This window comes from Pseudomonas solani, from assembly GCF_026072635.1.
GTDB classification, from domain to species: domain Bacteria; phylum Pseudomonadota; class Gammaproteobacteria; order Pseudomonadales; family Pseudomonadaceae; genus Metapseudomonas; species Metapseudomonas solani.
The window spans coordinates 32501-147843 of sequence record NZ_AP023081.1 but is presented as its reverse complement, the minus strand read 5'-3'; the positions used below and the strand labels follow the sequence as shown (position 1 = coordinate 147843).

Genomic DNA, 115343 nt, shown 5'->3' with positions numbered 1-115343 from the left:
GTTCGGCGCCGGCACGTTGCAGGGCGCTGGCCAGGGCGTGCACCTGGGCCATCTGCACCAGGGCTTCGCGCTCGCTGATGTGGTCATCGCGGTTGGCCAGGCGGTTGATCTGCCCGCCCAGGGTGCGCAACTGGGCGGCGAGGCGCGGCAGGCCTTCGGTGCGGGCGGACAGGTTGAGCATGCGCAGCTGTACGGCGCTGGCCTGGCTGGCGTGGGACAGCCCCTGGCGCAGCAGCTCCTGCAGTAACTGCTGGACGCTGACGAGCAATTCCTGCTCCGGTGCGTTCAGTTGCAGCGGGTCGGCCGGCGCCGGCTCGCTGTCCGCCGGCCAGGCCCAGGGCTGCCCCTGTGCCTGGAACAGCAGCGCCAGCGCGGCGAGGTGCAGGGCCTTGCGTTCGCTTTCGCGGGTTTCCGAGAGCATGCCGTCGAAGCCGCCGCCGGCCAGGTAGGTGACCTCGCAGGCCAGCGTCGGCAGGTGGATGGCCAGGCGCCGGCCATGGCTCTGGTGCTGCGCCTCGAACAGCTCGCCGAGCCATTGGCGGGCCTTGCGCGTGGCGGCCTTGCCGGCTTGCTTCTGCAGCTGTTGCGGGTCCTGGGCCAGGGCGTCGCGCAGCGCCAGGTCGGCGTCCTCTTCAGTCGCTGCCTCACCGGCGGCATCGGCGGGTTGTTCGCGCAGCCAGATGACGGCCGCGAGGATGTGCTTGCAGCAGCCGTTGGCGGGGCAGGTGCAGCGCGCGGCATCGACGCCGCTGCCGTCCAGGCGCACCTGCTGGCCGTCGGCTTCCACCAGGCCGCCCTGGTCGTCGTTCTCCAGCCAGCGCAGCTTGCCGGCCTCCACGTCCTTGGTGGCGCGGCGCAGCAGGCCGGCGTTGGCCAGCACCTCCAGCGCGGCATCGTCGTAGCTGCGGTAGCGCTGCTGCCAGGCACTCATTGCATCACCTCGGCCAGCCACTGGGCGAAATGCTCCGGGGTCAGCGCGGCGATCTGCATGCCGCGATCGGCGAGGCGCTGCCCCATGGCCGGGTCGTAGACCGGCTGGGCGCCGTCATCCAGGGCGGCGAGGCCGAGCAGCCTGACCCGCGCTTCGTTGAGGCGCGCCACGCAGGCCAGCAGCGGGCCCACGGCGGCGCCTTCCTCGAAGTCGCTGATCAGGGTGAGCACCGTGCGTTGCGGGTTCTCCACCAGTTGCTCGCAGTAGCGCATGGCCTTGCCGATGTCGGTGCCGCCGCCCAGTTGCACGGTGAGCAGCACCTCCACCGGGTCGTGGGCCAGGTGGCTGAGGTCCACCACCTGGGTGTCGAACAGCACCAGGCGCACGCGCACGCTGGGCAGGCTGGCGAGGATGCTGGCGCAGATGGCGCTGTACATCACCGAGTCGAGCATCGAGGCGCTCTGGTCGACGCAGAGGATGATGTCCCAGGGCAACTGTCGGCGGACGCGGGCGTTGAAGCGTGGCGATTCGATCAGCAGGCGTTTGCGCTGCGGGTCGTAGTGCTTGAGGTTGGCGGCGATGGTGGCGCGCCAATCGAAGTTCTGTGCGTTCTTCACCAGCGAGCGGCGGAAGCGGTTGCGCCGTCCGTGCAGGGCGTTGGTGAACCGGTTGCGCAGGCGCTGGAGGATTTCCTCCACCACCCGGGTGATCAGCTGGCGCACGGCATCGCGGGTGTCCGCACTCAGGCGGCCGCGCACGCCGAGCAGGGCCTTGGCCAGCGCCGGGCTGGGTTCGAGGGTGGCCAGGCTGTTCGGGTCGGTGAGCAGGGCGCTGATCTCATAGCGCTCGATGGCCTGCACCTGCAGGCGCTCGAAGGTGGAGCGGGGGAACAGCGTGCGCGCCTGCTCCAGCCAGTTCAGCGCGGTCAGCTGGCTGTCGTCCAGCGAGCCGCCGCGCCCGCCCTGGACGTGGCCGCGACGCTGGTATTCGCGGTTGTAGAGGTAGTCGAGGGTCTTCTCCAGGCGCGCGTCGGCGGCGTCGAACTTCGCTTCGTGCAGTACGCGGTCGGCGTAGCGGCCGAGGATCAGGCGCCAGCGCCGCGCCGCTTCGAGGTCACTCATGGTGAGGCTCCTGGGCCCAGGCCAGCAGCCCGTCGCGCTCCAGCGAGCGCTTGAGCGCCAGCTGCAGGGCGGCGCCGGCGAGCAGGTCGTGGCTGTCGAGTTCGTGGTGGGCGCTGTCGAGGGCTGCCCCGGTGATGCCGTTCAGCTGCGCCAGGTGGTCGGCCAGGCGCCCGGTTTCGCGGGGCTTGAGGCGGGTGAAGGCGAGGCGCAGGTCCGGCAGGTGACGGACGAAGGTGGCCTCGTCCCAGTCCGCCACCAGGGCGTTGAGCCGGTGGGCCAGGTCATCCACCCGCAGGATCAGCTCCGGTGCGGCCTGCAGCAGCCCGTTCAGGTAGCGCACCGCGCCTTCGCTGTCGGCGCCGGTGCCGAAGCGCCGTTGCAGGGCGTCGGCCAGTTGCTCCTCGCTGCTGCGCCCGTCGATGAAACGCAGCGCGTCGAGCGCCCCGGCGATGCCGGCGGGGGCCACTGCCTGCAGGCGGTCGAGCGTCTCGTGGAGCGATGCCGCCTGCAGGGCCAGGCCGGCCTGGCTGCCGCCCAGGTGGAGGAACTCGCGCAGGCCGAGCAGGGCGTCGGTGGCGGCGCTTTCGCGTTCGGCTTCACAGGTGGCGAGGCCGGGTAGCAGGAACAGGGCGGCGGGGAGGATGCGTTGCAGCAGCGCCGGGAGCTGCGGGTACTCGTCCAGGCCGAGCAGTTCGCGGCCGCGCCAGAGGTGCAGCAGGCGCTGGCCGCAGGTCACCACGGAGGCCAGCTCCGGGTCTTCGTCCAGGTGCTCGGCCAGGCGGTCGAACAGCCGTGGCAGTTGCTCGCCGAGGCCGATCGACCCGGCTCGGGCGAGCAGTTGCGCAGCGCGGCTGGCACTGCGGCCCTGGCCGCTGGCCTGCAGCGCCTGCTCTTCGTCCAGCAGGCGGCGGATGGCGACCTCACGCAGGCTGCAGCCCAGCTCGGAGCGTTCGATCAGGCGGGCTTCGACCACCGGTGACCAGGCGTAGTCCCACTCCTCGAAGAGCAGGTCCAGCCCGGTGCCGTTGACGAAGTCCGGGCCGCCCTGGTGGCGGGCGAAGCCGCTGTCCAGGTAGGCCATCAGGTGCAGGAAGCGGCTCCGCGCGCGGTGCCGGGGCTTGCGGTAGAGGTCCAGTCGGGCGCGGCGCTGGAGGCTGTCGCTGAGGTCGAGGCGGTGGCCCAGGGCCAGGCGCCGGGCTTCTTCCACCAACGGTGGCGCCAGGCTCGACGGGGGATGTCGCCCAGGCGGTTGCCGCCCAGCTGGTTCTTCACTGCGTCGAGGAAGGCGGCCTGGCCGTCGTCCAGGCTGCCCTTGACGAAGCAGGAGTGGATGGCGTCGAGCAGATCGTAGCGCCCCGGCCCGGGGTGCTGGCGGAGGGCGGCGAGGCCAGCGGCCTGCTGCGCGGCCTGGCTGACGCTGGCGAAGGACAGGGCGTCGGCCAGCTTCCGCTCGCGGGTTTCGGCGGCGATGGCGCTGAGGATGCGCGCGGCGATGCGCTGGCGCGCCAGGGCATCGGCCGGGTGTTCCAGCAGTGCCTCCCAGACCCGCTGGTGGTAGGCCGGCGAGGGCATGCCCGAGGCGTAGCCGTTGAGGGCGTCGAGGCGGTCGAAGCTGTAGCGGATCAGCCAGGCCTGGCTGTCGCCGGTGGCGGCGGGTGTGGCGGCGGGCGGACTGTCGCTGGCCAGCGCCTCCACCAGGGCGAGGGTGTGGAAACCGCCGGTGACCACCAGCAGGGGGCCGTCGCAACGCGCCCGCCAGTCGCGGATGCAGGCGAGCATGTGCGCCTCGCGGGGCAGGGAGCCCTCGGCGGCGAGCACGTCGTCCTCGTAGTCGAGGCGGGCCATGGAGCACCAGGCGAAGGCGTCGCCGAACAGCGTGCGCCAGTCCTGCAGGGCGTCCGCGCCGCGCAGTTCGAACAGGTGCTCCCAGAGTTCGTCATGGTCACGGCAATGGGCTTCGCGGGCCAGCGCCGCAAGGTAGGCGCTGTGGGCCAGGTAGCGCTCGGCCATCAGGCTGCGGCTCTGCTGCGGGTCGTCCTCGACGGCCACCTGGCGGGCCCAGGGCAGGTCGATGAAGGCCAGCCGTGCGCCGAGGCGATGACCTTCGCGCAGGGCCTGCCATTCCGGCGAGTAGTCGCAGAAGGGGAAGAACGCCGAGCGCGGTGGTGCGTCTGCCGTAGAGCCGCTGCGGTGCTGGGAGAGGATGGCCAGGGGCGGGCGGCTGCGCGGGTCGAGCAGGTCGGGAATCAGGGCGTCGAAGTCGGCCGGCCCCTCGATCAGCACTGCTGCCGGGCGCAGTTCGTCCAGCTGCGCGCGCAGGGCGAGGGCGCAGGCCGGGCTGTGGTGGCGCAGCGGCGCGAAGTGCACGCCGGCTGCTGCCAGCGCCTGGCGGTTGCGCTCGGCGGCCTGCAGCCGCGCGGGCAGGCGCGGATCGGCGGCGGGGCTCGATTCGGGCGGCATGGGTCAGTCCAACAGGCCCTTGCTGGCGTCGAAGAAGTGCTTCCACTGGCCGTCGCGGCGGGCGCGCTCGCGCACCACGCTGTCCAGGTAATGGCGCAGGCGCTTGGCGTCGTCGCGGTTGTCCTTGAACACCACGCCGAGCAGTTGCCGCGCCAGCTCGGCCGGGCCCAGGCGGCCGTCGCCGAGGTAGCGGGCCTCCAGCGCGGCGGCGTAGGCCACGCTGACCGCCTCGGCGGTGGACATGACCGCGTCCGGCGCCTTGATCGCGGTGCCCTCGCGGGTGGTGCCGCCGCGCAGCTCCTGGAACACGGTGACCAGCAGGCCGATGACGTCGCGCTCGACCACCACCTTGCCGGCCTCCTCGCCCAGTTCCCGCAGCAGCTGGCGCATCACCAGTTCCACCTCGAACTCGCCGTCGGCGATGGGGCGCACCGTCTCGAAGTTGAAGCGGCGCTTGAGGGCGGCGGACATCTCGTGCACGCCCCGGTCGCGCAGGTTGGCGGTGGCGATCAGGTTGAAGCCGGGGCGGGCGTGCAACCGCCCGGTCTCGCCCAGCTCGGGGATCATCATCTGCTTTTCCGAGAGCAGGGAGATCAGCACGTCCTGGATCTCCGGCGGGCAGCGGGTGATCTCCTCGAAGCGCACCAGCTTGCCCTGGCTCATTCCCTGGTGCAGCGGCGAGCCCACCAGGGCGCGCGGGGTCGGGCCTTCGGCCAGCAGCAGGGCGTAGTTCCAGGAGTACTTGATGTGGTCTTCGGTGGTGCCGGCGGTGCCCTGGATGGTGAGCATCGAATCACCGCTGATGGCGGCGGCGAGCAGCTCGGAGAGCATCGACTTGGCCGTGCCCGGCTCGCCCACCAGCATCAGGCCCTGGCGGCCGAGCAGGGTGACGATGGCGCGGTCCACCAGGGCATCGTCGCCGTAGAACTTGCGGCTGATGCCGAGCGCCTCGTCACCGAGGATGAAGCGTCGCACCGAGCGCGGCGAGCGCAGCCAGCCGGGCGGCAGGTCGGCGCCGGCCTGCTGGTCGGCCTGGGCCAGGCGTTGCAGTTCCTCGGCGAAATGCTGTTCCGCAGCCTGGCGGAGAACGGTGCTTACCATGGGGTCTTCTTCTCCCACTGGGGATCGAAGCCGACGCAGGCATCGGCGGCGGCGCGGTAGTCGGCGTAGGTTTCGGCGAGCAGGACCGGCGGGATGTCGGCCAGCGGCAGGCTGTCGCCACCGGACCAGCGATGGCCCATCTTCTCGAAGGTGAGCCGGGTCAGCGCGGCGGGGACGTTCTCCTCCGGCAGGCAGTTGCCGGTGAAGCCGATATTCACGCGCAGGCCCAGGCTGGTGAATTCCTTGAAGTAGTGGTCGAAGAAGCCTCCGTCCTCGGCGGCCGCGCGCTGGTAGCCGAGCTTGGTCAGCACGCCGCGCAGGGTGAAGGTGTCGCTCAGCCAGCCCAGGCGGTCGCCGATGGCGTTGCCGCTCTCCTGGTCGGCGACGGCTTCGGCGCTGATCTCCGGCAGCTGGCGCGACATCTGCGCGAACAGCGGCTTGACCTTGTAGTCCTTGAAATGGCGGACCCAGCCCTTGGCCGTTTCGCCATCCACCAGGGCGGCGTGGGCGAGGCGCACGAGGCTGCCGTCGGCCAGCTCCACCTCGTCATCGTCGAGGTCGATCAGGCTGCCGTCCTCGGTGGGGCGGAACAGGCGCGTCGCCCCCTCGGCGCCCACCTCGGCCCAGACCAGGCGCTGCAGCAGGTGGCGCATGATCGGGTGCTGCTGCAGGTACTCGCGCCACTCGGCCACGGGCCACAGGCGCGCTGCGCACATGGCTTCGTAGAGGCGCTGGCTCTGCAGGTCGATCACCTGCTTGAGCTCCTTCTTGCTGGTGGAGAGCTGCGTCTTGGCCTCCTTGATCAGCGCCGGGTCGTCGCTCTTACGCGGCTCCGGCAGGGCCTTGACCACCTTGCCGTCGGGGTTGCACAGCTCCAGCTTGAGCGCGGCATCGAGGCGCGCGGTGAACAGGCGCTCGCCGTACTGCAGGGCGAGCACGCCGTTTTCGTCGAAGCCGGCGCTGGGGATGGTGCGGTCGGCCAGTTCGTCGGCGCTCCAGCCGTTGCGCTGGGCGATCTGCTCCACCAGCTCGCGGGCGCGGGTCTGGACCGAGGCGGTGCGGTGGCGGCGGGCGATGGACAGCAGCAGCTGGATCACCAGCGGCTCGTTGCTGTTGGCGGCGGCGCTGAGCATGGCTTCGATCTGCGAGCGACGCGGGTAGTGGTCGCGCATGTAGGCCTGGATCAGGCTCACCTGCTCGTGGCCGGTGGTGTGCCAGGTGAGGGCGAGGATGCCCTTGTCGGCGATGGCGCTGCCCAGGTAGGTGCCCAGGTGCTCGCGCTTGAGCGATTCGAAGGCCTGTTCCTGGGTGATGTCGGCGTACTCGGGCGAGTACTTCGCCCAGGCCTGGTAGTTCTGCATCTGCCGCGCGACATTGGCCTGGGCGTAGGCGATGGCCTCTTCCAGGGTCGGGTTGCGGGTGTCCTGGGCGATGAAGGCCAGCAGCAGGCTCTTGCCCAGGGCGTTGCGGCTGGCAGGGGCGAGGCGCTCCAGGTAGCGGTTGAGCAGGCCGTTGCCGGCGGGCTCCTTGAGCTTGCAGGCGAGGATCACCCACCAGCGCAGGATGGCCGGTTCCACCGGGGTGCCGTCCAGCCACTGGCAGGCGGGCAAGTGGTCCAGGTCGAGCCACGCGAGGCTGGCCGGCGGCTTGGTTTGCAGGCCTTTCTGCGCCTCGGCCAGCAGCACGTCCGGGGCCAGGTGGCCGGAGATGTCTTCGCCGAGGCTTTCCAGGGTGGTGAGCAGGGCGGCGCGTACGGTTTCGCGCTTTTCCTTGGCCAGGGTCGCCTTCAGCGCGGGAATCGCCTCGCGGTAGCCCAGGCGCTGCAGCCATTCGGCGGCCAGGGTGCGGATCTCCTGCTTGCTCGAAGCCAGGGCCTCCACGGCGCGATCGCCGATGTCCGGCAGGGTCTCCAGCAGTTGCTGGGCTTCGGCGCGGTTGGTCTTGCTGCTGCCCAGGGCCAGCTCCAGCAGCACGGGGATGAAGCGCGCCGGCAGGACGGGGAACTGCTCGAGCAGGGTCAGCGTGGTGGCCACGCTGTAGCTGTAGCGGCCCGGAGCGGGGCGCAGGCCGAAGGCCTCTTCGATGAACTCGGGGTGCGCGGCGAAGAAGGGCCAGACGCGCTCCGGGGCGATCTGCCCGATGGGCGAGTTCCAGCCGAAGCAGATGTCCGCCGTGGCCCGCGCCGGGTCTTCATGGCCACTGCGTTGCAGGGCGTCTTCCAGGGTGCGCAGGTCCAGGCGCTGCAGGGCGTCGCCCTTGAGCCACTGGGCGACCTGGTACCAGTTGAAATGGCGGTTGGCAGGGGAGCGGAGGATGTGCAGCAGGTTGACGTCGGGGTTGGCGGCCAGGCGCCCCTTGTATTGCAGCACCAGGTCTATGCCGTTCGGGAACTTGCCGCGCGCCGCGCCGTTGAGGCGCTCCAGGGCGTTGCGCAGGTCCGACTCGCCCAGCGCCTGCAGCGACTTGTAGGTCTTCTGCTGCCAGTCCCACTTGCGCTTGTGTTCGAGGTTCTGGCGGACCTCCTCCTCGGCGGAGATGCGGCTTTCCTCCAGCAGCTCCACGAGGTTCTGGCGCAGCAGCTCCAGCACCGCATCGCCGAGCTGGACCTCGGCGCAGCGCTCGAAGTCGCTGGCCTCGGGCAGTTCCTCCTGCTGGGCGCGGGTCTGGCTGTCCAGGCGCGCCAGGGCATTGCTCAGGGCCTGCTGCACGGGCTTGGAGCTTTCCACCTCCAGGCGTGCCTGGAGCAGGGCGCGGGCTTCCTCGCCGCTGCGGGCGAGCATGTCGGCGGCCTGGGCGCGCTCGCTGTTGGCGCCGGTTTCCAGCAGGTGTTGCAGATGGCTGAGCTTGACCTCCAGCGGCAGCGCCTCGACGTGCGGCGCGGCGGCGCTGCGCACGCTCTTGGCCGCGCTCACCGCCAGGCGTACCAGCACGTCGGCAAAGGCATCGGCCAGGGGGCGATGGTTACCGAGCAGCTCTACCAGGGTCAGGCAGCCGCCCGCCGACAATTGGCCGGGCAGGGCGCGGGTGCTCTCGGGGTGCTGCAGCAGGTAGTCGCTGGTGCCGGGGAGGGCGAGCAGGGTGGCGATTTCACGCCAGTGGTAATCGTTGAGGTCGCGACGGTCGAGGACCAGCAGCAGGGCGTCGTCCGCCGGCAGTTCGTCCACCGCCAGCAGGCGTGTCAGCAGGGCGAAGTTCCAGTGCTTGCGCATGTCCTCGCCGTGCTTGTTGCCGAGGTTCTTCACCGTGGTGTGCAGGGCATCCACCACCAGGTAGATGAACCAGTCGGGCACCTTGGCGGTGCGCACCAGGTTGGCGCCCTGGCAGGCGGCCGCGAGCACCTTGCCGAAGCGGGCGAGGGCCAGCGGGTCGGTTTCCGGGGTGACTATATAGAGGCGGGCGCGGGCGTTGGCGGCGGCGTTGATGCGCTTCTTGTGCTTTTGCGCGTCGTTGCGCACGTTGCCCGAGGGGTGCCACCAGCCCATGGTGGCCGGCTGGTCGAGCAGCACCACGGCCTCTTCGCCGTTGAGCTTGCCCAGGTCGAGCAGCACCGTCTCGTCACGGCCGCTGAGCACGTAGCTGGCGGCGCGGGTCGCCAGGCCCGGGACGAGGATGTCGAGCACCTCGAGGCTTTCGGCGACATGCTTGGTGAAGGGGGTAGCGGGGGTGGAGAGGCCGATTTTTTCCAGCAACTTCTGCAACATGATGAACCTGTCCTTGGCGGTGCGATGGCCGATGGTAATTCATCCGGGCCGGGCGCGACCCCCGCTATCGCCTCGTCAATGCCTGTTTCTGCTGCCTGGCTCATGTTTTTCCGTTGCACGGGGTTACCGGGCGGGGGAGAGGGCCATCGCGTCGGCTTGAGAGGTTGCCGGTCCTGGTCTTAACTCGTGGGCGTAGCACCCATAACCACAACAAGGGGATGCCATGAACGATCACACCGAAAACTCCAGCTCGGACAGCGGCATCGATGCCGTCGCGATTTTCTGCCTCATCCTGATCGTGGTCGCCACGGCGGTGTTTTGGGTCAGCCACCAGTAGCAGGAGCAAGCGAGGCGGCGGGGTGTGGCGCGGGTATACTGCAGCGCATTCGACGAAAAGGTTTTCCTTGATGTCCTTCCCACGCTCCCTGGCCTTGTGCATGGGGCTGTTCTGTTGTGACCTGGCGCAGGCCGCCTCCGTTGTGTTTCTCAACCCCGGTCGTAGCGACGAGCCGTTCTGGCGCAGCTACGCAGAATTCATGCGCGCGGCTGCCGATGACCTGGGTATGGAATTGCGCATCGAGTTCGCCGAGCGTGACAACGCGCGCATGCTGGGTCAGGCCCGCGCAGCGCTCCTGGGGCCCGAGGCGCAGCGCCCCGACTACCTGGTATTCGTCAACGAGCAGTACGTCGCACCGGAGATTCTCCGGCTGGGGCAGGGCAGCGGGGTGCGCTTGTTCATCGTCAATAGCACCTTGACGGATGAGCAACGCGGCCTGGCCGGCGGCCCGCGCGAGCGCTATGGCAACTGGATCGGCAGCCTGGTGCCCAATGACGAGGAGGCCGGGGCGCTGATGGCCGAGGAGCTGATCCGCCAGCAGCGCCGTGTGCAGCCACAGGGTGGGATCGAGATGCTGGCGTTCTCCGGCGTGAAGCAGACGCCCGCGGCCCGCCTCCGGGAGGCGGGGTTGCAGCGGGTGCTGGCAGCCAACCCGGATGTCAGGCTGCGCCAGCTCGTGTATGCCGAGTGGGACCGTGGCCGGGCTCTAGAGCAGGCCCGCCAACTGCTACCACGCTATCCGAGGGTCAGCCTGGTATGGGCGGCCAATGACGCGATGGCCTTCGGCGCCATGCAGGCTGCCGATGAGTTGGGCGCGCAGGTGCGTGGGCGCTTGCATTTCTCCGCGCTGAACAACTCTCCCGAGGTGCTGCAGGCGCGTGTCGATGGGCGCGTGGATGTGCTGGTGGGCGGGCACTTCACCTTGGGTGGCTGGGCACTGGTGATGCTGGCGGATTACGACGCTGGGCAGGATTTTGCCCGTTTCGGCGGCGCGGACCAGCGCGCGCGGTTGTTCACCCGGCTGGATGCGCGACAGGCTCGGCAGTTGCTGAAGCACCTCCAACAGCCGGGCTACGGCGTCAGGTTCCGCGATTTCGGTGCGCGTGGGCACCCGGACTTCTCCGGCTACCGCTTTTCCCTGTCTCCGCTGCTGGATTGACACGCACTACAGCCCGGCGAGGTGCAGCACCAGCTTGACCACGCCGAACAGCGTCAGCGCGAACACCAGGGTGAAGAGCACCCCGAGGATGATGAAGTGGCTGGGCTTGCCACGGCTGAAGTCCCGCGAGCGGTTCTTGCCGCTCTGCACGCCGAAGGCGGCCGCCGCGACGCTGTGGAGCATCTCGCGGAAGGTCAGGGGGCGTTGGTTGTCGTCGTCGATCTTGCTGTCGTCCATGGTGCACCTCCGTGGGGCACAAGCTTAGCTCGCCCCCGGCAGGTTGCCCGGATCAATGCACGGGATGCAGCAGGCGGGTGTTGACCTTCTCGGCGCGGGCGCGCAACTGGCCACAGCCGCCATCGATGTCCTGGCCGGCGGAATTGCGCACCTTGGTGAGCACGCCACGGCTGTGCAGGTAGCGCACCAGCTCGATGATGCGATCACCGCCCGGGCGCTGGTAGTCGTCCGCTTCCAGGCTGTTGTAGGGGATGAGGTTCATCACCGCGAACTTGCCCTTGAGCAGGCGCAGGATGCCGTCGGCTTCCTCCTGGCTGTCGTTGATGCCGGCGAGCAGCGTCCACTGGTACTGGATGGGGTAGTCCGTGGTGCGGGCATAGGCTTCGCCCAGCTCCACCAGTTCCTCGGGGCTGATGCGCGGCGCCTTGGGCAGCAGTTGTTCGCGCAACTCGGCACGGCTGCTGTGCAGCGACAGCGCCAGGGCCGGCTTGACCCGCTGCTGGGGCAGGCGCTCGAAGACGCGCGGGTCGCCCACGGTGGAGAACACCAGGTTCTTGTGGCCGATACCGCCGTCGGTGCCCAGCAGGTCGATGGCCTCCAGCACGTTGTCGAGGTTGTGGGCCGGCTCGCCCATGCCCATGAACACCACCTTCTTCACCTTGCGGTAGCGCCGCGCCAGGGCCACCTGGGCGACGATCTCCAGGCTGCCGACCTGGCGCAGCAGGCCGCTCTTGCCGGTCATGCAGAACACGCAACCCACGGCGCAGCCGACCTGGCTGGAGACGCACAGGCCGTCGCGGGGCAGCAGCACGCTTTCGACCATCTGGCCGTCGGCCAGGCCCACCAGCAGCCGTGCCGAGCCGTCGGCGGCGGGATGCTCGGAGCGCAGCCGCGCGAGGTTGTCCAGCTCCTCGGCCAGGGCCGGCAGGCCTTCACGCACGCTGATGGGCAGGAAGTCCTGGGCTTGCTGGCGCAGGGTGCAGGCATCGAGGGGCTTGCCCTGCAGCCAGGCGCGGATCACCCGCCCACGGTGGATGGGTTTGGCGCCGAGGGCGGCAAGGCGGTCGTGCAGGTCTTGGATGCGCATGGGGCGCGAATCCTACCACCGGCGTTCGTGCTTAAGTAGGGGCGACGCGGCCTTCAGGGCCGCGCGGTGTGGTCGTGGGGCAGTAGTGCGGTGTCCACCACCAGGTCCAGTGGGATCGAGGCCAGAGTGGCCACCGGGCAGACCAGCGACATCCAGCAGAACAGGGTCAAGGGCGCGTAGCCGCTGTTCAGCCCATCGGTCAGCAGCTGCCAGTCGGCCTGGGTGCCCTTGTAGTAGTCGGCGTCGACCAGGTGGGCGCTGTCGCCGCGGGCGATGAAGCTGCCGCAGCCGCCGAGCAGGAGGGGGAGCAGCAGGACACAGGTACGAGGAAGGCGCATGCCGGTTCCTTGTGGCAATGAGGGGGCGCCATGCTAGCAGCAGGCGCCCCTCACCCAGGGCGGCATGGGGTCGCGGCCTTCAGCGGCCCCGGCTCAGCTCCGCCAGGCGCGTCGCCGACTGGCGCATCGCCTGGCCGAGGGTGTCCAGGTCCACCGCATCGCGGGCGTTTTCCTCGCTCACCGAGTGGATGCGCACCGCCAGTTCGTTGATCTCCTGGGTCACGTGGCTCTGCTCCTGGGCGGCGACGGCTATCTGCTGGGCGCGCTGGGAGATGTCGTCGAAGCTCTGCACCGTGGTCGACAGCGCGGTGGCCGCGCCTTCGGCTTCCTCCACCGCATGGCGGGTGCGTGCCTCGCCGGCCTGCATGGCCTGCACCGCCTGGCGCGAGGCCTGCTGCAGGCTGGCGATCATGGTGCTGATCTCGTTGGCCGAGCTCTGCGTCTTGGCCGCCAGGGAGCGCACCTCGTCGGCGACTACAGCGAAGCCCCGGCCCTGCTCGCCGGCCCGCGCCGCTTCGATGGCGGCGTTGAGGGCCAGCAGGTTGGTCTGCTCGGAGATGGCCTTGATCACATCGAGCACGGCGCCCACTTGCTGGCTGTCTTGCTCCAGGCGCGCGATCACCGCGGCGGCGGCGGCCATTTCGCTGGACAGCGCCTGGATGGAGCGGCTGTTGGAACTGACCTTCTGCTGGCCTTCGCTGACCACGCCCTGGGAGCGCTGGGCGGTGTCGGCGCAGTCGTTGGTGTTCTGCGCCACCTCGTTGGCACTGGAGGACATCTCGGTGATGGCCGCCGCCAGCTGGGTGTTTTCCTGGCGTTGCTGCTCGGCGCGGTGGAGCAGGGCGCCACTGAGGCGGCCGAGGCTGGCGGCTTCTTCCTGCAAGCGGCGGGATTCCTCGGCGATCACCTGGAGCATGCCCTGCAGGCGCCCGGCGTACTGGTTGACCGAACGGCGCAGGCCGCCGATCTCGTCATCACGGAGGATGGTCAGCGCGCCGCCGTGGCCCTGGCCGCTGCCGAGGGCGTCGATCTGCGCGGTGGTTTCGCCGAGCTGCTCCAGCACCTTGCGCCCGGCCAGCCAAACGAAGAACAGCAGCAGGCCCAGCAGCGGCAGGAGGAACGCCAGCAACTCGTAGGTGAGCGCGCGCGCCAGGCCGGTGACCCGCGCCTGAGGGGTGACCAGGCCGATGGTCCAGCGGGTTTGCGGCATCACGAAGAGGTTGGCCTGGCTGGCTTCGCCCAGCAGGGCGTCGTCGTCCAGCGCCACGCTGGCGGTGCCGCTGGAGCCGAGTTTGCGCCGGGCCTCCGCCAGCGGCTGCAGCCAGGCTTCACGGGCGGCGAGGTCGTCGAACTTCTGCATGCTGGCTTCGGCGCCGCTGCCCGGCAGGGGGAAGAACAGGATGTTGCCGGCCGGGTCGAGGGCGAAGGCATAGCCGCCGGTGACCTTGCCCTGGTCCTTGAGGAAGGCGGCGAGGTCGTCGAGGCGCAGGTCGATGGTGCTGACCCCGGCGAAGCGGCCCTGCAGCTTGTAGGGCACGCTGCAGGTGACCATGGGCACCTTGCTGACCGGGTCCTGGTAGGCCTCGGACCAGGTGCAGGCATTGCCGCTGGCGCTGCGCGCGCCGGTGTACCAGGCGTCGTTGTGGTAACCGGGGCCTTCGGGCTTGTTGTAGTCGTCGGAGTATTCCAGCGCACCGTTGGCACCGCGTGCCCAGAAGAAGCTGCGGCGGTCGACGCCTTCGGTGAAGGCGCCCGGCTCCGGCCAGATGCCGCCGCCGGCGATGGCCGCATCGCCGCTGTTGTCGATCAGGTTGGGGTAGTTGTCGCGGTACTGTGCCTCTTCCCGGGGCAGCACCTCGGCCAGGTGCGCCATGCTCACCGCCAGGCCCTCGATGCCGGCGAGCTTGAGGCCGAGCTGGCGGACGATGGCGCTGCCGGTCTGCTCGATCAGGGCGTTACTTTCCGCCACCACCCGGGGCTGGCCACGGAACACCATGATGGCGAACACGGCGAGGGCGGTGAGCAACAGGAGGAAGATCGCGCCCAGGGTCAGGCGGCTGGAAATGCGGTCAGGCAGCAGAGACATTCGGTACTCCTCGATTCCCGAGCTGGAAGGCGGCGCACGGCAGAGGCGCGGCAGGCACTTCCTATGCAATAGCAGTGCCCGCGCCATTGCGCCTCTGAAAGGCGTGTCGGCCGATGTCGGGGTTCCTGCAGTGGTTTCGGAGGAGTGGTCGTTTCTGGGGGGCGTTCAGGGAGTGATCGAGCGTGTCGGGGGGCATCGCGGTGATGGGTTTCGTTTCGCTCGCGGAACGCCGCCCGACCCATCCTACGAAGAGCACCAAGCCGCGCGGACTGGGCACCCGTAGGATGGGTAGAGCCCCGCGAAACCCATCGTTGCGCCGCTGGGAGCCAGAAAGAACCAGGCCCGCATTGCGCGGGCCTGGTCGGGGTCAGTAGTCGTAGCCGAGGTTCGGCGCCAGCCAGCGTTCGCTCACGGCCTGGTCCTGGCCCTTGCGCTTGCTGTAGCTCTCCACCTGGTCGCGCTCGATCTTGCCGACCGCGAAGTACTGCGCCTCGGGGTGGGCGAAGTACCAGCCGCTGACGGCCGCCGCCGGGAACATGGCGAAGTGCTCGGTGAGGAACACGCCGCTGACGCCGGGCTTGTCGAAGCTGGCGCTCGGGTCCAGCAGGTTGAACAGGGTGGCCTTCTCGGTGTGGTCCGGGCAGGCCGGGTAGCCGGGAGCGGGGCGGATGCCGTTGTACTGCTCCTTGATCAGCGCCTCGTTGTCCAGGTGCTCGTCGGCGGCGTAGCCCCAGTGTTCCTTGCGCACGCGCTCGTGCAGCCATTCGGCGCAGGCCTCGGCGAGGCGGTCGGCCAGGGCCTTGACCATGATCGAGTTGTAGTCGTCGCCCTTGGCCTCATAGGCCTTGGCCACTTCCTCGGCGCCGATGCCGGCGGTGGTGATGAAGCCGCCGACGTAGTCGACCACGCCGCTTTCCTTGGGCGCGACGAAGTCGGCCAGGCACAGGTTGGGCTTGCTGTCGGGCTTGATGGTCTGCTGGCGCAGGTGGTGCAGGGTGGCCAGCGGCTTGCCCTGGTCGTCACGCACTTCGATGTCGTCGTGGTTGACCTGGTTGGCCGGCCAGAAACCGAACACCGCACGGGCCTTGATCAGCTTCTCGTCGATGAGCTTCTTCAGCATCGCCTGGGCGTCGGCGAACAGCGCGGTGGCGGCTTCGCCCACGACTTCGTCGGTGAGGATGCGCGGGTACTTGCCGGCCAGGTCCCAGGAGATGAAGAAGGGCGTCCAGTCGATGTACTCGGCCAGCACCGCGAGGTCGATGTCTTCCAGCACGCGCACGCCGGTGAAGCTCGGCTTGGGCGCGCGGTAGCCGGCCCAGTCGAAGGCCGGCTTGTTGGCCAGGGCGTCGGCGTAGGCCAGGCGCTCGGTGCGGGCGGCGCGGTTGGCGGTGCGCTCGCGGACTTCGACGTAGTCGGCACGGGTGCGTTCGACGAAGCCCGCCTTGAGTTCCTTGGACAGCAACTGGGTGGCCACGCCCACGGCACGCGAGGCGTCGGTGACGTAGACCACGGCGTCGTTGCTGTACTGCGGGTCGATCTTCACCGCGGTGTGGGCCTTGGAGGTGGTGGCGCCACCGATCATCAGCGGCAGCTCGAAGCCCTGGCGCTGCATTTCGCGGGCGACGTGGACCATCTCGTCCAGCGAGGGGGTGATCAGGCCGGAGAGGCCGATGATGTCGCACTTTTCGGCGATGGCGGTCTGCAGGATCTTCTCCGCCGGCACCATCACGCCAAGGTCGACGATGTCGTAGCCGTTGCAGCCGAGTACCACGCCGACGATGTTCTTGCCGATGTCGTGGACGTCGCCCTTCACGGTGGCCATGAGGATCTTGCCCTTGGCTTCCGGCTTGTCGCCCTTTTCCTCTTCGATGAAGGGGATCAGGTGGGCCACGGCCTGCTTCATCACCCGGGCGGATTTCACCACCTGGGGCAGGAACATCTTGCCGGAGCCGAACAGGTCGCCGACCACGTTCATGCCGGACATCAGCGGGCCTTCGATCACCTCGATGGGGCGCGCGCACTGCTGGCGGCATTCCTCGGTGTCTTCGACGATGAAGGCGGTGATGCCCTTGACCAGCGCGTGTTCCAGGCGCTTGTCCACGGGCAGCGAGCGCCATTCCTCGTTCTCCACTTCCTTGACCGCGCCGTCGCCCCGGTACTTGTCGGCGATGGCCAGCAGGGCTTCGGTGGCGTTGGCGTTGCGGTTGAGCACCACGTCTTCCACGGCGTCGCGCAGCTCTTTCGGGATCTCGTCGTAGATCTCCAGCTGGCCGGCGTTGACGATGCCCATGGTGAGGCCGTTCTGGATGGCGTAGTAGAGGAACACCGAGTGGATCGCCTCGCGCACCGGGTTGTTGCCGCGGAAGGAGAACGACACGTTGGACACGCCGCCCGAGGAAAGCGCGTGGGGCAGGTTGTCACGGATGTAGGCGCAGGCGTTGATGAAGTCGACCGCGTAGTTGTTGTGTTCCTCGATGCCGGTGGCGACGGCGAAGATGTTCGGGTCGAAGATGATGTCTTCCGGCGGGAAGCCCACTTCGTTGACCAGGATGTCGTAGCTGCGCTGGCAGATCTCTTCCTTGCGTGCCTGGGTGTCGGCCTGGCCGACCTCGTCGAAGGCCATCACCACCACCGCGGCGCCGTAGCGCTTGCACAGCTTGGCGTGGTGCTTGAACTGCTCGACGCCTTCCTTCATCGAGATGGAGTTGACGATGCCCTTGCCCTGGATGCACTTCAGGCCGGCCTCGATCACCTCCCACTTGGAGGAGTCGATCATGATCGGCACGCGGGAGATGTCCGGCTCGCCGGCGATGAGGTTGAGGAAACGCACCATCGCCGCCTTGGAGTCGAGCATGCCCTCGTCCATGTTGATGTCGATGACCTGGGCGCCGGCTTCCACCTGCTGCAGGGCGACTTCCAGGGCCTCGGTGTAGTTCTCCTCGCGGATCAGGCGGGCGAACTTGGCGGAGCCGGTGATGTTGGTGCGTTCACCGACGTTCACGAACAGCGAGCGGCGGTCGATGGTGAAGGGCTCCAGGCCCGACAGGCGGCAGGCCTTGGGAATCTCCGGGACCACGCGCGGCGGGTGCTTGGCCACGGCCTTGGCGATGGCCTCGATGTGCCCCGGGGTGGTGCCGCAGCAGCCGCCGATGATGTTGAGGAAGCCACTGGCGGCGAACTCCTCGACCACCACGGCCATTTCCGCCGGGGTCTCGTCGTACTCGCCGAAGGCGTTGGGCAGGCCGGCGTTGGGGTGCGCGGAGACGTGGGTGCCGGCCTTGCCCGCCAGTTCGGCGAGGTAGGGGCGCAGTTCCTTGGCGCCGAGGGCGCAGTTCAGGCCCACGGAGATCGGCTTGGCGTGGCTCACCGAGTTCCAGAAGGCTTCGGTGGTCTGGCCCGAGAGGGTGCGGCCGGAGGCGTCGGTGATGGTGCCGGAGATCATGATCGGCAGCTCGACGCCCAGCTCCTCGAACACGCCCTGCACGGCGAAGATCGCCGCCTTGGCGTTGAGGGTGTCGAAGATGGTTTCGATCAGGATGAGGTCGGCGCCGCCTTCCATCAGGCCCTTGGTGGCCTCGGTGTAGTTCTCCACCAACTCGTCGAAGGTGACGTTGCGGTAGCCCGGGTCGTTGACGTCGGGGGAGATGGAGCAGGTGCGGCTGGTCGGGCCGAGGACGCCGGCGACGAAGCGCGGGCGGTCCGGGGTTTCCAGGGTCTTGGCGTCGGCCACTTCACGGGCCAGGCGCGCGCCCTCGACGTTCAGCTCGTACACCAGGGATTCCATGCCGTAGTCGGCCTGGGACACCTGGGTGGCGTTGAAGGTGTTGGTCTCGAGGATGTCGGCACCGGCGTCGAGGTAGGCCTTCTCGATGGCCTGGATCACGTCCGGGCGCGACAGCAGCAGCAGGTCGTTGTTGCCCTTGACGTCGCTCGGCCAGTCGGCGAAGCGCGCGCCGCGGTAATCCTCCTCCTGCAGCTTGTAGCTCTGGATCATGGTGCCCATGCCGCCATCGAGGATCAGGATGCGTTCCTTGAGGGCTTGGTGGAGGGCGTGCAGGCGAGCGCTGCGATCGGTGAGCGGGCTGGACATGGAGGACCTGACTAGCTGGGCGGAAAAGGGTGCGAAGCATAGCAAAGATGAAGGGGATCGACCGCCCACCGGCTGACGCATGAAAATGGCTCATGTTGGTTGCGGCGAAAGGTCGCGACAGCCCTGGCGGGCCCGGTGCGCGGGGATGCAGGCGTGGCGGGGGAGAACGGGGAACGCGGCCGTGGATGAGGGAGGGTCATCCACGGCGCGGGGGGATCAGCCGCGGCAGCTGGCCGTGGCGTAGACGAAGTACTTCACCAGGTCGCGGTCGGTGCGGTTCCACACCTCGCCTACCGAGCGCAGGCCCTGGCTCTGGCCGACCGAGCCGGCGATGCTGCCGCACCACACGCGGGGGTACTTGCCACGGTACAGGGTGCCGCCGATGACCACGGCGACGTGGCCGTTGTTGCGCGCCGGGTTGTGGTCGCTGCCCTTGATGCCGGCGATCACGAAGTAACCCTGGGAGGCCTTCTGCGCGGCTTCGTCACCGCTGGCCAGTTCCTTCCAGCCGGTGGCCTGGGGCAGGCCGCCCATGATGGCGTCGGCGTTGCCGCTGGGAATCGGTACGCCGAGGGTGGCGGCCACCGACTGGAGGAAGCCGGAGCAGTTGTTCTTGTTCAGGGTACCGGCGATGAAGCTCTGGTCCCAGGCCGCGGTGGCGGCGTTGACGATGCAGGTGTCGAGGCTCATTGACTCATCCCTATCAGGGTTTGCAGAAAGGCTGTACGGGTTGCTTTGCGTGGGTCTTGCAGTTGCCGGTGTCGTCGCAGTCGGCGCCCAGCACCAGCTCTTCGCCCTCGATGGACGCGCGCTTGCCGGTGATGTCCTGGCGGTGCAGCACCTTGCAGGTGGCGGTGTCGTAGGCCACCAGCTCGCCGTTGGAGCCGCTGAACTCGTAGGTCACCAGGCGCTTCTCGTCGCGGCTGAGGAACAGCGGGTCGCGGGCCCAGATGCCGCCGTCCTCGATGTTGCAGCTCTTGCCGCTGGCCTTGTCCAGCAGCACCACCGGCGGCTCGGGGAAGGAGTCGGGCTCGGCGATGTCCGGGTTCTCGTTGACGAAGCGCACCTGCAGGTGCTGGCCGTCGCCGACGAAGGTGGTGGGCGCCTCGGGGCTCGCCACCAGTTTCAGCGGCGCGAAGCCGCAATCGGACGCCTGGGCACAGGCGCTGAGGGTCAGGGCGGCAAGGGCGCCGGCGAGGGGTTTCATGGTCAGGGTCTCCTGTGGCATGGCGGGGGCCGGCCGGGCGGCGTTCGGCTGCAGTTCAGGAGGGGGAGAGCCGGACGGCGGCCCCGAGAACGGTCCCTGTAGCTGCGCCGACATCATCCCTGGCGGTCTGGCGTGGCGGCAGGATACGCCGGCGGCTCGCCGTGAGAGATGACGGCGTTCACGTCTGCAACGCTCGGCAGGCCCTGGCGGACGGGCGGTGGAGCGGCGAGTGCCTCGGATTGTCGATCTGGGTCACGAAAGCCGGCTGCCGCCCTTCACAGGCAGGCGCGGCTGTTGCAGATTGATGCTGGCACCTCGCTAGTGCAGCAGGGCAAGGCCCACCAAGAGGCGAAAGACACGCCACCCGAATACCCCACACCGCACGCAAGACTGAGCACATACAAGGAAGCAGTTCGATGGAACAGGCGAAGAAAGTGATGGAAATGGCCGGCTACTGGGCCGGTCATGCAGTACAGGGCGTTGCTACCGGCGAGATGCTGATCCCCATCGTCGGCTACCTGGGCACGGACCAGCAGACCAGCATGGAACGGCTGTTCATGGACTGCTCGGTGGAGGCCATGCAGCAGGGCGATGCGCGCATCACCAACCTGGCCGCAGACAAGCTGGGCGCCGTGTTCATCCGCGACGGCCTGGTCACCCTGCCCACCGGTAAGACCGACTGCCTGATCGTCGACATCCGCTTCGCTTCGGACAAGCAGCGCCATTTCCAGTGGCTGCTGCCCTATCGCAACGCCGGCCACGAAGCCGGCTTCGCCGTGCACAAGCCGAAGGCCTCGGCTGGTGCGGGCTTCTCCAACGACGAACTCCAGGAGCTGGCCGCTGCCTTCTTCGATGGCCTGGAGAACAACGAGGAAGCCCTGGAGGTGTGGAACAGCAACTTCGTCGATCAGGCGGGCGAAAGCTCCGGCTTCCACGGCCAGGAGAACACCAATTTCACCGCCGAGGAGTTCCAGGCCCTGCGCCGCGCGCCCTTCATGGTGTTCCTGCTGGTGGCCGCCGCCGATGGCAAGCTCGACAACAAGGAGGCCCAGGCCTTCGTCAAGCAGCTGGGGGATTCGGCCAAGGAAGGTGGCGAGCTGTACTCGCGCATCATCACCAACGTCATCACCGATGTGCCGCAGCTGCTGACCGAACTGCTGACCACGCCGTTCAATCACGCCCAGGAACTGCTGCGCATCCGCCTGATCGTCGAGACCAAGGTATCGGCGGAGGAGGCGCAGGCGTTCAAGCAGGCGTTGCTGGGCCTGGGCAAGACGGTGGCCTCGGCCTCCGGCGGCTTCCTCGGCTTCGGCAGCAAGATCAGCAAGGAAGAAAAGGCCACCCTGGAGCGCATCGCCGCCGGCCTGGGCCTGACCTACAGCTGAGCCGCTGCGGCCAGCGGGGCGATGGCGCTGCGCCGCGAGGGCGCAGCCCATCGCTACCACCTTGGCTACCGGTGCGCTGCAGCGCAGCGCGGATGCCGGTAGAATCCGCCGGTCCGTTCGCCAAGGAAAATGCTTCATGCCGTATCGCGCGTTGTTCGCCGCCGCCTTCCTGTTCCTGGGCGCTGCGGCGCAGGCCGAGGATATTTCCTATAGCCGCGACATCCAGCCGATCTTCACCGAGAAGTGCGTGGCCTGCCACGCCTGCTACGACTCGCCGTGCCAGCTCAACCTGGGCAGCGCCGAGGGGGCCACGCGCGGGGCGACCAAGAAGCCGGTCTACGACGGCACCCGCACCCAGGCCCAACCCACCACCCGGCTGTACTTCGACGCCCGTGGCGAAGCGGCCTGGCGGCAGAAGGACTTCTATTCCGTACTGCACGGCCAGGCCTCCCAGGCTGCCCTGATGGCGCGCATGCTGGAGCTCGGCCACAGCACGCCGCTCGCCCCCAATGCCAAGCTGCCGGCGGACCTGGACATCAGCATCAACCGCGAGAACCAGTGCCCGGCGCCGGGGGAGTTCGACGGCTACGCGAAGACGTTCGCCCACGCCGGCATGCCCTTCGCCGTGACCGGGCTGGACGACCAGCAGTACCAGACCCTGCAGCGCTGGCTGGCGGCCGGCGCACCGGTTGAAGAGGTCGCGCCGACGCCAACGCCGGACGAGGCGCGCCAGGTGGCCGAGTGGGAGACCCTGCTCAACGCCCGGGGCGCCCGCGAGGTGCTGGTGGGGCGCTGGCTGTTCGAGCACCTGTTCCTCGCCCACCTGTATTTCGATGGCGGCAAGAGCGGGCATTTCTTCCAACTGGTGCGCTCGCGTACGCCCAGCGGGCAGCCCATCGACCCCATCGCCACGCGTCGCCCCAACGATGACCCGGGCACCGACTTCTACTACCGCCTGTGGCCGATCCAGGGCGTGATCGTGCACAAGACGCACATCACCTACCCGCTGGACGACGCCAAGCTGGCACGGGTCAACGAACTGTTCTTCGGCAGCGACTGGAGCACCGACAAGGTGCCTGGCTATGGCGCCCAGCGTCGGGCCAACCCCTTCGAAACCTTCGAGGCCATCCCGGCCCAGGCGCGCTACCAGTTCATGCTGGATAACGCCGAGTACTTCGTGCGCACCTTCATCCGCGGGCCGGTGTGCCGTGGGCAGATCGCCACGGACGTGATCCGCGATAACTTCTGGGCGCTGTTCCAGGACCCGCAACACGACCTCTACGTCACCGATGCGGCCTACCGCGGCGAAGCGACGCCGCTGCTGGCGATGCCCGGGCAGTTCGACGAGATCGGCGGGCTGCTGAGCCTGTGGTACAGCTACCGCGACAAGCGCAACGCCTACGAGGAGCTGCGCCGCGACGCCTATGCCGCCGCGCCGGTCCCCACCTGGGCGGATATCTGGACCGGCAACGACAACGCGCTGCTGTCCATCTACCGCCAGTTCGACAGTGCCTTCGTGCGCAAGGGCCTGATCGGCGAGGTGCCGCAGACGATGTGGCTGCTGGACTACCCGCTGCTGGAGCGCACCTACTACCAACTGGTGGTCAACTTCGACGTGTATGGCAACGTCTCCCACCAGGCGCAGACGCGGCTGTACTTCGACCTGATCCGCAATGGTGCCGAGGTCAACTTCCTGCGCCTGATGCCGGCCGAGTCGCGCACCGCGATCCTCGACGACTGGTACCAGAACAGCGGCAAGCTGAAGATGTGGCTGGACTACGAGGACATCGACGACGACACGCCCACCGGGCTGTTCCTCCCGGTGGAGCGCGCCAAGGGCTCCTTCGCCGCGCAGCTGCTCAAGCGCTACGCCGACCTCAATGCGCGGCCGGACCCGATCAACCGCTGCACCACCGGCAACTGCTACCGCCCGGGGATCGACCCGGCGCTGCAGCAGGCCGAGCAGGCCTTGAGCCAACTGGTCAGCCGGCCGGCGGCGGGGCTCAAGGTAATCGACCAGTTGCCGGAAGCGACTCTGCTGCGTGTGGAGCTGGCCGACGGGCGTCGCGAGGTCTACAGCGTGCTGCGCAACCGCGCCCACAGCAACGTGGCCTTCATGATGGGCGAGGAACTGCGCTACCAGCCGGGGCTGGACACCCTGACCATCTACCCCAGCGTGCTCACCAGCTACCCGAACTTCCTGTTCAACCTGCGCGCCGAGGAGGTGCCGGAGTTCGTCAGCGCCCTGGGCCAGGTCAAGGACACGGCGGCCTTCGACAAGGTGGTGGAGCGTTGGGGCATCCGCCGCAGCCACCCGCAGTTCTGGCGCTACTTCCACGACCTCTCGGCCTACATCCGCGAAACCGAGCCGGTGGAGGCGGGCGTGCTGGATATGAACCGCTATCAGAACTTCTGAGAAGTTGTCGCGAATAATTCCTACTAAAACACTAGGACTTTATCCGTAGGACCTGATTGGCGTACACTGCGCCCCATGTTTGCGAGGAGTTGCCATGAGCGCCATCACCATTACCCAGGCAGCCGAAGATTACCTGGCTGACCTGCTGTCGAAGCAGAACACCAGCGGTATCGGCATCCGTGTCTTCATCACCCAGCCGGGCACCCAGTACGCCGAGACCTGCATCGCCTACTGCAAGCCCGGTGAGCAGAAGCCCGAGGACACCCCGCTGGCCCTGGCTTCCTTCACCGCCTGGATCGACGCCGTCAGCGAGCCCTTCCTCGACGACGCCGTGGTCGACTACGCCACCGACCGCATGGGCGGCCAGCTGACCATCAAGGCGCCGAACGCCAAGGTGCCGATGGTCAATGAAGACAGCCCGCTGAACGAACGCATCAACTACTACCTGCAGACCGAGATCAACCCCGGCCTCGCCAGCCACGGCGGCCAGGTGAGCCTGGTGGACGTGGTCGAGGAAGGCATCGCCGTGCTGCAGTTCGGCGGCGGCTGCCAGGGCTGCGGCCAGGTCGACCTGACCCTCAAGGACGGCGTCGAGCGCACCCTGCTCGAGCGCATCCCCGAGCTGAAGGGCGTGCGTGACGTCACCGACCACAGCAACCGCGAAAACGCCTACTACTAAGGCGTGCAGCGGCACGAAAGAAGGCAGCCCTCGGGCTGCCTTTTTTGTGCCTGTGATTTCCCGGGCTGAAGCCCGGGCTACGGTCATTCAGGGCTTGTCGAGGGCACATGTTTGCCGCGCGCCATGCACCGTAGGATGGCGTAGAGCGCAGCGAAACCCATGCTGCCCGGTGTTCGGGAATACACCGAATCGATGGGATTCGCGGAGCTCTTCCCATCCTACGATCCGCACAGGTCTCTCGCGGGTTTCCCCCGCCCTACTTTGCTGCGGGGTAAGCGCCGTAGGATGGCGTAGAGCGCAGCGAAACCGATGCTGTCCGGTGTTTGGGGATGCACCGAATCGATGGGATTCGCGGAGCTCTTCCCATCCTACGATCCGCACAGGTCTCTCGCGGGTTTCCCCCGCCCTACTTTGCTGCGGGGTAAGCGCCGTAGGATGGCGTAGAGCGCAGCGAAACCGATGCTGTCCGGTGTTTGGGGATGCACCGAATCGATGGGATTCGCGGAGCTCTTCCCATCCTACGATCCGCACAGGTCTCTCGCGGGTTTCCCCCGCCCTGTCTTTGCTGCGGGGTAAGCGCCGTAGGATGGCGTAGAGCGCAGCGAAACCCATGCTGTCCGGTGTTCGGGGATACACCGAATCGATGGGGTTCGCGGAGCTCTTCCCATCCTACGATCCGCACAGGTCTCTCGCGGGTTTCCCCCGCCCTACTTTGCTGCGGGATAAGCGCCGTAGGATGGCGTAGAGCGCAGCGAAACCCATGCTGTCCGGTGTTCGGGGATACACCGAATCGATGGGATTCGCAGAGCTCTTCCCATCCTACGATCTGTAATTTCCCGAGGGGTGCGCGATGCGGGGCGGCGATCAGGGTGTGGCTTCGGCCTGGGCGACCTTGCTCCTGCGTACCGAGAACAGCGCCAGCAGGACGACCGCCACCAGCGGCAGCATGCCGAGGTTCACCGCGCTCCAGCCGAGGCCGGTGATCAGCGCGCCGGAGGCGAAGGAGGCGCAGGCGGCTACCAGGCTGTTGCACAGCTCCATCAGCGCCTGGGCCTGGCCGCGTTCGTCGGCGTTGTGCCCTTCCGCCAGCAGGGTGGTGCCGGCCACCAGCATCAGGTTCCAGCCCAGCCCGAGCAGGAACGAACTCACCAGGAAATACCCCATGCCCAGCCCGGCCAGGGCGATGCCGGCGCTCAGGAGCAACAGCACCGCGCCTGCCAGGGCCACGCGGCGGCTGCCGAACCTGTCCACCAGCGGGCCGGCGGCGAAGGCGGGGAGGAACATGCCGAGCATGTGCCAGCGGATCACCTCGGAGCCGGCTTCCAGAGGCAGGCCGCAGAAAGTCATGGCCAGGGGCGTGGCGTTCATGACCAGGATCATCAGCCCGTGGCCAATGGCGGTGGTGGCGATGGCGGCGCGCACCAGGGGGCGTTGCAGCAGGGCGCGGGTGGCGGCCCAGCCGGCCTTGGGTGGGCGCGGCGCCTGGCCTTCGCGCAACAGGCGCAGCAGCACCAGGGCGACCAGTGCGAGGCCGGCGATGGCCAGGTAGGCACCGACGAAGGGCGTTTCCAGGGCATTGCGTGACCAGAGCGCCAGGCTCGGCGCCAGCAAGGCCGCACAAACCCCGCCGCCCACCACATAGGCGGTGGCGCGGCCCTTGTGCTGCTCGTCCACGGCCTCCTGGGCGGCGAAGCGGTAGTACATGGCCGAGGCCTGGTAGGCGCCGATGGGCAGGGCGCCCAGGCACAGCAGGGTGAAGTCGCCGAGCCAGACGCCCAGGGCGCTGAGCAGGCCGCCCAGGACGCCGGCGGCGGCGCCGAGCATCAGCCCGGGGCGGCGGCCATGGCGCTGCATGAACAGCGACAGCGGCTGCACCGCCAGCAGGTTGCCCAGCACCAGCAGCGCCAGCGGCAGGGTGGCCAGGGCGTTGAGCGGCGCCAGCTGCAGCCCCACCAGCGAGGTGAGGGTGATGCCGATCATCGAACAGCTCCAGTACAGCGCCTGGCCGGCGAACAGCAGGCGGATGCTCGGGTTGCGCAGCAGCATGGGAACCTCGGTGGCTTACCAGTACTTGGGGTAGCGGGCCTCGCGGCTCGCGTTGTTGTAGATCAGCGCCACCAGCACCAGCAGCAGGGCGCCGCTGAGGGTGGGGTAGAGCAGGAAGTCCCAGCCCGGCTGCAGGAGGAAGACGATCACCGGGTTGGAGCCGGCCGGCGGGTGCACGGTGCGGGTCAGCATCATCAGGGCGATGGCGCTGCCCACCGCCAGGGCCACGGCCCACCAGTGCGGGCCGCAGAAATGCAGGAAGGCCAGGCCGGTGAAGGTGCTCAGCAGGTGGCCGAAGACCACGTTGCGCGGCTGCGAGAAGGGCACGTCGGGGAAGCCGAACACCAGCACGCAGGAGGCGCCGAAGGAGCCCAGCAGCAGGCTCAGGGTCAGCGCGTCGCCCAGGCCGGCGATGCTGGCAATGGCCAGGACGCCGCCGAGCCAGGCGATGAACACCTGGCGCGTGGCGGGGCGTGGGGGCAGGGCGACGGCGTCGCCACGGAATTTCTTCACCAGTTCGAGCATGGTCGTCTTCCGGTTCAGGCGCGCTTGGCGCAGCCAGCAGGGTTGTGGATGCGTTGGCTCGACGGCGGGTTGGCGGCGAGCTTGGCGGCGGGACGGATGGGGCGCCCGACCAGCTTGCCGGCGCAGTTGGGGCAGTGGCCGGCAAGGTGGGTTTCGACGCAGTCGCGGCAGAAGGTGCACTCGAAGGAGCAGATCATCGCCTCGGCGGAGTCGGGTGGCAGGTCCTTGTCGCAGCATTCGCAGTTGGGGCGCAGTTCGAGCATGGCGGTTTCCTCAGGCTTGGTTGGGGCGTCCGAAGCGTTCCGCGTATTCCTGCGGGCTGATGGACAGGTGTTTGTGAAAGGTGCGGCGCAGGTTTTCCGGGTGGCCGAAGCCGGTGAGGCGGGCCACGGTGGCGATGGAGGCCTGGGCGTCCTGCAGCAGCGCGCGGGCCGCCTCCAGGCGCACCCGTTCGATGTACTTGCCGGGGCCCATGCCCAGCTCCTGGACGAAGACCCGGGACAGGCTGCGCGGCGCCATGCTGGCCTGGTTGGCCAGGGCCTCCAGCGAGAGGTCGCCGCCGAGGTTGCCGGGTATCCACTCCAGCAGGGCGGCGAGGCGCGGCGTGCGGCTGGGCTCGCAATTGAGCAGGGCGCTGAACTGCGCCTGGCCACCGGGCCGCCGCAGGAACAGCACCAGCCGGCGCGCCACCGCCAGCGCCATGGTGCGGCCGAGGTCGGCTTCCACCAGCGCCAGGGCCAGATCGATGCCGGCGGTGACCCCGGCGGAAGTGAATACATGGGGGTCGCCATCGCGGCCGGCGGGGTCGTAGGTGTGCAGGCGGTCGCCCTGCACGTCGATATCGCAATAGCCGCCCAGGGCCGGTACGTCGGACCAGTGGGTGGTGGCGCTGCGCCCGGCGAGCAGGCCGGCAGCGGCGAGGATCAGGGCACCGGAGCAGATGGAGCCGAGGCGGCGCACCTGGGGCTCGGCGTCACGCAGCCAGGCCAGCAGCGGCGGGTTGCGGCACATGCGCTCGACGCCCATGCCGCCCGCCACCAGCAGGGTGTCGAGGGAGGCAGGGTCGACCTCGTGATAGGCCGCCTCGGCGACCAGGGCGAAGCCGGCGGAGGTCTTTACCGCGCCGGCTTCGGTGCCGATCAGGCGGATGCCGTAGGCGTCGGGCAGGCCCTGGCGCTGGCGCTCGACGTTGGCCGAGGCGAACACCTGCAGCGGGCCGGTCACGTCCAGGCTCATCACGTCGTCGAATGCCAGGCAGGCGATGGTGCGCAAGGGGGCCATGGCGGGGCTCCATCAGGTTGATGGTGCCAGTCTGCGTCCTGCTGGGTTTGGCGACAATGACAATAACCCCACAGATATTGCCAAACCCCTGGCTAGGCGCTTAGCCCGCCGGGGCGACGTGCAACGCCTGGAGGAAATGCATCAGCGAGGCTTCCTCGGCACTCAGGCCTTTGCGCTTGCGAGCCTTCTTCAGGCCCTGCAGTTCGCCGGCGAGGAAGGCCTCGATGATGGCGGGATGGACGTAGCACTTGCGGCAGATGGCCGGGGTGTTGCCCAGCTCGCTGGACACCTGGCGGATCACCTCCACCAGGTGCTTCTTCGCCGTGGCTTCGTCCTGCCAGCGGTGCTTGCGCAGGTGCTCCAGGGCCAGGGTGCTGCCGGCCCAGGTGCGGTAGTCCTTGGCGGTGAAGTCTTCGCCGGCGTGGCTGCGCAGGTAGTCGTTGATGTCGTGGGAGCTGACGGTGCGGCGCTCGGCGCCCTCGTCCAGGTACTGGAACAGGTGCTGGCCGGGCAGCTCCAGGCAGCGGCGGAGAATGCGCGCCAGGCGCGGGCTGCTGAGCCGGACGCTGTGCTCGATGCCGCTCTTGCCCTTGAATTCGAAGCGGATGTTGTTGCCCTTCAGGGCGACATGACGGGTGCGCAGGGTGGTGAGGCCGAAGGATTTGTTGTCCCGCGCGTAGCGGCTGTTGCCGATGCGGATCAGGGTGCGGTCGAGCAGGGCGACCACGGCGGCCATGACCTTGTCGCGGCCCAGCCCCGCTTCGCCCAGGTGCAGGTCGATGCGCCCGCGCAGGGCCGGCAGGGCCTGGCCGAAGCGCAGCAGGCGCTCGTACTTGGCGGCGTCGCGTATCTCGATCCACAGCGGGTGGTAGCGGTACTGCTTGCGCTGGCGGGCATCGCGGGCGGTGGCCTGGATATGGCCCTGCGGGTCGGCGCAGATCCACACCTGCTGGTAGGCGGGCGGGATGGCGAGCTTGTTGATGCGCTGGATCTCCAGCTCGTCGCGTATCGGTTTGCCGGCCAGGTCGATGTAGACGAACTTTCCACGGCTCAGGCGCCGGGCGAAGCCGGGCATGCTGTCCTCGACGTAGCGCAGTTGCGGCGGCAGGGCGGGCGGCGTTGCGGCTGTCATGCGTGTGCCTCCACGGGTGAGGCCTGGTGCTTGCGGCCCAGGGCGCGTGACCAGGCCTGGCCGTCGCAGCGGGGGCAATGGGCGTCCTGCCCCTGGGCGAGGTGCTGGGTGAAACCGCACCGGTTGCAGGCGTAGAGGCCGTCAGTGCTGGGGCGCTCCACGCTCTGGCGCAATTGGCGGGGTAGCACGGAGAGGCCCGCGCGCACTTCGCTGTCATCGAAGAAATACAGGCTGACGTCGCCATTGACTTCGAGTATGGCCAGCCTTACCTGGCCCAGGTGCTCGACGCTCTGGCGGCGCAGCTCCATGAAGAACTCGTCGCTGGAGATGTTGTTACGGGCCAGGGCGTCGATGTCGTAGAGGCCGTCGCGGATGATCACCACCGGCTCGCCCTCCAGCCAGGCGCCGAAGCGGCGGTTGCGCTCCATGGCGTAGGTGGTGACGCGGTAGAGCAGCAGCAGGGTGGTGAAGACCACGAGGATCGGCAGCAGCGGCACGTCTTCATAGAAGGAGACGTCGCCGGCCGCAGAGCCGAGGGTGAGGATGACCAGCACCTCGAACAGGGAGATCTGCCGTACGCCGCGGCGCCCGGAAATCTTCAGGAAGGCGAAGACCACGACGAAGGCGAAGAGGGCGCGTAGCGCGACTTCCGCGAGGAAGCTCAGGGGGAACTCATCGATGAGGATGCGGTGCCAGTCGAATGGGCTCATGGCCTGTGTGCTCCTTGCGCGGGCGAGCGAGGCTGGCGCGGGCGGGTTGCCGCGTGTGCTCGGGCTGCAAGGTTATGGACAGCGAAGGCGGGGGAATTTCTTCAGTGAAAAGCGAGGCGGCGTTGCGATAACGCCAGGGCGGGCAGCCGGGAAGCTGCCCGCCGCGCAGTGGGCACAGCGCTGGGAGGTATTACTCGGGCATCTCCCAGGGGGCGAGGCTGTAGCCTTGGCGGCTCAGCTCCTCGCGGGACTGCTTGAGGATGCTGGCCAGTTGTTCGGGGTCGGAATAGGTGCTGCTGGCGATTTTCGAGCGGCCCAGCAGGCGGGTGCTGGTGCGGTCGATGACGCTGAGGCTCAGCTCGCCGTTGCCGTCCTGTGGGGCCCAGGCCACGCACTGGAAGGGTTGGAAGGCGCGGCCGGCGATGATCAGGGCTTCGTTGAAGCGCAGTGTTGCATTCATGGGGTGGGTCTCTCCGTATTGTGCCCATTGAGGTGACGGACCCGGTCGGCTCGACCGTTTGTGTGCCGTCGTGGATATGGATGGCGAAACCTGACCGGGAAGTCACAGGCCGTCGTGAATAAATAACTATTTGTCGCGGCAATGAATGGATTGGTGATAATGGTCTCGAAAAACCGTCATTTCCGTGCGTTGCCGGGCGTGCCTCGGGTATACAGGTGCGCCATGGGCCGGCCGCTCGCGCCGGTGTTCGCCATGCACCTGAACCACCGGGGTAGATGCAGTGCCTATTCGCCTTGACCGATCCTTCACCCGCTGCGCCGGGCTCGTGTTTTGCCTGCTGCTGGCGGCCTGTTCCAGCCAGCCTTCGACATCGCCCAGGCTGCGTGCCCTGCCCGAAGCGGTGGAGCTGAGCAACGTGCCCTTCTTCGCCCAGCACGCTTACCAGAGCGCGCCGGCCAGCCTGGCTGCACTGTTCACCCTGCAGGGCGAGACGGTGACGCCGGGCATGGTGGAAAAGGAGCTGCGCCTGCCCGAACGGGAAGAGGCACTGCAACAGAACCTGGCGGGCGTGGTGAACCGCCATGGGTTGCTGCTGTACCCGCTGGGCGACCAGTTGGAAGACCTGCTGGTGCAGGTGGCGGCGGGCAACCCGGTGCTGGTGCACATGCGCCAGGGCTACGGCTGGCTGCCGTCCTGGCGCTACGCGCTGGTGGTGGGCTACGACCGCAACAAGCAGGTACTCCTCCTGCGTGCCGGGGGCATACGCCGCCTGCCGATGAGCTTCTCGGAGTTCGAGTCGGGTTGGGAGGGTGCTGGCCACTGGGCCGCTTTGCTGCAGGCGCCGAACCAGCTGCCCGCCGAAGCGGATAGGTCGCGCTGGACCCAGGCCGTCGATGCGCTGGCCGGTGCCGGGCAGGCCGATGCGGCGAATATCGCCAGGAAGCAGCTGCACTGATTGTTCTGGCGGGGCCGCAGCCCCAATGAAAAACGGCGCCCGAGGGCGCCGTTTTCATATCGCGGGGATCAGATCCCCAGCTTGTCGCGCAGGCTGTAGTACCAGGCGCCGATGGCACTGAACGGTACCTGGAACAGGCGGCCACCCGGGAAGGGGTAGTGCGGCAGGCTGGCAAAGGCGTCGAAACGCTCCGCCTGGCCGCGCAGTGCTTCGGCCAGTACCTTGCCCGCCAGGTGGGTGTAGGTGACGCCGTGGCCGCTGCAGCCCTGGGAGTAATAGATGTTGTCGCCGATACGGCCGACCTGGGGCAGGCGCGAGAGGGTCAGCAGGAAGTTGCCGGTCCAGGCGTAGTCGATCTTCACGTTCTTCAGCTGCGGGAAGGTCTTGAGCATCTTCGGGCGGATGATCGCCTCGATGTTCGCCGGGTCGCGGGCGCCATAGACCACGCCGCCGCCATAGATCAGGCGGTTGTCGCCGGTGAGGCGGTAGTAGTCCAGCAGGTAGTTGCAGTCTTCGACGCAGTAGTCCTGCGGCAGCAGGCTCTTGGCCATTTCTTCCGACAGCGGCTCGGTGGTGATCACCTGGGTGCCGCACGGCATGGACTTGGACGCCAGCTCGGGCAGCAGGTTGCCCAGGTAGGCGTTGCCGGCCACGACCACGAACTTGGCCTTCACGCGGCCCTTGGGCGTGTGCACGACCGGGTTGGCGCCGCGTTCCACGCGAATGGCCGGGGATTGCTCATGGATGATGCCGCCGAGGGACTCCACTGCCGCCGCCTCGCCCAGGGCCAGGTTCAGCGGATGGATGTGGCCGCCGCTCATGTCGAGCATGCCGCCTATATAGTTCTCGGTCGACACGACCTCGCGGATTCGCTTGGCATCCAGCAGCTCCAGCTGAGTGTGGCCGTAGCGTTCCCAGAGCTTCTTCTGCGACTCCAGGTGGCCCATCTGCTTGGGCGTGATGGCGGCGAACACCCCGCCATCCTTCAGATCACACTGGATGTTGTACTTGGCGATGCGCTCGCGAATGATGCGGCCGCCCTCGAACGCCATCTGGCCGAGCAGTTGCGCCTGCTTCGGGTCGACGGTGCGCTCGATCACATCGATGTCGCGGCTGTAGCTGTTGACGATCTGCCCGCCGTTACGGCCGGACGCGCCGAAACCGACCTTGGCCGCTTCGACGATGGTGACCTTGAAGCCGTTTTCCAGGAGGAAGAGGGCGGTGGACAGCCCGGTGTAACCGGCGCCGATGATGCAGATGTCGGTCTCGGTCTCGCCGACCAGCTCCGGCCGCTGCGGTACCGGGTTGGCCGATGCTGCGTAATAGGATTGGGGGTAGGGAGTGTGCGTCATCTTGAATCTCTGTTTTTTATTTTTTACGGATGGCGTGATGCTACCCGAGTTGAAAATAGCCGGCTAGGGGCTGTGCAAGATATTTAACGCGGCGTTGAACAACAAAAACTTCACTTTTTCAGGCAGTTAGCGAAAAAGTTGTTGACGTCGAAAAGCATGGCTGTAGAATGCGCACCCATCGAAGGCACATAGCTCAGTTGGTTAGAGCACCACCTTGACATGGTGGGGGTCGTTGGTTCGAGTCCAATTGTGCCTACCAATTCGAAGCTGCATCACTGCAGCGCATGAAGGGCGATCCGAAAGGGTTGCCCTTTTTTGTTTTCCGATTTTCCTTCAATGGGCTTTCGGGCCCTCCTCATGCTTCAGGCTTTCAAGCCTGCCTGCGCCCGCTGGTGTCCGATCTCCTTCTCCGTGCGCCCCTCTAATGGATGGTGGCCATCTCCTTCTCTAGGAAGCTCTGGATTCTCCCAGGGAGCGCAGCTCACAATCTGGGCTTCAGGCCGCTCGATTCTGTTCACGGAGGATCACCATGAAATACGCAATGGGAATGCTGTGCGCGTTGGTTGCCGGTGCCGCCAGTGCCGAGCAGGTGCTGGTGCGGGCTGATAAGGGGCATCAATGTGTTGGCGATGCGTTCTCGCTGGGCGATGTGTCTGGCGTGCTTTTCCTCGAGAGAGCGTGCGAGCTGCCTGTTTCGCGTGCTGCCGAGAGGCACGCTTATGTTTCCCGCAGCGAAGGCGCCGAAGTCAGGGGCTGCTGGCGCGCGCTTTCTGATGGCAACTACTCGGTCATCGATGAGGCTGGCGGCCAGCAGCTTTTGAACAGGGATGCCTATGCAGGGGCTGAAACCACCACCTCGTCATCGAGCGCCAGGATTGTCCGCTCGCCGGCCGGCGCTTGCCCTTGATCGCACGGTTTGTGCCTTGTTGCATTCGCTTTAGCATCCAGGGAGAGGATTAAGTGCGTATCTATCTTTGTGGTGTTTTTGTGTTGGCGATGATGCCCATGACCGCATCTGCGCAGGATCTGGTCGGCGGTGGGCTGGAGGTGGCCTCGGTTGAGCGGGTCGATGACTCCAAGGCGGTGATCAGGCTCGGCAATGGAAAGGGCGGGGTTGAGTCCTTGTGGGTCGACTGCCTGGCGGCTGAGTGGGGCTATGAGGGTGTCGAGGCGGGGGCTTTGGTGGAGCAGGGCCAGAAGTCCCAGGCGATTGCCTATCGTGCCTGTCGGGATCTACCCAGCAAGGCCTCGCTGCTTCAGGCGCCCGGGACCTGGCGGGCGGCGGGTCCGCTCAAGTGAGCCAGTGCCGGTCGTTTCTCTAGGTAGGGGTATTGAGAGGCCTGGGCTTCTGGTGGCGCACCTTGCTTGACTCGACTGGCCGCGCGTTTTAGTTTTCCGGCTTCTTTTTATGGTCGCCGCTGAGGGAAGCTGCCGGCTTCTCGTGAGGAAACGAATGCGCAAAGCTCTCGCCGTACTTCTCCTAATCTCGCCTGCTGTTTTCGCTGAATCGGCTACCCCTCACCATGATTGCAAGCGGCCGGATGTGCCGGCGCAGTTCAGGGATGAGGCGCATCGCGACCAGTTCACCCGCGATGTCGACAGCTACAACAAGTGCATCACGGCTTTCGTGACCGAGCAGAACGAGGCGGTTCGCAAGCACCGCGAGGCGGCGCTCAAGGCGACCGAGGAATGGAACGCCTTCGCCAATTCGATGAAGTGAGTGTTGCGCGTATCGATGAGCCCGGCCTTGCGCCGGGCTTTTTGTTTCTGTCGTTTGGGCTCGCTGGGTCGCCTTGGTAGATGTCCATATATCGGAAAAGTGGTCCCGCTTCGCTTGGATATATCCTCAGGCTCTCTACGCTTGAAAATGCATTTACGAGCGAGGAGGCGTTTGCCATGAGCAGGCGAATCGATTTCGGTCGTCGGGCGATGTCGGTGGCGGCTTGGGCTGTGCTGCTATCGATGGGCGGCGCGGCGCAGGCGAGCGACATCGGCTTCGGTGTCGGGGTGAGCTATGTCTTCGGCGGTGGCGTGGCGGCGGGTGTCAAGGCGTTCAGCGATGACCAGGACAACGAGATGGTGGGCTCCGTCGGCCTCGACTATCTGTTCGCGTCGTCCGCTTTCCGGCCGAACATCGGTGTCGCCTACCAGGGCGAGGGCTACTTCAGTGGTGGGGATGTCGGCTACAACCTGCAGACTCAGGCGCTGGACTTCGGTGCCGGGGCGGGCTGGTCGAATAGCGATGACGATCACTCAGAGTCCGCGCCCGAGGAGCCTGTGTTCATTCCCTGATGAGGTGTTCGCGCGTCTGGGCGTGGTGCTTCATGCCCCGCTGGCGGCAGATGGCGGCGGGCGATGAGTGCCTGAAGGGGATTGCGCAATAAAGGAAAGCCGCAGTGCGAGGTTGTCGCGCTGGTGGAGGTGGCGAGGCGGTGCGTCGGGTCTGGTTTCAGATATCGGCGATCAGCATGCCGTGCAGTACACGGTAGAGGCCGTCATTGATCCTGATGGTGAGTGGTTCCCGTCCGATGATTCGTGCTCCTTCCTTGAGCAATTCATCGATGTGCGCACGCAAAGCATGAAAATTCCGTTGTTCCTTCACGGATGAGTCTCCCCTGGGAAGATGCGAGCAGAATAGCAGTAGCTGTGACAGGGCTCGAATCCCGAAATTCCGTTGCGCTTTGTACGCTTTTGACTATTCGTTCGAAACGTGGATGTGCAGTCAGGAGTGCCGTCGGGCAGGGTGTCGGGCGGGGAGGGCGGGGCAGCGCCGGGCGAGAGCGCCCGGGCGCGGTCAGGCGGCTACGGAGTGGCTGATCAGCATGCCGTAATTGACGCGATAGAGATGGCCGCTGACCTTCAGGGTGAGAGGGTCGCGACTGATGATGCTGGCTCCGTCCCTGAGCAGCTCGTCAATGTGGGCGCGGAGAGCAAGGAAAGTACGTTGTTCCTTCATCGTAGGGCTCCTTGGTCGATGTATTCGCCGGAGCATATCAGTGCGTCTGTGAACTGATCGGTAAATCTGTGTGATTCTCATCACATTTCAATGATGGCAAAAGAGTGTCAGGCTGCGCTGTGCCTGGGCTGGCGATGTCGCTGTCTCTGCTCGCTTGCCGATGGGAGATGGCTTCTCGTGCCGGGGCGCTTCTAAGTCGTTGATTTTTTTGTGGTAGAGTGCGCGACCGCGCGGTCTCTCCCGATCTTCTCGTGACGTTCGCACTCTCGCTGCCGTTCGTGCTGCCTATATAAAGGTGTGCCGGTGGCATCGGAAGCTTGTCAGTGTCATCTGTTTCTGGAAGCATCCGCGGTTCTCGATACCTCCAGTGACTCTGGTTCGGCTCGGTTGGCCTTCGGGCTCTGTCATCGTGTGGCAGGCATACCACCGGATCAATTACTGGCTCATCCCAACCCATGTGGCCTTTGGTAGAGGTCACCACTAGGAGAGGAGGCGCCATGCCCATCATTACTCTTCCCGACGGCAGTCAGCGTTCGTTCGATCACCCGGTATCCGTACTCGAGGTGGCGCAATCCATTGGTGCCGGCCTGGCCAAGGCCACCGTCGCCGGCAAGGTCGACGGCAAGCTCGTCGATGCCTGCGACCTGATCGAAAACGACGCGACCCTGCAGATCATCACCCCCAAGGACGAGGCTGGAGTCGAGATCATTCGTCACTCCTGCGCCCACCTGGTCGGTCATGCCGTCAAGCAGCTCTATCCGACCGCCCGCATGGTGATCGGCCCGGTCATCGATGAAGGCTTCTATTACGACATCGCCTTCGAGCGCTCCTTCACGCCTGACGATATGGCCGCCATCGAAAAGCGCATGGCCGAGCTGATCGACAAGGATTACGACGTCATCAAGAAGGTCACCCCGCGCGCCGAGGTGATCGAAGTGTTCAAGGCCCGTGGCGAGGATTACAAGCTGCGCCTGGTCGAGGACATGCCGGACGAGAAGGCCATGGGCCTGTACTTCCATGAGGAGTACGTGGACATGTGCCGGGGCCCGCACGTGCCCAACACCCGCTTCCTGAAAGCGTTCAAGCTCACCAAGATTTCCGGTGCCTACTGGCGCGGCGACTCGAAGAACGAGCAGCTGCAGCGTATCTATGGCACCGCCTGGGCCGACAAGAAGCAGCTGGCCGCCTACGTCCAGCGCATCGAAGAGGCCGAGAAGCGCGACCACCGCCGCATCGGCAAGCAGCTCGACCTGTTCCACCTGCAGGAAGAAGCGCCGGGCATGGTGTTCTGGCACCCCAATGGCTGGACCCTGTACCAGGTGCTGGAGCAGTACATGCGCCAGGTGCAGCGTGAGCACGGCTATGTGGAAGTGCGTACGCCCCAGGTCGTCGATCGCATCCTCTGGGAGCGTTCGGGCCACTGGTCCAACTACGCCGAGAACATGTTCACCACGGCTTCCGAGAGCCGCGACTACGCCGTCAAGCCGATGAACTGCCCGTGCCACGTGCAGATCTTCAACCAGGGCCTGAAGTCCTACCGCGACCTGCCGCTGCGCCTGGCCGAGTTCGGTGCTTGCCACCGTAACGAGCCGTCCGGCGCCCTGCATGGCATCATGCGCGTGCGCGGCTTCACCCAGGACGACGCCCACATCTTCTGCACCGAAGAACAGGTGAAGAAGGAGGCGGCCGACTTCATCAAGCTGACGCTGCAGGTGTATTCGGACTTCGGCTTCGGCGATGTGTCGATGAAATTGTCGACTCGCCCAGCCAAACGCGTGGGATCCGACGAACTGTGGGATCGCGCCGAAGGTGCCCTCGCCGACGCCCTCAACGAGTCCGGCCTGGCCTGGGAATACCAGCCGGGTGAAGGTGCTTTCTACGGTCCGAAGATCGAATTCACCCTCAAGGACTGCCTCGGTCGTAACTGGCAGTGCGGCACCCTGCAGTACGATCCGAACCTTCCGGAGCGTCTGGATGCCAGCTATATCGCCGAAGATAACAGCCGTACGCGCCCGGTGATGTTGCACCGCGCAATCCTCGGCTCCTTCGAGCGCTTCATCGGCATGCTCATCGAGCACTACGCGGGCCTGTTCCCTGCGTGGCTCGCGCCGACCCAGGCGGTGATCATGAATATCACCGACAAGCAGGCCGATTTTGCCCTCGAGGTTGAAAAAACTCTCAACCAAAGCGGGTTCCGTGCCAAGTCCGACTTGAGAAACGAAAAAATCGGCTTTAAAATCCGCGAGCATACTTTGCTCAAGGTTCCCTATCTCCTGGTTATTGGAGATAGGGAGGTTGAGACACGATCCGTTGCTGTGCGAACCCGTGAAGGCGTCGATCTGGGCTCCATGCCCCTCGACCAATTCGTCACTACGCTTGCGCAGGCGGTTTCCCGGCGTGGTCGCCAAGAATTGGAGTAATCATTATTAAGCGTGAAATGAGACAAGATAAACGAGCTGCACCTAAGGCCCCGATTAACGAGAATATCTCGGCTCGAGAGGTGCGACTGATTGGTGCAGACGGCCAGCAAATTGGCGTCGTCTCGATTGATGAAGCGCTTCGCGCTGCTGAAGAATCCAAGCTGGATCTGGTGGAAATTTCCGCTGATGCAGTGCCGCCCGTATGTCGGATCATGGACTACGGCAAGCACCTGTTCGAGAAGAAGAAGCAGGCTGCTGCGGCGAAGAAGAATCAGCACCAGCAACAGATCAAAGAAATCAAGTTTCGTCCAGGGACGGAAGAAGGGGATTACCAGGTAAAACTACGCAACCTGGTACGTTTCCTTAATGAGGGAGACAAGGCCAAGGTATCGCTTCGATTCCGTGGTCGTGAGATGGCTCACCAGGAGCTGGGCATGGAGCTGTTGAAGCGGGTCGAAGCTGACCTCGCCGAACTCGGCACCGTTGAACAGCATCCTAAGCTGGAAGGACGCCAGCTGATGATGGTCATCGCTCCCAAAAAGAAAAAGTAACCACCAGGGCACTGGCAGGCCTTGCGGTTATGCGTAATCACTCAATGCGGAGTATCCGAACATGCCAAAGATGAAAACCAAGAGCGGTGCAGCCAAGCGTTTCCTCAAGACCGCTGCTGGCTACAAACACAAGCACGCTTTCAAGAGCCACATCCTGACCAAGATGTCCACCAAGCGTAAGCGTCAACTTCGCGGTAGCGAACTGATGCATCCGTCGGACAAAGCAAAAGTCGAGCGCATGCTGCGCGTTCGTTAATCGGTCAAGATATCTAGAGGAAGCTACTCATGGCTCGTGTTAAGCGCGGCGTTATCGCTCGCAAGCGTCACAAAAAGATTCTGAAACTCGCCAAAGGCTACTACGGCGCACGCAGCCGCGTGTTCCGCGTTGCCAAGCAGGCGGTGATCAAGGCTGGCCAATACGCCTACCGTGACCGTCGTCAGCGCAAACGTCAGTTCCGCGCTCTGTGGATCGCTCGTATCAACGCTGGTGCTCGTCTGAACGGTCTGTCCTACAGCCGTCTGATCGCTGGCCTGAAAAAAGCGGCCATCGAGATCGATCGCAAGGTTCTGGCCGATCTGGCAGTGAACGAAAAAGCGGCGTTTGCTGCGATTGTCGAGAAAGCGAAAGCCGTACTGGCTTAAGTCCCCGACAATCACCGGGCTATCCCGGTGCTGAACGTCACCAATAGGGGAAGAGCCTTGTGCTCTTCCCCTATTTCGTATCTGGAGTCTGTACATGGAAAATCTGGATGCGCTGGTCTCTCAAGCGCTTGAGGCAGTGCAAAACACCGACGACGTGAATGCCCTTGAGCAGATTCGCGTTCATTACCTTGGCAAGAAAGGCGAACTGACTCAGGTGATGAAGACCCTGGGCGACCTGCCGGCGGAAGAGCGCCCCAAAGTCGGCGCCCTGATCAACACCGCCAAGGAACGCGTACAAGACGCCCTGAATGCCCGCAAGGATTCGCTTGAGCAGGCTGCCCTCGGCGCCAAGCTCGCGGCCGAGCGCATCGACGTCACCCTGCCTGGCCGTGGCCAGGTCTCCGGCGGCCTGCACCCGGTCACCCGTACCCTGGAACGCGTCGAGCAGTTCTTCACCCACATCGGCTACGGCATCGCCGAAGGCCCTGAGGTCGAAGACGACTATCACAACTTCGAAGCGCTCAACATCCCCGGCCACCACCCGGCCCGGGCGATGCACGACACCTTCTATTTCAACGCCAACATGCTGCTGCGTACCCACACCTCGCCGGTCCAGGTGCGCACCATGGAATCCCAGCAACCGCCGATCCGCATCGTCTGCCCGGGTCGTGTCTACCGTTGCGACTCGGATATCACCCACTCGCCGATGTTCCACCAGGTCGAAGGCCTGCTGGTCGACGAGGGCATCAGCTTCGCTGACCTCAAGGGCACCATCGAGGAATTCCTCCGTGTGTTCTTCGAGAAGGACCTCGGCGTGCGTTTCCGCCCGTCCTTCTTCCCCTTCACCGAGCCTTCGGCCGAAGTCGACATGCAATGCGTCATGTGCTCCGGCAAGGGTTGCCGCGTGTGCAAGCAGACCGGCTGGCTGGAAGTGATGGGTTGCGGCATGGTCCACCCCAACGTGCTGCGCATGTCCGGCATCGACCCGGAGAAGTACCAGGGCTTCGCCTTCGGCATGGGCGTCGAGCGTCTGGCGATGCTCCGTTATGGCGTCAACGACTTGCGCCTGTTCTTCGATAACGACCTGCGATTCCTCGCGCAATTCCGCTAGGCCGCGCCGTCAGAAACGAATGCCCCGTGCGTTGAGTGTTGTGTTGTAGCTGTGTAGCGAGTGCCCCGCCTCCGGTGGGGCCCGGTGAGAGAACCCGTCAGCGGGCTCACCGCCTCCCGCGTGAATGCGAGGGAGCGTGAAAGCCGACCACCCACGCACGTGGCCGAAACGAATCCTTAGGAGAGCTGGATGAAATTCAGTGAACAGTGGCTGCGGAGCTGGGTAAGCCCGCAGGTATCCCGCGACGAGCTGGTGGCCCGTCTGTCGATGGCCGGCCTGGAAGTGGACAGCGTCACCCCCGTTGCCGGCGCCTTCAGCGGCGTGGTCGTGGGTGAGGTGCTGAGCACCGAACAGCACCCCGATGCCGACAAGCTGCGCGTATGCCAGGTCAGCAACGGCAGCGAAACCTTCCAGGTGGTGTGCGGCGCGCCCAACGTGCGCCCCGGCCTGAAGATCCCCTTCGCCATGATCGGCGCCGAGCTGCCGGGCGACTTCAAGATCAAGAAAGCCAAGCTGCGCGGTGTCGAATCCTTCGGCATGCTCTGCTCGGCCAACGAACTGAAGATCAGCGAAGACCACGGCGGCCTCATGGAGCTCGCCGCCGATGCGCCGGTGGGTGAAGACTTCCGCCGCTACCTGGAGCTGGACGACGTCGTCATCGAGCTGGGCCTCACCCCCAACCGCGGTGACTGCCTCAACCTCTCCGGCCTGGCCCGCGAAGTCGGCGCGCTCTACGACGCCCCGGTCACCCGCCTAGCCATCGCCCCGGTCGCCCCGTCCCATGACGAAGTGCGCCCGGTCGAAGTCCTCGCGCCCAAGGCCTGCCCGCGCTACCTCGGCCGCGTCGTGCGCAATGTCGACCTCTCCAAGCCCACCCCGCTGTGGATGGTCGAGCGCCTGCGTCGCGCCGACGTACGCAGCATCGACGCCGCTGTCGACATCACCAACTACGTGATGCTCGAACTCGGCCAGCCCATGCACGCCTTCGACCTCGCCGAAATCAACGGCGGCATCCGTGTGCGCATGGCGGAAGAGGGCGAGAAGATCGTCCTGCTCGACGGTCAGGAAGTCAGCCTGCGTGCCGACACCCTCGTCATCGCCGACCACACCCGCGCCCTGGCCATCGCCGGCGTAATGGGTGGCGAGCACAGCGGCGTCAGCGACAAGACCCGCGACCTGTTCCTCGAAGCCGCCTTCTTCGACACCATCGCCGTTGCCGGCAAGGCCCGTTCCTATGGCCTGCACACCGACTCCTCGCACCGCTTCGAGCGTGGCGTGGACTGGCAACTCGCCCGCGAAGCCATGCAGCGCGCCACCGCGCTGCTGCTGGACATCGTCGGCGGCGAAGCTGGTCCCATCATCGAAAGCGTCAGCGAAGCCAGCCTGCCGAGCGTCGCCCCGGTCACCCTGCGTGCCGAGCGCATCGCCCAAATGCTGGGCATGGAGATGGACGCCGCCGAAGTCGAGCGCCTGCTCACTGCGCTGGGCCTGGGCGTCACCTCCGCTGGCCAGGGCCAATGGACGGTGGAAGTCCCCAGCCACCGCTTCGACATCAGCCTGGAAGTGGACCTGATCGAAGAGCTCGGCCGCCTCTACGGCTACAACCGCCTGCCGGTTCGCTACCCGCAAGCGCGTCTGGCGCCCAAGGCCCGTTCCGAATCCGCCGTCGAGCTGCCGGCCCTGCGTCGCCTGCTGGTCGCCCGCGGCTACCAGGAAGCGATCACCTACAGCTTCATCGATCCCAAGCTGTTCGAGCTGTTCAACCCTGGCGTGCAGCCGCTGATGCTGGCCAACCCCATCTCTGCCGACATGGCCGCCATGCGCTCCTCCCTGTGGCCGGGCCTGGTCAAGGCGCTGCAGCACAACCTCAACCGCCAGCAGGGCCGCGTTCGCCTGTTCGAAAGCGGCCTGCGCTTCGTCGGCCAGCTGGAAGGGCTCAAGCAGGAAGCCATGCTCGCCGGCGTCGTCTGCGGCAAGCGCCTGCCCGAAGCCTGGGCCCACGGCCGTGACGGCGTGGACTTCTATGACGTGAAGGCCGACGTCGAAGCCCTGCTCGGCGCCGCCGGTGCGCTGGATGGTTTCGACTTCGTGCCCGGCGAGCACAACGCCCTGCACCCGGGCCAAACCGCCCGCATCGAGCGCGACGGCCAACTGGTCGGCTACCTCGGCGCCATCCACCCCGAGCTGGCAAAAGCCCTGGACCTGGATCAGCCGGTCTACCTCTTCGAGCTGGTATTGGCTGAAGTTATGCGCGGCCGCCTGCCCAAATTCCGCGAGCTTTCGCGCTTCCCTGAAGTGCGTCGCGACCTGGCTCTGCTGGTGGATCGCGAGGTGGCCGCCGAGGCCGTACTCGACACCATCCGCGAGGCGGCGGGCGAGTGGTTGACGGACCTCAGGCTATTTGACGTCTATCACGGTAAAGGTATTGATCCGCTTAGAAAAAGCCTGGCCGTCGGCTTGACCTGGCAGCATCCATCGCGCACTCTTAACGACGATGAGGTGAACACCACAACGCAGAACATCGTCACCTCGCTGGAAGAAAGGTTCAACGCCACGTTAAGGAAGTAGCGTATGGGGGCTCTGACGAAAGCTGAGATGGCTGAACGTCTGTACGAAGAGCTTGGCCTGAATAAACGGGAAGCCAAGGAACTGGTGGAGCTGTTTTTCGAGGAAATCCGTCAGGCGCTGGAGCATAACGAACAGGTCAAGTTGTCGGGTTTCGGCAACTTCGATCTGCGGGATAAGCGTCAGCGTCCGGGCGGAACCCGAAGACAGGAGAGGAAATCCCGATCACGGCTCGCCGTGTCGTGACGTTCCGTCCGGGGCAGAAACTGAAAGCCAGAGTCGAAGCTTATGCTGGAACCAAGTCATAACGACGAATTGCCGACAATCCCCGGCAAGCGTTACTTCACTATTGGCGAGGTCAGCGAGCTCTGCGCAGTCAAGCCCCACGTGCTGCGTTACTGGGAGCAGGAATTTCCCCAGCTCAACCCGGTAAAACGACGCGGCAACCGGCGCTACTACCAGCGCCAGGATGTGCTGATGATTCGGCAGATCCGGGCGCTGCTATACGACCAGGGCTTTACCATCGGCGGGGCGCGCCAGCGTCTCTCCGGTGACGAAGCGAAGGACGACACCACCCAATACAAGCAGCTCATCCGGCAGACCATCGCCGAGCTTGAAGACGTCCTCATGGTTCTGCGTAAGTAAAAAAACCTGAAAAAAACCTTCCACAATTCAAACGCTTAAAGTATAGTTCGCTCCGTTCCGCAAAGCGGGGCAAGCAACAAAGTCGGGGCGTAGCGCAGCCTGGTAGCGCACTTGCATGGGGTGCAAGGGGTCGAGTGTTCGAATCACTCCGTCCCGACCATATTCAAAAAACCCAGCCACTTAACGGTGGCTGGGTTTTTTTATGGGCGAGTTTTTAGCGATTGCGGTAAAGGGATAAGCGGGCTTTGCCGCGCTACCCCTAGGGGCAGGCAAAACCTAGATTGCAGCCGAAGCAGTGACGTAAATGGCTTGCCAAAATCTATTACTAAACTTATTGGTTTAATAATTCTGCATGGGTTAGTGAAGGGGGCTGCGGATTTCTTCATTGCCATGCCGGAGCATCGTTTGAGCGTCAACAAGGCGAAGCCGCGTTGCTTGCCGTGAATGCTAAGGAATGGAGGTTAGGTTGGCTTCCTACGCGCTCGGAGCTGGAGCGTGGTTGCGTCTATGCACAAGCTGTTGAGTTCAGGCTTGCCAAATTGGGCTCAGATGGTAGCCCATAGCGTCGTGGGAAAAGCAGGTTAAAATCGGCTACCAGGCCCTATGTTAGGGGCTCTCACGAGTGTTATTGCTTCGGATGGTCAGCCAATGGTTTTAAGGGAGGGCCGATGATGGCATATTGCTCTATCTGTATGTATGCCGTGTAGGATGCCTCGATTCTGATAGTCGTGGATACATAGGCGTAAGAACCGCTCGAAAGGATCATTTCCGGGCAGGAAGCAAATCAATGCCACACGGCAACGCAATCGTTATTGGTGTGAATCTCAGGGAAGCTAGCCTCAAAAGAAAGCTTCGGGAGCATTTGCATTCGTTGGGTTTTACGAGAACGCCTGAGGGGGCGCTAGCCGCTCCAGGCAATAGTAAAGATGCGATTCGCACGCTGCACAGTGCCCAGCGAGAAGAGCGTCTGCTTGCTAACGAGAAATTCATCGTCAAATCAGCTGGAAAGCTTCTGCGATATTTCGCATCAGGTACTGATGTAAACCCGGGGAAAATTACCCCAGTTTTGGAGCGGGTGGCCTCGTCCACTTGGCAGAGCGATTTATTCAGGCTTGCCTCTCTCTCTTGGTCTGTCCCTGTATCAAATGGATTTGGACGGCGCCTTCGTTATCTTGTCTGGGACGCTAGCAATGGCAAGTTAATGGGGATCATTGCTATTGGTGACCCAGTCTTTAATCTTGCTGTAAGAGACAAGTTCATTGGATGGACCACACAGGATCGAGGTAAGCGGCTTGTCAATCTTATGGATGCTTATGTCTTAGGTGCGCTTCCTCCGTACAACACTCTGCTTTGTGGGAAGCTTATTGCTTGTTTGCTGCGCAGTCGCGATATCTATGACGATTTTTCCAAGATGTATGGCGACTCGACGGGAATAATTTCTCAGCAGGAAAAAAAAGCTCGTCTGCTCTCCATCATCACAACGTCATCGATGGGTCGATCTTCCGTTTACAACCGACTTAAGTTGGATGGTACTGAGTACCTTAAATCTATTGGTTACACCGGGGGGTGGGGGCATTTTCACATCCCTGACTGGTTATTTATCGAAATGCGTGATTATCTCCGTCACATTGATCATACCTATGCGGATCAACATGCTTTCGGCCAGGGGCCTAATTGGCGATTGCGGACTACTCGTGCCGCACTCTCTGCACTCGGCTTTAAGGATGATTTGATGAAGCATGGGATTCAGCGTGAAGTCTTTATTTGCCAGTTGGCATGTAACGCGACGAAAATTCTGCAGGCTGGAAAGGGGACTCCCGATATTGGCTCTCTGAGGTCTGTAAGGCAAATAGCTGATATGGCAATGGACCGCTGGGTGATTCCTAGGGCCATGAACGTTACAGATTATAAGAATTGGACGTTGGCTAATCTTATCGATTTGTTTGGTAGTCAAGCGCAACTCCTTCGAACCCAGGCCGAACAGGGGGAGAAGCTTAGGAGCGCCTCAAGGAGTTAGGGACGCAAGGGGATACGCGTTGGATTACGCCGTTAACACATTAACTAACGAGATTGAGTCGGCGGAGAGCACATCAGGTGCTGGATACTATGTGTGCCCGATTTGCAAAGCTAGAGTGTCGCATAGAGGGGCGGGGCGCAAACGTAAAAAGTGCTTTGCTCATTGGCCCGGATATGGCTCGTCACAGTGTGAGAACTATGTGCCTGGTCAATATAGTGCGAATGGCGTGGGCAACGCCCTCCCTGCTCACGCTATGCGGCGGATGGATCTGCGCCTCAAGATTGATAAGGGGCATAATCGCGCGGCATGGTATTTAGAACTGGTTCTCCCTACATGTCGTGCATGCGATGCAAGTGTTATTGTCGACGTGGGTGGGGGAGTACAGCAGCAAGTCAACATGCGTGGAATGACCGCCGGCCGCCGCCTTTTGGCGGAACTCTCTGTCGATAATTTCCGAATAGTCTCCTTCCAAGGAAATCCTGATCGGAATTTTGTTGAGTGCGTGGAAAGAGAATGTCGAGGCTTGCCATCTTTAGGGGCCGCTGTATTCACCGCTTCGGGCGGAAGTGGAGCTCTGGGGTTTCCTCGGGCACATGAGCTTATAGAAACAGAAACATATGCTCTGTTGTGGACAGAGCCTATAATTCCTGAGTTTCCAGATGAGCTAATCCAGGATAAATTTCAAAGCCGCAAAGGTTGGAATCTGGTTCTTGTAACTATTCCAGAGTCACCGTCCACGGAATGCTTAGAGTGGCTACAGTCTTTTACAGGATTGAACGTCACCCCCCCAACACCCACCATTACTTTGGTGTGGCCATTTTTGGCGCGCAACTCAAGTCTCAACACGATTGAGTGTGTCAAGTCCACCTCTATAATTTTGTCTGCCCATATGATGCCTGTGGGGCGGCAAGATGTTGGGCCAAAAATGTTGGTGTTTGGAGGAGGGAGCCGACTCGCCGCAGTTGGCACTGATCGATCACCGGCATTATTTACTCTGTCCCCCGGTGATATACCCATTGTTAGAGTTTCCAAAACTGAAAGTCTTGAAACTGGGAAGTTTCTCTCGCGAACATTTCAGCCTAGGACTACTTTGGGTTTCCCTGGAGTGGAAGTAGCATTTAAGAATAATGATGGCATGCGCATCGTCGTACCATTGTTAAAACATAGATGCAAAGAGTATGTAGAAGCTGCCAGGTCGCAAGAAATGACACTGGAGTATCTCGCGATGCCGCCCGGTACACATGGAGTTTTCTATGCCGAGCGCGCCTCAGTGCCTGTAAGTTTTCAAATATCAGCAAGCGATACGCTTGCTCCACACAGCCCGCATCAGCGCCTGCTATCTTCTCAAATACAGGCCGATCTTATTGGTTATTTGCTTGACGAGTTTTTCCACGTCGATCTCGATTTTGGTGGTTTTGGACGGTTACGTCTATCCGGCGCGAGCGAGCTTTTAACCAGTAAGCTAGCGCCAATTCTTGATCCCGCTCTCCGACGGAGGTTGGGCAGCTTTATGCTCCAGCTGCAGGTTGGTGCGCCTCTTAGTCACGCCACTGACGACCAAACATTGGTCCAGGCGTTCTTATCAATTAAGTTAAAACCAGCATTGATACCGAACTACCGTACTCTCGCGAGGGAAATCCTTGCATGCGGATTTGAAATAAAATCTATTGGAGAGGGTTTCTCAGTATGAGCTACCAGTACTGCCAGGAGGCAAGGGATCGAATCTCTGCATTCGGACAAAATAAAGTTGCCGAATTTATAGATGAGATACCACAGGTTTTTCGAAAAGCATTTTATGATCGACAGCCTGCTATATCCGGGTTTAGAAGTGGATCTCCTAGTGAGTTCAAAGAGAAGCAAAAGCGGCTAATTGGGCATGTTGTAAATCCTCAAGGCGGTCAGAAAAGTGAAGCTGATTGGAAAACTTTCGCCAATTTTTGGATTGCTTGGGCGAAAAGCCATATAGGCGAAGACTTTCCTGCTGGTGACCGCTCTCTCCCAGCAGATGATGCTGGGCCATTGCTATTAAGAACGTTGGCGGATCAGTTTCCAGATGTGCCGCGTGAGACAATAGAGCGATTAATCTCATTTAGCGGTTTTGCCGATCACGTTGACACGCAAGTTGCGCTAGGGCGTTTTCGTCCCGCGTCCACTCTCGCTCGAGACCGTATGGTTGATGAACTCCCGGGACGTTTGAGCAAGATCGAAGGTTATTTTGAGATAGCTGAGGCCGCAGCCGACGAGGTAACTGAACGAATTGATCTACTGTTTTCTAAAGTCAGCAGCTTTATCCAAGGCTTAGATGAAGCTGCCTTGAGTGCGATGAGATCCTCGGAGGATCTCGCTGAGCTTCGCCTGCTTGTGGAAAAAATGGCTCGTAGTTCCGAGCAACTTGCGGAGCGCTTACGGACCGTTGATGAGATAACGCAGGTAACGGCTGAGGCAGTTGCAGTATCTGATCGCAACGCATTGTTAATGAGGCAGAATTTAAACGAGATTTCAGATAGGGCCAAGGGATGGGAGGACTCGTTAGTACAGTTTTCAAAGCTTAATGATCTTACTAACCATATAAGTTTGTTAGATTCGGAGTGGGCTAAGATCGTCGAAACAGTAGCCCTGTTGTCTGATCGCTTTGAGGCGTTCCAAGTCAATATTAGTAAGGTGCACTCTGACTCTGACTCTGACTCTGACTCGGGATCAAGCCAAAATCACATCCGCCTTTTCGAATCTGAACCACAAGGTCCTATTGTCGAAATTCATACTGTCGAAGTCGCGTGCGAACTAATATCGCGTAACTTACAAGCCTGTGGGATAGTTAAAGGTAGTGCGATTCTTGTAGCTAGGCAGATACTTGCCGCACTTGCTGCGGGCCAGTTGGTCCAGTTTTCAGGATCGCTTGCAGACCTAGTAGTTGACAGTGTTGCTGCAGCTATCGGTGGACCAATATTCCATGAGTGGAGAGTCCCTGTCGGTCTTATCTCTGACGAAGTGGCGGCTGAGTGCCTTGAAATGGTTGCTGATACGTCGGGCTGTCTGGTTTTGAAGGGCGCTAATCGTTCCGCTTTTGAGATCTACGGGTATGCACTTCGTGATGTGGTCGCTCGTCGCCAACTATCCACAGCTGTCCATCTTCGTTTGGTATTTATTGCCTCATGGGCACATGGGCCTGCGGCATTTCCTGATGGAGGCACACTTGCCGAGCTTGGTCCCGTATTTGATACCGATGCATGGCCAATGCGGGCAGTGTCTTCTACATTGCCAGCACTGAAATATGGTTACCTTAAATGCGATTCATGGAGCCAGCTCAAGGGCTTTGACGACGACATATCCAGCGCCGTTGTGACGGACTTGAAGGACTTACTCAAGGAAGCCAACTTCATCCCTGGCAATCTTTGGATGCGGAGCGCAGAGCGCGCATACCTGCGTTTGCGCGTTACCCCGGGGGCAGTGAAGAGGACGACCTGTACGCCGTTCTGAAGTTGTGGGCTCTTCCCTGGGCTAAATCTTCAGGTGGGCCAGTAAACGAGATCACTGATATCGCCGACCGAATAATTGTACATAAGCAATCCGAGCCAGCCCACTTCGAGGGGCCTAGATGAAGTGGCAGGCGGCGGCCCGTGAACAGGCCAAGAAGCATCTAGCCTCGGAGCTCGGCTGTCCCTTCATTGGGGAGGGACTGCGTATTGCCGCTATCTCAGAGTGCCTGAGAGCGGCCTCATACTTATGCTCAGTGCCGGTTGAGGGGAGCGGTGCTTGGGAGCCAGCGGCGTCGCTCCGTTTGACCAGCATTGTGCGCAAACGCCTATCTCCAGTTTGGCCAAGCCTGTTGGAAGATGTCGTCGATGACTCTAGTCCAGGGGTGATGGAAGTCCTAGATAGCTTGGGTAGGCTCGGTGATTTGGTGCGGGTAGATGGTGGTTGGTTGACGCCACAACCATGCGCCGTTAGAGCTACGAATGGCCGTATGATTCTTGTTGGTGGTGGTCCATCGCCCATCTTTCCTGTTCCTACAAAAGTATGTGGCCGGGCGCGTGTGGTTTCAACCGAAACATGTGATGGGTTGGTAGACGCTTGTGATCCCGAAGAGTGGATTGGTGCACCTATTGAGGGGCTTGGTGTCTGGTCTTCCAGATTGCTTACTGCGGCAAAAGCACGCTTCACCCAGCCCTATGATTTAGAGCCAGTATCGGTTTACTTGAGCGGGCGTTGGTTAGACCTTGCTAGTGTGCCCAGCGTCGAGGGGGTTCACTTGGCCAAGTGCCAAACGGGAAAAAAGATTTCGTATTTCATAGGCGCTTTCTTTAATGGAGCGTTGCAGAGGATGGCATCGATTGATTCTACCGATGCCCGGCGTCTTCGATTCCAATTGGATATACAAGCTGGTTGCTCTGTAAGGGTGGAGGCTGAAATATTCAGCAGCTTTGTGAAGCTTCGGCTATATCGTCGGCTACCGCCGGAGCAGGAAAAGACGTTGTTATTGGGTTGGGAGCTTCCTAGGCCGGAGGGTGATCATCCGGGGTTGAGGATATATGTAATACCTATGGAGGCGCTCCCCATCGTGCGGCATGCACTTAATGGGTTGGGCATTGTTTGGGTCGAGCGCCAAGGCGCACAAGGGAGTGGGACATGAGCAGTACCTCAATGAAAACTGATGCTACTGGTGTGCACGAAACAGCAAAGAATTTGACTGAAAGCCTGAGGCAGTATATCGAGGCGCAGTACCACATCCGTGATGAAGGACTAGTCAGAGAGCGGCGCGCACTCCTGCAAGCAAACGAAACTATTGCTCAGATTCCATATGTTGAGGCGACTCAAGTCTACAAAGCGGGAGACACCTACGAAAGTCTTCCAATTCCAGCCGCTGCTGCCAGGGCTCTTCACCAGTTATCGGTGATGAGTTTGGGGTTGTATCCGCGTCCATATGAGCATCAGTCACGGGCTCTTACTGCATTTCTGGGAAATGAGGCTTCCGATCTTGTTATCGCAACCGGTACTGGTTCAGGAAAGACAGAGAGCTTTCTCATGCCAGTGATTGGAACGCTGGCTATAGAGGGAGAAGAAAGGCCGGAATCTGCTTCAATGCCTGGATGTAGAGCAATGCTCCTATATCCAATGAACGCTTTGGTTAACGACCAACTTTCGCGAATTCGTCGTATTTTTGGTGATCCGGATGCTGCAGGGATCCTGGCTCAAAGCAGAAAAACTCCAATTCGTTTTGGCAGCTATACGGGACGCACACCATACCCTGGAAAGCGCTCTCACGATCGAGACGAGCGTTTCATCAAACCGCTATTTGAGCAGTTTTATAAAAAGATAGCGGATGATCCGGCTGTTCGAGGCGAACTCGTTCGTATAGGGCGCTGGCCAAGTAAGGATCTAGTGGGTTTTTATGCGGATGATGCTGCTCAGTCTAAGACGTACGCCTCAGGAAAAAAGGAAGGAAAACAGTTCATTCAGAAGAACTGGAAATTGCGACTAAAAACCCAGCCAGGTGATCGCGAGTTAATGACTCGTGATGAGATGCAGGCGCGTTGCCCAGAGCTCCTAATCACCAACTACTCGATGCTCGAGTACATGTTGATGCGTCCCATTGAGCGCGATATTTTTGAGCAAACGAAAAGCTGGCTAAAGTCCGATCAACGTAACGAATTCATTCTTGTTCTTGATGAAGCACACATGTATCGAGGCGCTGGTGGAGCAGAGGTAGCGCTTCTGATTCGACGGCTTTGTGCTCGCCTAGATATTCCTCGGGAACGTATGCGTTGCATACTGACAAGTGCGAGCCTTGGTAGTGGAGAAATCGCTGCTGCAAATGGCGATCGTTTCGCTCGTGACTTAACTGGGCTATTAGATACTTCGCCACGTAAATTTGAGATTATTCAAGGAACTCACGAGCCTCGGTTAACAAAGCGTACAGCTACTGCTGATCAGGTGGACGCTTTGGCAGCATTCGACTTGCACGCATTTCAGCGTATTGCGAATGATTTTCCAAGCGCAGTGAGTGCTGTGGCAGTCCTAGCTGCTGGTCTTGATTGGGAGGCTTTCAATGGACCTGATCACACATCGCTGCGCGATTGGCTGTTTGAAAACCTGACTGGCTTTGGACCTCTTGAAAAACTTATTGAGTTAGTATCGGGTAAAGCGGAGAGGCTAGATAGTCTTAGTCAAAAGCTCTTTGATAAGTGCTCGATGGAGACCTCCGAGAGAGCCACCGATGCTTTGTTAGCATTAGGAAGCCACGCACGGAGAAGCTCTGATGGTCGGGTGCTGCTACCAACTCGTCTTCATCTTTTTCATCGAGGCTTGCCAGGCCTTTATGCATGTGTTGATCCTAATTGCACTAGTCGGTTGGGGGGGCACAATAGTTCTACAATCTTAGGTCGTTTACATACTAAGCCATTGACTCAATGTGGCTGTGAGTCAAAAGGGCGGGTATTCGAATTCCTCACTCATCGCGACTGCGGCGCTGCGTTTGTTCGTGGCTATGTCAGTGAAGATATGAATTTTGTTTGGCATGAGCCAAGCGGGCCATTCTCCGAGGCGGGAACTGAACGGCTGATGCCGATTGATATATTTGTCGAGGATGAAGTTCATCCACGCAGCCACCATCGAGATATGTGGCTTCATATGTCGACTGGCCGCCTGTATTCAATACGTCCAGTACAAGACTTAGGGTTCCGTAAAGTTCGAGTGCCAGCTAAGCCAGCAGTAGGTGAAGATATAACCTTTGATAATTGCCCAGTTTGCACTCGTAAGATTAGGAGTAGCAAAGGCGAATCATCAAAAATCATGGACCATATTACAAAGGGTGAAGCACCGTTTACTACATTGGTCCGAACACAGATGGCCAAGCAGCCAGAGAGTAGGGTAGTTGACTCCCGTCACCCCAATGGGGGCCGTAAAGTTCTTATTTTTTCTGACGGCCGTCAGAAAGCTGCACGGTTAGCCCGAGATATTCCACGCGATATCGAGCTAGATGTTTTTCGGCAAGCAATCGCACTAGCCTGCAGTAAGCTTCGCGGTGTGACGAAAGAGCCACGTCCTACTCAGATGCTTTACACCGGGTTTATTTCAGTTTTGACCGAGTTCGACCTGCCAATATTTGATGGGGTAGATGCTAGGAAGGTGGAGGATGCTATTGCGCTATTCAAGCGCGATTGCGATTCGAGTTTAGAAGAGGCACTTATACAAAATGGGTTGCCTCAAGACTTGCCATCAAGATATAAGGTCGCTCTGTTAAAGCTCTTGTGTAGTAGCTACTACTCGCTTGCCGGAACGACTATTGGTTTCGTAGAACCAGTTAGCTCAAAGCTAAAAAAAATAGGTCAAGATCTGGTAAGTGCCAGTATTCATCTCGCTGAAGAAGATCTTCGCGCGCTTGCGGTTGGTTGGATTGAATCAATGCTGCAGGAGTATGCATTTGACAAAACGATTGATCCTCTTCACCGTTTCAAGGCTGCCGGATTCGCGAAGCAGCCTTGGGGCAGCAATGGATCGTTCGACAGGTCTCTTAGAGACCCGCTTACGGAACATCTAGGCGGAAGTGGCTCAATACTCGAGACTATTGAAACTGCATTTCGCAAAAATCTAGCGGAGGAGGATAGCGGTCTTTGGTTCTTGTCTCCTAATTCGTTGAGTATTGTGATTGATCTCAATCACGTATGGGCTCAATGCTCTCAATGCACGGCGGTGATGCCTTTTGCACTAGCGGGAAATATTTGTTTGGCATGTGGTGGTGGCTGCGCCATCCCTATAGATCCTGCAACTAGCAATTACATAAATGCTCGAAAAGGTTATTGGCGGCTGCCTGTATGGGAGGCTTTGCAGCCCGGAGCACGGCTTTCTAATATCAATGTGGAAGAGCATACAGCACAGTTGTCGAATCGTGATCGTAATAGGGTTCATGCAACTACCGAGCTTTACGAATTGAGATTTCAGGACGTTCTTATAAATAGCAAGGACCGGCCAATTGATGTCCTTAGTTGTACTACAACGATGGAAGTAGGGGTCGATATCGGTTCTTTGGTTGCGGTTGCGTTGAGAAACGTTCCTCCTCAGCGAGAAAATTATCAACAGCGCGCTGGTCGAGCAGGTCGGCGCGGCTCTTCAGTTTCGACCGTAGTGACTTACTCTCAGAATGGCCCTCACGATAGTTATTATTTTTTAAATCCTGCTTATATTGTTGCGGGGCCGCCGCGGGCTCCAGAGGTAAAAGTTGATAATGCAAAAATCGCTCGCCGGCACGTCCATGCTTATCTCTTCCAAACGTTCTTCCATGAGCTAATGACTCAGAATCCGAGTCTCTCTGAAGAAAAGTCTGCGTTGCTGCAAAAGTCTCTCGGATCTACGCGGGACTTCTTTTTTGATAGTAAAGATTCGGGGCTAAATCTTGATGGCTTTACGTCTTGGGTTTCGGAGAAGATACTTGGTGAAAGCTCTGCTTTCAAAAATGCCGTCCTGACGTGGTTGCCCCCGAATTTAGATACTCAAAGTCTAAGTTTGTCTGAATGGCTGGTAGATACGGCTAAAATGCTGTTAGAAAGAATGCACGAACTGGCAGCGGAGCTTCCGCAGACGATAGAGCCTGTGTCCTCGGAGGCGGACTCTGATGACGAAGAAAATAATACAGTATCTGATACTGAAATAGAGCAAAAGGAACTATTAGAGTTTCTTTTCTTCCACGGTTTATTACCTAGTTACGCGTTTCCCACAAGCTTGTGCAGTTTTCTGGTTGAGAAAATAGTTAAACCTAATGGCAGGCCAGAAATCCAAACCATTCAGCGGCCGCAGCAGTCGATCTCCAAAGCTCTGAGTGAGTATGCGCCTGGTCGCCTTATTGTTATTGACAGACATACATATCGATCAGGAGGAGTCTTTGCTGATCTCCCTGGTAACGTAGTGAATCGCGCGACTACTCTTTTCGAAAATTCTAAGTTGCATGTCCACTGCAAGATATGTTCGTTTGTTCGAAACCCGAATAAGCGTGGAGTAAATGCCGGAGCTTGCCCCGTATGTGGCGGCGATTTGACAGAGGAAATTATGATCCTGCCAGAAGTTTTCGGCCCGGAGAAAGCTGCAGACTTGCCCGAGAGTGATCGAGAGCAAGAGATTACTTTTGCGACTATGGCTCAGTTTCCGCAACCTGTTAACCCAGAGGAACTCTCTTTCGCTATATGTGGACCTCATGCTAGCTTTACCCACGCAGTAGATCAAACCCTTGTAACTGTGAACCGCGGTATTGAGGGTGCAGAGTTCGGTGGATTTTCAGTTTGCACAGATTGTGGGCATGCTTCGGTATACGATGGCAACGCTGATAAAGGAGCACACGAGCGGCCTTACAAAGTGCTCGGGCCTAAAGGTACACCCTCTAGCTGTTCTGGGAAATTTGAAAGAGTATTGTTGGGGCACGACTTTAAAACAGATTTGCTATTGCTGAGAATGAAGATTGCAGATCCGGTTGTTACGAATACGGCTGATATAGTTGTTTTGCATATGCTCGAAGATGCTCTGCACTCAATTGCCGAAGCACTTCGGCTTGCTGCCAGTCGGCACAGACAACTTGATCTAGACCCTGCAGAGTTTGGTTCGGGGTTTAGAGTCGATCCTGGGGTGCAAGAGGGGGCGCGAGTATTAGAGGTCTTCCTTTATGACACTCTTTCGGGGGGGCAGGTTATGCTGAGGTTGCAGCTAGAAATATGCAGGAAATTTTAGAGGACACTCTTAGGCTGCTGGAGGGGTGCAACTGCGAAACATCCTGCACGGAATGCCTAAATCACTTTCATAACCAACATCTGCAAAGCCGCCTTGATAGGCACTTAGGGGCGATGCTTTTGAAATATGCTGTTTGGGGAACAATACCTAGTTGCGCTTCACCTGAAATGCAGGCAGAAACGCTTTCTCAGTTGCGGGCGAGTCTTGAATTGGACGGTTACCGGTGTACTGCTACAGGCGAAGAAGTAATGCCATTACGAGTGGAGCATGATGGGCGGCTTGTGGCAGTGGGTTGTTTCCCTGGGCTGATCCATACATCTAATTTCATTCATCCTATTGCCAGCGCCAAAGGCGTCCATGGGCATTTGGCATTAAATGAATATTTGCTCCGGTCGGATTTGCCTGGGGCTCATTTAATGGTTAAAGAGCTCTTTGCTTCATAAGGCATAGCCTAGTGACGACTCAGACCCCGCCCAGCTTTATGTTGGGCGGAATCTGAGTTTCAAGAAATAATACGCTCAGCGCTTAGGTTTTCACTAATCAGTAATAAGCTCCTGGCCATTATAGTCCTGGTTTGCAGTTGCAAGTTTCAGCATTGTCTGTTCATATTTTTTGCTAATTCCAGCTTTTATTTCCTTGGATATATTTTTGTCCTTGAGGATTCTCTTCTGATGCTTAAGGTCTCTAAGTAGTCGAGCCTTATATCGCGTTAGCTCTTCGGGCTCGTCCATTGATGCGAAAATTCTAGCCGCTAAATAGCCAATTACAGGAACGGTCAGGCTTGCTACTCCAGCCCAATATTGAGCTTGGTCGGCAGGAATCCACTGCAAGCAACTTGCTGTAGCAAGTGTTCCGAGTCCTGCAGTAATCGTTGCTTGTAGGCCCTGAGGTGCGACTTTTTGACTATCAGCCATTAGGCGTCACCTCGTATGCTCTCAAGTTGGTCAACTACATATCCAGAAGTTTTTATACGCTGGGTGCTTATAACCGCACCGCCTTGCTTTCTCACGATAACTATCTCGGCATCGGAGATGTAGCGATTTATTAAATATCTCGTTGTTGTGCGGGAAATCTTGAAGAATACAGGTGCTAATATAATTAGAGATACATAAAAGAGTGCCTCTACAAATGCGGTATCTACACTCATAAGAGTACCTCAAACAAGTCTTCGGCTTTTGTCGGCAAAATGCTTAGTTACTTCGAGTATGGTGTAATTAAATGTGGATCTGGTTGTTCTATACACAGCCCTGGTTTCCAGAGTGATTTCGAATAAGTCCTCTTTGGAGAAGGTCTGTTGATTTTGGTTGACTTTGTCCATGAATTTTTCATCAGCTAGGGTTACTGCATGCTCAGTGCCGTCTGCCAACTTTATACGCCAGCCGTTATTGGACTCGAAGTTTACCTGAACAAAATACGCAGTTTTGGTATCTTTGCTGATCTCTTCTTTTTCAAGTGATCTCGGAGGCAGTGGTAAGTAGTTGGTAGCAATTTCCTGCTCGATCTCTAGGACTGAGTGCTCTTGCGCATCTAAAATTTTGAATTTACCGCCTTTCCGTCCGGCGATCGGGGCTTGAACTACGTTGTGTAGTGCGTCGCGAACTTTCTTATCTACCGCCAATTTTGCTACATATTTGTTGCATTTAATAACTTCGCCATCAACCTCGATTGTAGCGAAGTCAGAGTCGGTGTCGATTGTTATATTTGATACTCGGCGGTTTCTAAGTTTTCTCACTACCTCAACCAGAGAACCGCCGACTATCGCTGTACCGGTAGTGGCAAACCCGATATAGCTTAAGACCTCTAGAGCTTGTGGGGAGGTGGCGAGTAGTAGATAGTCAGTTATTACTGATCCTTCTTTTGCTGGGGCAGTTACTTTTAGTTTTATCTCTGCGCCGTTATTCATAAGTGCATTGGCCTCGGAGACTATGTCATAAACACCCTGAATGGACCGGCTCAGTGTGGTGGCGTCTATTTCATGGTTCTTATAGTCGCCTGAGTCGGCGTCGTACGAAATGGAAAATTTTTCCTTGGCAGATTCAGCCATAATTAATCCCCAAAAATCCTAAAAGATGAATCGCTATGTTTTAAGGATGAATGACAAGTATTTTTACCCGTGATCATTCTCAGCATCTTCAGCTATCTGGTTTTCTAAAAATATTTTCTCGCAGTGGTACGTTAAGGTCGCGGGTTTTCCAATCTAGGCAGCTAATAACGTCGGTGAATGCATGGGCAATCCGCCGTGCCATGGCTGAGGTAAGCCATCCCTAAGGCTACGGCTGGACATCATGTCAGTTCCCTCTGAGTCCAGTGTGTACACATTAAGGTGAATGACTAAGGCCGGCAACTTTTCTAGCTGCTCTTAGAGGTACAGGTCTGCTGCTACGTTCAAGACCCCACACCGCCCCGTTGAGCGCCCAAGATATTGCCGAATTAGTCAGCAACCTGACGCCCTCTATCGGGGGGATAGCATTTCGAACAAGGCCCTAGAGCGGGTGCGTTGAGGACGTCACGAGCCAAAGTCGCTATGGCTGCGCTGTGATGAATATGCAGGGCATAGTCGATTGGCACCGTTTGGTTGTTCCCCAACTGCTGAGACGGCTCATGCCATAGCGAATGTTCATTCAACTGCGCGTCTTAGATGAATTTACCTTCGGTTGGGACGGTGCCCTTACGCAAGTTCTTCGGTAGCTGGATGGTGTGAAGCGTTAGCTCATCAGCAACAAACTGCCGAAATACGGTTGGAGCGCATGTGCGTCATTCAATTTCTGCTGCCCTCCGCGCGCTTATGAGTTTACTGGACGAACGGTGTCGGGCTTTTGGTATGTGCAGAGCAGGGACGGGGCGCAGGTGTGGTTTATGGTTTTTTCATGTAGTGGGAATGTTCTGAAAAACAATCTAGCTACTTATAACCTTCTAATCCCCAACCCCACCAACACCCGCCCACGCACTTCCACATCCGCCATCGGCACCGTGCGCGGGTTGTGGGTCGGGTTGTCCGCAATGAGTTCGAGCTGGTCTTGCCCCGCCAATTGCAGACGGCGGATGAACAGGTGGCCGGCCCAGTTGATGAGGTAGAGGCCATCCCCATTGAAGGCGCTCACGCCGCAGTCGACGATGACGGCGTCGCGGTCGTTGAGGGTGTCGGCCATGCTGTTGTCCCAGAGGATGACAATGGCCAACTGCTCTGCATTCGAGTACGCCGCGGCCCTTTCCTGCAGGAAGGCTTCGTTGAGCGTCAGGCTGCTAATGGTTTCACTGTAATCAACCGGCCTCGGAGCGCTGGAGGGCAACTGATCGAAGTTGTAGTAGGGGACTGAAATCTCTTTGCAGCCAACAGCGTCGTTTTGCTGGCTGGTGGCGCCTCTCAACTCTTCCAGCACGGCTTGAATGGCGTCTACCGTGATGGGCGTTTCGAGCTTGCTGAATCTGGCCTGCGCAGTGGTTATCCAGGTCTGGATATTCACCGAAGCGCTGTCTCTGCGTGGCGGGGCGCCTGTGCCGGTCAGCAACCAGTCGATGGTGGTGTCGTACTTCCTGGCAATGGCGATGAGGTTGTCATTGCGCAGGTTTTCGGTGTTGCCGCTGTACCACCTCCGTACCGCTTCGTACGAGAGGCCACACGCGTCAGCAATATCCCTTTTTATCCGCCGTATATCGATATCCGGCTTCCGTGCCTGCACGAGTACGTCTAAACGGTCGGTAATTTTCATGCGGCGCAATCTACAAGAGCGCACAGCAATCAAGATTGTGTTTATTTCACAACTATGATTGTATTTTTGGCTTCCTGTGTATTGAGAGGGAGCTCGATTGTATGAGTGTGCATCTCGCTGAATGGGCCCACGAAATAACAGCTGTCCTGGCCCAACCCCCAGGCCAACCCCAACTGCAGGCCCTGACCCACTGGCTGCAACGTATCGCCCCGGTCGATCACTTCGCGCTGTTCCTCTATGAAGGCAGCCACGCGCCCCTGCCGCTGTTCCACACCTTTTCCGCCGAGCTGCGCGCCACCTTCGTGAATGACTACCGCAGCGGCGTGCACATACTCGATCCGTTCTTCCTCGGCTGCCTGTTCGGCGAGCCGGACGGGCTCTACAGCATGCGCGCCCTGTCGCCGGACAGCTTCCGCTGCAACCACTACTTCCAGGCCTATTACCACCGCCTGGGGCTGAGCGAGGAGCTGGGCTACTTCACCACGCCGGCCTTGCATTGCCGGGCGGTGCTGTCGTTGATGCGCGGGGAGGGCGGGACGGCGTTCACGGAGGAGGAGATGTGCCTGCTGCGGACTGCGCAACCGGTGGTGGCGCAGGTGGTGCACCTGGCCTGGGAGGCGCGTGGCGAGCCGGCGGCGGATGCCGTGCTGCCCACCACCCATGTGCGCACGGTGTTCAGCAGTTTCGGCGAGGAGTTGCTGACGCGGCGCGAGCACAAGATCGCCCAGCTGTTGCTGCAGGGTTATTCCAGCCAGCAGATTGCCGACCAACTGCGCATCACCCGCGGCACGGTGAAGGTCCACCGGCGCAACCTGTACGACAAGCTGGAGATCGGCAGCCAGGCGGAGTTCTTCGGGCTGTTCGTGCGTGAGCTGATGGGGGCGGGGATGTTCAGCCGGCCGCAGCGTTCGGGGATGAAGGCCCGGCCAAGCCTGTGAGGCGGATGGGCCGGACTACTTCAGGCTCCTGCCTTCGCCCGTGTCGTAATCATCCAGAGCAGCAACGCAGATGTAGTTCGCCATCCTTGAGGGGGCTGAGCGCCCGGTGTCGATGTAGTCCTCTCTGTACAGGTACTCGCCTTTCATGTCGGTGGTGACGAGGATGCCTCGGTCGGCCACGCAGTGTTCCTTGGCCACGTACCAGATGAGCTGCTCCTTCTTCTGGCTTGCAGGATCTACCAGGCGGCCTTTGACGTATACGACCGCGTCGAGGTTGCGGGTCATCCTGTATCCGAGCGAGCCTCTTTTCACTTGCCACGTCTTGTCGTCGGAGGCTCGGTCATCGGGAGTGGCGATCGTCACCCATTCATCTTCAGCTGCTGCCTGGAATGCGCTGATGGCCAGCAATACGGCAATGGCGATGGGGGCTCTCAAGGTCGGTTCCTCCGCTTGCGTGTCTATCCGTGATGGTTGGCGTGCCGCTCGACGGCCCGGGATTTATAAAGCGAAAGCGAGGCGCTGAGAAGAGTGCTGTCCACCTGTGCGCCGACCGCTTGCGAGCCCGCCAGCGCCAACGCCTATATCCGCGCCGGCCCCTCTCTACCGCCCGCGCCATAGCGCCGTTTTTCTTCCCGTTGCTAGCGTGGCCTTGCCCATTCCGGGCATCGCTTCGGGGAGAAGCCTTTATGCCAAGGTCCGTGCGTATCGCCGATATCATCGACGACAGCCCCCTTTCCTGGTTGCAGGTGCGGGTGCTGCTTCTGTGTTTCCTCATCATGCTGCTGGATGGTTTCGACACCGCCGTGATCGGCTACGTGGCGCCGGAGCTGATCACCCAGTGGGGCATCGACCGCAGCGAGCTGGCGCCGGCCTTCGGGGCCGGGCTGTTCGGGATGATGGTGGGAGCCATGGCCTGCGGGCCGCTGGCGGATCGCTTCGGGCGCAAGCGGGTGCTGCTGGGCGGCATCCTGGTGTTCGCCCTGGGCACGCTGATGGCGGCGCTCGCCACCTGGATGGGGGAGCTGGTGGTGCTGCGCTTCGTCACCGGCATCGGCCTGGGCGGGGTGCTGCCCAACTGCATCACCTTGTCGTCGGAGTACGCGCCCAAGCGGCGCCGCGTGCTGCTGGCCACGCTGAGCTATTCGGGCTTCGTGCTCGGCCTGGCCATGGGCGGCAGCGTGGCGGCCTGGCTGATGCCGAGCCTGGGCTGGCAGGGCATGCTCGCCCTCGGTGGCCTGGCGCCGCTGGTGCTGCTGCCGGTGCTGATGCGCTGGCTGCCGGAATCGCTGTACTTCCTGGTGGGCCGCAAGCGCCACCGCAAGGCGCTGTTGCGCCTTGTCACCGCCATCGGTGGCAAGGCCAGCTGGCGTGGCGCGATCCTGCTGGGTGACCTGCCCGAGCAGCCGCGCTCGCCGCTGTCCACCCTGTTCGAGGGCGCCCGGGCGCTGCGCACGCTGATGCTCTGGCTGACCTTCTTCTGCGGGCTATTCGTCTTCTACCTGCTGACCAACTGGCTGCCCACCATCCTCCGCTCCAGCGGTTATGGCGTGAGCGAGGCCGCCACCATCGCCTCGATGATCCCCTTGGGCGGGGTGCTCGGCAGCATCGTCATGGCGCTGCTGCTGGACAAGCTCGGGCCCCGGCGCGTGCTGCCGGTGCAGGCCGCCTTCGCCGCCGTCGCCCTGGCGCTGATCGGCACCCAGCTGGGCAGCGGCTCGCCATTGCTGGCGATGGTGTTCATCGCCGGCTTCGGCCTCAGCGGCTTGCTGGCCAACCTCAGCATCGTCGCCGCCACCCTGTATCCCATCCATGCGCGGGCCACGGGGGTGAGCTGGGCGCTTTCGGCGGGGCGCGCCGGTTCCATCGTCGGTTCCATGCTCGGTGCCTGGCTGTTCGCGGTGGCGGGCAGCCTGGATGGTTTCTTCCTGTGGATCGCCACGCCCATGCTGCTGGCCAGTCTGGCGCTCACTGTGATGGGCCTGCGCCGGGTCGAGCACCTGGCCGTGGCCGAGGGCTAGTTCCCGGGCGGTCGGCGTGTGCTTGTTGGCGCCGACCGCTTTTTTCCATTACCGGTGCGAGTTCGCCCACTGCGCCGCCAGCGCAAATCTACCCCCTGCCGGTTAAGTCGCCCGCCAGCGGCTTGCTAGCGTGGCTTCTGGTGCGTTGCCACCCGCCGAGGCGGGGTGGTGGCGTGCCATAGGGGGGCCGGGCGGCTGCCAGCTACCGGGCCCAGGCTGGTAATGCGTGAAGGAATCACCATGACTGCAGCAACGCTGTACATCGATGGCTGCTGGGTCGCGCCGACCCATCGCAACCGCTTCAGCAGCATCAACCCTGCTACCGAGATGAAGATCCAGCTCCTGGCGGCCGCCAGCCCCAAGGAGGTGGACAAGGCGGTGACCGCCGCGCGCTGCGCCTTCGAAGGCGAGTGGGGGCGTACCCGGGGCAGCGAGCGGGCCGCCTTCCTGGAGGCGATGGCCAATGACCTGGAGCACCGTACCGAGGAGCTGGCGCTGCTGGAGGTGCTCGACAACGGCAAGCCGCTGGCCGAGGCCGAGCGCGATGTGGCCGATGCCATCGCCTGCTTCCGCTACTACGCCGGGCTGGCCCGCGAGCTGGACGAGCGCCAGGACCAGCCGCTGGAACTGGACGACCCACGCTTCAGCTGCCGCCTGCGCCACGAGCCGGTGGGCGTGGCCGGGCTGATCACCCCCTGGAACTTCCCCCTGCTGATGGCCGCCTGGAAGGTCGCCCCGGCCCTGGCGGCGGGCGCCACCTGCGTGCTCAAGCCCTCGGAGTTCACCTCGCTCACCGCCCTGGAGCTGGGCCACACCGCCCATGCGGTGGGCCTGCCGCCGGGCGTGTTGAACATAGTGCCGGGCCTGGGCGGCGAGGCGGGGCAAGCCCTGGCCCTGCACCCGGAGGTGGACAAGCTGGCCTTCTCCGGCCGGCCGGTCACCGGCGCCAAGCTCATGGGCGGCGCGGCGGCGGACATCAAGCGGCTGACGCTGGAGCTGGGCGGCAAATCCTCCCTCATCGTCTTCGATGACGCCGACCTCGACGCCGCCGTGGAGTGGGCGCTGTACGGCATCTTCTGGAACCAGGGCCAGGTCAGCAGCGCCACCTCGCGCCTGCTGGTGCAGGAAGGCATCGCCGACCGCTTGCTGGAGCGGCTGGTGGAGGCGACCCGGGATATCTGCATCGGCCCGGGCACCGAGCCGGGTGTGCAGATGGGCCCGCTGGTCAGCGCCTCACGCTACAGCCAGGTGATGGACATCATCGCCCAGGGCAAGCAGGACGCGCGCCTGCTCACCGGTGGCCGGCGCCCGCCAGGGTTGCTGTCGGGCTATTTCATCGAGCCCACCATCTTCGACGAGCCCCACACGGGCAGCCCGCTCTGGCGCCACGAACTGTTCGGGCCGGTGCTCAGCGTCAAGCGCTTCAAGACCGACGAGCAGGCGCTGGAGATGGCCAACGACAGCCTCTACGGCCTCGCCGCCGCAGTGATGAGCAGCGACCTCGACCGCGCCGACCGCATCGCCGGGCAACTGCGGGTGGGCGTGGTCTGGGTCAACTGCTCGCAACCCACCTTCGTCCAGGCGCCCTGGGGCGGCACCCGCCTCAGCGGGCTCGGCCGCGAGCTGGGCACCTGGGGGCTCGACAACTACCTGGAGGTGAAACAGGTCACGCAGTACCAGGCCGACGCGCCCTGGGGTGGTACCAACGCTAGCGCGCCGGCCCGGTGCCGCCCAGGCCGCACCGCCCCTTGCCAGAGAACAACAACCTGTGCGTCGAGTTCGGCTCGACACAACCGGGAGGCATGCATGACCGAGAACACCCGCAAGGATTTCTTTCTCACCAGCGCGAGCCTGATCGTCGTCTCCATCACCGTGGCCGGGCTGGCGCTTTTCCCGCTGGAGTCCGAGGCCTTCGCCAACCGCCTCTTCGAGTCATCCACCCGCACCTTCGGCACCCTGGTGCAGTTGTTCGTCTTCGCGTGCGGGGTGGCGGTGCTCTACCTGGCCTTCAGCAAGTACGGGCACATCCGCCTGGGCGCCGGCCGCCCGGAGTTCGGCAACACCACCTGGGTATTCATGTTCATCTGCGCGGGGCTGGGCTCCTCGACCCTCTACTGGGGCGTGATGGAGTGGGCCTACTACTACCAGACGCCGGGCCTGAACCTGACGCCCGGTTCCACGCAGGCGCTGGAGCACAGCGTCAGCTTCACCTTCTTCCACTGGGGCATCAGCGCCTGGGCGGTGTATGCGCTGTCATCCCTGGCGCTGGCCTACCACTTCCACGTGCGCAAGCGCAGCGGCCTGGGGCTGGCGTCCATCGTCGAGGCGGTGACCGGCTTCCGCGCCCAGGGGCCGGTGGGCCGGCTGGTGGACCTGGTGTTCCTGCTCACCATGTTCGGCGCCCTGACCGTGCCGCTCGCGGTCACCGCCGCCACGCTGACGCGGGGCCTGGCCAGCCTCACCGGCATCCCCGACACCTTCATCACCCAGGTGCTGGTCATCGGCCTGGTGGCGTTGGTGTTCTCCCTCAGCTCCTACGTCGGTATCGATGGCGGCATGCAGCGCCTGGCGCAGATGGTGGGCTTCGGCGTACTGGGCTTCGCCTGCCTGTTGCTGGTGATGGGGCCCACGCGCTTCATCCTCGACAACACCGCCAACGCCTTCGGCATCACCCTGCAGAACTTCGTGCGCATGAGCCTGTTCACCGACCCGGCGGGCGAGGGCGCCTTCACCCGCAACTGGACGGTGTTCTATTGGCTCTGGTGGGTGTCCTACGCGCCGGGGGTGGCGATGTTCGTCACCCGCGTTTCCCGTGGGCGCACGGTGCGCGAGGTGATCGCCGCGCTGGTGCTCGGCGGCACCGCCGGCTGCTGGTTCTTCTTCGGCGTGCTGGGCAGCTACAGCGTCCACCAGTTCGTCATTGGTGCCATCGATGTGCCGGGCATCCTCGCCAGCCAGGGCGGCGAGGCGGCGGTGGAGCGGCTGCTCAATGCGCTGCCCCTGGGCAAGCTGTTCCTCGCGGCTTACCTGTTCCTCATGGCGGTGTTCTGTGCCTCGCACATGGACGCCGTCGCCTACGCCGTGGCCGCCACCAGCACCCGCAACCTGCGCGAGGGGCAGGACCCGGCGCCCATGCACCGGCTGTTCTGGTGCGTGATGCTGACGCTGATCCCGCTGGCGATGCTCTTCGCCAAGGCCTCCCTGCCCACCATGAAGACGGCGGTGGTGCTCACCGCCATTCCCTTCACGCTGATCCTGCTGGTGATGATCTGGGGGCTGTTCCGCTGGCTGCTGGAGGATTACGGCCAGGTGCCGGCCCAGCGCATTGCCGAGGAATCCCGTCGCCTGGCGCAAGCCGGTGACGACAAGGCCGGCGAGGCCGCCGCCATCGCCCCTGCACCCTGATCAACGCCATGACCCGAATCGGGGGCGGGCCTGGTTTGCTGCATTCCCCCGATCGCAATACCCACGAGAAGCTGCATACGCCCGGGCCGCGCCCGGCCATGCGCCACAGAGGAGTACCGATGATGAACAGCATCCAGAGACTGCCTGCCGACTTCTGCGCCGACCCCGAGGTCGCCCACACCCTGCCCGCCAGCTACTACACGCACCAGGCGGTCTTCGAGTACGAGAAGGAGGCCATCCTCGCCCGCAGCTGGGTCTGCGTGGGGCACCGCAGCGAGTTGGCCGAGAACAACGCCTACGTCACTCGCGAGCTGATAGGCGAGAGCATCATCATCGTGCGCGGGCGGGACGCGGTGCTGCGCGCCTTCTACAACGTCTGCCCCCATCGCGGGCACCAGTTGCTGCAGGGCAGCGGCATGGCGAAGAACGTCATCACCTGCCCGTACCACGCCTGGGCCTTCCGCCTCGACGGCGAGCTGGCCCATGCGCGCAACTGCGCCGACGTGGAGGCGTTCGACAAAACCGCCTCCAGCCTGGTGCCGTTGCGGGTGCAGGAGCATGCCGGCTTCATCTTCATCAACATGGACATGGATGCAGCCCCGGTGGAGGAGCAGCTGCCCGGCTTCGAAGCCGCCCTGCGCGATGCCTGCCCGGTGATCGACGAGTTGCACCTGGCCGCCCGCTTCATCACCGAGACGGAGGCCAACTGGAAATCCATCGTCGACAACTACATGGAGTGCTACCACTGCGGCCCGGCGCATCCGGGCTTCTCCGACTCGGTGGACGTCAACCGCTACACCCACAGCCTGCACGGCAACTGGACGCTGCAATACGGCGTGGCCAAGCCCTCGGAGCAGTCCTTCACGTTCGACGAATCAGTGCAGGACCCATCCTTCGCCGGCTTCTGGGCCTGGCCCTGCACCATGTTCAACGTGCCGCCGGGTGCGGACTTCATGACGGTGATCTACGAGTTGCCGGTGAGTGCCGAAATCACCCGGCAGCAGTACGAGATCTACTTCCTCAACAAGGAGCTCACCGCCGCACAGCGAGCGCTGATCGAGTGGTACCGCGACGTGTTCCGCCCGGAAGACCTGCGCCTGGTGGAGAGCGTGCAAAAGGGGCTGCGCTCCCGGGGCTACCGGGGGCAGGGGCGGATCATGACCGACCGCCAGCGCAGCGGGGAGAGCGAGCACGGCATCGCCCACTTCCACAACCTGATCGCCCAGGCGCACCAGGGGCGTTGATGGCGTGCGGCGCCGGCCCGGTGTGGCGGCGCCGCCTCTACTGGCAGGAGGTGGCAGATGGCTCAGGATCTGGAGCGGATGGACGTGCGGGTGACCGATATCACCAGCATCACCCCGTTGGTGAAGCGCTTCACCCTCGCCCGTGACGATGGCAGGCCGCTGCCGGCCTTCACTGGCGGCAGCCACATCAACGTGCACATGGAAGGCGAGGCGGGGCAGCGCTACAGCAATGCCTATTCCCTGTTGGGTGCCCCGGCCGAGCTCCAGCACTACCGCATCGGCGTGCAGCTGGAAGTGCAGGGCAACGGCGGCTCGGCCTTCATGCACCAGCGGGTGCAGGTTGGCAGCCGGTTGTGGATCAGCCCGCCCAACAACCTGTTCGCCCTGCACGCGGAAGCGGACAGGCACCTGTTGATCGCCGGCGGCATCGGCATCACCCCCTTTCTCGCTCACCTGCACGAACTGCACGCCCGGGTCGCCGATTACGAGTTGCACTACGCCTTCCGCAATACCGAACGCGGTGCCTTTCTCGACGAGCTGGCCGAGGCCCGCCACGGCGGGCGCGTGCACCTCTACCCCGGTCACGAAGGCAAGCGCCTGGACCTGCCCGCGCTGGTGGCGCAGTTGCAGGCGCGCGATCACCTCTACGTCTGCGGCCCGCCGGCATTGATCGATGCCACCCTGGCCACCGCCCGTGCCGCCGGCATCGCCGAGGCACGCCTGCACTGGGAGCGCTTCAGCGCAGCCCCTCAAGTCGGCCATGCCTTCACCCTGGTGCTGGCCAAGTCGGGCCGCGAGCTGCACGTGGAGGCGGGCACCAGCATCCTTACCACCATCCAGCGAGCCCGCGCCGCCCCTGTGGAAAGCCTCTGCCGCGCCGGCATCTGCGGCAGTTGCGAAACCCGCATCCTCGAAGGCGAGGCCCTGCACCTCGACCAGTACCTCAGCGACGACGAAAAAGCCGCCCAGCGCACACTGATGCTGTGCGTCTCACGGGCCCTGGGCGAGCGCCTGGTGCTGGATCTTTAACGCCGCTTCTGGCGATAACAACAAGAGAGACGACGCAATGGAACTACCTACCTTGCGCCGGGGCTCAACGCCCGGCATATCCGCTTCATGGCCCTGGGTTCTGCCATCGGCACCGGGCTGTTCTACGGCTCGGCGGCGGCCATCCAGCGCGCAGGGCCCTCGGTGCTGCTGGCCTACCTCATCGCCGGCGCGGCGGTGTACCTGATGATGCGCGCCCTGGGCGAGATGGCGGTGCGCACGCCGGTGGCCGGCTCCTTCGGCCACTACGCCAGCCGCTACCTGGGGCGCTATTGGGGCTTTCTCACCGGCTGGACCTACGCCTTCTCGATGTTGATGGTGTGCCTCGCCGACGTGACCGCCTTCGGCATCTACATGGGCCTGTGGTTTCCGGATACGCCGCGCTGGCTCTGGGTGCTGGGCATCGTCCTGGTCATCGCCGCCATCAACCTGTGCAGCGTGCGGGTGTTCGGCGAACTGGAGTTCTGGCTCTCGCTGCTCAAGGTGGTGGCCATCGTGGCGATGATCCTCGCCGGACTGGCGGTGCTGGTCGCCGGCATCCCGCTGGGCGGCGCCGAAAGCGTGGCGGGCTTCGCCAACCTCTGGGCCCATGGCGGCTTCTTCCCCAATGGGCTGGAGGGGATGGTGGCGTCCTTCACCATCGTCATCTTCGCCTTCGGCGGCATCGAGGTGATCGGCCTCACCGCCGGCGAGGCGCAGAACCCGCAGCGGATGATCCCCAAGGCCATCAACACGGTGCCACTGCGCATCCTGCTGTTCTACGTGCTCACCCTGCTGGTGCTCATGGCCATCTGGCCCTGGTCGCGCATCGGCAGCGAGGGCAGCCCCTTCGTGCAGATCTTCAGCGGGCTGGGCATCGACTCGGCCGCCAGCATCCTCAACCTGGTGGTGATCTCGGCGGCCATCTCCGCCATCAACAGCGACATCTTCAGCACCGGGCGCATGCTCTATGGCATGGCCGGCAACGGCCAGGCGCCGGCCTCTTTCGGCAAGCTCTCGGCCGCCGGCGTGCCCTGGATGACGGTGCTGATGATGACCCTCGCGCTGTTGCTGGGCGTGCTGCTCAACTACCTGCTGCCCAACGAACTGTTCCTGCTGTTCGCCTCCCTGGTGACCTTTTCCGTGGTCTGGGTCTGGTTGATGATCCTGCTCTCCCAGGTCGCCATGCGCCGTGGCCTGGGGCGGGAGGAGGTAGCCGCCCTCGGCTTCCCGGTGCCGTTCTGGCCCTGGGGCAGTACCTCACCATCGCCTTCATGCTGTTCATTTTCGTGGTGCTGGCGTTGTTCCCCGATACCCGCACCGCCCTGTACATCGGTGCCGCCTGGCTGGTGCTGCTCAGCATCGCCTACCGTCTCTGGGGCCGGCCGGGTGACGACGCCCGGCCTGCACCCGCCACGCCGGCACCGCCGCACCGCCAAGGAGAGCCCGCATGACCTCGCATCCCTACGAGTTCGAACTGCCCCGCACGCTGATCGACGACTTCCACCGCGACGGCGCCATCTGCGTGCGCCAGCTGTTCACCCCGGAGGAAGTGGAGCTGCTGCAGCTGGGCATCGAGCGCAACCTCGCCAGCCCCAGCGAGCGCGCCAAGGTCGCCAGCCGCGAGGACGACCCCGGCTGGTTCTTCGAGGACTTCTGCAACTGGCGGGAATTCGACGAGTACCGCCGCTTCATCTTCGAAAGCCGTGTCGGCTCCGTGGCCGCGCAGCTCATGGGCGGCGGCAGCGCGCGTCTCTACCACGACCACCTGCTGGTCAAGGAACCCAACACCCGGCAGCGCACCCCCTGGCACCAGGACCAGCCCTACTACAACGTCGAGGGCCGGCAGAACTGCAGCATGTGGATGCCCGTCGACCCGGTGGCCCGGGACGCCACCCTGGAGTTCGTCGCCGGCTCCCACCTGGGACCCTGGCTCATGCCACGCACCTTCCTCGACAACCAGGCCCGATGGTTCCCCGAAGGCACCCTGGCCGACCTGCCCGATATCGAGGCGGATCGCGCCCGCTGGCCCATCCTCGGCTGGGCGCTGGAGCCGGGCGACGCGGTGTTCTTCCACATGCTCACCCTCCACGCCTCCGGCGGCGTAGGCGGTGAACGCCGGCGCCGCGCCTACTCCCTGCGCTTTCTCGGTGACGACATGGTCCATGCGCCCCGACCCTGGAAAACCTCCCCGGAATTCCCCGGCCTGGCGGACGAACTGCCCGCCGGCGCACCGATGGAGCACCGGTTGTTCCCGCAGCTCTGGCCGAGGGAGTGACGGGGGGAGGGGCGTAGGTTGGGCCGAGGCACGAGGCCCAATGCGCGGGGCTGAGCGTCGCAGCGGGGTAGCCCTGGGGATGTCGGGGCAGCACGAGCAGCGCTCAGTCTGACGGTTGCAGTTGGGTCGCCTGAATGACGCCTTTGTCGGTGCTTGATCGGGCGGTGTTGGTTCGCTTTGATCTTTCTGTAAGTTAGGTATACGTTACATTCAATATAATTTGTTACGTATATAGAACATGGATCATTCCATTATCACGGCACGCCTGGGCGAGAAGATCCGGCAGTGCCGCCTGAATCGCGGGCTCACCCAAGCCAGGCTGGCTGGGCTGGCAGGCATCACCCGGCAGAAGGTCATCGCTATCGAGAGAGGCGACTTGTCGGTTGGCGTGGTGGCCTATGCGCGAGCGCTGGGAGCCATGGACTGTGAGTTCGCGCTGATACCTGCGGCCATGCCGACGCTGGACGAGATCCACGGAGTGTTCGACTGATGACGGCCGTGCTGCGGGTGGCAACGCCAGAGGGCGAGAGTGGGAGGGTGCTCAGCTCCAACGGGGACTATCTGTTTCGCTACCACGAAGAGGCCAGGGCGCAGGCGTCGATCAGCCTGCTCATGCCTGTGCGTGTGGATGAATACCGCTACCGGGAGCTGCACCCGATCTTCCAGATGAACCTGCCGGAAGGCTATGTCCTGGAGCAATTGCGCAATCGCCTGGCCAAGATGGTGCGTGTCGATCCCATGTTGCTGCTGGCGCTTTCTGGCAGCAGCTCACCTATCGGGCGGGTAGCCGTCAGCTCGGATGAGGTCGATGCGCTTCTGCGGCGACAGCAGTTCCCGGGCGAAAGACTGGAGGAAATCCTCGCTTGGGATGGTACGGAGGATATTTTTGCCAGCCTGGTGGACCGTTACATTTTGCGCGCCGGGATTTCGGGCGTGCAGCCGAAGGTGCTGGTTCCAGAGCAGTCGGGCGCTGCTTCACAGCGGTTCACGTCGAAAACCTCCGAACTGATCATCAAGAGCGGTCGTGACGAGTTTCCTGGGCTGGCTATCAACGAGTTCCTTTGCATGTCCGTGGCCAGGGAGGCGGGGATTGCGGTGCCGGAGTTCTACCTGTCCGATAACACCCGGCTGTTCGTCATGCGCCGTTTCGATCGGGACGAGCAACTCGATCCCATCGGTTTCGAGGACATGGCTGCGTTGATGGGCCTGGCTGCGGAGCAGAAGTACAGCAAGAGCTACTCGGCCATCGCCAAGGCCATCCGTCTGTTCTGCTCGCCGGAGCAGGTGCAGGGTTCGCTGGCGCAGTTGTTCGCGATGGTCAGCTTGAGCTGCATCGTCGGAAATGGTGATGCCCACCTCAAGAACTTCGGACTGCTGTATTCCGACCCTACGCAGCGTGATGCACGGCTGGCGCCGGCCTACGACATCGTCAACACCACGGCCTACATTCCCGAGGACGTACTGGCACTGGATCTGGTCGGTAACAAGTCACTGCTCGCTTCCAGACAGGGGTTGCTCGAGTTCGCCGGTGCGTGCGACGTAGCTCGGCCGGAAGAGGTCATTCGTGGGCAACTGGAAGCGTTGGAACGTGTGCTGGGCCGCTCGACCGAGCTGTGCGAGCGAGCGCCGAACGTGGCTGCCGCCATCCGCCTGAGTGCTGGGCCGTACATGCAAACCTTCGGCTAGATTGCGCCGGCGCAGCGATGAGGTACCGGTTGTCTCTGCGCTCTGGCGGAGGGGCTGAAGGGAGGGAGGAGTCGGTTGGACCTAGGCACGAGGCCCAACGCGCGGGGCTGAACCCTGTACCGGCGCTTCGATAGGAACGTAGCCCGTGCTTCAGCGCGGGGGACTGCCCCGGACTGAAGTCCGGGCTACGGGGAGCGGGTGGGGGTCAGACCGACGCCAGACGCGCCTTGGCTTCGGCGTATTCGCGCTTGAGCTGGGCGATGTACTCCCCGGCCTTCTGCACCTTGCCGATCGGGGCGATGCCCTGGCCGCAGCCCCAGATGTCCTTCCAGGCCTTGGCATCGCCGCCGCCGAAATTCATCTTGCTCGGGTCGCTTTCGGCGAGGTTGTCCGGGTCCAGCCCGGCGGCCACTATCGAGGGCTTGAGGTAGTTGCCGTGCACCCCGGTGAAGAGGTTGCTGTAGACGATGTCATCGGACGAGCACTCGACGATGGCGCGCTTGTAGTTCTCGCTGGCGTTGGCTTCCTCGCAGGCGATGAAGGCCGAGCCGATGTAGGCGAAGTCGGCACCCATGGCCTGGGCGGCGAGGATGGCGCCGCCGGTGGCGATGGAACCGGAGAGGGCCAGGGGGCCGTCGAACCACTGGCGGATTTCCTGGATCAGCGCGAACGGGCTCTTCACCCCGGCATGGCCGCCGGCGCCGGTGGCCACGGCGATCAGGCCGTCGGCGCCCTTGTCCACCGCCTTGTGGGCGAAGGCGTTGTTGATCACGTCGTGCAGCACCACGCCGCCATAGGAGTGGGCGGCGGCGTAGATGTCTTCACGGGCGCCCAGGGAGGTGATGACGATGGGCACCTTGTACTTAACGCACAGCTCCATATCGTGTTCCAGGCGGTCGTTGCTCTTGTGCACGATCTGGTTGATCGAGAAGGGCGCCGCCGGGTTGTCGGGGTTCGCGCGGTTGTAGGCGTCGAGCGTCTCGGTGATCTCCGCCAGCCAGTCTTCCAGCAGCGAGGCGGGGCGCGCGTTGAGCGCCGGCATGGAGCCGACCACGCCGGCCTTGCACTGTTCGATCACGAGTTTCGGGTTGCTGATGATGAACAGCGGCGAGCCGATGACGGGGAAGGGCAAGCGATCCAGCGGGGCGGGGAGCCGGGACATGTGAATTCCTACCAGTCTTTGAATGAGAAGAGTTTGCAGACTGTCGTTCTGCTTCCCTTCCGGTCAAGCACCGGCTCGCGGGTTCGGCATGAAGGCCCCCCGAGTTGGCCGGAGTGCAATGGCCGCAACGCCTTCTCATGGCTGGTACAGCCGCAACCGGCCGCTGTCGATCATCCAGCGGGTGAACTCCGCCAGCGGCACCTGGTAGCTGCACACCACCCGCACGTCGTAGCCGGGGCGATAGTTCTCGAAGTAGTAGCTGAGCACCAGCGCCAGGCCGTCTTCCGACAGGCTCAGGCCCTGCTCGCGGTACTGCAGTTCGTCGGCGTTGCGCTCGATGTCCTGGCGCAGCATCAGAAGGGCCTGGCGTGGGTCGTTCATGGGTTACTCCGCCTGCGTCTTGCAGCCCAGCCACAGGCGGCTGCTGTCCACCTGGCCCGCCCGGCCCTCGGCCACCAACTGTGCGCGCTGCTCGGCGATGTACTCGCGCAGGGCGGCGTAATAGTCGGGGTGTTGCTCCAACTGGTCGGTGAGGGGCAGGGCGGTGGCGCGCTGGTCCAGGGTGTCGCCGACCGATTGCGCGGTGTCGATGGCATCCACCGTGTCGCTGTTGCCGCTGCCGAAGGGCGAGAACATGAAGTTCGCTACGCGGCCCACGCTGTCGCGGCTGTTGGCCGAGCCCAGCAGCGGCCACTCGACGGTGGGGCCGTTGCCGATGCCCCAGACGCCGAAGGTCTGGCCGAAGTCCGCCTCGTGGTGCGGCAGGCCTATGCGCCCGGCGGTATCGAACACCCCGCCGACGCCGAGAATGGTGTTGAAGGTGAAGCGGCCCAGGGTGTTCATCGCCCGCTGGCCGTTGCCCTGCAGCAGGTCGTTCACCAGCACCTTGGGTTCGGCGAAGTTGGCGGCGAAGTTGTGCACGCCATCGCGCACCGGCTCCGGCAACCGCGCATAGCCCCGTGCCACGGGGGCCAGGGCGTAATCGTCGACCACCCGGTTGAAGGCGAACACCTTGCGGTTGAGCCCCTCGGCCGGGTCGCTCACACCGGGTGCCAGATCCGCGCAGTCACCCTGGGTGGTCACCTGGCTGCTACACCCCACCAGCGGCAACAGGCAGCCGCACAACACCCCGATACGCATCCCGTTTTCGAATCTTTTCTGCATCACCGACATACCGCCTACCTCCCAATGAATGGCGGCGAGGATGGCCTGGCGGCTTTGCTGGAAGATGTCCCGTTGATGCCGGCGTTGAAGGATTGTTGCCCGATTGAAATATATGACCGCCCGGCGCAAATGGTTTTAGATGAGCGACCCCAGCCAACCCGAACCGAGCATCGTGAACAGACTGTTGATCGTGGACGACGATGTGGAAATCCTCGCCCTGCTGAAAAAATTCTTCCTGCAGCACTCCTACGAGGTGGAGGTGGCCACCGACGGCGCCGCCATGTGGGCCGCCATCGCCCGGCAGCACCCGGACGTGATCGTGCTCGACGTGATGCTCCCCGGGCAGAGCGGCCTCAGCCTGTGCCAGCGGGTGCACGGTGAGCTGGGCATCCCCATCGTCATGCTCACCGCCATGGGCGAATTGAGCGATCGCATCATCGGCCTGGAGCTGGGCGCCGACGACTACCTGACCAAGCCCTTCGACGCCCGTGAGCTGCTGGCCCGCGTGCGCGCCGTACAACGCCGCACCGGGGCCGCGGTGAAGGCCGGCGGCGACGAGGCGCGGCCGGTGATCGTCTTTGCCGGCTGGCAGCTGGACGTCGCCCGCCGCGAACTGCGCTCGCCCGATGGCGTGATGATTCCGCTCTCCGGCGGCGAGTTCGACCTGCTGCTGGTGTTCCTCGAACACCCCGGGCGCATCCTCAGCCGCGAGCAGCTGCTCGACCTCTGTCATGGCAACGCCCACGACGCCTTCGATCGCAGCATCGACGTGCAGGTCAGCCGCCTGCGCCGCAAGATCGAGCCCGACAGCAAGCGCCCGGACATCATCCGCACTGTGCGCAATGGCGGTTACCAGTTCAGCCCCGAGGTCAGCCGCCGATGAACTGGCCACGCGGCAGCGACACCATCGCCCGCTGGATCGCCCTGACCATCGTCATGGCCATGCTCGCCTCGCTGTTGCTCAACTGGCTGTTCGTGGAGCTGGCCGGCGTCTGGGCGCAGCCCTCCTTGCTCCGCAGCGGGGTGCTGGAGCGGGCGGCGCTCGCCACCCAGATCATCGAGGCCGCCCCCGAGGCCCAGCGTCCTCTGCTGGCCCGGGCCGCCAGCGCGCCGAATTTCTCCGTGCGCTGGGTCGCCGGCCGCAACCAGTTGACTCTGCCGCCGGGCTTTGACGACGGCTTCCAGGACGATAGCGGGCTGATCGAGAAACTGTTCGGCGAGGCCCGCCACCTGGAGGCCTATGACCCCGAGGACTGGCCGCCGCCCAATGCCGATCGCCCCTACCAGTTATTGGTGAAGCTGCATGATGGGAGTTGGCTGGAATTCTCCGCCCGCTACCGCAGCTGGGGCCTGGACCCGGAGATACGCCTGGGCATCATCGTCGCCCTGGCGCTGGTGGCCTCGCTGGCCGTGGCCTGGGTCGCCACCCGCCGCCTGGCCCGGCCCCTGGAGAGCTTCGCCCATGCCGCGCGGCGCTTCGGCAGCGACTTCCGCGCCCCGCCCATCGAACCCCTCGGCCCGCGTGAAATCCGCCAGGCCATCCTCGCCTTCAACACCATGCAGGCGCAGATCCGCCACTTCGTCGCCGACCGTTCGCAGATGCTCGCCTCCATCTCCCACGACCTGCGCGCGCCGCTCACGCGCATGCGCCTGCGCGGCGAATTCATCGACGACCCCGAGCAGCAGCGCAAGCTGTTCCGCGACGTGGACGAGATGCAGGGCATGATCAACGCCGCTCTCGACTTCTTCCGCGACGACGCGCGCCTGGAGCCCGCCACCCCCTTCGACCTCGCCGAGCTGCTGCAGACCCTGATCGACGACTACCGCGACCAGGGCATCGATATCCCCTACAGCGGCCCCACCAAGCTCGTCTACCTCGGCCGCCCGCTGGGGCTCAAGCGCGTCTTCACCAACCTGCTGGAGAACGCCCTGAAATACGCCAAGGCCCCGGCGATCGCACTCCACACCGACCCGCGCGGCATCCTCATCGACGTCAGCGACCAGGGCCCCGGCATCCCCGAGCAGCACCTGGAACAGGTCTTCGAACCCTTCTACCGCCTCGAACCCTCGCGCAACCCCGCATCCGGCGGCGTCGGCCTCGGCCTCTCCGCCGCCCGCGCCATCGCCCGCGAACACGGCGGCGAACTGCACCTGCACAACCACCCCGAAGGCGGCCTGCGCGCCCGGGTGGAGTTGCCGTGGAATTGAGGCGCTTCGAGGCCCGCTCCCGTAGGTTGGGCTGAGGCACGAAGCCCAACGAGCCTGGCCGAGCCTTGCGCCAGGCGCAGGATGAGTAGGGTGGATGACGCTCTTTTCATCCACCAGCGATGCCCGGTCTGACACTGGTGCCGGGCAATGCTCTGCATCGTTGGGCCTCGCTGTGCTCGGCGCCAACCTACGTGGGGGATGCCTATTTCTGTTGCGTTGCGCTGGGCATGATTTTGTCTGCACAAAGCCCAACCAATTCAGCTCTCAATGGCTTCCTTTCGGCTTCAGTCAGGCCCTCAAGCATCCTAGGGATATTTCGCAGGCAGACATCGAGTGCGGCGGCACCGGCTACAAGCTTCTGGGCCTCAGAAATATTCTGGGCTGCGACTCCAGTGGAGAATACTTTCCCGATTCGTACATCGACGCCGGAGTCTTTCTGTTTGTTGGCGTCAGTTGGATCGCCTTTGGAGCCCGCCGTCGAGTCCGAGTTAAAGGAGCCATAGACGGATATAGCATCTCGTTTCTGGATGCTGGCCAGTTTCTCGAGGGCGCCTTTCACTTTGGCTTCCTGATCTCTGGCTACGGTTTCTGCGATTGCCAGCTCTCTGTTGGCGGCGGCGTATTTCTCACTGATCTCTTTTTCTGAGGCCTTGATGGACGTTGTGTCTTTATCAAGGACTTCCTTTAGGTCGGCCGCATATTGAGTGCTGGGGTCGACGCCGCCTTCGGTCTTGCATGCACTCAGAGACTTAAGTAAGTCCGAGACTTTGTCTGCATCTGTGGTGCCTTTACATGGCGGTGACCTCAATTCAGTCCTCAGGCTTTCGACTCTGGATGTTGCAGTCGATATTGCATCCAGTTTTGCCTTGAGTTCCTGAGCCTTTGTTTTCTTTGAGTCCAGGTCAGCCTGATACTTGAGGAATCGCTGCATGTCCTTGGATTCCTGAGTAGTCAGCAGTTTTGCTGCTGCATCCGCACTGGCTTGCTGGCCGTAAATCCCATAGATTTCCTTGATGGCATACAAGCTTTCATCAAAGGGCTTTCCTGAGCTGACCGCATCCTTGAGCCCCGGATTCGAAACCGCCACCGGCGCGTAGGCGGCATCCAGAATCTTCACCCCGACGACCGCTTCCAGCGACTCCGGCTGCGTAGGCGCAACGCCGAGCTTCACCCCCACGACCTGCGCCGATGTATAGGCCAGTGGCGCCTGCTGCAGCGGTGCGCAGCCGCTGGCGCTAATCAGGCTGACCAGCAATGTGCTCCCCAATGCTGTTGCGGATTTCAGTGATTGGCGCTTTGCATACATGGTCCGGCTCCTGGGTCTGGAAGGAAAAGTCGTTCTTGTTGGAGTTGCTGTTGATCGAGATGAGCAGGCATGCCGAGGCATCCTCGCGCTCGACGGTGACTTGTTCGAAGTCACCGAAGCCGAGGGACAGGGCTTTGTTCGAAGCGGCGATGCCGTACGAGCGTTGGTGGACGTAGAGAGGTTTCTTGCCCGGGTCGATGCGGATGTAGGCGATGCCCGGGAGGTAGTGCGTCTCCACGGTGCCGGATTCGCCGACAACGTGGATGACGGTGCAGCCGGAACCCAGGGCAATGGCGTACAGGCCAGCTAACAGGCGCGTGCGGCCAGCGATGCGGAGCATGGCCTCCATTGCTTTCATGGTTCAGATTCCCTTCTGCCCTGTGCTCGTATTCGAATCGGTAGTGGATCGGCCGCCAGAGTCTGGGGCGAATCAGAGCGTAGCTATTAACTGGCCACTATCAAGCGGGTCTTAGGATCGGAGAGGGCCGCTCATTGGGTTTGGAGGCGAGGTGCAGAAGGTGGTCATGGCCAGGTGACCGATCAAGTAAATCCAGGACCGCATCGTTGGGCCTCGCTGCACTCGGCGCCAACCTACGGGCAGCGGGGCCGCCGTGACCGTGCGGATTTCCCACCACCTGTGCTCCACCTCACAGCCTCGCCAACCCGCTTCATGGCACCTCGACATCACTTCCCGCCCCGGTGTAAACATCCACTTTTCCAAGCGATGGAGTGACGGAAATGGATTTCACCGTGCGGGTGCAGGACTGCACGCTTCAGGGCTCCTTGCTCAACAGCCTGACGCTGACCTTGCCGGTGGAGACGCTGACCGCCCGCGAGCTGATCCGGCGCTACGTGCTGCAAGTGGTCGAGCAGCAGCAGGCGGTGCCCAACGCTCCGCGTTATCGCTTTTTCACCCCGGAAGCCGACGAGGCGAAGCTCAACGGCTACGACGAGCTGCCCCGACGCGTGATCGACGCCGAGCGCCAGTGCCAGCTGGCGATCTCCGCCTTCGAGAGAAACGGCTTCCTGCTGCTGGTGGATGAGCAGCAAGTGGATGAGCTCGACGAGCCGTTCCGCCTGTCCTCCATTTCCAACGTCCAGTTCCTGCGCCTGTTGCCCCTGGTGGGCGGCTGAGCCTTTCCCTTTTCACACGACATAAGGATTCGTCATGTCTTCACCTTTGCACGCCCACGCCACGGCCTTGAGCGGCGATTCTCCCCTCCAGGCGTTGGTGATCCTCAGTGATGGGCAGCGCACGATGCTGCGAATCGCCGTCGAGCAGCTCATCAAGCACCAAGGTGAATATTGGTATGGGCTCGACAAGTCACCTGCCATCCGCGCGCTGATCGATGCCGAAGCTACGGACTGGCGCGCCTGTCTTGTCTACCTCGCCTGCTTATACGGCGAGGGCCCTGAGGGCATTGGCGGCCTGGGTCGTGTGCTGCGCGAGATGCTCAAGCGTGATGACGTGCTGGACGGCGCCACCGCCATCGAGGTGATGAAGGTGTTGGTGGAGCACGAGTACATCAAGGAGTTGGACTACCCGATCACCCGGCTCGTCAGCCAGATGGAGAAGCTGCACAAGCAAGGCGCGCTGGTGGGCCATGAGGAGGCCATGGGCAGCTTCCTCGAACGCAATGCCTCGTTCTGGAAGGCCGGGCGCGACCCCCGCGTGCTCGAGGCCAAGCTGAAGAAGATGCTCGGCGGCGTGCAGGTGCTGCAGCTGCCGCTCGGTGAGTCGCGCTTCGGCTGGGTCGATGACCTGCATGCGGACTTCGCCACGCTGCCCGAGGCCGAGCGCGAAACCTGGATGGGCCTGATGAACCATGCCCTCACCGGCAGCGGCTCCTCCCCCAGCAATGCCTGGTTGAAGGCGGCTGCCAAGCTCGCTGCAGGGTTGCCGGCGGACGCTTTCAGCCAGACGCTCGCGCGCTGGTTCGCGGTCATCTGCAACTACCAGTTCGCCCCCTCGGACGCCAACGAAGGCGCCATCAAGGCGATGGTCTGGCTGGCCGGCGTGGGTGAGCCCAAGGTGCTGGCGCCGGGGTTGGGCGACATGGCCGTGGCCTTCTACACCAAGGTGCAATGGCACGGGCCGCGCTCGCGACTGGTGGGCAACGCCTGCATCCAGGTGCTGTGTCTGCTCGACAAGCCTGGCGTGGTGCAACTCTCCCGCCTGCGCTCCAAGGTTCGCTACAGCCAGGGCAAGGCACTGATCGAGAAGTCGGTGGTCAAGGCCGCCGAGCGTGCCGGCCTGACCCCGGACGATATGGAGGAGGCATCGGTCCCGGACATGGGCTTCGACGCCGAGGGTGTGGCCCGCTTCAGCTTCGGCGGCGCCACCGCGCTGTTGCGTCTGGAAGGGGAAGGGCGCCTGGCCACCGAGTGGAGCAACGCCGAGGGCAAGGTGCTCAAGAGCGCCCCGGCCGAAGCCAAGCGTGACAACGCCGAAGCCTTCAAGGAGTGGCAGAAGGGCTGCAAGGAGTTCGCCGATGCCGTGCTCGGCCAGCGCACCCGTTTCGAGCAGGCCTACCTGCGTCAGCGCACCTGGCGCTTCGGCGACTGGTACCCGCGTTTCATCGACAGCACCGAGCTGCTCGGCTGGATGGGGCGCCGCTTGATCTGGAACATCGAGCACGACGGACAGCAGCGTTCGGTGATCGGTCTGAAAGGCGTACTCACAGGCCTCGACGGCACGGCCGTGGGCGAGCTGCCCGCTGACGCGACCGTATCCCTCTGGCACCCCATCCAGGCGGCCGCGCCGGAAGTACTGGCCTGGCGCGAACTGCTGCAGGAGGCGCAGGTGCTGCAGCCGATCCGTCAGGCGTTCCGCGAGGTCTACCTGCTCACCGACGCCGAGCGCGAGTCAGGGACGACGTCCCGTCGCTTCGCCGGACACCTGCTGCGGCAGTTCCAGCTCGCTGCGTTGCTGCGCGAGCGTGGCTGGGACTATGCCCTGCAGGGCAGTTGGGACAGCCACAACACCCCCTGCAAGACGCTGAAGAACTGGGGGCTGGCGGTGCTGTTCGAACTGGATGTGAAGGATGAGTTCTCCAGCATCCAGGGCGACACCGGTGTCTTCGCCTATGTGGAGAGCGGCGAATTCCGTTTTGTGAAGGACGGCGAGGCTTGGGATGAAACCCGCCTGGCCGATATCCCGCCGCTGGTGTTCTCCGAAGTGCTGCGCGACATGGACCTGTTCGTCGGCGTCTGCTCGGTGGCCAACGACCCCGAACTCGGCCTGGTGGACGACCCCGCCTTCCGTGGCTACATCTCCCTGGCCAGCAACGCCGAACTCCAGGGCGGCGCCCAGGTGCGGCGCGATCTGCTGGATAACATCCTCTCGCGCCTGCCCATCGCCAAGCGCTGCCACCTCGACGGGCGCTACCTGGTGGTGAAGGGCGACCTGCGCACCTACCGCATCCACCTCGGCAGCAGCAACATCCTCATGGCGCCCAACGACCAGTACCTGTGCATCGTCCAGGACAAGAAGGCCAAGTCCGCCTCCAGCGGGCTCTACCTGCCCTTCGAGGGTGATGCGCTGCTGTCGCTGATCCTCAGCAAGGCGCTGCTGCTGGCCAACGACAAGAAGATCAAGGACCCGAGCATCCTCAGCCAGATCAACGCCTAGCGCGGTGAAGCCCCGGGCTGAAGCCCGGGCCACGGCCCGCTCGCCGCCGATGGGCGGCCGTGGGAGCGGATTCATCCGCGATAAGGCTCGGCCATTGCACGAGGCTCAACACCCACCGTTGAGCCTCGCTGCGCTCGGCGCCAACCTACGGTGAGTCGGGTGCTTGCCTAGAGCTTGCCAAGAATCGCCTGCAGTCCCTTCTGGTCCGCCTCGCTTACCACACCCTCCAGCCCGCAGCTGCTGAACGCCACTTTTCCGCCGGTGGCGAGGGTCTTGAACAGACCGAGGTCCACCATCATCACCACCTTCTCGCTGGAGGTTTCATCGTCGAGCTGCAGCTCGCCGTAGCCCTCGTTGGCGACAGCGCCATCGACCGTCCAGGTGATCACGCCGCAGGGCTCGATGACGGGTTTGTGGGTGCGATGGACGATCGCCAGCGTGGCGTAGTTGGCCTTGCCGTCCTTGGGCACCACTACCGTGGCGTTGAGCCCGGCGGGGCCTTCGAGTCGGGTGTCGCTGGTCCAGTTCAGCACTGTGCCGCCGAGCATTTCTTCGGCCTGCTCGGTGAGCGTGCCGGCGAAGGCAGGGGTGGTGGCGAGGGTGAGGAGCAGGGCAGAGGTAGTGCGCAGCATGGGGTGATCGTCCTTGGTCGAGGGAGCGGGTTGGGACGCGCAGTGTGCGGTGCTGAACGCCGCTGGGGCTAGCTCTTTTGTCGGCGGGTGAGAAGCAAGAGGCCCAACCTGCGGGTTGGATTTCGCAGCGTTGGGCCTCGCTGCGCTCGGCGCCAACCTACAGGCTGCTCCGTGCGCTATTTGCAGCGGGGTTTACCAGCGATAGGCGACGCCGGCCGTGACCTGGCGTTCGGCGCCGTAGAAGGCGGCGTAGGTGTAGCTGAGGTAGTCCTCGTCGGTGAGGTTGGTGACGTTGAGGGTGAGGTCCCAGGGGCCCATGGCGTAGCCGAGCATGGCGTCCACCAGGGTGTAGGAAGGCGCGACGATGCGGGTGCTGAACAGCCCCGGCACTTCGTCGACGTAGCGCACGCCGGTGCCGGCGCGCAGTTCCCCCGGGCCGACCTGGCCGAAGCGGTAGTCGCCCCAGACGGAGAACATGTTGCGGGGCATGCCGCCGGTCTTCTGGCCTTCATTGCCGCTGTTGCTCTTGGTCACTTCGGCCTGGGTGTAGGCGTAGGAGGCGGTGACGCTGGCGTTGCTGCCGATGTCGGCCTTGGCCTCCAGTTCCAGGCCACGGGAGCGTATCTCACCGGTCTGCACCTGGAAGTTGGTGTTTACCGGGTCGGTGGTCAGCACGTTGCTGCGGGTCAGCTGGTAGAGCGCGGCGGAGTAGAGGGCGTTGCTGCCGGGTGGCTGGTAGCGGATGCCGATTTCGTATTGCTCGCCTTCGGTGGGGTCGAAGTCCTGGCCGGCACGGCTACGGCCTGCCTGGGGTTCGAAGGATTCGCTGTAGCTGACGAAGGGCGCCAGGCCGTTGTCGGCGAGGTAGACCAGGCCCACGCGCGTGGTGAAGGCGTCGCTGTCCTGGCGTGAGCGGTCGTTGCCGTACAGCGCGTCTTCCTTCTGCTTGGCCCAGTCCTGGCGGCCGCCGAGCAACAGCACCCACTTTTCGTCGAACTTGATCTGGTCCTGCAGGTAGATGCCGCTCTGGCGGGTACGGTTCCTGGAACTGAATGGCGCAGGGCCCCTGGCGGTGAAAGTACCGCCGTAGACCGGGTTGAAGACATTCAGAGGAGTCAGGTCGTAGTCGTAGCGGTCGGTCTGCAGGTGGCGATCGCCGTAGTCGACGCCGGCCAGAACCGTCTGCTCGACGCGCTGGTGATGGAAGCGCGCCTCCAGTTGGGTGTCGACGACGAAGTTGCGCGAGTCGTCGACGCGGTCCTGGGCACCGCGTGCGACGGTGGTCATCTGCGGGTCGATGAAGCTGTCGAGCCACACCGACGGCATGTCGTTTTCCGATTCGAAGTAGCGCAGGTTCTGGCGCACCTTGAGGTCGTCGTTGAAGGCGTGCTCGAAGCGGTAGCCGATGTCCCAGGCGGTGATCACCGATTTGTCGTAGCCCGGCTCACCGGTGAAGGTGTGGCGGGAGATGTGGCCGTTGGGGTTGGGCAACACCGTGCCTTCGGCGGGCAGGCCGTAGACGTAGGCGGTGCGGCTCTTCTGGTAGCTGGCCAGCAGGGTGAGGCTGGTGGCGTCGTCCGGTTGCCAGGTGAGGGACGGGGCGATGTAGGTGCGGTCGTCCGGCACGTGGTCGGTGGTGGTATCGCTTTTGCGCTGCAGGGCGGTGAAGCGGTAGCTGAGGGTGTCGGTGAGGGCGCCGCCGTGGTCGGTGGCCAGTTGGTGGCGGTCGTTACTGCCGGTTTCGGCCTTGATCTCGTGGAGTTCCTCGCGGGTCGGCAGCTTGCTCACCACATTGATGATGCCGCCCGGCGCGGCCTGGCCGAACAGCACCGAGGAGGCGCCGCGCAGCACTTCCACGCGCTCCATGCCGTAGGGCTCCTGGGTGCCGTCGTAGATGTTGCTCATGTAGCGCATGCCGTCGCGGAAGGTGCTGCCGCTGATCTGGAAGCCGCGCAGGACGAAGGTGTCGGTGAGGCGGTCGTCGGCCTCGGTGGCGATCACCCCGGCGGTGTAGCCGAGGACGTCACGCAGGCTCTGGGCGTGGATGTCGGTGATCTGGTCGCGGGTCACCACCGAGATGGATTGCGGCGTTTCGATGATCGGCGTGTCGGTCTTGGTGGCGGTGCCGGCGGCCGTGGCCACGTAGCCGCTCACCGGGCCGAAGGCGGACTGCTGGCCGCTGGCGCTGATGTCGATCTGCGACAGGTCGAGGGTGCCGTCACCACTCGGGCGTTCCAGGGTGATGCTGCCGGCGCCGTGGCGGAAGCTCAGCCCGCTGCCCTGGAGGAGCAGGCCCATGGCCTGGTCGGCGGTGTAGCGGCCGCGCACTGCGGGAGCCTGGCCGGCGAGCTGTTCCTCGGTGGTGCGCAGCACGGCGATGCCGGTGGTGGCGGTGAATTCACCGAGGGCGTCGAGCAGCGGCTGGCTGGGGATATCGAACTGGAACTGCGGCTGGCGCTGCTCGCTGGCGGCCTCGCTGCTGTGGGCCTGCATGGGCGCGGCGAGGGTGGCGAGCAGGGCGCTGGCGAGCAGGGTCCGGGCCAGGCGGTGGCGGTTGGTCATGCGGTGGTTCTCCCCCGGTAAATGGCAAATGCGAATGATTCACTGCCGATACAACGGGCGAGACCGGGAAACCCCTCAAGGAATTTTCAGATTTTTTTCATCAGCGGTGCAGGACCACCGCCAAGCCGGGTATGCGCGTGGTCTTCAGGCCCAGTTCGATGCTCAGGGCGCTGAGCACCGCCTGGGGATCGCTGGTGCGGAAGGTGCCGGAGATGCGCTGCTTGCGCAGGCTCTCGTCCAGCAGCACGACGGGCGGGTGGCCGAGGTGCTGGAGGCTGTCGAGCACTTCGCCGAGGCTGGCGCGATCGAAGATCAGCAGGCCGCGTTGCCAGGCCAGGGCGCGTTCACTGTTGACCGTTTCCGGGCCGTGCAGGCCGCTGCCGTCGAGGCTGGCCTGCTGGTTGGGGATCAGGGTGACGAGCGAGTCGGCGGCGTTGCCCCGGACCTCCACCCGTCCGCGGCTGACCGTGACCCGCTCGCCCTGGCCGCTGGCGTCGACGGCGAAGGCGGTGCCGAGCACGCGGGTGCGCAGCCCCGGGCTTTCCACCACGAAGGGGCGGTTGGCGTCGTGGCTGACGTCGAACCAGGCGCGCCCGCGCAGCAGGGTGACGCGGCGTTCGCCGGGGCTGAAGTGCAGGTCCAGGGCGCTGTCGGCATCCAGCAGCACGTGGCTGCCATCGGCCAGGGTCACTTGCAGCTGGGTGCCGGGGGCGCTGGCGTGGTCGGCGGTGTAGCGCTGCAGCACGCCGGGGTCGCGCCAGAGCAGCACGCCCACCGCCAGGCCGAGCACGCAGGCGGCGGCCAGTGCCGGCCAGCGCTGGCGTTGCACGGGGCGGCGGCGGTGCCAGCCATCGCCGGCGAGTTGCCGGGCGGGCTCGCCGAGTTTTTGCCAGAGCTGCTCCACCGCCTGGAAGGCTTCGGCGTTGGCCGGGTCGCTGTCCAGCCAGCGGCGGAAGCCCAGGCGTTCGCTCGCCGGCAACTGCGGGTTCTGCAGGCGCACGTACCAGCGGGTCGCCGTGTCCTGGCGATCCTGCCGTGCTTGCTGTTCGGGCGAGGTCTTCACTCTGCTTGCGTTCCACGAATCGAGGGGGCTGCCAGTACAACGTGCGACACCGGGTCAGTCCTCAGTGCGCTGGCAATGTTGGAGGACGCGGATGATGTCCTTCTCCACCGTGCTCAGGGAAACCCCGAGCCGTTCGGCGATGCTCGCATAGGAGAGGCCATCCAGGCGACTGAGAAGAAAGACCTGCTGGCAACGGCGGGGCAGGCCTTGCAGGCGGCGCAGCAGGTGTTCGAGTTCCTGGTGCGCTTCGGCCTGCTGCTGCAGGTCGAGGCCGTCGCCTTCGTCCTCCGCCTGTTCGCGGGCATGGCGGCTGCGCACCTGGCGCGCCCGCAGGTGGTCCAGGGCAAGGTTCTGCGCCGTGCGGAACAGCAGGCTGCGGTCACCGTCGCCCAGCTCCCGGTCCCAGAGCCGCAGGAAGGTGTCCTGGGCCAGGTCTTCCGCCGTGCTGCGATCGCCGACGATGCGCCGGATCAGCTGCAGCAGCCGGTTCTGCTCACGCAGGTAGAGGGCCAGGAAGGGCGACGGCTTGCTCATGGGTGGGCAGGCAGCGACTCGTTGAAAGGGATTGCGAGATTAATGCGTATGCAATCACTTCTCAATTACATCTTTAGGCGTCGCTCTGCCTCGCGGTTTCAGGCGGCCCCGTGCCCCAGCGGCTCCATCGGCAGGCTCAGGCGGAAGCAGATGGGGCCGTCCTTGCCGGTGCTTTCCAGCTTGACCTCGCCGCCGTGCAGGGTGGCGATGCGCTTGACCAGGTAGAGGCCGAGGCCGGCGCCGGGGGATTGCTGGGCCTGGCTGCCACGGAAGTACTTCTGGAACAGCAGCGGCGCCTGCTCGCGGGGGATTTCCGGGCCCTCGTTGACCACGCGGATGTCGAGCATCCCCGCGTCCGCGCGCTCGCGCACATCGAGACGGATCACGCTATCGGCCGGGGCATGGCGGTCGGCGTTGGCGATCAGGTTGCGCAGGGCGATGCGGGTCAGGCCGGTGTCGCAGCTCAGGGTCTGGCGCTGGCTGTGGTACTCGATGCGGGTACGCCCGGGGGGCACGTCGCTGGTGCTGCGCGCCAGCAGCTCCGGCAGGTTCTGCTCGGTGTGGCGCAGCTCGGTGCTGGTCTCGGCCATGCGGTCGTGGTTGAGGTAGTTGTCCACCAGGGTCAGCAGGCGTGAGGTGGATTCGCGGATGTTCTGGCAGCGCTGCTCGTTGCGTTCCGGGGCGCTGCCGAGGTTGCGGGCGATCTGCTGGGCCGAGGTGGCGATGATCGCCAGCGGCGTGCGGAACTCGTGGGAGACCATGGCCACGAAGTCGCGCTGCTCCTCGCGGATGCGCTGCTCCTGGCGCAGCAGCTCGCGCAGCTCGCCCTCCAGCTCGGTGCGCCGGCGGATCTCGTCGCGCAGCTCCAGGGTGCGGGCGTCGATCTGCCGTTCGAGGTGGGCGTTCTGGTCCTGCAGCACGTGCTTGAGCCTGCTCTCGGCGCGGCTCTTGTCGTCCTTCAGCTTCCGGTAGTGGTTGATGATGCGCATGCTCATCAGGAGCATGTGCAGCAGGGTGCCGAGGGCGGCGGCATTGTCGGTGGCGAAGGAGGTGGGGACGATGCCGAGGTTGCGCAGGAAGCTGACGATCACCCCGGCGTAGTAGATGCCGAAGATCAGCAGGAACACCCGCGCCGAGGCATGGCCCTGGAACAGCATGCGCACGGCCATGCCGATCAGCAGCGGGATGGTCAGCAAGGAGGTGATCTGCACCAGCGGTGCGCCGGTCTGGTAGTGCCCGGCGAGCACCGCCGTGGCGGAGGCGAGGCCGATGACCACGCTGAGCACCGTGAGCACGCGCCGCGCGCTCACCATGTCCCTGGGCCTCAGCTGGCGCTGGGCGAAGATGAAGCCCAGCGGCAGGCTGGCCGCCAGGCCGCAGCCCAGCAAGCGGTCGCTGATGCTCCCGGGGATGCCGAAGATCTGTTGCGGCAGGCCGTAGCTGAGGCTCTCGATGGCGATGCAGCAGCTCACGTAGATCAGGTACCAGCCGCTTTCCGGTGCGCGGGTCATGCGCCAGAACACGCTGTGGAAGACGATCAGCGCCAGGTAGATGCCGAAGTACAGGCCCGAGCCCAGGTATTCCACGCGGGTGCGGTCGCCGAATTCGGCGGCGGGCATCAGGCGCACGCTCACCGACATGGCGTTGCGTGCCTCCAGGCGCAGCAGCAGCCAGCGCGGCTGGTCGGGCTGCAGGCTGAGGGCGAAGGAGGGCGTGCGGTAGTCCACTTCCCAGGTCTTGCGGTTGATGGATTCGCCGCTGCGCCGTTCCTGTGGCGCGCCGTCGGTTTCGTAGTCATAGAGGATGGCGCTATCGATCAGTGCGTTATTCAGCGTCAGCATCCAGCGTTCGGGGGAATCCGCCCCGGCCTGCACCTGCAGGCGCAGCCAGATCACGCTGCGGGTGAAGCCGGCGTTGAGCGAGCCGGGCAGTGCCTTCCAGTCGCTCGATTGCATGGCGCCGGCGGCGTCGAGGCGGCCATCCGGGTCGTCCAGGCGCTCCAGGTACCCTTGGGTGCCCTTGCTCCGCTCGCCGAGGTGCAGGGTGTTGGCGCCTGCCTGCCAGGAGAACAGCAGGCACAGGCAGAACAGCAGGAAAGCAAGGGGACGGGTCATCGCTCGGCGCCACGGGTGTTTGCGGAAGCGGAGGATTCTACCTGCCCGGCTCCGCGATTCGATGCGTTGCTCAGATTCGCTCGGTTTGCGCAGGGCCTTCCTGGGGTAGGGTGCCGCCGTGTTTCGGGCGGGTGGCCGCCGGAATGCCGTTCGTCAGCACAGGGCCGCCAGGGTGGAATCGCAGTGAAAGAACGCAGCCAGGCAACCTCACCGGCCACCGTCCTGCGCCGGGTGGGAGGAAGCGCCACGCCGCTCGCGCGTATGCGCCTGCTGGTGGTGGAGGCCGCACCGGATAGCCAGCCGGACCTGTGCCTGCGCCTGCTGGGCAAGGTCGGCTTCGTCACCATGAGCACCGTCGACACCCTGCTGGAGGCGGAGGTCGCCCTGTTCGGCCCGCACGTCGTGCTGCTGGAGCTGGCCGGGGAGGGCAAGGCCGGGCTCGAGCTGGCGGCGCGCATCCGCACCCTGTGGCCGGGCGTCGGGCTGGTCCTGCTGACCGAGCCGGGCCGCCTCGACCAGCGCCTGGCGGGCTACGCCCTGGGGGCGGACCACTGCCTGGGCCGCGCCGTGGCGGAAGACGAACTGCTGTCGGCCATGGAAGCGCTGATGCGTCGCCTCGGCATGCAGGCCGCACCGCTGGGCGATTGCTGGGTGATCGATGCACGTGAGCAGGTGCTCAGCGCGCCGGATGGCCAGCAACTGGAGCTGAGCCGCAAGGAATGCCGGATCCTGGGGCTGCTGCGTGAAGCGCCGGAGCAGACCGCCAACCGCCGCGTGCTGGCCGAAGGGCTGGGCGAGGATTACCTGACCTATGACGAGCGCCGCCTGGAGGCCATCGTCAGCCGCCTGCGGCGCAAGATCGCCGGGCTCGACGGGGCGCCAGCGCCCATCCGTTCGCTGCGCAACCAGGGGTATGCGTTCATCGGTCGCCTGCTCTGCGCGGGCTGATGCCGGGCCGCTCAGGCGACGATGCGCACCTTCTCGTAGAAGCAGTAGCCGGTGTTGCGCAGGGTCTTGAGCGGAAGCTCCAGGCCGGCGGCCTGCTCGACGTTGCGCCGCAGGCGGCGGATCTGCGTGTCCAGGCGGCGCTGGTCGTAGGTCATGTAGTCCTCGTCGAGGGCGCGGACGATCTCCCGGCGCGAGACGATGTCGCCGGCGCGTTGCATCAGGCAGTGCAGCACCAGCATGTCCTGGTGGGACAGGCGCAGGTGCTGCTGGTTGGGCGTCTTCAGCTGGCGCGAGGCCAGTTCCAGTTCCCAGCGGGTGCCGCCGCGCTGCAGGCCGAGGCGCCGGCGCAGGGCTTCGAGCACTGCTGCCAGTTCTTCCAGGTCGCAGCCCTTGGCCAGGTAGTGGTCGGCGCCCACGCGGAAGCCAGCGACCCGGTGGTCGGTGGAGCCGCGCGCGGTGAAGGCGACGATGCCGAGGGTGCTGCCGCGCTCGCGCAGCTGGTGGATCAGGTCGAGGCCGTCGCCGTCGGGCAGGCCCAGGTCGATGATCGCGAGGTGGTGGCGCTGTTCGTCGAAGGTGTCGGCGAAGCTCGCCAGGCTGTCCGCCAGGGTGACCCGGTAGCCGGATTCGCCGAGGAACTCACTCAGTTCCTCGGCGAGAATGGGTTCATCTTCGAGCAGAATCAGATCAATCATTCACGGGTTTCGATACGGCATCTTCCGTGGTGCGAATTCCGCTTTACCTACATCCATTCGGTAAAGCGCTGACCGGTTAATGGCAGCATTTCTTGCAGCTTATAGAACCTTGGCGGGGATGGAAACGCACGGTTTTTTACCGCTGCGCTCGCCCGAACGCAGCGGCTGAGCAAGCTGGAACCCTCGTGCCAGAGCGGCGCAGGCCATGCGTCAATAGGTCGCGAAGGGTGGAATGTCAGCATTTGTCAGTTTCACGAGATGGCAGAAAGCTAGTATCGCGCCGTTCCGGTGCCATGCCCCGGATCATCTCGATGACCTGATCGGTGAGCCGCCCATGCTTTCTACTTTCAAACCCGTCTTCCACGCGCGGCGAGAGCTGCTCGCCACCTGCCTGCTGCTGTGCACGGCGAATGCTTCGGCCGAGCAGGGTTTCGCCGACAAGCTCGAACGCGTCCTGCGCGAGCACCAGTTGGTGCGCATGGTCGACGCCGACGTGGAGACCGCCCGCGAGCAGGTCGCTGTCGAGAAGACCGCCTATTTCCCCAAGCTCACTGTCAACGGCAGTGCCGGCAAGCAGCACATCGACCGTGAAAACGGCGGGAATGCCAGCTACGACCCCTCCGAGGCCAGCGTCGGTATCAACCAGCTGATCACCGACTTCGGCGCCACCTCGTCCCGGGTGCAGGCCGCCAAGGTGGTGCTGATCAAGGAAGAGGCCGAGCGCGAGCTGCAGGTGCAGAACCTGACCCTGGCCGCCATCGAGGCGCAGCTGCAGGTGATCCAGGCCCAGCGCACCCAGGCCTACGCCCGCCAGTCGGAACAGAACATCAAGCAGCAGACCTCCCTGGAGAACGCGCGCATGGAGGCCGGCCGCGGCTACGCCACCGACGTGCTGCAGGCCAAGTCGCAACTGGCCGGTGCCGAGGCGCGCCGCGTGATGGCCGACAGCCGCATGCGCGAAGCCCTGAACCGCTACCGGGTGATCTTCGGCGAGTCCACCCTCGCCGCCGATGGCCTGGAGGCCCTGGCCGTTCCCGGTGCCAGCCTGCCGGCATCCGAAGTGGACATCATCGAAAGCGTGCGCCAGCAGAACCCCGACGTGCTGGCCGCCATCAAGCGCGCCGAGGTGACCCTCGCCGAGCGCGATGCTGCCCGCAGCAAGGAGCTGATGCCGCGCCTGTCGTTCCGCCTGAGCCAGGCCCACTTCGACGATTACGACGGCTCCCCGGGCCGCCGCGACGACACCAAGGCCATGGTCAACTTCGACTGGCAGTTCGACCTCGGCATGCGTGCCGACCACGTCACCCGCGCCGCCGACCAGGCCGTGCTGAGTGCCGAGGAGAAGGCCGACTACGTGCGCATCCAGGCCATCGAGGAAGCCCGCAACGCCTGGGACTCCTGGCAGACCTCCCGCGAGCGCTCCGAGCACCTGCGCAACCAGGTGAACATCGCCGAGAGCTTCCTCGACCTGGCGCGCAAGGAGCGCGAGATGGGCCGCCGTTCGCTGCTGGACATCCTCAACGGCGAGGTCGGCCTGATCAACGCCCAGAGCGACGCCACCGCCGCCGGTATCGACGAGATCATCGCCGCCTACCGCCTGCTGCGCGCCACCGGCCGCCTCAGCCCCGAGCTGTTCCGCCAGCCGGGCATCGTCGTGCCGGCCGACCAGGCGCTGCCCCTGGCCGCCCTCGATGCCGGCCAGGGCAGCGCCCGCTGAGGCCCGCCGCGATACCGATCCGTCCAGCGCACGCACCTGTTCCGGGTGCGTGCGCGTTTTCCCAGTACAGGCTGTAAACAGCATCCGCAGGAGTAGCCGAGATGGCTGAATTGACGAGCGCGCAGATCGAAACCCTGGTACGTGCCGTTCAGGTGGTGACGGACTTCCTGACCGGCCATGCGCCCGCCGAGGTCACCTCGCTGGAGCAGGCCCTGCAGACCATGCACGACATGCTCCTGGCCGCCGGCATCCCGCTGCAGATGGCTGCGGCCCTGCGCCAGGCCATGGCGGCCCAGGCCAGCGCCGCCGTCGCCGGCAACGCTGCGGTGGACGCCAGCGCCTGGGTCAAGGGCTGGCTCGCGGAGGCTCAGTTCCCGGCCCAGCCGGACGCACCGGCCGAGCGCCACGACGGCGTCCAGGCCCTGGAGGCGACCCCGCTGCCCGGCCAGGCCGACGCTGCGCCGATCCCCGGCCCGTCGCCCTTCGACAGCACCTACCGCCCCGAGATCACCGGCCTGTTCGGTCAGGACATCGGCCTCGACCAGCAGGCCGTGACCTTCCGCCCCGAGCAGGCTGCGCTCACCGGTGACGCCACCGGCAGCGGCATGCTGCCGCCCGGCGTACCGCCGGAACTGGCCATGCTCAACCTCGACGGCATGGGCCCGGGCCTGCTCGGCGGCGTCAGCTCCGGCATCGGCACCGGTGCGGCCAGCCAGGGCACCTCCGGCGTCGCCGGTGGCGGCCTCGGCGTGTTCCCCAACCTGCGCGGCGACACCGGCATCGGCAGCAGCCTGTCCGCGGGCACCAACAGCGAGCTGCCGGCGGGCTTCGAGCCGCCGGCCGCACCGACCCTGAGCGGTGATACCAGCGAGCCGGTCTCGGTGCTCAGTGTCGCCGGCGCCCCCGAGGTGCTGGAGGGCGACGACGGCGAGACCCTGGTGCTGGTCTTCACCGTCAGCCGCAGCGGCGGCACCGGCGTCAGCCAGGTGCAGTGGAACCTCGATGGCCTGGACCCGGCCCTGTTCGGCGGCAACCTGCCCGGCGGCCTGCTGGCCTTCGCCGAAGGGCAGATGACCCAGGAGATCCGCATCGAGGTGCCTGGCGACTACTTCGCCCAGGGCGACCGCACCGCCACCGTAACCCTTAGCGGCCCCAGCGCCGGCAGCCAGCTCGGCGGCCAGGCCAGCGCCAGCACCCAGATCCTCGACAACGAAGCCACCGTCAGCGTCGTCGCCACCCGCCTGCAGGTGCTCGAAGGCGACGAGGGCGACCAGCAGCTGCTGACCTTCGTCGTCACTCGTGACAACGGCCGTGCCGCCGCCACCGTGGACTGGAGCGCCAGCGGTCTGGACGCCGCTGACATCGGCGGCCCGCTGTCCTCCGGCAGCCTGGTCTTCGGCGTCGGCGAGGTGAGCAAGACCATTACCATCCCGCTGCTGGGCGACCGCGTGGTCGAGCCCAGCGAAGTGCTCACGGTCACCCTGGGCAACCCCAGCGCCAACCTCATCATCGGCACCGCCAGCGCCAGTACCACCGTGGTCAACGACGACGGCCTGGTGTCCATCCGCGCCAACCAGGCCCAGGTCACCGAGGGCGACAGCGGCACCACCACCACCGTCAGCTTCACCGTCACCCGTACCGACGCCCAGAGCAGCGGCTCGGTGCGCTGGTCGGTCAGCGGCGTCGATGCCGACGACCTGGTCGAAGGCATCAGCGGCGGCACCCTGGAGTTCGCCGCCGGCGAGACCAGCCGCGAGATCGTCCTCACCGTGCGCGGCGACCGCGATGTGGAGGATGACGAAACCCTCACCGTCAGCCTGCAGAGCGACCAGAGCAACCTGCGGGTTTCCGGCGGCAGCGCCAGCACCCAGCTCGTCAACGACGACACCGGCGTCAGCCTGCGCGGCGTGACCATGGACGTGGTCGAGGGCGGCCAGGGCCAGCAGACCGCGATCACCTTCCTGGTGACCCGCTCCGAGCTGCTGGGCCAGGACCTCACCATCGACTGGCGCTTCGTACGGGTCGGCGCCCACGCCGCCGACGCCAACGACTTCATCGCCGGGCAGAACCAGCTGGGCATGGCCGATGGCATGCCCAGCGGCAGCGTCACCTTCGCCGCCAACGAGACCCAGAAGCTGGTCACCGTCTGGGTCAAGGGCGACAACCTGGCGGAAACCGACGAGACCTTCGGCATCGTGCTGCACAACCCGCCGGCCGGCGTGCAGGTCATCAACGGCGAGGCCTACGGCACCATCCGTACCGACGAATCCACCTACAGCATCGAGGCGCTGACCGCGTCCACCACCGAGGGCAACGGCACCGGTGGCGTGCAGGCCTTCGTCATCACCCGCACCGGCAACACCAGCGGCGCCGGGCAGATCGGCTACCAGATCGCCGGCTACGGCGAGCTGCCGGCCGACGTCAACGACTTCGCCGCCGACCAGCCCATGAGCGGCGTGGTGCAGTTCGCCGCCGGCGAGAGCAGCAAGGTCATCTACGTGCGCCTCAACGGTGACAGCCTGATCGAGGGCACCGAGAGCTACACCGTGGCCCTGCAGGCCCAGGACGCCAACAGCCAGATCGACGTCGGCGCGGCCCTGGCCAGCATCGACCCGGACGACCAGGCGGTGTCCATCACCGCGCGCACCGCCAACGTCCGCGAGGGCACCAGCGCTGCGCCGGTGCTGGAATTCGTGGTCACCCGCAGCGGCGAGCTGTCGCTGCCGGGCACCGTGCAGTGGCAGGTGCAGGGCTACGGCAACAACCCGGTGGACGCCGCTGACTTCGGCGGCACCCTGCCGTCCGGCACCATCGAGTTCGCTGCCGGCCAGAGCAGTGCGGTGATCCGCTTCAGCCCCAGCCCGGACAGCCAGTACGAACCCACCGAGGGCCTGCAGGTGGTGATCGCCACCAGCACCCCGGGCATGACCGTGGTCCAGGACCGTGCCACCGGCAGCCTGATCAACGACGACGCGCGCCTGACCCTCGACGGCAGCGGCCTGACCGCCGCCGAAGGCAACAGCGACACCCCGCGCCAGCTCAACTTCACCGTGCAGCGCCAGGGCGACCTGACCCAGAGCGTCAGCGTCGACTGGCGCGTGGTGTTCGGCAACGACGCCGACTCCGCCAGCCTCGCCGACTTCCTATCCGGCACCGTCTTCAGCGGCACCCTGGAGTTCGGCCGCGGCGTGCAGAGCCTGGTGGTGACCCTGCCGCTGTCCCCGGACAATGTGCTGGAGGCCAACGAAACCTTCCAGGTGGTGCTGAGCAACCCCAGCGCCGGCGCCGAAATTTCCGTCGGCCAGGCCACCGGGGTGATCCGCAACGACGACGTGGTGTTCAACCTGTTGTCCCAGGCCGACAGCTTCGAGGGCAGCGGCGGCACCCGTGAGCTGCGCTACGTGGTCGAGCGCAGCGGCGACCTCGCCGGCAGCGACACCATCACCTGGAGCCTCGCCCCCGGCGCCATCAACGGCGTGGACGGCAGCGACTTCGTCGGCGGCGTGCTGCCCAGCGGCACCCTGGTCTTCGCTGCGGGCGTCGATCGCCTGGAGATCGTCCTGCACATCGCCACCGACTCCCAGCTCGAAGGCGACGAGAGCTTCGTCCTCAGCCTCGGCACGCCGAACCCCGGCGCCACCGTGGGCAACGGCAGCATCAACGGCCAGCTGCTCAACGACGACCAGCAGTTCGCCATCCAGGCCCAGGCCGCCAGCGTCAACGAAGGCGGCGACGGCCAGGTGGCCGAGCTGAGCTTCCTGGTCAACCGCAGCGGCTACCTGGGCGGCACCGGCAGCGTCGCCTGGCGCGTGGTGGGCGAGGGCGGCAACCCGGTGGACGGCGCCGACTTCGTCGGGGGCGTGCTGCCCGGCGGCATCCTCAACTTCGCCAACGGCGACACCAGCAAGACCATCACCCTGCAGGTGGCCGGCGACTACCGCCTGGAGGCCAGCGAAGGCCTGCGCGTGGAACTCTACGACCCGGCGACCGGCTCCAGCCTGGGCACTGCCTCGGCGTCGGCCACCGTCACCAACGACGACACCGGCCTGGCCATCGCCACCACCCGCAGCGGTTTGGTGGAAGGCGACAACGGCAGCGTCATCCATGAATTCACCGTGACCCGCTCCGGCGTCACCAGCGGCACCACCACCGTGGACTGGAGCCTCTCCGGCCAGGTGGATGCGGCCGACTTCGCCGGTGGCGTGCTGCCGGCCGGCACCCTGACCTTCGCTCCGGGCGAGACCAGCAAGGTGATCCAGGTCGCCGTGCGTGGCGACCGTGACGTCGAGGGCGACGAGGCCTTCACCGTCACCCTGGGCAATGCCAGCGGCCATGCCGAGATACTCACCGGCCAGGCTCAGGGCAGCATCGTTTCCGACGACGTCGGCATCCGCATCCAGGCGCAGCAGGCCGAGGTGGCCGAAGGCGCCACGGGCGAGACCCAGGTGCTGCGCTTCACCGTCACCCGCAGCGGCGACCTGTCCGGCCCGGTCAGCGTGACCTGGACCGCCAGCGGCCTGCAGGCCGACGACTTCTCCGCCGGCACCGCCCTCAACGGCCTGGTGCAGTTCGCCGCCGGCGAGACCTCCAAGGTGATCGAACTGACCCTGGCCGGCGACGCCGTGCTGGAAAGCGACGAGACCCTCACCCTGACCCTGGCCAACCCGGCGGAGAACCCCGCCCACGACCAGACCCAGCTGCTCACCGGCAGCGCCAGCACCCTGGTGCGCAACGATGACGTCGGCCTGTCCATCGTCGCCGACCAGGCCAGCGCCGCCGAAGGCGATGCCGGCCAGGAACGCAGCTTCACCTTCACCGTGACCCGCGCCGGCGACCTGCGCGCCACCAGCGTCGACTGGAAGGTGGCGGTGGGGCAGGGCGTCGACGCCGCCAGCCTCGCCGACTTCATCAGCGGCCAGGACGCCCTGGGCGCGAACGGCGGCCTGCCGTCCGGCACCCTGCAGTTCGCCGAGGGCCAGACCAGCGCCCAGGTCACCGTGCGCGTGTCCGGCGACGGCCACATCGAACTGGACGAGACCTTCGGCGTCAGCCTGGAGGCCCGCGACGGCAACACCGAACTGACCGTCGGCAGCGCCGACAGCCGCATCGACAACGACGACCTGGGCTTCTCCATCAGCCCGCTCGCCGCCGACAAGGCCGAAGGTCACAGCGGCACCACCGCCTTCACCTTCACCGTGACCCGCGCCGGCGACCTGGGCTCGGCCGCGCTGGTGGACTGGTCCCTGGCCGGCATCGCCAACGCCGCCGACTTCGACGCCAGCACCGGCACCCTGAGCTTCGCCGCCGGCGAGGCCAGCAAGACCCTGACCATTCTGGTCAAGGGCGACCTGGTGGTGGAGGCCGACGAGACCTTCAGCGTCAACCTGGGCAACGCCCGCCTGGGCGACGGCACCCCGCAGAGCGTGGTGGACGGCAGCGCCGAAGGCGTGATCCGCAACGACGACCAGGGCTTCGCCGTGGTCGCCGAGCGCGCCACCGTCAGCGAAGGCACCGGCGGCAGCCAGACGGTGATCTACCGCATCGTGCGCAGCGGCGAGCTGTCCGGCAGCGCCACGGTCGACTACGCCGTCAGCGGCGCCAATGGCGGCGATGCCAGCGACACCCTGGGCAGCCTGCCCAGCGGCACCCTGACCTTCGCCCCGGGCCAGTCCGAGCTCACCGTCAGCTTCGAGCTGGCCGGCGACAGCCGCGTGGAGGGCAGCGAGGCCTTCACCCTGACCCTGAGCAACCCCAGCGCGGGCCTGGTAACCGGCGCCACCGCCACCACCACCGTGCAGGACGACGACACCAACTTCAGCATCAGCGCCCCGGCGGAACAGGCCGAGGGCACCCAGGGTGCCTTCACCGACATCACCTTCACCGTCACCCGCAGCGGCCTGAGCACGGCCGCCGGCACCGTGCAGTGGCGCCTGAAGAGCGCCACCGGCCTGGACACCAGCGACTTCGCCAGTGGCCAGGACGGCAACGGCAACAACGGCGGCCTGCCCAGCGGCACGGTGAGCTTCACCGCCAACGGCAGCGACACCCAGACCATCACCATCCGCGTGCGCGGCGACAACCTGGTGGAGGCCGACGAGCTGCTCCAGGTGGAACTGTTCAACCCGCAGGGCGGCACCGTCGAAGCGGGGCAGGGCAGCGCCAGCACGCGCATCCTCAACGACGACGCCAGCTTCGCCATCGTCGCCGACGCCGCGAGCCTGGCCGAAGGCAACAGCGGCGAGCGCCTGGTGAGCTTCACCGTGACCCGCAGCGGCTCGCTCGCCGGCAGCCGCGACCTGACCTGGACCCTCAGCGGCGGCCTCGACGCCAGCGACCTGGGCGCCGGCCAGGGCAGCACCGGCACCCTCAGCTTCGCCGATGGCCAGGCCACTGCGACGGTAGTCATCCGCGTCAAGGGCGACTCGGTGTACGAGGGCGACGAAGCGCTCACCGTGACCCTGTCCAACCCGCCGGCCAACAGCGTGATCGGCACCGCCAGCGCCACCACCACCCTGACCAACGACGACGCCACCCTGAGCATCAGCGCGCTGTCGGCGGACAAGGGCGAGGGCAACAGCGGCTACGTGGACTTCACCTTCAGCGTCAGCCGGGGCGGCTACCTGAACCAGGCCAGCAGCGTGCAGTGGCGTGTCGACCCGAGCGTGGCCAACGCGGTGGACGGCGCCGACTTCTACGGCAGCCAACCGGGCGGTGTGCTGCTCGATGGCGACGGCATCCCCTACGGCACCCTGAACTTCGCTGCGGGGGAGAACAGCAAGACCATCACCGTGCGCATCGCCGCCGACAGCAGGCTGGAGGCCAACGAGGTGCTCAAGCTGGTGCTGGAGAACGCCTCCGCCGGCACCGAGATCACCACCGGCAGCGCCACCGGCACCGTGCGCAACGATGACGCGGAGCTGAACATCACCGCCGGCACCACCAGCCGCAGCGAGGGCGACGGCGTCCACGGCACCGGTGCGCCCTTCACCTACACCGTGACCCGCACCGGCAACCTGGACCAGGCCAGCACGGTGAACTGGAGCGTCCAGCACCTGGACACCAATGCCGCCGACTTCACCAACGGCTCGGCCTACCTGACGCCCTCCGGCACCCTGAGCTTCGCCGCCGGCGAGAGCAGCAAGACCATCACCGTCTACGCCTACGGCGACACCGGCGTGGGCAGCGTCGAGGGCAACGAGCGCTTCAACCTGGTGCTCAGCGGCGCCAGCAGCGGCACCTCCATCGGCGCCAATGGCAGCTACCAGAGCACCATCACCAACGACGACACCCGGGTCACCGTCGAGTGGGCCCAGGCCCGCCAGGCCGAGAAGGTCGCCGGCGAGAACACCACCTACACCATCACCCTGACCCGCAGCGGCGACTTGGCCAAGACCTCCACGGTCAACTGGAGCACCACCGGCCAGGACATCTGGGAATACGGCAGTAGCCGTTGGGAATACGCGGCCGATGGCGTCGACTTCAACGGCGGCACCCTGCCGTCGGGCACCGTCACCTTCGCCAGCGGCGAGACCAGCAAGACCATCACCCTCACTGTGCGCGGCGACGACACGGTGGAGGACGACCAGTGGTTCAAGGTGCTGTTTACCAACAGCGGCGGCATCGATGAACTGGTAGCGCCGCAGACCGGCACCCAGAACATCTACACCAGCGACAACACGCTGCAGGCCAACACCAGCGCCAGCGGCGTGTACCTGTTCGGCGAGATCCAGCGCGACGAGGCGGAGTTCTATATCCAGGACACCCCGACCTCCGGGCGCACCCGCGCCGAGGGTGACACCGTGGCCGACGGCGGCAACGCAGCCGACGGCTACATCGAGCACACCTTCGCCGTGTACCGCACCGTTTCCACCGCCGGCACCGCCTGGGTGGACTGGGCGGTGCAGACCAGCGTCAGCAGCTACACCGCCACCGACGCCAGCGACTTCTGGAACGACACCGTGCCCTCCGGCCGCGTGGAGTTCGTCGATGGCCAGTCGGTGGCCTACGTCACCATCCGCACCAAGGTGGACGATGCCGGCGAGCAGGACGAGGCCTTCCGCCTCTACCTGACCCAGGCCAGCCCGGGCAGCAGCATCCAGGGCGGCTCCACCGCCAACCCCGGCTACGTCAACAACCACGTGGTGCTGCAGAACGACGACACCCGCTTCGACGCCAGCGTGGCGCATGTCAACGAAGGGCAGGACCTCGTCTACACCATCACCCGCAGCGGCGACCAGCGCGGCACGGATTCGGTGGACTGGTCCATCCAGCTGGGCGGCTCCGAGAGCACCAACGAGACCAACAACACCCGCAGCACCTGGTACAAGCTCGACCCCGCCGACCTGGACATGGACTGGATCCTGGCCAACAACCCGGGCCTGTCGTGGAACGCCGGCACACGCACCCTGAGCGGCAGCTTCACCTACACCGATGGCCAGCTGACCAAGACCATCAGCCTGCGCACGATCAACGACGGCCTCGCCGAGACCTGGCGCGAGGAAGCCACCCTGGTGCTGGGCAACCCGCAGAACCTGGATGGCGACATCGAGACGCCCTCCATCGGTTCCAGCGCCACGGGCCGCGTCTACGACGACGAGCCGGCCGCGCTGCTGGGCGTCAGCGCCGGCAGCACCCAGGTGTTCGAGGGCAGCGCCGCCAGTACCAGCGTGACCTTCACCATCACCCGCACCGTGCAGCCCGGCGGCAGCATCGACTACGCCAGCTCCGTGGCCTGGCAGATCGTCGGCAACAACATCAACTGGGGCGGCGCCAACGGCGGCCAGGTGAGTGGCTACGGTGGCAACACCGCCTGGTCCACCTCGCCCTACTCCAACACCACCTACGGCGTGGTCAGCTTCGCCGCCGGCGAGACCAGCAAGCAGGTGACCGTGACCTTCGGTGGCGACACCGTGATCGAGCCGGACACCGGCCTCACCCTGACCCTGCTGGACCCGCTGACCGCCTACAACAACGGCCTGATCAGCGGCACCTACCGTGACGAGTACGGCCCCACCAACATCGACCCGGGCCAGGCCAGCGCCAGCACCACCCTGCGCAACGACGACATCCGCCTGTGGGTGGGCGGCTTCGGCAACGCCACCCCGAGCGTCGCCGGCTACGAAGGCCAGCCGCTGAACGTCTCCATTTCGCGTTCCGGACGCCTGGATAACGACGTGACGCTGAACTACACCCTGGTCAGCGGCACCGCCGGCAGCGCCGACTTCGTCAGCACCAGCGGCAGCTTCACCCTCGTCGGCGGCCAGAGCAGCTACGTCATCTCCCTGGCCAACCTGCTCAAGCTCGATGGCAGCATCGAGAGCACCGAGGGCTTCACCCTGCGCCTCAGCGCGCCGGGCGACACCACCGGCTCCACCGTGCGCTTCGGCAGCGACGCCTCCGTGGCCAGCACCGCCACCAGCATGGATGTCGCCGGCACCCTCTACGATGCCGACACCGCCTACAGCATCACCCCTGTCTCCAGCAGCCTGGCGGAAACCGGCGCCGGCCAGTCCGCGACCTTCTCGCTGAACGTGGTGCGCAGCGGCTACAGCGGTTCCGGCACGGTGAAATGGCGCGTGGAAGGCATCGGCGGCAACGCGGCGGATGCCTCCGACTTCACCGGCGGCGTGCTGCCCAGCGGTACCCTGGGCTTCGCCGATGGCGTCACCACCGGCACCATCACCTTCTCCGTGCGCGGCGACGGCACGGTGGAGGCCAACGAAACCTTCCGCGTGGTGTTCTACGAGGAGACCCTCAACGGCCCGGGCGTGACCCGCAGCCTGTCGCAGAACAGCGCGACCCTGACCATCACCAACGACGACACCGGCATCAGCATCGCCGACGCCTCGATCACCGAGAGCGACGCCAACCAGGTGCTGACCTTCACCGTCACCCGTTCCGGCGTGACCAGCGGCGCCTCGTCCATGAGCTGGTCGCTGCTGCACGACAGCACCAGCGCCGCCGATTTCAGCGGCGCCACCAGCGGCAGCCTGAGCTTCGCTGCCGGCGAGACCAGCAAGACCATCAGCGTGACCGTGGTCGGCGACGTCACGCCCGAGCAGGTGGAGCAGTTCCGCATTGTCCTCGGCAGCTTCAGCGGCGATATCAGCGACCCGATCCGCACCACCGCCACCGGCACCATCCGCAACGACGACGCGACCTTCTCCATCGCGCCGCTGCAGGGGGCGACCAGCGAGGGCCAGGCGCAGACCTTCGTCATCACCCGCAGCCACAGCACCGAGCAGAACCAGGCCATCGGCTGGCAGATCCTGCTCAACGGCAGCGCAGATGCGGCGGACCTGAATGGCCAGGCGATGTCGGGCCTGGTGATCTTCGCCCCGGGCGAGCTGACCAAGACCATCAGCATCCAGTCCAGCCAGGATGCCGTGGCCGAGGTCGACGAGACCTACAGCGTGCAGATCAGCCTGGGCTCCGGCACCGCCGGCGACACCATCGCCCAGGGCACGGCCGAGGGCACCATCCTCAACGATGACGCGGCCTTCAACATCAGTGCCGACCAGGTCAGCCGTGGCGAAGGGCAGGGCGGCACCACCGCCTTCACCTTCACCGTGACCCGCACCGGCGATACCAGCGGCAGCGCCTCGGTGGCCTGGCGCCTGGGTTCCAGTGCGGCCAACGCGGCGGACTTCGCCAGTGCCGACCTGCTGGGCGACAACGCCGGCCTGCCCAGCGGCAGCCTGGTGTTCGCCGACGGCGAGTCGAGCAAGACCATCACCGTGCTGGTGAACGGCGACACCCTGGTGGAAGGCGACGAGGCCTTCAACCTGGTGCTGGGCAACGCCAGTGGCGCGCAGATCCAGACCGGCAGCGCCAGCAGCACCATCCTCAACGACGACGCCAGCATCAGCATCGCCGCCACCGACGCGAGCAAGGCCGAAGGCAACAGCGGCACCACCGCCTTTACCTTCACCATCACCCGCACCGGCTCGCTGGACCAGGCCAAGACCGTCGACTGGGCGGTGGTGGGCAGTGGCGCGCACCCGGCCGATGGCAGCGACTTCGCCTTGGGCGTGTTGCCTTCCGGCTCGCTGGTGCTGCCGGCCGGCCAGGCCAGCGTCACCCTCACCGTCAACGTGCGTGGCGACCTGCTGGCCGAGAGCGACGAGGGCTTCAGCCTGGTGCTGAGCAACCCGTCCAGCGGCCTGGTGATCGGCCAGGCCAGCGCCGATGGCCTGATCCGCGCCGACGACGTGGTGATCGACGTCGCCGCCCCCGCCGCCCAGGCGGAAGGCGACGACGGCCAGACCACCTGGTTCGACTTCGTGCTCACCCGCAGCGGCAAGCTCAGCGGCACCGAGACCATCAACTGGAGCGTCGCCGGCATCGGCGCCAACCCGGCCTCGGCGGATGACTTCCTCGCCACCAGCGGCAGCGTCACCTTCGCCGCCGGCCAGGAGCAGCTGACCATCCGCGTACCGGTGCGTGGCGACTACAGCGGCGAGGCCAACGAGGACTTCCGCCTCAGCCTGAACAGCGCCGACGGCGTGGTCTTCACCCAGGCCACGGCGGACGCCACCATCGTCAACGACGATGTCTCGGTGACCCTGGTCGCCACCGATGCGCGCCACGTCGAAGGCCACGACGGCGTGCAGACCGTCTACACCTTCACCGTCAGCCGCAGCGGCAACCTCGACCGTGCTACCAGCCTCGACTGGAGCCTGCAGGGCCTGGCCGATGCCGCCGACTTCCTCGGCGGCGTGCTGCCCAGCGGCAGCCTGAGCTTCGCCTCGGGCGACGCGGCCAGCCAGACCATCAGCATCGTGGTCCTCGGCGACCGCACCCTGGAGGGCGACGAGTCCTTCCAGATGGTGCTGGGCAATGCCTCCGCCGGCACCGACATCAAGGTGGGCAGCGCCACCGGCACCATCGTCAGCGACGACGTGCAGTGGAACCTCGCCGTGGTCGCCACCCCGGTGGAAGGCGACAGCGGCGCCACCGGCTACAGCTTCCTGGTCACCCGCAGCGGCAGCGGCCTGGCCACCAGCCTGGCCTGGAGCGTCGCCGGCAGCGGCGCCAGCCCGGCCTCGGCGGACGACTTCGTCGGCGGCCAGCTGCCCTTCGGCGAGCTGACCTTCGCCGAGGGCCAGATGAGCCAGACCGTGATCGTCTGGGTCGCCGGCGACAGCCGCCTGGAAGCGGACGAAGGCTTCACCCTCAGCCTGCAGGCGCCCAGCGACAGCCTCAGCCACACCTTCGCCAACCAGCAGGTGGACGCGGTGATCCGCAACGATGACGACGTGTTCGCCATCGCCCCGCGCGCCGCCGAGGCCAGCGAGGGCACCGCGCTGACCTTCACCGTGACCCGTACCGGCAGCACCGAAGGCACCTCCACCGTGAGCTGGCGCATCGTCCACGGCGGCACCGACGCCAGCGACTTCAGCGTCACCAGCGGCACCCTGACCTTCGCCGACGGCCAGAGCGAGATGGTGCTGAGCATTCCGGTGCGCAGCGACCGCGACGTGGAGCTGGACGAAGGCTTCAGCGTCGAGCTGTACCAGCCGGGCGCCGGCAGCAGCATCGACCCGGCCGCCTCCAGTGCCGCCGGCACCATCCGCAACGACGACGTCGACCTGACCTTGGCCAGCGTCACCGCCCAGGCCTACGAAGGCGACGCCGGCACGCCGGGCCGCCTGCACTTCACCGTGACCCGCAGCGGCGACTCCAGTGGCGAGACCCGCGTCGACTGGGCCGTGCAGGCCGGCAGCGCCAGCGCCGCCGACTTCCCGGGTGGTGTGTTGCCCAGCGGCCAGCTGGTGTTCGCCGCCGGCGAGACCCACAAGGACATCTACATCGATGTGCTGGGCGATGGCCTGGACGAGGGCGACGAGCAGTTCACCCTGCAGCTGTCCAACCCCAGCGCCAACGCCGATATCGTCGGCAATGGCCAGGTGGGCACCATTCGCAACGACGACGACAGCCTCGCCCTGAGCGCGGTGACCCGCGAAGCGGTGGAAGGCGATGACGGCCTGACTCTGTTCACCTTCCGCATCGACCGCAGCGGCAGCTCGGTGGGCGCCGCCAGCGTCGACTGGCGCGCCGCCGGGGTCGGCATCCACGCGCTCAGCGACGCCGAGTTCGCCGCCCTCAGCGGCACCGTGCACTTTGCCGACGGCGAGACCAGCAAGACCTTCACCGTGGCCGTGCGTGGCGACGAGCTGGGCGAGGAGGACGAAAGCTTCCAGGTGTGGCTGGAGAACCCCAGCTACGGCTCCACCATCACCACCGGCCCGGTGGAATCGGTGGTGCTCAACGACGACCCGGTGCTGTGGATCGCCGCCGACGCCGCCCAGGTGGTGGAAGGCAGCGACGGCCAGCAGACCGCGGTGACCTTCACCGTGACCCGTGGCGGCGACCTCTCCGGCCCGGCCAGCGTGCTCTGGGACCTGGTGCCCAGCGGCGCCAACCCGGTCAACGCCGAGGACTTCGGCGGCATCTTCCTCAGCGGCGTGGTGGCCTTCGGCGCCGGCGAGACCACCAAGACCATCACCGTCTACGTGGATGCCGACACCCTGGGCGAGCGCGACGAGACCTTCTCCGTGGTGCTCAGCGATGCCGAGGGGGCGACCATCCTCACGGGCGAGGCCAGCGTCACCCTCCTCAACGACGACCGTGGCCTGAGCATCGCGGTGCTCGGCAGTGATCGCCAGGACGAGGGCAACCAGGGCCAGGTGACCGAGTTTACCTACCGCGTGGAGCGGGTGGGCGACAGCAACGGCAGCGTCAGCGTCGACTGGGCGCTGCAGGGCGCAGGCACCTACCCGGCCAATGCCGGCAGCTTCGTCGGCGGCGTGCTGCCTTCGGGCTCGCTGGTGTTCGCCGACGGCGAGACCTACAAGGACATCGTCATCCGCGTGCAGGGCGACGACGTGCTCGGCCCGGACCAGGGCTTCGAGGTGGTACTCAGCGGCCCGCAGGGCATCGACCTGATCAACGACCGCGCCAGCGGCACCCTCGTCAACGACGACAACCAGTTCGCCATCCGCGTGGTGGACAGCGTGCTGGCGGAAGGCAACGGCGGGGCGACCACCATTTTCCGCTTCACCGTGACCCGCAGCGGCGACACCAGCTCGGCGGCGAGCATCGACTGGTCGGTGGCCGGCAGCGGCTCGGCATCGGCGGACGCGGTCGACTTCGTCGGTGGCGTGCTGCCTGGCGGCGTGCTGCAGTTCGCCGCCGGCGAGACCAGCAAGGTGCTGGAAGTGGCGGTGTACGGCGACGACATCGGCGAGTCCGACGAGCAGTTCACCGTGCAGCTTTCCAGCAGCGGCGGTGGCAGCAGCGTCAACCCGCTGCAGGGCAGCGCCCGCGCCACCATCCAGGGCGACGACGTGGCCCTGACCGTGCTGGCCATGGACAGCAGCCGCCTGGAAGGCGGCCCCGGCACCACCACGCCGCTGACCTACCGCATCCTGCGGGCGGGCCCGGACGACGCGGCGCTGACCATCACCTACAGCATCGCCGGTGCGGTGGACGCCAACGACTTCACCCTGCCGCTGACCGGCACCATCACCCTGGCCGCTGGCGTCTCGGAGATGGTGTTCAGCCTGCCGATCCGTGGTGACTCCCTGCGCGAGGGCGACGAGTCCTTCACTCTGACCTTCAGCCACCCGGCCATCGCCGGCGGTTCCACCAGCCTCGGCGGGACCATCCGTGACGACGACCTGGGCCTGGGCATCAGCGGCCCGGACAGCGTGCTGGAAGGCGACGCGGGCGCCACCCTGGTGACCTACCAGGTGACCCGCAACCCGTCCGCCAGCGCCGAGACCTTCTACTGGAGCCTGCAACCGGGCGCCGGCCAGGGCGTGGATGCCGATGACTTCGGCGGCGCCTGGCCTTCCGGCAGCGTGACCTTCGCTGCCGGCAGCACCACCGCGAGCTTCAGCTTCTCGGTGAACGGCGACCGCGCGGTGGAGGCCGATGAGCTGATGTCCATCGTCCTGCGCTCGGCGGCCAACAGCCCCTATGTGCTGATCAGCAAGGACGTGACCTTGCGCAACGACGATGTCGCCGGCGCTGGCGATGACCTGCTCACCGGCACCTCGGGTGCTGACAACCTGGCTGGCCTGGGCGGTAACGACCGTCTGTTCGGCGGGGCCGGCAGCGACGTGCTCGACGGCGGCGCCGGCGACGACCTGCTGGTGGGTGGCAGCGGTGCGGACGTACTGCGCGGTGGTGCTGGCGCGGACCGCTTCCACTACACCTCGCCGGGCGACGGCATGGACGCGATCCTCGACTTCCAGGCCGGCGTCGATCACCTGACCTTCGACCCGACGGCCTTCGGTGGGCTGAGCAACCTGACCTCGGTGTCCCAGGCCTTCACCGGCGATGTGATGGACACCCTGGCCAAGCTCGCGGCCCAGGGCGATGCCGACGTATACCGGGTGAGCTTCGCCTCGGGGCAGTTCCAGTTCGGCACCGGCAGCAACGGCCAGCTCGACGAGCTGGAGGCGATGATCAGCGGCAGTGGCCAGCACAGTGGCTCGGCCTTCTTCCTGATCTCCAACGGCGACGTCACCCGGCTGTACTACGACGCCGACACCGCCAGCGGCACGGACGGCAGTGGACTTGTCGCCCTGGCCGAGCTGGCCAACCAACCCGATGCGCACAACCTGCCACAGGACGTGATCCAACCCCACACGGTGTGACCCGATCCCCTCCGCGCTGCAACGCGGAGGGGATTTCCGCTTTTACCGAGTAGTACCGAGATGAACGAGTTTCTCCGCCGCATCGCCCTGCAGCCCAGGCTCCGCCTGGAATTGCTGCTGTCTTCGCTGTTGATCAACCTGCTCGGCCTGGCCAGCTCGCTGTACAGCATCCACGTGCTCAACCGCTACCTGGCCCTGGGGGTGGACGCCACCCTGCTGACCCTGACCCTGGGCGCACTGCTGGCGGTGGGCTTCGAGGTGCTGCTGCGCAACGCCCGCCTGCGGGTGGCCCAGTGGCTGTGCGCCCGCGCCGACACCGAGCTGGGCGAGACCCTGTTCGAGAGCAGCGCCCGTGGCCAGTACGCGCTGGTGGAGCAACTGCCCCACAGCGCCCGGCGCGAGATCCTTTCCGGGCAGAGCACGGTGCAGCAGTGCTTCGGCGCGCCGAACCTGGTGACCCTGCTGGACACGCCCTTCGCCTTCGTCTTCGTGGTGGTGCTGGGCATGCTCAGCCCCTTCCTCGCCGGCATGACATTGCTGGTGATGGCCGGCGTGGCGCTGGTCTCGTTGCTGGCCCAGCGCCGCCTGCGCGAGCCGATGGAAGCGCAGAGCCGTATCGCCATCCAGATGGCCGGCTACCAGCACAACCTCACCGCCGGCGGCGAGATGGTCCGCGCCTTCTCGGCGGCCGATGTGCTGAAGGAGAAGTGGCGCGCCTGCGCCGACGACCAGGCCGAGCAGCGCGCGCAGCTCAACCGCCTGCAGAACACCATGCAGAACGCCAGCTACGCCGGGACGCTGATCCTCGGCATGGTGATCATGGGCCTGGGCGCCCGCCAGGTGCTGGCGGGCAACCTCGACGTCGGTTCGCTGATCGGCTGCAACATCCTCGCCAGCCGTGCCCTGGCGGCGCTGACCCGGGCTCTGGGCCTGGGCGAGCAGATTGGCCGTGGCCAGCGCGCCCTGGACCTGGTGCGCCAGCTCTGCGCCATCCCCCGCGAGCGCGCCGAGGGCGTACGCCTGGGGCAGATGCAGGGTGCCCTGCGCTTCGAGGACATGGCGTTTTCCTATCCCAAGCAGGCGGTGCCGGTGCTGGAGCACTTCGACTACCAGCTGGAAGCCGGCAAGGTGCTGGCCTTCACCGGCGCCAACGGCAGCGGCAAGACCACCATGGCGCGGCTGCTGGTGGGCCTGCTGGAACCCCTGCGCGGGCACCTGCTGGTGGACGGCATGGACCTGCGCCAGGCCGACCCGCAGTGGTGGCGCCGGCAGGTGGCCTACCTGCCCCAGGAGCCGCAGTTCTTCGACGGCACCCTGCGCGAGAACCTCTGCGTGCTGGCGCCGGAAACCCCGGACGCACGCGTGCTGGAGCTGTGTCGCGAGCTGGCCGTGGGCGCCTTCGTCGAAGGCGGCGCCGAAGGCCTGGGCCTGGCCCTGCGCAACGGCGGGGCGAACATTCCGCTGGGCATCCGCCGGCGCCTGGCGCTGGTGCGCGCGGTGCTGGGGGAGGGGCGCCTGGTGGTGCTGGACGACCCCACCGAGGGCGTCGACGCCGAGGGCTGCAAGGCCATCGCCGCGCTGCTCAGCCGCTTGGCCCGAGAGGGCCGCACCCTGGTGGTGATGAGCAACGAGCCCTTCATCCTCGGGGCCGCCGATGCGGTGATCGACCTCAACCACAAGCCGGTGCCCCGCGTGCTGCGTGAACCCGCCCGCGAGCCCGCTCGCGCAGGAGCCAGCCATGTCTGAACAGAGCCTGCCCCTGGACGACCAGCCGACCCGCCTCGGCCGCGCCGCCGACCGCCTGCTGGGCGCCTTCGAGAACAACCCGTTGCTGCGCCGACTGGTGGGTGTCTTCCTGCCGGCCCAAGGCGATGCATTGCCCGGCGACGAGCTGCTGGGCAGCCGCCTGACCATCCGCTTGCTGGCACTGCTGCTGGGCGCGTTGCTGTTGTGGTCGGCGCTGTTCACCCTGGACATCGCCAGCCATTCCACCGGCGAGGTGGCCTCGATGGGCCAGACCAAGCTGGTGCAGCACCTGGAGGGCGGCATCGTCCGTCGCATCCTGGTGCGCGAGGGCCAGCGCGTGGCGGCCGGTGAGCCGCTGGCGGAGGTGGAGCGCGTCTCGACCCTTTCCGAAGGCCGCGAGACCGAGGCGTTGCTGAGCTCGCTGCGCATCCGCGCCCTCCGCCTGGAGGCCCAGCTGGCCGGGGCCGACGAGATGCAGGTACCGGAGGAACTGGCCAAGGACTACCCCGAGCAGGTGAAGGTCAACCGTGACCTGTTCATCGCCCAGAAGAGCCGCCTGGGCAGCCGCTACGAGGAGCAGCAGCAGAAGATCCTCCAGCGTGATGCCGAGGAGAAGGAGCTGAAAGCCCGTAGCGCTCACCTCAGCGCCAAGCTCAAGCTGCTGCGGCAACAGATCGCCATCAGCGAGAAGCTGATGAAGGAAGGCCTGGCCAACCGCTACGAGCACCTGGAGCTGCTCAAGGACGAGGAGCAGCTGCGCGGCACCCTGCAGGAAACCCAGGCGTCCCTGGGCCGCGTATTGGCCGCCCAGCGCCAGGAGCAGGCGGCGCTGACCTCGCTGGATTCCGGTGGCAACGAAGAGCTGCAGAAGGAACTGGCCGAAGCGCGCCGGCAGATCACCGAGCTGCAGGAGCGCCTGCGCAAGTTCTCCGACAGCCGCGAGCGGCAGGTGGTGCGTTCGCCCATCGAGGGTGTGGTGATGACCCTGCAGGTGGTCACCGAGGGCGGCGTGATCCAGCCCGGCGGCACCCTGATGACCCTGGTGCCGGCGGACGAGCCGCTGACGATCGAGACCCGCCTGCCGGTAGGCGACATCGGCATGGTCAACCTCGGCCAGCAGGCGCGCATCCAGCTGGTTTCCTCGATTGCCCGGGGCTTCCAGCCCATCGATGGCGAGGTGGTGGACATCAGCCCGGATTCGGTGCTCGACGAGCAGAAGGTGCCGTATTACCGCGTGCGCATCCGCCCGAACCAGGACGCCTTCGTCCACCGCGGCACCCGCTACCCGTTGCTGCCGGGTGTGCCGGTGAGCGTCGCCATCCTTACGGGCGAGCGCTCGCTGTTCAACTACATCGCCGGGCCGCTTACCGATGGCATGCACCGCTCGTTCAGCGAGCCGTGATGGGGCGGGGCGATCCCCTGGGGTGTTCGGTCTCCAGGGGCGGAGTGGTGGGCTGAAGCCCACCCTACGGCGGTTGCGTCATGGTCTGTAGATTGAATGCAGCCTGAGGCGTCCTGTGGTGATCAGGGCAGGCGGCGGTACATCACGTCGCTGCGCAGCACGTACTTCACCCCGGCGGTGATGGGCGCGCCCTGGTGCATGATCGGGTGGGGGAAGACCAGCAGCATGCCGGCCTCGGGGCGGATGCTGTCTTCGCCACGGAACTGGGTCTCGCCGCCTTCGTAGTCGTCGTTGAGGTAGAGCAGGAAGGTCAGCTGGCTGATCTCGTCCTGGCTGCGGCGGTAGAAACCGTCGCGGTGCCACTTGAAGTACTGCTCGGGCGTGTAGCGGTAGAAGCGGAAGCGTTCGTTGAGCCCCACTAGCTCCCATTCGTTGTCCAGGCAGGCCGGCAGCCAGGGACGCGCGCGCTCCAGCAGCTGGTTGGCCAGCGCCGGGTCGTCGAAGAGGATGCGGTCGTTGTTGCGGATGTTCTTGTGGATCTCGTGCGCACCGTCGCGCATCTGGATGGCCGCCTCCTCGTAGCCCATGGCTTCGCTCATGCGAATGTGGGCCTGGCATTCCTCACGGGTGAGAAAGCCGTGGATGAGAAAGCGGGCGATGCCGAAGTCGGTCTTTTCCATGTCCTGTCCTTGCCGGGGCCTGGCCCCTCGTCCTTTAACCACGCGGCCGCGAGCCGCCGGCGGATGCTAGGGCGCGGCAGCGTGGTTGTCGAGGCGCGGATGCGGGGGCTGTGACGGACTCTAGTGCGATGCGTTGTGCTCGACCTCGGTGAGCTGCCGGGTGCCGCTGGCCACATCGTAGATATGGAAGTTGTGCATCAGCCGGCCATAGAGATGCAGGCTGACGGTGCGTGGGCGTTCGGTGGGCACGCCGGTGATGTGGATGTGGTCGGGGTCGGGCACGAAGCTGGTGACGGCGCCGCTGGGCAGCAGGATGACGCCGCCGCGGGCGAGCTCGATGCCCTCGTCGCGGTTGCGTTCGCTGTTCATGCAGATGTAGCTGCGCTCCTCGAGCACGCCCTCGACGATGCCGACCACGCCCCAGCTGCCGTGGTCGTGCACGGGCGTCCATTGGCCGGGCATCCACACCAGGGCGTAGAGCGAGAGGTCGTCGTTGGCCGAGCGGTGGATGAGGTTGCGCGCGTAGTGCGTCGGGTCGCTGCGGTAGTGCTCGGGCTCGAGGAAACCGGGGGCGTTGTGGATCAGCTCGGCCATGCAGGGCGCGAGGGCGGCGACGCAATCGCAGGGGGAGGATTGCTGGTGACTCAGTTCGGTGGCGTGTTCGATGAACCAGTTCAATACGGACTTCGGCATGTGCGGCACCTTCCAGTGGTTGCGCTCAGCTCGTGGCTGAGGCCGATGCTGTTTCGCCGGTGGGCGAGGGCAGGGTCATGGCGATGCCGGGATCGCCGGGATCGCCTCCGCACTGACTGTAGACGGTTTGCGCGCGGCTGCCGTGGCGCGCCGGGACGGGCGGTCAGCGAGCGAAACGGCGTGCGCCGGCGACGCAGAGGATGACCGCCAGGGTGACGCCGAGCATGGCGGGGCTGACCTCTTCGTGCAGCAAGCCGGCCGCCAGCGCCAGGCCGAAGAAGGGCTGCAAGAGTTGCAGCTGGCCGACGGCAGCGATGCCACCCTGGGCGAGGCCGCGGTACCAGAAGACGAAGCCGATGAGCATGCTGAACAGCGAGACGTAGCCGAGGCTGAGCCAGGTGGGCAGGCTGATTGTGGTGAGGGACGGCGGCAGGTACATCAAGGTGGCGATGGCCATGATCGGCAATGACAGGACCAGTGCCCAGCAGATCACCTGCCAGCCACCCAGCGCTCTCGACAGCTTGGCGCCTTCGGCATAACCGAGCCCGCAGACGACGATGGCCAGGAGCATCAGCAGATCGCCCTGGGGCGACGCGGTGAGCCCCTGGGAGAGGGCGAAGCCGACCACCAGCAGGCTGCCCAGTATCGAAAAGGCCCAGAAGGCGGCAGCTGGACGCTCCCCGCCGCGCACCACGCCGAATAGGGCGGTGGCCAGGGGCAGGAGGCCGAGGAAGACGATGGAGTGGGCGGAGGTGACGTATTGCAGGGCCAGTGCGGTGAGCAGGGGGAAGCCGAGCACGACGCCCAGCGCGACGACGGCCAGGGGCAGCAACTGTTGGCGGGTTGGGCGCCGCTCGCCGGATGCCAGCAGCAGGCACAGGGCGAGGAGGCCGGCGATGCTGGCGCGGGCGACGGTGAGGAAGGTGGGGTCCAGTTCCTGCACGGCGAAGCGTGTGGCGGGCAGCGAGCCGCTGAAGATGAGCACGCCGATGAAGCCATTGAGCCAGCCGCTGGCGGAGTTGGCGGCGAGCGTCGGGGTGTTGGGTTCGAGGGCTGCTTTCATGGCGGCTCGCTGTCCGTGCTGGTTCTGGGGGTGGTTCGCTGCGGCGCTTGGCCGGCTTGCGTGGGGCGGATGCTATGACCAAGAATCAGCACAATCAAAATATTGTCATGGATACATCTGATGCCACGCTCCCGCTACAAGGCCCTGGTCGATGCGTTTGCCGCTCATATCCGCTCCGGGCGCTTGTCGCCGGGTACACGCCTGCCGACCCATCGCCAATTGGCGGCGGAGCAGGGGCTGGCGTTGGTCACCGCGTCCCGCGTCTATGCGGAACTGGAGGCGATGGGGCTGGTGAGCGGGGAGACGGGGCGTGGAACCTTCGTGAGGGAGGTGTCGCTGCCGCCCGGGCTGGGGGTGGATCAGCAGGACGTCGAGGCCGGGATGATCGACCTCAATTTCAACTACCCCTCGGTGCCGGGGCAGGCGGAGCTGTTGCGCACGGCACTGCGCCAGTTGGCGCTGAGTGGGGACCTGGAAGCGCTGCTGCGTTATCAACCCCATGGTGGGCGCCTGCACGAGCGCGCGGTGATGGCCCGTCACCTGGCTAACCGGGGGCTGGAGGTGGCGGCGCAGCAGGTGTTGATCGTCAACGGCGCCCAGCACGGGCTGGCGGTGGCGATGATGGCGCTGCTGCAGCCGGGCGATGTGGTGGCGGCGGATGCCCTGACTTATCCCGGCTTCAAGGTACTGGCGGAGGCGTTGCGGGTGGAGCTGGTGGCCATTCCCTGTGGCGCTACAGGGCCAGATCTCGCTGCCCTGGAAAGGCTTTGCCGGGAACGACCGGTGCGGGTGCTCTACACCATGCCGACGTTGCACAACCCGCTGGGCTGGGTGATGCCGATCGAGCAGCGGGAGCGCCTGGTGGCGATCGCGCGGCGCCATGAACTGCGCATCATCGAGGACGCGGCCTATGCCTTTCTCGCCGAGGGGACGCCGCCTCCTGTTGCGGCATTGGCGCCGGAGCGGACGGTCTATGTATCCGGGTTCTCGAAAAGCGTGGCGACGGGATTACGGGTTGGTTTCGTGGCGGCGCCTGCATCCCTGGTGCCGGCACTGGAGCGCACCATCCGTGCGACCGCCTGGAATACAGCGGGGGTACTGACGGCGATTGCCTGTGGCTGGGTGGAGGACGGTACCGTGGCCCGGTTGGAATCGCAGAAGCGCGAGGACGCCCGGGCCAGGCAGGCACTGGCCGGTGAGTTACTGGCGGGGCTGCCGGTGGTGCGCCATCCCGATTCGTATTTCCTCTGGTTGCCGCTAGCGGAGGATGCCCGTGCCGATCAGGTGGCGATGGCGCTGATGCGCGAGCAGATATCGGTCTCGACTGCCGAACCTTTCGCCATATCCCTCCATGTGCCCCATGCGTTGCGGCTGGCATTGGGCTCGGTGGAAATACCGGTGCTGCAGGGAGCGTTGGCGCGGGTGAAGTCGGTGGTGGAGGCGCACCTATAAAGGAGGGCGTTTCAGAGGTCGACGGTTTCCACCCGTTCTACCCGGTCGCGCTGGCGCTTGGCGCGGTAGAGGGCCTTGTCCACCGCTTTGAGCAGGACTTCGAACTGCGGCGCGCTGCCAATGGTGCCGCTGTCGGCCAGGCCGGCGCTGAAGCCGATGTGCAGGGGCAGGGTGGGCGAGACGGGGGCGCGCCTGAGGGTGTCGCGCAGGCGGGCCATGAAGTTCTGCGCCTGCTGGATATCGGTATGGGGGAAGAGCAGGAGGAATTCCTCGCCGCCCCAGCGCACGAAGATGTCGCTCTGGCGCTTGAGGCGGTTGACCGTGTCGGAGAAGGCCTGCAGGGCGGCGTCACCGGCGGCGTGGCCGTACTGGTCGTTGATCGCCTTGAAGTGGTCGAGGTCGATCATGGCGACGGCCATGGGGCTGCGTTGCTCGGCGGCCTGGGCCCATTCCCGATTGAGGATGGGGGCAGCGCCGCGGCGGTTGAGGGCGCCGGTCAGGGTGTCGGTGATGCTCAGTTGCTGCACGTGCTGGCGCAGTTGCTCCTGGAGCATCAGCGCGTAGCTGAGGGTGAACAGGAACGAGACCATGAAGTCCATGAACAGCGCGTTGATGGAGGGCAGGTCGGGGCGGTCGAAGGGCAACGGCGGGATCGGGTGCAGGGTTAGCACGATCAGCGTCCAGCCGTGGAAGAGGATCAGCGCGGACTGCCCGGCGAGCAGGCCCCAGGCACCGCGATAGCGCTTGCGCAACTGGAGGGTGATGTTCAGCTGCAGGGCGATGGTCAGGCTGATGGCCAGTGAGAACCACGGAATGAGGTAGCTGCCGTGCAGGGCGATCACGGCGACGACGCCGTAGAGCAGGGCGGGGCCGAAGCCGATCTTCAGGTGCCAGCCGCGACTGTCGCTGCGTTCCATCAGGTGATAGAGGGCGAGGGTGTGGCTGCCGATGGCCATCAACAACAGCGCGGTGCCGGCGACGAAGGCCACCGCTGGCGGGAACAGGCCGAGCCAGGACAGCGCGCCGGCGGCAATGCCTGGTTGCATCAGGGCGACGAGGCGGTAGGCGGCCAAAAGCAGGTCCCCGGCTATCCACCAGTGCAGCGATGAATTGCCCTTGCCCAGGCCGACGTAGGACAGGCAGAGGAGCAGCATCGTCATGAGGCCGAACGGCGTGATGATCAGGAG

80 protein-coding genes, 2 tRNA genes and 5 pseudogenes (2 of these 87 running past the window's edge) are annotated in these 115343 nt (G+C 64.7%); 45 read left to right on the top strand and 42 right to left on the bottom strand.

Translation table 11 applies throughout. The annotated features are described in order from the left end of the window. From PSm6_RS00710 to PSm6_RS00690, 5 genes and pseudogenes are all read right to left on the bottom strand, one after another. Window positions 1-931: the start of an SWIM zinc finger family protein gene (locus PSm6_RS00710; RefSeq protein WP_265169278.1), read on the bottom strand. Its footprint begins 1085 nt before the window's first position; the window shows 931 of its 2016 coding nt (coding positions 1-931); it begins with the start codon at window positions 929-931; its stop codon lies beyond the left edge, outside the window. Beyond that, window positions 928-2052 (bottom strand): VWA domain-containing protein, encoded by a 1125-nt coding sequence (locus PSm6_RS00705; RefSeq protein ID WP_265169277.1) that lies wholly within the window; start codon window positions 2050-2052, stop codon window positions 928-930. Before PSm6_RS00705 ends, PSm6_RS00710 begins: the two co-directional genes overlap by 4 nt. Continuing rightward, a pseudogene (locus PSm6_RS00700) lies at window positions 2045-4512 on the bottom strand (DUF5682 family protein). The gene PSm6_RS00705 and the pseudogene PSm6_RS00700 overlap by 8 nt, the downstream one beginning before the upstream one ends. 3 nt (window positions 4513-4515) lie before the next feature. After that, a complete protein-coding gene (locus tag PSm6_RS00695) occupies window positions 4516-5613 on the bottom strand; it encodes an AAA family ATPase (RefSeq protein WP_265169276.1) in 1098 nt (365 codons plus the stop codon). Further along, entirely contained in the window at window positions 5607-9314 is a 3708-nt protein-coding gene (locus PSm6_RS00690; RefSeq protein WP_265169275.1) for a DUF4132 domain-containing protein, read from the bottom strand. The genes PSm6_RS00695 and PSm6_RS00690 overlap by 7 nt, the downstream gene beginning before the upstream one ends. A 407-nt stretch (window positions 9315-9721) precedes the next feature. Here PSm6_RS00690 and PSm6_RS00685 point away from each other — a divergent pair, with 407 nt between their 5' ends. After that, window positions 9722-10810 carry an ABC transporter substrate-binding protein gene (locus tag PSm6_RS00685; RefSeq protein ID WP_265169274.1) on the top strand — a complete coding sequence of 363 codons (1089 nt, stop codon included), beginning with the start codon at window positions 9722-9724 and terminating at the stop codon, window positions 10808-10810. Window positions 10811-10816: 6 nt separating this feature from the next. Here PSm6_RS00685 and PSm6_RS00680 read toward each other — a convergent pair whose 3' ends face one another. The 8 genes and pseudogenes from PSm6_RS00680 to PSm6_RS00650 all read right to left on the bottom strand — a co-directional run bounded on the left by PSm6_RS00680 (window position 10817) and on the right by PSm6_RS00650 (window position 19855). Then, the gene (locus tag PSm6_RS00680; RefSeq protein ID WP_021221770.1) at window positions 10817-11047 is read right to left on the bottom strand and encodes a DUF2970 domain-containing protein; all 231 of its coding nucleotides are present in this window, start codon (window positions 11045-11047) and stop codon (window positions 10817-10819) included. 52 nt (window positions 11048-11099) lie between these two features. Further along, window positions 11100-12134 (bottom strand): RNA methyltransferase, encoded by a 1035-nt coding sequence (locus PSm6_RS00675; protein WP_021221769.1) that lies wholly within the window; start codon window positions 12132-12134, stop codon window positions 11100-11102. Window positions 12135-12187: 53 nt separating this feature from the next. Next, window positions 12188-12472, bottom strand: a complete 285-nt coding sequence (locus PSm6_RS00670) for a YceK/YidQ family lipoprotein (RefSeq protein ID WP_021221768.1) — start codon at window positions 12470-12472, stop codon at window positions 12188-12190. A gap of 79 nt (window positions 12473-12551) precedes the next feature. Then, a complete protein-coding gene (locus tag PSm6_RS30380; protein ID WP_371877104.1) occupies window positions 12552-13832 on the bottom strand; it encodes a methyl-accepting chemotaxis protein in 1281 nt (426 codons plus the stop codon). A 120-nt stretch (window positions 13833-13952) separates the two neighbouring features. Continuing rightward, window positions 13953-14345 (bottom strand): annotated as a pseudogene (locus PSm6_RS30375) (cache domain-containing protein); the annotation flags it as partial. Window positions 14346-14925: 580 nt separating this feature from the next. Next, on the bottom strand, window positions 14926-18648 hold the full coding sequence (gene metH / locus PSm6_RS00660) for a methionine synthase (RefSeq protein WP_021216805.1): 3723 nt from the start codon (window positions 18646-18648) through the stop codon (window positions 14926-14928). Between the two features lie 216 nt (window positions 18649-18864). Next, window positions 18865-19338: a hypothetical protein gene (locus tag PSm6_RS00655; protein WP_021216804.1), complete on the bottom strand. Its 474-nt coding sequence runs from the start codon at window positions 19336-19338 to the stop codon at window positions 18865-18867. A gap of 13 nt (window positions 19339-19351) precedes the next feature. After that, a complete protein-coding gene (locus PSm6_RS00650; protein WP_265169272.1) occupies window positions 19352-19855 on the bottom strand; it encodes a hypothetical protein in 504 nt (167 codons plus the stop codon). A 416-nt stretch (window positions 19856-20271) separates the two neighbouring features. Between PSm6_RS00650 and PSm6_RS00645 the strand changes: the two genes are divergently transcribed. From PSm6_RS00645 to nfuA, 3 genes are all read left to right on the top strand, one after another. After that, entirely contained in the window at window positions 20272-21240 is a 969-nt protein-coding gene (locus PSm6_RS00645; protein ID WP_265169271.1) for a TerB family tellurite resistance protein, read from the top strand. A 136-nt stretch (window positions 21241-21376) separates the two neighbouring features. Further along, entirely contained in the window at window positions 21377-23656 is a 2280-nt protein-coding gene (locus PSm6_RS00640; protein WP_265169270.1) for a fatty acid cis/trans isomerase, read from the top strand. A gap of 94 nt (window positions 23657-23750) precedes the next feature. Next, entirely contained in the window at window positions 23751-24335 is a 585-nt protein-coding gene (gene nfuA, locus PSm6_RS00635; protein WP_021216800.1) for a Fe-S biogenesis protein NfuA, read from the top strand. An 864-nt stretch (window positions 24336-25199) separates the two neighbouring features. Here the strand turns inward: nfuA and PSm6_RS00630 are convergent. The 7 genes from PSm6_RS00630 to PSm6_RS00600 all read right to left on the bottom strand — a co-directional run bounded on the left by PSm6_RS00630 (window position 25200) and on the right by PSm6_RS00600 (window position 30489). After that, window positions 25200-26381 (bottom strand): MFS transporter, encoded by a 1182-nt coding sequence (locus tag PSm6_RS00630; protein WP_265169269.1) that lies wholly within the window; start codon window positions 26379-26381, stop codon window positions 25200-25202. 15 nt (window positions 26382-26396) lie between these two features. Continuing rightward, on the bottom strand, window positions 26397-26906 hold the full coding sequence (locus tag PSm6_RS00625) for an HPP family protein (RefSeq protein WP_021217998.1): 510 nt from the start codon (window positions 26904-26906) through the stop codon (window positions 26397-26399). 14 nt (window positions 26907-26920) lie between these two features. Then, complete coding sequence (locus tag PSm6_RS00620) at window positions 26921-27169, bottom strand: DUF1272 domain-containing protein (protein ID WP_021217999.1); 249 nt, start codon at window positions 27167-27169, stop codon at window positions 26921-26923. A 10-nt stretch (window positions 27170-27179) separates the two neighbouring features. Next, complete coding sequence (locus PSm6_RS00615) at window positions 27180-28187, bottom strand: GlxA family transcriptional regulator (RefSeq protein ID WP_265169268.1); 1008 nt, start codon at window positions 28185-28187, stop codon at window positions 27180-27182. A gap of 100 nt (window positions 28188-28287) precedes the next feature. Then, the gene (locus PSm6_RS00610; RefSeq protein ID WP_265169267.1) at window positions 28288-29319 is read right to left on the bottom strand and encodes a DNA topoisomerase IB; all 1032 of its coding nucleotides are present in this window, start codon (window positions 29317-29319) and stop codon (window positions 28288-28290) included. Then, on the bottom strand, window positions 29316-30029 hold the full coding sequence (locus PSm6_RS00605; RefSeq protein WP_265169266.1) for a DUF421 domain-containing protein: 714 nt from the start codon (window positions 30027-30029) through the stop codon (window positions 29316-29318). The genes PSm6_RS00610 and PSm6_RS00605 overlap by 4 nt, the downstream gene beginning before the upstream one ends. Before the next feature lie 190 nt (window positions 30030-30219). Next, window positions 30220-30489, bottom strand: coding sequence for a hypothetical protein (locus tag PSm6_RS00600; protein ID WP_021218003.1), 270 nt, complete (start codon window positions 30487-30489; stop codon window positions 30220-30222). 280 nt (window positions 30490-30769) lie between these two features. Between PSm6_RS00600 and PSm6_RS00595 the strand changes: the two genes are divergently transcribed. Beyond that, on the top strand, window positions 30770-31444 hold the full coding sequence (locus PSm6_RS00595; RefSeq protein ID WP_031287215.1) for a PA2778 family cysteine peptidase: 675 nt from the start codon (window positions 30770-30772) through the stop codon (window positions 31442-31444). Window positions 31445-31512: 68 nt separating this feature from the next. Here PSm6_RS00595 and PSm6_RS00590 read toward each other — a convergent pair whose 3' ends face one another. Beyond that, window positions 31513-32796, bottom strand: coding sequence for an NAD(P)/FAD-dependent oxidoreductase (locus tag PSm6_RS00590; protein ID WP_043246916.1), 1284 nt, complete (start codon window positions 32794-32796; stop codon window positions 31513-31515). Window positions 32797-32978: 182 nt separating this feature from the next. On the opposite strand from PSm6_RS00590, the gene PSm6_RS00585 reads away from it, so the two are divergent. The 5 genes from PSm6_RS00585 to PSm6_RS00565 all read left to right on the top strand — a co-directional run bounded on the left by PSm6_RS00585 (window position 32979) and on the right by PSm6_RS00565 (window position 35088). Beyond that, window positions 32979-33055: transfer RNA gene (locus PSm6_RS00585), tRNA-Val, on the top strand. A 270-nt stretch (window positions 33056-33325) separates the two neighbouring features. Continuing rightward, window positions 33326-33703 (top strand): hypothetical protein, encoded by a 378-nt coding sequence (locus PSm6_RS00580; protein WP_265169265.1) that lies wholly within the window; start codon window positions 33326-33328, stop codon window positions 33701-33703. A 53-nt stretch (window positions 33704-33756) separates the two neighbouring features. Continuing rightward, window positions 33757-34095 (top strand): hypothetical protein, encoded by a 339-nt coding sequence (locus tag PSm6_RS00575; protein ID WP_043246914.1) that lies wholly within the window; start codon window positions 33757-33759, stop codon window positions 34093-34095. Window positions 34096-34249: 154 nt separating this feature from the next. Then, on the top strand, window positions 34250-34516 hold the full coding sequence (locus PSm6_RS00570; RefSeq protein WP_031286890.1) for a hypothetical protein: 267 nt from the start codon (window positions 34250-34252) through the stop codon (window positions 34514-34516). A gap of 176 nt (window positions 34517-34692) precedes the next feature. Then, on the top strand, window positions 34693-35088 hold the full coding sequence (locus tag PSm6_RS00565) for a hypothetical protein (protein ID WP_021216956.1): 396 nt from the start codon (window positions 34693-34695) through the stop codon (window positions 35086-35088). Window positions 35089-35245: 157 nt separating this feature from the next. Here the strand turns inward: PSm6_RS00565 and PSm6_RS00560 are convergent, their stop codons facing one another. Together PSm6_RS00560 and PSm6_RS00555 are read right to left on the bottom strand one after the other, a co-directional pair. After that, window positions 35246-35398, bottom strand: coding sequence for a hypothetical protein (locus PSm6_RS00560; protein ID WP_164488229.1), 153 nt, complete (start codon window positions 35396-35398; stop codon window positions 35246-35248). Window positions 35399-35590: 192 nt separating this feature from the next. Then, the gene (locus PSm6_RS00555; protein WP_021216953.1) at window positions 35591-35752 is read right to left on the bottom strand and encodes a hypothetical protein; all 162 of its coding nucleotides are present in this window, start codon (window positions 35750-35752) and stop codon (window positions 35591-35593) included. Between the two features lie 497 nt (window positions 35753-36249). On the opposite strand from PSm6_RS00555, the gene thrS reads away from it, so the two are divergent. The 15 genes and pseudogenes from thrS (at window position 36250) to PSm6_RS00485 (ending at window position 55857) form a co-directional block, all read left to right on the top strand. Then, complete coding sequence (thrS, locus tag PSm6_RS00550) at window positions 36250-38172, top strand: threonine--tRNA ligase (protein ID WP_021216952.1); 1923 nt, start codon at window positions 36250-36252, stop codon at window positions 38170-38172. Beyond that, on the top strand, window positions 38172-38723 hold the full coding sequence (infC, locus tag PSm6_RS00545; protein ID WP_169708317.1) for a translation initiation factor IF-3: 552 nt from the start codon (window positions 38172-38174) through the stop codon (window positions 38721-38723). The genes thrS and infC overlap by 1 nt, the downstream gene beginning before the upstream one ends. A gap of 61 nt (window positions 38724-38784) precedes the next feature. Then, the gene (gene rpmI / locus PSm6_RS00540) at window positions 38785-38979 is read left to right on the top strand and encodes a 50S ribosomal protein L35 (protein ID WP_021701550.1); all 195 of its coding nucleotides are present in this window, start codon (window positions 38785-38787) and stop codon (window positions 38977-38979) included. Between the two features lie 29 nt (window positions 38980-39008). Further along, on the top strand, window positions 39009-39365 hold the full coding sequence (gene rplT / locus PSm6_RS00535; protein WP_004422590.1) for a 50S ribosomal protein L20: 357 nt from the start codon (window positions 39009-39011) through the stop codon (window positions 39363-39365). Between the two features lie 94 nt (window positions 39366-39459). Next, on the top strand, window positions 39460-40476 hold the full coding sequence (gene pheS, locus PSm6_RS00530; protein ID WP_043243027.1) for a phenylalanine--tRNA ligase subunit alpha: 1017 nt from the start codon (window positions 39460-39462) through the stop codon (window positions 40474-40476). A gap of 189 nt (window positions 40477-40665) precedes the next feature. Then, the gene (gene pheT, locus PSm6_RS00525; protein WP_265169264.1) at window positions 40666-43044 is read left to right on the top strand and encodes a phenylalanine--tRNA ligase subunit beta; all 2379 of its coding nucleotides are present in this window, start codon (window positions 40666-40668) and stop codon (window positions 43042-43044) included. A gap of 3 nt (window positions 43045-43047) precedes the next feature. Further along, window positions 43048-43349, top strand: a pseudogene (gene ihfA / locus PSm6_RS00520) (integration host factor subunit alpha). Further along, on the top strand, window positions 43330-43686 hold the full coding sequence (locus PSm6_RS00515; RefSeq protein WP_031286878.1) for a MerR family transcriptional regulator: 357 nt from the start codon (window positions 43330-43332) through the stop codon (window positions 43684-43686). Before ihfA ends, PSm6_RS00515 begins: the two are co-directional and overlap by 20 nt. An 83-nt stretch (window positions 43687-43769) precedes the next feature. Beyond that, a tRNA-Pro gene (locus PSm6_RS00510) sits at window positions 43770-43846 on the top strand. A 627-nt stretch (window positions 43847-44473) separates the two neighbouring features. Continuing rightward, entirely contained in the window at window positions 44474-45703 is a 1230-nt protein-coding gene (locus PSm6_RS00505; protein WP_265169263.1) for a Druantia anti-phage system protein DruA, read from the top strand. A 262-nt stretch (window positions 45704-45965) separates the two neighbouring features. Beyond that, on the top strand, window positions 45966-47393 hold the full coding sequence (locus PSm6_RS00500) for a hypothetical protein (RefSeq protein WP_265169262.1): 1428 nt from the start codon (window positions 45966-45968) through the stop codon (window positions 47391-47393). Beyond that, window positions 47390-49180, top strand: coding sequence for a hypothetical protein (locus PSm6_RS00495; protein WP_265169261.1), 1791 nt, complete (start codon window positions 47390-47392; stop codon window positions 49178-49180). Before PSm6_RS00500 ends, PSm6_RS00495 begins: the two co-directional genes overlap by 4 nt. A 118-nt stretch (window positions 49181-49298) precedes the next feature. Beyond that, on the top strand, window positions 49299-50333 hold the full coding sequence (gene druD, locus PSm6_RS30765) for a Druantia-type antiviral defence protein DruD (protein ID WP_503827118.1): 1035 nt from the start codon (window positions 49299-49301) through the stop codon (window positions 50331-50333). Then, window positions 50330-55414, top strand: a complete 5085-nt coding sequence (locus PSm6_RS00490) for a DEAD/DEAH box helicase (protein ID WP_265169260.1) — start codon at window positions 50330-50332, stop codon at window positions 55412-55414. The genes druD and PSm6_RS00490 overlap by 4 nt, the downstream gene beginning before the upstream one ends. Next, entirely contained in the window at window positions 55399-55857 is a 459-nt protein-coding gene (locus tag PSm6_RS00485; RefSeq protein ID WP_265169259.1) for an MrfA Zn-binding domain-containing protein, read from the top strand. Before PSm6_RS00490 ends, PSm6_RS00485 begins: the two co-directional genes overlap by 16 nt. Window positions 55858-55950: 93 nt before the next feature. On the opposite strand, the gene PSm6_RS00480 is transcribed toward PSm6_RS00485, so the two are convergent. The 3 genes from PSm6_RS00480 to PSm6_RS00470 all read right to left on the bottom strand — a co-directional run bounded on the left by PSm6_RS00480 (window position 55951) and on the right by PSm6_RS00470 (window position 59124). Then, window positions 55951-56328 (bottom strand): hypothetical protein, encoded by a 378-nt coding sequence (locus tag PSm6_RS00480; protein WP_265169258.1) that lies wholly within the window; start codon window positions 56326-56328, stop codon window positions 55951-55953. A gap of 242 nt (window positions 56329-56570) precedes the next feature. After that, complete coding sequence (locus PSm6_RS00475; protein ID WP_265169257.1) at window positions 56571-57458, bottom strand: LAPAL motif-containing putative phage structural protein; 888 nt, start codon at window positions 57456-57458, stop codon at window positions 56571-56573. A gap of 859 nt (window positions 57459-58317) precedes the next feature. Beyond that, window positions 58318-59124 (bottom strand): XRE family transcriptional regulator, encoded by an 807-nt coding sequence (locus PSm6_RS00470; protein WP_265169256.1) that lies wholly within the window; start codon window positions 59122-59124, stop codon window positions 58318-58320. Between the two features lie 101 nt (window positions 59125-59225). Here PSm6_RS00470 and PSm6_RS00465 point away from each other — a divergent pair, with 101 nt between their 5' ends. Then, window positions 59226-60062 carry a helix-turn-helix domain-containing protein gene (locus PSm6_RS00465; RefSeq protein ID WP_265169255.1) on the top strand — a complete coding sequence of 279 codons (837 nt, stop codon included), beginning with the start codon at window positions 59226-59228 and terminating at the stop codon, window positions 60060-60062. Between the two features lie 15 nt (window positions 60063-60077). Here PSm6_RS00465 and PSm6_RS00460 read toward each other — a convergent pair whose 3' ends face one another. Next, a complete protein-coding gene (locus tag PSm6_RS00460) occupies window positions 60078-60497 on the bottom strand; it encodes a hypothetical protein (protein WP_043242990.1) in 420 nt (139 codons plus the stop codon). A 251-nt stretch (window positions 60498-60748) separates the two neighbouring features. On the opposite strand from PSm6_RS00460, the gene PSm6_RS00455 reads away from it, so the two are divergent. The 9 genes and pseudogenes from PSm6_RS00455 (at window position 60749) to PSm6_RS00415 (ending at window position 71719) form a co-directional block, all read left to right on the top strand. After that, entirely contained in the window at window positions 60749-62080 is a 1332-nt protein-coding gene (locus PSm6_RS00455; RefSeq protein ID WP_265169254.1) for an MFS transporter, read from the top strand. Between the two features lie 240 nt (window positions 62081-62320). Next, window positions 62321-63778 (top strand): annotated as a pseudogene (locus PSm6_RS00450) (aldehyde dehydrogenase family protein); the annotation flags it as partial. A gap of 108 nt (window positions 63779-63886) precedes the next feature. Next, window positions 63887-65485, top strand: a complete 1599-nt coding sequence (locus PSm6_RS00445; protein WP_265170483.1) for a BCCT family transporter — start codon at window positions 63887-63889, stop codon at window positions 65483-65485. 122 nt (window positions 65486-65607) lie between these two features. Then, the gene (locus PSm6_RS00440; protein WP_043243035.1) at window positions 65608-66729 is read left to right on the top strand and encodes an aromatic ring-hydroxylating oxygenase subunit alpha; all 1122 of its coding nucleotides are present in this window, start codon (window positions 65608-65610) and stop codon (window positions 66727-66729) included. Between the two features lie 57 nt (window positions 66730-66786). Further along, window positions 66787-67758 carry a PDR/VanB family oxidoreductase gene (locus PSm6_RS00435; RefSeq protein WP_265169253.1) on the top strand — a complete coding sequence of 324 codons (972 nt, stop codon included), beginning with the start codon at window positions 66787-66789 and terminating at the stop codon, window positions 67756-67758. Window positions 67759-67845: 87 nt separating this feature from the next. Further along, window positions 67846-69209 (top strand): annotated as a pseudogene (locus tag PSm6_RS00430) (amino acid permease). Further along, window positions 69206-70033, top strand: a complete 828-nt coding sequence (locus tag PSm6_RS00425; protein WP_021219986.1) for a phytanoyl-CoA dioxygenase family protein — start codon at window positions 69206-69208, stop codon at window positions 70031-70033. Before PSm6_RS00430 ends, PSm6_RS00425 begins: the two are co-directional and overlap by 4 nt. Window positions 70034-70271: 238 nt before the next feature. Next, a complete protein-coding gene (locus PSm6_RS00420) occupies window positions 70272-70523 on the top strand; it encodes a helix-turn-helix transcriptional regulator (RefSeq protein WP_265169252.1) in 252 nt (83 codons plus the stop codon). Beyond that, window positions 70523-71719 carry a type II toxin-antitoxin system HipA family toxin gene (locus tag PSm6_RS00415; protein WP_265169251.1) on the top strand — a complete coding sequence of 399 codons (1197 nt, stop codon included), beginning with the start codon at window positions 70523-70525 and terminating at the stop codon, window positions 71717-71719. The genes PSm6_RS00420 and PSm6_RS00415 overlap by 1 nt, the downstream gene beginning before the upstream one ends. A 205-nt stretch (window positions 71720-71924) precedes the next feature. On the opposite strand, the gene PSm6_RS00410 is transcribed toward PSm6_RS00415, so the two are convergent. The 3 genes from PSm6_RS00410 to PSm6_RS00400 all read right to left on the bottom strand — a co-directional run bounded on the left by PSm6_RS00410 (window position 71925) and on the right by PSm6_RS00400 (window position 74021). Further along, window positions 71925-72881, bottom strand: a complete 957-nt coding sequence (locus PSm6_RS00410) for an NAD(P)H-dependent flavin oxidoreductase (RefSeq protein ID WP_021219970.1) — start codon at window positions 72879-72881, stop codon at window positions 71925-71927. 135 nt (window positions 72882-73016) lie between these two features. Further along, the gene (locus PSm6_RS00405; protein WP_021219969.1) at window positions 73017-73262 is read right to left on the bottom strand and encodes a hypothetical protein; all 246 of its coding nucleotides are present in this window, start codon (window positions 73260-73262) and stop codon (window positions 73017-73019) included. A gap of 3 nt (window positions 73263-73265) precedes the next feature. Beyond that, complete coding sequence (locus tag PSm6_RS00400; RefSeq protein WP_265169250.1) at window positions 73266-74021, bottom strand: MlaA family lipoprotein; 756 nt, start codon at window positions 74019-74021, stop codon at window positions 73266-73268. Between the two features lie 196 nt (window positions 74022-74217). Between PSm6_RS00400 and PSm6_RS00395 the strand changes: the two genes are divergently transcribed. After that, window positions 74218-74928: a response regulator gene (locus PSm6_RS00395; protein ID WP_503827117.1), complete on the top strand. Its 711-nt coding sequence runs from the start codon at window positions 74218-74220 to the stop codon at window positions 74926-74928. Beyond that, window positions 74925-76253: a sensor histidine kinase gene (locus tag PSm6_RS00390; RefSeq protein ID WP_265169249.1), complete on the top strand. Its 1329-nt coding sequence runs from the start codon at window positions 74925-74927 to the stop codon at window positions 76251-76253. The genes PSm6_RS00395 and PSm6_RS00390 overlap by 4 nt, the downstream gene beginning before the upstream one ends. Before the next feature lie 202 nt (window positions 76254-76455). Here the strand turns inward: PSm6_RS00390 and PSm6_RS00385 are convergent, their stop codons facing one another. Beyond that, window positions 76456-77559 carry a hypothetical protein gene (locus PSm6_RS00385; RefSeq protein WP_265169248.1) on the bottom strand — a complete coding sequence of 368 codons (1104 nt, stop codon included), beginning with the start codon at window positions 77557-77559 and terminating at the stop codon, window positions 76456-76458. Beyond that, on the bottom strand, window positions 77489-77917 hold the full coding sequence (locus PSm6_RS00380) for a hypothetical protein (protein WP_169708405.1): 429 nt from the start codon (window positions 77915-77917) through the stop codon (window positions 77489-77491). Before PSm6_RS00380 ends, PSm6_RS00385 begins: the two co-directional genes overlap by 71 nt. 380 nt (window positions 77918-78297) lie before the next feature. On the opposite strand from PSm6_RS00380, the gene PSm6_RS00375 reads away from it, so the two are divergent. Next, on the top strand, window positions 78298-78693 hold the full coding sequence (locus PSm6_RS00375) for a hypothetical protein (protein WP_021219963.1): 396 nt from the start codon (window positions 78298-78300) through the stop codon (window positions 78691-78693). A gap of 34 nt (window positions 78694-78727) precedes the next feature. Beyond that, window positions 78728-81190 (top strand): DUF4132 domain-containing protein, encoded by a 2463-nt coding sequence (locus PSm6_RS00370; RefSeq protein WP_265169247.1) that lies wholly within the window; start codon window positions 78728-78730, stop codon window positions 81188-81190. 167 nt (window positions 81191-81357) lie between these two features. Here the strand turns inward: PSm6_RS00370 and PSm6_RS00365 are convergent, their stop codons facing one another. The 5 genes from PSm6_RS00365 to PSm6_RS00345 all read right to left on the bottom strand — a co-directional run bounded on the left by PSm6_RS00365 (window position 81358) and on the right by PSm6_RS00345 (window position 88095). Then, window positions 81358-81822 carry a hypothetical protein gene (locus tag PSm6_RS00365; protein WP_265169246.1) on the bottom strand — a complete coding sequence of 155 codons (465 nt, stop codon included), beginning with the start codon at window positions 81820-81822 and terminating at the stop codon, window positions 81358-81360. 192 nt (window positions 81823-82014) lie between these two features. Beyond that, a complete protein-coding gene (locus PSm6_RS00360; RefSeq protein WP_265169245.1) occupies window positions 82015-84384 on the bottom strand; it encodes a TonB-dependent siderophore receptor in 2370 nt (789 codons plus the stop codon). Window positions 84385-84484: 100 nt separating this feature from the next. After that, a complete protein-coding gene (locus PSm6_RS00355; protein WP_265169244.1) occupies window positions 84485-85447 on the bottom strand; it encodes a FecR family protein in 963 nt (320 codons plus the stop codon). 54 nt (window positions 85448-85501) lie between these two features. Continuing rightward, window positions 85502-85981, bottom strand: coding sequence for an RNA polymerase sigma factor (locus PSm6_RS00350; protein ID WP_265169243.1), 480 nt, complete (start codon window positions 85979-85981; stop codon window positions 85502-85504). A 98-nt stretch (window positions 85982-86079) separates the two neighbouring features. Further along, window positions 86080-88095 (bottom strand): sensor histidine kinase, encoded by a 2016-nt coding sequence (locus PSm6_RS00345; RefSeq protein WP_265169242.1) that lies wholly within the window; start codon window positions 88093-88095, stop codon window positions 86080-86082. Window positions 88096-88278: 183 nt separating this feature from the next. On the opposite strand from PSm6_RS00345, the gene PSm6_RS00340 reads away from it, so the two are divergent. Next, window positions 88279-89043: a response regulator transcription factor gene (locus tag PSm6_RS00340; protein WP_265169241.1), complete on the top strand. Its 765-nt coding sequence runs from the start codon at window positions 88279-88281 to the stop codon at window positions 89041-89043. 11 nt (window positions 89044-89054) lie between these two features. Here PSm6_RS00340 and PSm6_RS00335 read toward each other — a convergent pair whose 3' ends face one another. Next, window positions 89055-89738 carry a response regulator transcription factor gene (locus PSm6_RS00335; RefSeq protein WP_021219955.1) on the bottom strand — a complete coding sequence of 228 codons (684 nt, stop codon included), beginning with the start codon at window positions 89736-89738 and terminating at the stop codon, window positions 89055-89057. A 334-nt stretch (window positions 89739-90072) separates the two neighbouring features. On the opposite strand from PSm6_RS00335, the gene PSm6_RS00330 reads away from it, so the two are divergent. From PSm6_RS00330 to PSm6_RS00310, 4 genes are all read left to right on the top strand, one after another. Continuing rightward, complete coding sequence (locus PSm6_RS00330) at window positions 90073-91455, top strand: TolC family protein (RefSeq protein WP_265169240.1); 1383 nt, start codon at window positions 90073-90075, stop codon at window positions 91453-91455. 101 nt (window positions 91456-91556) lie between these two features. After that, entirely contained in the window at window positions 91557-107120 is a 15564-nt protein-coding gene (locus PSm6_RS00325; protein WP_286672677.1) for a Calx-beta domain-containing protein, read from the top strand. A 60-nt stretch (window positions 107121-107180) separates the two neighbouring features. Further along, a complete protein-coding gene (locus PSm6_RS00315) occupies window positions 107181-108866 on the top strand; it encodes an ATP-binding cassette domain-containing protein (RefSeq protein ID WP_265169239.1) in 1686 nt (561 codons plus the stop codon). Beyond that, on the top strand, window positions 108859-110268 hold the full coding sequence (locus PSm6_RS00310; protein WP_265169238.1) for an HlyD family type I secretion periplasmic adaptor subunit: 1410 nt from the start codon (window positions 108859-108861) through the stop codon (window positions 110266-110268). Before PSm6_RS00315 ends, PSm6_RS00310 begins: the two co-directional genes overlap by 8 nt. Before the next feature lie 122 nt (window positions 110269-110390). Here PSm6_RS00310 and PSm6_RS00305 read toward each other — a convergent pair whose 3' ends face one another. From PSm6_RS00305 to PSm6_RS00295, 3 genes are all read right to left on the bottom strand, one after another. Next, complete coding sequence (locus tag PSm6_RS00305) at window positions 110391-110948, bottom strand: prolyl hydroxylase family protein (RefSeq protein ID WP_265169237.1); 558 nt, start codon at window positions 110946-110948, stop codon at window positions 110391-110393. 120 nt (window positions 110949-111068) lie between these two features. Beyond that, the gene (locus PSm6_RS00300) at window positions 111069-111641 is read right to left on the bottom strand and encodes a cysteine dioxygenase family protein (RefSeq protein WP_265169236.1); all 573 of its coding nucleotides are present in this window, start codon (window positions 111639-111641) and stop codon (window positions 111069-111071) included. Window positions 111642-111804: 163 nt separating this feature from the next. Then, window positions 111805-112704, bottom strand: coding sequence for a DMT family transporter (locus PSm6_RS00295; protein ID WP_184488090.1), 900 nt, complete (start codon window positions 112702-112704; stop codon window positions 111805-111807). A 120-nt stretch (window positions 112705-112824) separates the two neighbouring features. On the opposite strand from PSm6_RS00295, the gene PSm6_RS00290 reads away from it, so the two are divergent. Beyond that, a complete protein-coding gene (locus tag PSm6_RS00290) occupies window positions 112825-114156 on the top strand; it encodes an aminotransferase-like domain-containing protein (protein WP_265169235.1) in 1332 nt (443 codons plus the stop codon). A gap of 11 nt (window positions 114157-114167) precedes the next feature. Here the strand turns inward: PSm6_RS00290 and PSm6_RS00285 are convergent, their stop codons facing one another. Beyond that, a protein-coding gene (locus PSm6_RS00285) for a GGDEF domain-containing protein (protein ID WP_021219946.1) crosses the window boundary here: on the bottom strand, window positions 114168-115343 show its 3' portion. 27 nt of this gene lie beyond the right edge of the window; 1176 of the gene's 1203 nt are visible here — the last part of the coding sequence; its start codon lies beyond the right edge, outside the window; it ends in the stop codon at window positions 114168-114170.

Coding starts and splice junctions, on each gene's coding strand:
- PSm6_RS00600 (WP_021218003.1), bottom strand. CDS start 30,489: ATGAATGCAACACTGCGCTTCAACGAAGCCCTGATCATCGCCGGCCGC.
- PSm6_RS00620 (WP_021217999.1), bottom strand. CDS start 27,169: ATGCTCGAACTGCGCCCCAACTGCGAATGCTGCGACAAGGACCTGCCA.
- PSm6_RS00445 (WP_265170483.1), top strand. CDS start 63,887: ATGACCGAGAACACCCGCAAGGATTTCTTTCTCACCAGCGCGAGCCTG.
- PSm6_RS30380 (WP_371877104.1), bottom strand. CDS start 13,832: ATGCAGAAGTTCGACGACCTCGCCGCCCGTGAAGCCTGGCTGCAGCCG.
- PSm6_RS00605 (WP_265169266.1), bottom strand. CDS start 30,029: ATGAGCCCATTCGACTGGCACCGCATCCTCATCGATGAGTTCCCCCTG.
- PSm6_RS00475 (WP_265169257.1), bottom strand. CDS start 57,458: ATGGCTGAATCTGCCAAGGAAAAATTTTCCATTTCGTACGACGCCGAC.
- pheT (WP_265169264.1), top strand. CDS start 40,666: ATGAAATTCAGTGAACAGTGGCTGCGGAGCTGGGTAAGCCCGCAGGTA.
- PSm6_RS00505 (WP_265169263.1), top strand. CDS start 44,474: ATGCCACACGGCAACGCAATCGTTATTGGTGTGAATCTCAGGGAAGCT.
- PSm6_RS00290 (WP_265169235.1), top strand. CDS start 112,825: ATGCCACGCTCCCGCTACAAGGCCCTGGTCGATGCGTTTGCCGCTCAT.
- PSm6_RS00690 (WP_265169275.1), bottom strand. CDS start 9,314: ATGTTGCAGAAGTTGCTGGAAAAAATCGGCCTCTCCACCCCCGCTACC.
- PSm6_RS00675 (WP_021221769.1), bottom strand. CDS start 12,134: ATGCGCATCCAAGACCTGCACGACCGCCTTGCCGCCCTCGGCGCCAAA.
- PSm6_RS00305 (WP_265169237.1), bottom strand. CDS start 110,948: ATGGAAAAGACCGACTTCGGCATCGCCCGCTTTCTCATCCACGGCTTT.
- PSm6_RS00345 (WP_265169242.1), bottom strand. CDS start 88,095: ATGACCCGTCCCCTTGCTTTCCTGCTGTTCTGCCTGTGCCTGCTGTTC.
- PSm6_RS00670 (WP_021221768.1), bottom strand. CDS start 12,472: ATGCGCCTTCCTCGTACCTGTGTCCTGCTGCTCCCCCTCCTGCTCGGC.
- PSm6_RS00705 (WP_265169277.1), bottom strand. CDS start 2,052: ATGAGTGACCTCGAAGCGGCGCGGCGCTGGCGCCTGATCCTCGGCCGC.
- PSm6_RS00555 (WP_021216953.1), bottom strand. CDS start 35,752: ATGAAGGAACAACGTACTTTCCTTGCTCTCCGCGCCCACATTGACGAG.
- metH (WP_021216805.1), bottom strand. CDS start 18,648: ATGTCCAGCCCGCTCACCGATCGCAGCGCTCGCCTGCACGCCCTCCAC.
- PSm6_RS00385 (WP_265169248.1), bottom strand. CDS start 77,559: ATGTATGCAAAGCGCCAATCACTGAAATCCGCAACAGCATTGGGGAGC.
- PSm6_RS00405 (WP_021219969.1), bottom strand. CDS start 73,262: ATGAACGACCCACGCCAGGCCCTTCTGATGCTGCGCCAGGACATCGAG.
- rpmI (WP_021701550.1), top strand. CDS start 38,785: ATGCCAAAGATGAAAACCAAGAGCGGTGCAGCCAAGCGTTTCCTCAAG.
- PSm6_RS00330 (WP_265169240.1), top strand. CDS start 90,073: ATGCTTTCTACTTTCAAACCCGTCTTCCACGCGCGGCGAGAGCTGCTC.
- PSm6_RS00650 (WP_265169272.1), bottom strand. CDS start 19,855: ATGAAACCCCTCGCCGGCGCCCTTGCCGCCCTGACCCTCAGCGCCTGT.
- PSm6_RS00375 (WP_021219963.1), top strand. CDS start 78,298: ATGGATTTCACCGTGCGGGTGCAGGACTGCACGCTTCAGGGCTCCTTG.
- PSm6_RS00645 (WP_265169271.1), top strand. CDS start 20,272: ATGGAACAGGCGAAGAAAGTGATGGAAATGGCCGGCTACTGGGCCGGT.
- PSm6_RS00410 (WP_021219970.1), bottom strand. CDS start 72,881: ATGTCCCGGCTCCCCGCCCCGCTGGATCGCTTGCCCTTCCCCGTCATC.
- PSm6_RS00455 (WP_265169254.1), top strand. CDS start 60,749: ATGCCAAGGTCCGTGCGTATCGCCGATATCATCGACGACAGCCCCCTT.
- PSm6_RS00625 (WP_021217998.1), bottom strand. CDS start 26,906: ATGCTCGAACTGGTGAAGAAATTCCGTGGCGACGCCGTCGCCCTGCCC.
- PSm6_RS00370 (WP_265169247.1), top strand. CDS start 78,728: ATGTCTTCACCTTTGCACGCCCACGCCACGGCCTTGAGCGGCGATTCT.
- PSm6_RS00490 (WP_265169260.1), top strand. CDS start 50,330: ATGAGCAGTACCTCAATGAAAACTGATGCTACTGGTGTGCACGAAACA.
- PSm6_RS00380 (WP_169708405.1), bottom strand. CDS start 77,917: ATGAAAGCAATGGAGGCCATGCTCCGCATCGCTGGCCGCACGCGCCTG.
- PSm6_RS00295 (WP_184488090.1), bottom strand. CDS start 112,704: ATGAAAGCAGCCCTCGAACCCAACACCCCGACGCTCGCCGCCAACTCC.
- PSm6_RS00610 (WP_265169267.1), bottom strand. CDS start 29,319: ATGACAGCCGCAACGCCGCCCGCCCTGCCGCCGCAACTGCGCTACGTC.
- PSm6_RS00570 (WP_031286890.1), top strand. CDS start 34,250: ATGCGCAAAGCTCTCGCCGTACTTCTCCTAATCTCGCCTGCTGTTTTC.
- PSm6_RS00390 (WP_265169249.1), top strand. CDS start 74,925: ATGAACTGGCCACGCGGCAGCGACACCATCGCCCGCTGGATCGCCCTG.
- PSm6_RS00435 (WP_265169253.1), top strand. CDS start 66,787: ATGGCTCAGGATCTGGAGCGGATGGACGTGCGGGTGACCGATATCACC.
- druD (WP_503827118.1), top strand. CDS start 49,299: ATGAAGTGGCAGGCGGCGGCCCGTGAACAGGCCAAGAAGCATCTAGCC.
- PSm6_RS00400 (WP_265169250.1), bottom strand. CDS start 74,021: ATGCGTATCGGGGTGTTGTGCGGCTGCCTGTTGCCGCTGGTGGGGTGT.
- PSm6_RS00590 (WP_043246916.1), bottom strand. CDS start 32,796: ATGACGCACACTCCCTACCCCCAATCCTATTACGCAGCATCGGCCAAC.
- rplT (WP_004422590.1), top strand. CDS start 39,009: ATGGCTCGTGTTAAGCGCGGCGTTATCGCTCGCAAGCGTCACAAAAAG.
- PSm6_RS00515 (WP_031286878.1), top strand. CDS start 43,330: ATGCTGGAACCAAGTCATAACGACGAATTGCCGACAATCCCCGGCAAG.
- PSm6_RS00415 (WP_265169251.1), top strand. CDS start 70,523: ATGACGGCCGTGCTGCGGGTGGCAACGCCAGAGGGCGAGAGTGGGAGG.
- PSm6_RS00480 (WP_265169258.1), bottom strand. CDS start 56,328: ATGGCTGATAGTCAAAAAGTCGCACCTCAGGGCCTACAAGCAACGATT.
- PSm6_RS00425 (WP_021219986.1), top strand. CDS start 69,206: ATGACCTCGCATCCCTACGAGTTCGAACTGCCCCGCACGCTGATCGAC.
- PSm6_RS00695 (WP_265169276.1), bottom strand. CDS start 5,613: ATGGTAAGCACCGTTCTCCGCCAGGCTGCGGAACAGCATTTCGCCGAG.
- PSm6_RS00310 (WP_265169238.1), top strand. CDS start 108,859: ATGTCTGAACAGAGCCTGCCCCTGGACGACCAGCCGACCCGCCTCGGC.
- PSm6_RS00440 (WP_043243035.1), top strand. CDS start 65,608: ATGAACAGCATCCAGAGACTGCCTGCCGACTTCTGCGCCGACCCCGAG.
- PSm6_RS00315 (WP_265169239.1), top strand. CDS start 107,181: ATGAACGAGTTTCTCCGCCGCATCGCCCTGCAGCCCAGGCTCCGCCTG.
- PSm6_RS00485 (WP_265169259.1), top strand. CDS start 55,399: ATGCAGGAAATTTTAGAGGACACTCTTAGGCTGCTGGAGGGGTGCAAC.
- PSm6_RS00685 (WP_265169274.1), top strand. CDS start 9,722: ATGTCCTTCCCACGCTCCCTGGCCTTGTGCATGGGGCTGTTCTGTTGT.
- PSm6_RS00470 (WP_265169256.1), bottom strand. CDS start 59,124: ATGAAAATTACCGACCGTTTAGACGTACTCGTGCAGGCACGGAAGCCG.
- PSm6_RS00630 (WP_265169269.1), bottom strand. CDS start 26,381: ATGCTGCTGCGCAACCCGAGCATCCGCCTGCTGTTCGCCGGCCAGGCG.
- PSm6_RS00565 (WP_021216956.1), top strand. CDS start 34,693: ATGAGCAGGCGAATCGATTTCGGTCGTCGGGCGATGTCGGTGGCGGCT.
- PSm6_RS00580 (WP_265169265.1), top strand. CDS start 33,326: ATGAAATACGCAATGGGAATGCTGTGCGCGTTGGTTGCCGGTGCCGCC.
- PSm6_RS00325 (WP_286672677.1), top strand. CDS start 91,557: ATGGCTGAATTGACGAGCGCGCAGATCGAAACCCTGGTACGTGCCGTT.
- PSm6_RS00300 (WP_265169236.1), bottom strand. CDS start 111,641: ATGCCGAAGTCCGTATTGAACTGGTTCATCGAACACGCCACCGAACTG.
- PSm6_RS00365 (WP_265169246.1), bottom strand. CDS start 81,822: ATGCTGCGCACTACCTCTGCCCTGCTCCTCACCCTCGCCACCACCCCT.
- PSm6_RS00465 (WP_265169255.1), top strand. CDS start 59,226: ATGAGTGTGCATCTCGCTGAATGGGCCCACGAAATAACAGCTGTCCTG.
- PSm6_RS00495 (WP_265169261.1), top strand. CDS start 47,390: ATGAGCTACCAGTACTGCCAGGAGGCAAGGGATCGAATCTCTGCATTC.
- PSm6_RS00420 (WP_265169252.1), top strand. CDS start 70,272: ATGGATCATTCCATTATCACGGCACGCCTGGGCGAGAAGATCCGGCAG.
- PSm6_RS00615 (WP_265169268.1), bottom strand. CDS start 28,187: ATGGCCCCCTTGCGCACCATCGCCTGCCTGGCATTCGACGACGTGATG.
- PSm6_RS00655 (WP_021216804.1), bottom strand. CDS start 19,338: ATGAGCCTCGACACCTGCATCGTCAACGCCGCCACCGCGGCCTGGGAC.
- PSm6_RS00680 (WP_021221770.1), bottom strand. CDS start 11,047: ATGGACGACAGCAAGATCGACGACGACAACCAACGCCCCCTGACCTTC.
- PSm6_RS00335 (WP_021219955.1), bottom strand. CDS start 89,738: ATGATTGATCTGATTCTGCTCGAAGATGAACCCATTCTCGCCGAGGAA.
- thrS (WP_021216952.1), top strand. CDS start 36,250: ATGCCCATCATTACTCTTCCCGACGGCAGTCAGCGTTCGTTCGATCAC.
- PSm6_RS00350 (WP_265169243.1), bottom strand. CDS start 85,981: ATGAGCAAGCCGTCGCCCTTCCTGGCCCTCTACCTGCGTGAGCAGAAC.
- pheS (WP_043243027.1), top strand. CDS start 39,460: ATGGAAAATCTGGATGCGCTGGTCTCTCAAGCGCTTGAGGCAGTGCAA.
- nfuA (WP_021216800.1), top strand. CDS start 23,751: ATGAGCGCCATCACCATTACCCAGGCAGCCGAAGATTACCTGGCTGAC.
- PSm6_RS00640 (WP_265169270.1), top strand. CDS start 21,377: ATGCCGTATCGCGCGTTGTTCGCCGCCGCCTTCCTGTTCCTGGGCGCT.
- PSm6_RS00360 (WP_265169245.1), bottom strand. CDS start 84,384: ATGACCAACCGCCACCGCCTGGCCCGGACCCTGCTCGCCAGCGCCCTG.
- PSm6_RS00500 (WP_265169262.1), top strand. CDS start 45,966: ATGGATCTGCGCCTCAAGATTGATAAGGGGCATAATCGCGCGGCATGG.